At 47.3% G+C, this 115,343-nt stretch carries 99 protein-coding genes and 1 pseudogene (1 of these 100 running past the window's edge); 42 read left to right on the forward strand and 58 right to left on the reverse strand.

Translation table 11 applies throughout. The annotated features are described in order from the left end of the window. A protein-coding gene (locus NDA03_RS00950) for a Cof-type HAD-IIB family hydrolase (protein WP_190681733.1) crosses the window boundary here: on the forward strand, positions 1 to 668 show its 3' portion. 211 nt of this gene lie to the left of the window's left edge; the window shows 668 of its 879 coding nt (coding positions 212-879); the start codon falls outside the window, past its left edge; the stop codon is at positions 666 to 668. A 157-nt stretch (positions 669 to 825) separates the two neighbouring features. Here NDA03_RS00950 and NDA03_RS00955 read toward each other — a convergent pair whose 3' ends face one another. Continuing rightward, positions 826 to 1,767, reverse strand: coding sequence for a hypothetical protein (locus NDA03_RS00955; RefSeq protein ID WP_348237043.1), 942 nt, complete (start codon positions 1,765 to 1,767; stop codon positions 826 to 828). A 170-nt stretch (positions 1,768 to 1,937) separates the two neighbouring features. Here NDA03_RS00955 and NDA03_RS00960 point away from each other — a divergent pair, with 170 nt between their 5' ends. Next, positions 1,938 to 2,636: a Crp/Fnr family transcriptional regulator gene (locus NDA03_RS00960; RefSeq protein ID WP_190413159.1), complete on the forward strand. Its 699-nt coding sequence runs from the start codon at positions 1,938 to 1,940 to the stop codon at positions 2,634 to 2,636. Positions 2,637 to 2,700: 64 nt separating this feature from the next. On the opposite strand, the gene NDA03_RS00965 is transcribed toward NDA03_RS00960, so the two are convergent. The 4 genes from NDA03_RS00965 to NDA03_RS00980 form a co-directional block, all read right to left on the reverse strand. Next, the gene (locus NDA03_RS00965) at positions 2,701 to 4,116 is read right to left on the reverse strand and encodes an ABC transporter substrate-binding protein (protein WP_348237044.1); all 1,416 of its coding nucleotides are present in this window, start codon (positions 4,114 to 4,116) and stop codon (positions 2,701 to 2,703) included. A 100-nt stretch (positions 4,117 to 4,216) separates the two neighbouring features. Further along, positions 4,217 to 5,290, reverse strand: a complete 1,074-nt coding sequence (locus tag NDA03_RS00970) for a PstS family phosphate ABC transporter substrate-binding protein (RefSeq protein WP_190413155.1) — start codon at positions 5,288 to 5,290, stop codon at positions 4,217 to 4,219. 29 nt (positions 5,291 to 5,319) lie between these two features. Next, a complete protein-coding gene (locus NDA03_RS00975; RefSeq protein ID WP_348237045.1) occupies positions 5,320 to 6,771 on the reverse strand; it encodes a protein kinase in 1,452 nt (483 codons plus the stop codon). Positions 6,772 to 6,882: 111 nt separating this feature from the next. Beyond that, a complete protein-coding gene (locus tag NDA03_RS00980; protein ID WP_190413151.1) occupies positions 6,883 to 7,887 on the reverse strand; it encodes a LysR family transcriptional regulator in 1,005 nt (334 codons plus the stop codon). Positions 7,888 to 8,186: 299 nt separating this feature from the next. Between NDA03_RS00980 and NDA03_RS00985 the strand changes: the two genes are divergently transcribed. The 4 genes from NDA03_RS00985 to NDA03_RS01000 all read left to right on the forward strand — a co-directional run bounded on the left by NDA03_RS00985 (position 8,187) and on the right by NDA03_RS01000 (position 13,689). Further along, a complete protein-coding gene (locus NDA03_RS00985) occupies positions 8,187 to 8,903 on the forward strand; it encodes an NnrU family protein (protein ID WP_190413149.1) in 717 nt (238 codons plus the stop codon). Positions 8,904 to 9,152: 249 nt separating this feature from the next. Next, on the forward strand, positions 9,153 to 9,494 hold the full coding sequence (locus tag NDA03_RS00990) for a thioredoxin domain-containing protein (RefSeq protein ID WP_190413147.1): 342 nt from the start codon (positions 9,153 to 9,155) through the stop codon (positions 9,492 to 9,494). Positions 9,495 to 9,856: 362 nt separating this feature from the next. Continuing rightward, positions 9,857 to 11,929: an NAD(P)H-quinone oxidoreductase subunit 5 gene (locus NDA03_RS00995; RefSeq protein WP_348237046.1), complete on the forward strand. Its 2,073-nt coding sequence runs from the start codon at positions 9,857 to 9,859 to the stop codon at positions 11,927 to 11,929. Between the two features lie 143 nt (positions 11,930 to 12,072). Then, positions 12,073 to 13,689 carry an NAD(P)H-quinone oxidoreductase subunit 4 gene (locus tag NDA03_RS01000; protein ID WP_190413143.1) on the forward strand — a complete coding sequence of 539 codons (1,617 nt, stop codon included), beginning with the start codon at positions 12,073 to 12,075 and terminating at the stop codon, positions 13,687 to 13,689. Between the two features lie 129 nt (positions 13,690 to 13,818). Here NDA03_RS01000 and NDA03_RS01005 read toward each other — a convergent pair whose 3' ends face one another. From NDA03_RS01005 to acsF, 3 genes are all read right to left on the reverse strand, one after another. Next, positions 13,819 to 16,014, reverse strand: a complete 2,196-nt coding sequence (locus NDA03_RS01005) for an ATP-binding protein (RefSeq protein WP_348237047.1) — start codon at positions 16,012 to 16,014, stop codon at positions 13,819 to 13,821. 98 nt (positions 16,015 to 16,112) lie between these two features. After that, complete coding sequence (locus NDA03_RS01010; RefSeq protein WP_348237048.1) at positions 16,113 to 16,907, reverse strand: hypothetical protein; 795 nt, start codon at positions 16,905 to 16,907, stop codon at positions 16,113 to 16,115. Between the two features lie 102 nt (positions 16,908 to 17,009). Beyond that, a complete protein-coding gene (acsF, locus tag NDA03_RS01015) occupies positions 17,010 to 18,086 on the reverse strand; it encodes a magnesium-protoporphyrin IX monomethyl ester (oxidative) cyclase (protein WP_348237049.1) in 1,077 nt (358 codons plus the stop codon). A gap of 234 nt (positions 18,087 to 18,320) precedes the next feature. Here acsF and NDA03_RS01020 point away from each other — a divergent pair, with 234 nt between their 5' ends. Then, positions 18,321 to 18,797, forward strand: coding sequence for an NINE protein (locus NDA03_RS01020; protein WP_190438676.1), 477 nt, complete (start codon positions 18,321 to 18,323; stop codon positions 18,795 to 18,797). A 55-nt stretch (positions 18,798 to 18,852) separates the two neighbouring features. On the opposite strand, the gene NDA03_RS01025 is transcribed toward NDA03_RS01020, so the two are convergent. The 5 genes from NDA03_RS01025 to NDA03_RS01045 all read right to left on the reverse strand — a co-directional run bounded on the left by NDA03_RS01025 (position 18,853) and on the right by NDA03_RS01045 (position 22,372). After that, the gene (locus NDA03_RS01025) at positions 18,853 to 19,608 is read right to left on the reverse strand and encodes a DUF2996 domain-containing protein (protein WP_190427832.1); all 756 of its coding nucleotides are present in this window, start codon (positions 19,606 to 19,608) and stop codon (positions 18,853 to 18,855) included. A gap of 113 nt (positions 19,609 to 19,721) precedes the next feature. Beyond that, the gene (locus NDA03_RS01030) at positions 19,722 to 19,997 is read right to left on the reverse strand and encodes a MoaD/ThiS family protein (RefSeq protein WP_190427830.1); all 276 of its coding nucleotides are present in this window, start codon (positions 19,995 to 19,997) and stop codon (positions 19,722 to 19,724) included. A gap of 103 nt (positions 19,998 to 20,100) precedes the next feature. Continuing rightward, positions 20,101 to 21,393 carry a threonine synthase gene (thrC, locus tag NDA03_RS01035; protein WP_190429314.1) on the reverse strand — a complete coding sequence of 431 codons (1,293 nt, stop codon included), beginning with the start codon at positions 21,391 to 21,393 and terminating at the stop codon, positions 20,101 to 20,103. A gap of 245 nt (positions 21,394 to 21,638) precedes the next feature. After that, the gene (locus NDA03_RS01040) at positions 21,639 to 21,899 is read right to left on the reverse strand and encodes a MoaD/ThiS family protein (protein WP_190413130.1); all 261 of its coding nucleotides are present in this window, start codon (positions 21,897 to 21,899) and stop codon (positions 21,639 to 21,641) included. 32 nt (positions 21,900 to 21,931) lie between these two features. Then, a complete protein-coding gene (locus NDA03_RS01045) occupies positions 21,932 to 22,372 on the reverse strand; it encodes a late competence development ComFB family protein (RefSeq protein WP_190438669.1) in 441 nt (146 codons plus the stop codon). Positions 22,373 to 22,667: 295 nt separating this feature from the next. Here NDA03_RS01045 and NDA03_RS01050 point away from each other — a divergent pair, with 295 nt between their 5' ends. Together NDA03_RS01050 and NDA03_RS01055 are read left to right on the forward strand one after the other, a co-directional pair. Next, entirely contained in the window at positions 22,668 to 23,900 is a 1,233-nt protein-coding gene (locus NDA03_RS01050) for an NB-ARC domain-containing protein (RefSeq protein ID WP_348237050.1), read from the forward strand. A 67-nt stretch (positions 23,901 to 23,967) separates the two neighbouring features. Beyond that, on the forward strand, positions 23,968 to 26,403 hold the full coding sequence (locus NDA03_RS01055; RefSeq protein WP_348237051.1) for a bifunctional serine/threonine-protein kinase/ABC transporter substrate-binding protein: 2,436 nt from the start codon (positions 23,968 to 23,970) through the stop codon (positions 26,401 to 26,403). 19 nt (positions 26,404 to 26,422) lie between these two features. Here NDA03_RS01055 and NDA03_RS01060 read toward each other — a convergent pair. The 3 genes and pseudogenes from NDA03_RS01060 to hemW all read right to left on the reverse strand — a co-directional run. Further along, positions 26,423 to 26,572: pseudogene (locus NDA03_RS01060) on the reverse strand (phosphate ABC transporter substrate-binding protein); the annotation flags it as partial. A gap of 165 nt (positions 26,573 to 26,737) precedes the next feature. Next, the gene (locus tag NDA03_RS01065) at positions 26,738 to 27,487 is read right to left on the reverse strand and encodes a rhomboid family intramembrane serine protease (protein WP_348237052.1); all 750 of its coding nucleotides are present in this window, start codon (positions 27,485 to 27,487) and stop codon (positions 26,738 to 26,740) included. A 59-nt stretch (positions 27,488 to 27,546) separates the two neighbouring features. Next, positions 27,547 to 28,809 carry a radical SAM family heme chaperone HemW gene (gene hemW, locus NDA03_RS01070; RefSeq protein ID WP_190429319.1) on the reverse strand — a complete coding sequence of 421 codons (1,263 nt, stop codon included), beginning with the start codon at positions 28,807 to 28,809 and terminating at the stop codon, positions 27,547 to 27,549. 366 nt (positions 28,810 to 29,175) lie between these two features. On the opposite strand from hemW, the gene NDA03_RS01075 reads away from it, so the two are divergent. After that, positions 29,176 to 30,255 carry a PIN/TRAM domain-containing protein gene (locus NDA03_RS01075; protein WP_348237053.1) on the forward strand — a complete coding sequence of 360 codons (1,080 nt, stop codon included), beginning with the start codon at positions 29,176 to 29,178 and terminating at the stop codon, positions 30,253 to 30,255. 160 nt (positions 30,256 to 30,415) lie between these two features. Here NDA03_RS01075 and NDA03_RS01080 read toward each other — a convergent pair whose 3' ends face one another. Together NDA03_RS01080 and NDA03_RS01085 are read right to left on the reverse strand one after the other, a co-directional pair. Further along, positions 30,416 to 31,657 carry a VWA domain-containing protein gene (locus NDA03_RS01080; protein WP_190681759.1) on the reverse strand — a complete coding sequence of 414 codons (1,242 nt, stop codon included), beginning with the start codon at positions 31,655 to 31,657 and terminating at the stop codon, positions 30,416 to 30,418. Next, complete coding sequence (locus NDA03_RS01085) at positions 31,654 to 31,863, reverse strand: hypothetical protein (RefSeq protein ID WP_190413110.1); 210 nt, start codon at positions 31,861 to 31,863, stop codon at positions 31,654 to 31,656. Before NDA03_RS01085 ends, NDA03_RS01080 begins: the two co-directional genes overlap by 4 nt. Positions 31,864 to 32,125: 262 nt before the next feature. Here NDA03_RS01085 and NDA03_RS01090 point away from each other — a divergent pair, with 262 nt between their 5' ends. The 3 genes from NDA03_RS01090 (at position 32,126) to NDA03_RS01100 (ending at position 34,288) form a co-directional block, all read left to right on the forward strand. Then, the gene (locus tag NDA03_RS01090) at positions 32,126 to 32,785 is read left to right on the forward strand and encodes an ATP-dependent Clp protease proteolytic subunit (RefSeq protein ID WP_190413108.1); all 660 of its coding nucleotides are present in this window, start codon (positions 32,126 to 32,128) and stop codon (positions 32,783 to 32,785) included. 114 nt (positions 32,786 to 32,899) lie between these two features. Beyond that, positions 32,900 to 33,496: an ATP-dependent Clp protease proteolytic subunit gene (locus NDA03_RS01095; protein WP_190413106.1), complete on the forward strand. Its 597-nt coding sequence runs from the start codon at positions 32,900 to 32,902 to the stop codon at positions 33,494 to 33,496. 174 nt (positions 33,497 to 33,670) lie between these two features. Next, positions 33,671 to 34,288: a J domain-containing protein gene (locus NDA03_RS01100; RefSeq protein ID WP_348237086.1), complete on the forward strand. Its 618-nt coding sequence runs from the start codon at positions 33,671 to 33,673 to the stop codon at positions 34,286 to 34,288. 26 nt (positions 34,289 to 34,314) lie between these two features. Here the strand turns inward: NDA03_RS01100 and NDA03_RS01105 are convergent, their stop codons facing one another. Continuing rightward, positions 34,315 to 34,452 (reverse strand): hypothetical protein, encoded by a 138-nt coding sequence (locus NDA03_RS01105; protein ID WP_348237054.1) that lies wholly within the window; start codon positions 34,450 to 34,452, stop codon positions 34,315 to 34,317. Between the two features lie 674 nt (positions 34,453 to 35,126). On the opposite strand from NDA03_RS01105, the gene NDA03_RS01110 reads away from it, so the two are divergent. Continuing rightward, positions 35,127 to 35,333: a hypothetical protein gene (locus tag NDA03_RS01110; RefSeq protein ID WP_190413102.1), complete on the forward strand. Its 207-nt coding sequence runs from the start codon at positions 35,127 to 35,129 to the stop codon at positions 35,331 to 35,333. A 331-nt stretch (positions 35,334 to 35,664) separates the two neighbouring features. On the opposite strand, the gene NDA03_RS01115 is transcribed toward NDA03_RS01110, so the two are convergent. Further along, positions 35,665 to 36,093 (reverse strand): hypothetical protein, encoded by a 429-nt coding sequence (locus NDA03_RS01115; protein ID WP_190413100.1) that lies wholly within the window; start codon positions 36,091 to 36,093, stop codon positions 35,665 to 35,667. A 1,027-nt stretch (positions 36,094 to 37,120) separates the two neighbouring features. Between NDA03_RS01115 and NDA03_RS01120 the strand changes: the two genes are divergently transcribed. The 4 genes from NDA03_RS01120 (at position 37,121) to NDA03_RS01135 (ending at position 42,641) form a co-directional block, all read left to right on the forward strand. Then, complete coding sequence (locus tag NDA03_RS01120) at positions 37,121 to 37,300, forward strand: hypothetical protein (RefSeq protein ID WP_348237055.1); 180 nt, start codon at positions 37,121 to 37,123, stop codon at positions 37,298 to 37,300. A gap of 269 nt (positions 37,301 to 37,569) precedes the next feature. Continuing rightward, on the forward strand, positions 37,570 to 39,345 hold the full coding sequence (locus NDA03_RS01125; RefSeq protein WP_348237087.1) for a S8 family peptidase: 1,776 nt from the start codon (positions 37,570 to 37,572) through the stop codon (positions 39,343 to 39,345). Then, positions 39,342 to 39,572, forward strand: a complete 231-nt coding sequence (locus tag NDA03_RS01130; protein ID WP_190413096.1) for a hypothetical protein — start codon at positions 39,342 to 39,344, stop codon at positions 39,570 to 39,572. Before NDA03_RS01125 ends, NDA03_RS01130 begins: the two co-directional genes overlap by 4 nt. A gap of 519 nt (positions 39,573 to 40,091) precedes the next feature. After that, entirely contained in the window at positions 40,092 to 42,641 is a 2,550-nt protein-coding gene (locus NDA03_RS01135; RefSeq protein WP_348237056.1) for a CHAT domain-containing protein, read from the forward strand. A 109-nt stretch (positions 42,642 to 42,750) separates the two neighbouring features. Here the strand turns inward: NDA03_RS01135 and NDA03_RS01140 are convergent, their stop codons facing one another. Next, the gene (locus NDA03_RS01140) at positions 42,751 to 43,440 is read right to left on the reverse strand and encodes a hypothetical protein (RefSeq protein WP_190413092.1); all 690 of its coding nucleotides are present in this window, start codon (positions 43,438 to 43,440) and stop codon (positions 42,751 to 42,753) included. Between the two features lie 373 nt (positions 43,441 to 43,813). On the opposite strand from NDA03_RS01140, the gene speA reads away from it, so the two are divergent. Further along, positions 43,814 to 45,871 carry a biosynthetic arginine decarboxylase gene (speA, locus tag NDA03_RS01145; protein WP_339380229.1) on the forward strand — a complete coding sequence of 686 codons (2,058 nt, stop codon included), beginning with the start codon at positions 43,814 to 43,816 and terminating at the stop codon, positions 45,869 to 45,871. Positions 45,872 to 45,944: 73 nt separating this feature from the next. Here speA and NDA03_RS01150 read toward each other — a convergent pair whose 3' ends face one another. From NDA03_RS01150 to NDA03_RS01160, 3 genes are all read right to left on the reverse strand, one after another. Continuing rightward, on the reverse strand, positions 45,945 to 47,114 hold the full coding sequence (locus NDA03_RS01150; protein ID WP_190413091.1) for an NDP-sugar synthase: 1,170 nt from the start codon (positions 47,112 to 47,114) through the stop codon (positions 45,945 to 45,947). 199 nt (positions 47,115 to 47,313) lie between these two features. Then, positions 47,314 to 48,132, reverse strand: coding sequence for a ScpA family protein (locus tag NDA03_RS01155; protein ID WP_339380694.1), 819 nt, complete (start codon positions 48,130 to 48,132; stop codon positions 47,314 to 47,316). A gap of 29 nt (positions 48,133 to 48,161) precedes the next feature. Then, positions 48,162 to 48,572 (reverse strand): LapA family protein, encoded by a 411-nt coding sequence (locus tag NDA03_RS01160; protein WP_190413090.1) that lies wholly within the window; start codon positions 48,570 to 48,572, stop codon positions 48,162 to 48,164. A gap of 54 nt (positions 48,573 to 48,626) precedes the next feature. On the opposite strand from NDA03_RS01160, the gene NDA03_RS01165 reads away from it, so the two are divergent. Further along, entirely contained in the window at positions 48,627 to 48,758 is a 132-nt protein-coding gene (locus NDA03_RS01165; RefSeq protein ID WP_277878341.1) for a hypothetical protein, read from the forward strand. A 197-nt stretch (positions 48,759 to 48,955) separates the two neighbouring features. Here NDA03_RS01165 and NDA03_RS01170 read toward each other — a convergent pair whose 3' ends face one another. Then, positions 48,956 to 50,041 carry an AI-2E family transporter gene (locus NDA03_RS01170; protein ID WP_190525924.1) on the reverse strand — a complete coding sequence of 362 codons (1,086 nt, stop codon included), beginning with the start codon at positions 50,039 to 50,041 and terminating at the stop codon, positions 48,956 to 48,958. 199 nt (positions 50,042 to 50,240) lie between these two features. On the opposite strand from NDA03_RS01170, the gene pdxH reads away from it, so the two are divergent. The 3 genes from pdxH (at position 50,241) to NDA03_RS01185 (ending at position 52,390) form a co-directional block, all read left to right on the forward strand. Next, positions 50,241 to 50,885 (forward strand): pyridoxamine 5'-phosphate oxidase, encoded by a 645-nt coding sequence (gene pdxH / locus NDA03_RS01175; protein WP_190672709.1) that lies wholly within the window; start codon positions 50,241 to 50,243, stop codon positions 50,883 to 50,885. 391 nt (positions 50,886 to 51,276) lie between these two features. Beyond that, positions 51,277 to 51,777: a hypothetical protein gene (locus tag NDA03_RS01180; RefSeq protein WP_190413087.1), complete on the forward strand. Its 501-nt coding sequence runs from the start codon at positions 51,277 to 51,279 to the stop codon at positions 51,775 to 51,777. Between the two features lie 148 nt (positions 51,778 to 51,925). Continuing rightward, on the forward strand, positions 51,926 to 52,390 hold the full coding sequence (locus NDA03_RS01185) for a translation initiation factor (RefSeq protein WP_190668334.1): 465 nt from the start codon (positions 51,926 to 51,928) through the stop codon (positions 52,388 to 52,390). Between the two features lie 126 nt (positions 52,391 to 52,516). Here the strand turns inward: NDA03_RS01185 and NDA03_RS01190 are convergent, their stop codons facing one another. Together NDA03_RS01190 and NDA03_RS01195 are read right to left on the reverse strand one after the other, a co-directional pair. Next, positions 52,517 to 53,176, reverse strand: coding sequence for an HAD family hydrolase (locus NDA03_RS01190; protein ID WP_190438643.1), 660 nt, complete (start codon positions 53,174 to 53,176; stop codon positions 52,517 to 52,519). A 124-nt stretch (positions 53,177 to 53,300) separates the two neighbouring features. Beyond that, positions 53,301 to 55,319, reverse strand: coding sequence for a hypothetical protein (locus NDA03_RS01195; protein WP_348237088.1), 2,019 nt, complete (start codon positions 55,317 to 55,319; stop codon positions 53,301 to 53,303). Between the two features lie 488 nt (positions 55,320 to 55,807). Here NDA03_RS01195 and NDA03_RS01200 point away from each other — a divergent pair, with 488 nt between their 5' ends. Further along, on the forward strand, positions 55,808 to 56,551 hold the full coding sequence (locus NDA03_RS01200) for a DUF2993 domain-containing protein (protein ID WP_190985516.1): 744 nt from the start codon (positions 55,808 to 55,810) through the stop codon (positions 56,549 to 56,551). 579 nt (positions 56,552 to 57,130) lie between these two features. Further along, a complete protein-coding gene (locus NDA03_RS01205) occupies positions 57,131 to 58,429 on the forward strand; it encodes a nucleotide disphospho-sugar-binding domain-containing protein (protein ID WP_348237057.1) in 1,299 nt (432 codons plus the stop codon). 173 nt (positions 58,430 to 58,602) lie between these two features. On the opposite strand, the gene NDA03_RS01210 is transcribed toward NDA03_RS01205, so the two are convergent. After that, positions 58,603 to 58,797, reverse strand: a complete 195-nt coding sequence (locus NDA03_RS01210; RefSeq protein WP_190438634.1) for a hypothetical protein — start codon at positions 58,795 to 58,797, stop codon at positions 58,603 to 58,605. 564 nt (positions 58,798 to 59,361) lie between these two features. Between NDA03_RS01210 and NDA03_RS01215 the strand changes: the two genes are divergently transcribed. Further along, positions 59,362 to 59,706, forward strand: a complete 345-nt coding sequence (locus tag NDA03_RS01215; protein ID WP_190438630.1) for a helix-turn-helix transcriptional regulator — start codon at positions 59,362 to 59,364, stop codon at positions 59,704 to 59,706. 505 nt (positions 59,707 to 60,211) lie between these two features. Here NDA03_RS01215 and NDA03_RS01220 read toward each other — a convergent pair. From NDA03_RS01220 to NDA03_RS01235, 4 genes are all read right to left on the reverse strand, one after another. Beyond that, the gene (locus tag NDA03_RS01220) at positions 60,212 to 60,478 is read right to left on the reverse strand and encodes a hypothetical protein (protein WP_190438627.1); all 267 of its coding nucleotides are present in this window, start codon (positions 60,476 to 60,478) and stop codon (positions 60,212 to 60,214) included. 392 nt (positions 60,479 to 60,870) lie between these two features. Further along, positions 60,871 to 61,275: an endonuclease domain-containing protein gene (locus tag NDA03_RS01225; protein ID WP_190525862.1), complete on the reverse strand. Its 405-nt coding sequence runs from the start codon at positions 61,273 to 61,275 to the stop codon at positions 60,871 to 60,873. 295 nt (positions 61,276 to 61,570) lie between these two features. After that, complete coding sequence (locus NDA03_RS01230) at positions 61,571 to 61,777, reverse strand: hypothetical protein (protein ID WP_190413078.1); 207 nt, start codon at positions 61,775 to 61,777, stop codon at positions 61,571 to 61,573. 191 nt (positions 61,778 to 61,968) lie between these two features. Then, a complete protein-coding gene (locus NDA03_RS01235; protein WP_348237058.1) occupies positions 61,969 to 63,696 on the reverse strand; it encodes an ATP-binding protein in 1,728 nt (575 codons plus the stop codon). Between the two features lie 849 nt (positions 63,697 to 64,545). Here NDA03_RS01235 and NDA03_RS01240 point away from each other — a divergent pair. After that, entirely contained in the window at positions 64,546 to 65,529 is a 984-nt protein-coding gene (locus NDA03_RS01240; protein ID WP_348237059.1) for a hypothetical protein, read from the forward strand. Here NDA03_RS01240 and NDA03_RS01245 read toward each other — a convergent pair. The 14 genes from NDA03_RS01245 to NDA03_RS01310 form a co-directional block, all read right to left on the reverse strand. Next, positions 65,526 to 65,669, reverse strand: a complete 144-nt coding sequence (locus tag NDA03_RS01245; protein ID WP_190413076.1) for a hypothetical protein — start codon at positions 65,667 to 65,669, stop codon at positions 65,526 to 65,528. The genes NDA03_RS01240 and NDA03_RS01245 overlap by 4 nt on opposite strands. A 62-nt stretch (positions 65,670 to 65,731) precedes the next feature. Continuing rightward, positions 65,732 to 66,607 carry a manganese catalase family protein gene (locus NDA03_RS01250; protein ID WP_190413075.1) on the reverse strand — a complete coding sequence of 292 codons (876 nt, stop codon included), beginning with the start codon at positions 66,605 to 66,607 and terminating at the stop codon, positions 65,732 to 65,734. A gap of 342 nt (positions 66,608 to 66,949) precedes the next feature. Continuing rightward, positions 66,950 to 67,291 (reverse strand): cupin domain-containing protein, encoded by a 342-nt coding sequence (locus NDA03_RS01255; protein WP_190413074.1) that lies wholly within the window; start codon positions 67,289 to 67,291, stop codon positions 66,950 to 66,952. A gap of 40 nt (positions 67,292 to 67,331) precedes the next feature. Continuing rightward, positions 67,332 to 68,489, reverse strand: a complete 1,158-nt coding sequence (locus tag NDA03_RS01260) for an L-dopachrome tautomerase-related protein (RefSeq protein ID WP_348237089.1) — start codon at positions 68,487 to 68,489, stop codon at positions 67,332 to 67,334. A gap of 239 nt (positions 68,490 to 68,728) precedes the next feature. Further along, positions 68,729 to 68,911, reverse strand: coding sequence for a hypothetical protein (locus tag NDA03_RS01265; protein WP_190413073.1), 183 nt, complete (start codon positions 68,909 to 68,911; stop codon positions 68,729 to 68,731). 9 nt (positions 68,912 to 68,920) lie between these two features. After that, entirely contained in the window at positions 68,921 to 70,090 is a 1,170-nt protein-coding gene (locus NDA03_RS01270; RefSeq protein ID WP_190413072.1) for a zinc-dependent alcohol dehydrogenase, read from the reverse strand. Between the two features lie 247 nt (positions 70,091 to 70,337). Then, positions 70,338 to 70,778: a hypothetical protein gene (locus tag NDA03_RS01275; RefSeq protein ID WP_190683808.1), complete on the reverse strand. Its 441-nt coding sequence runs from the start codon at positions 70,776 to 70,778 to the stop codon at positions 70,338 to 70,340. Between the two features lie 65 nt (positions 70,779 to 70,843). Continuing rightward, entirely contained in the window at positions 70,844 to 72,013 is a 1,170-nt protein-coding gene (locus NDA03_RS01280) for a zinc-dependent alcohol dehydrogenase (RefSeq protein ID WP_190413070.1), read from the reverse strand. Between the two features lie 129 nt (positions 72,014 to 72,142). Next, positions 72,143 to 72,547: a hypothetical protein gene (locus NDA03_RS01285; RefSeq protein ID WP_348237060.1), complete on the reverse strand. Its 405-nt coding sequence runs from the start codon at positions 72,545 to 72,547 to the stop codon at positions 72,143 to 72,145. 89 nt (positions 72,548 to 72,636) lie between these two features. Beyond that, positions 72,637 to 73,341 (reverse strand): SRPBCC family protein, encoded by a 705-nt coding sequence (locus NDA03_RS01290; protein ID WP_190413068.1) that lies wholly within the window; start codon positions 73,339 to 73,341, stop codon positions 72,637 to 72,639. Between the two features lie 60 nt (positions 73,342 to 73,401). Continuing rightward, a complete protein-coding gene (locus NDA03_RS01295) occupies positions 73,402 to 74,277 on the reverse strand; it encodes an SDR family oxidoreductase (RefSeq protein WP_190536657.1) in 876 nt (291 codons plus the stop codon). 97 nt (positions 74,278 to 74,374) lie between these two features. Continuing rightward, the gene (locus NDA03_RS01300; protein ID WP_190413066.1) at positions 74,375 to 75,475 is read right to left on the reverse strand and encodes a DJ-1/PfpI/YhbO family deglycase/protease; all 1,101 of its coding nucleotides are present in this window, start codon (positions 75,473 to 75,475) and stop codon (positions 74,375 to 74,377) included. Positions 75,476 to 75,570: 95 nt separating this feature from the next. Next, positions 75,571 to 75,978 (reverse strand): DUF2267 domain-containing protein, encoded by a 408-nt coding sequence (locus NDA03_RS01305; RefSeq protein WP_348237061.1) that lies wholly within the window; start codon positions 75,976 to 75,978, stop codon positions 75,571 to 75,573. 238 nt (positions 75,979 to 76,216) lie between these two features. Beyond that, complete coding sequence (locus NDA03_RS01310; RefSeq protein ID WP_190425293.1) at positions 76,217 to 76,474, reverse strand: hypothetical protein; 258 nt, start codon at positions 76,472 to 76,474, stop codon at positions 76,217 to 76,219. Positions 76,475 to 77,378: 904 nt separating this feature from the next. Here NDA03_RS01310 and NDA03_RS01315 point away from each other — a divergent pair. After that, positions 77,379 to 79,931: a PAS domain S-box protein gene (locus NDA03_RS01315; RefSeq protein WP_348237062.1), complete on the forward strand. Its 2,553-nt coding sequence runs from the start codon at positions 77,379 to 77,381 to the stop codon at positions 79,929 to 79,931. A gap of 148 nt (positions 79,932 to 80,079) precedes the next feature. After that, positions 80,080 to 82,221, forward strand: a complete 2,142-nt coding sequence (locus NDA03_RS01320; protein ID WP_348237063.1) for an EAL domain-containing protein — start codon at positions 80,080 to 80,082, stop codon at positions 82,219 to 82,221. Positions 82,222 to 82,283: 62 nt separating this feature from the next. On the opposite strand, the gene NDA03_RS01325 is transcribed toward NDA03_RS01320, so the two are convergent. The 8 genes from NDA03_RS01325 to NDA03_RS01360 all read right to left on the reverse strand — a co-directional run bounded on the left by NDA03_RS01325 (position 82,284) and on the right by NDA03_RS01360 (position 94,961). Beyond that, positions 82,284 to 85,844 (reverse strand): AAA-like domain-containing protein, encoded by a 3,561-nt coding sequence (locus tag NDA03_RS01325; protein WP_348237064.1) that lies wholly within the window; start codon positions 85,842 to 85,844, stop codon positions 82,284 to 82,286. Further along, entirely contained in the window at positions 85,841 to 87,271 is a 1,431-nt protein-coding gene (locus tag NDA03_RS01330) for an AAA-like domain-containing protein (protein WP_190413060.1), read from the reverse strand. Before NDA03_RS01330 ends, NDA03_RS01325 begins: the two co-directional genes overlap by 4 nt. A 363-nt stretch (positions 87,272 to 87,634) precedes the next feature. Further along, entirely contained in the window at positions 87,635 to 88,207 is a 573-nt protein-coding gene (locus tag NDA03_RS01335) for an HD domain-containing protein (protein WP_190413715.1), read from the reverse strand. Positions 88,208 to 88,316: 109 nt separating this feature from the next. After that, positions 88,317 to 88,973 carry a hypothetical protein gene (locus NDA03_RS01340; protein ID WP_242031304.1) on the reverse strand — a complete coding sequence of 219 codons (657 nt, stop codon included), beginning with the start codon at positions 88,971 to 88,973 and terminating at the stop codon, positions 88,317 to 88,319. A gap of 307 nt (positions 88,974 to 89,280) precedes the next feature. Next, a complete protein-coding gene (locus NDA03_RS01345; protein WP_348237065.1) occupies positions 89,281 to 90,303 on the reverse strand; it encodes a serine/threonine-protein kinase in 1,023 nt (340 codons plus the stop codon). Positions 90,304 to 90,496: 193 nt separating this feature from the next. Beyond that, positions 90,497 to 92,044 carry an ATP-binding protein gene (locus NDA03_RS01350; protein ID WP_348237066.1) on the reverse strand — a complete coding sequence of 516 codons (1,548 nt, stop codon included), beginning with the start codon at positions 92,042 to 92,044 and terminating at the stop codon, positions 90,497 to 90,499. Next, complete coding sequence (locus NDA03_RS01355; RefSeq protein WP_190413057.1) at positions 92,041 to 92,487, reverse strand: response regulator; 447 nt, start codon at positions 92,485 to 92,487, stop codon at positions 92,041 to 92,043. Before NDA03_RS01355 ends, NDA03_RS01350 begins: the two co-directional genes overlap by 4 nt. A 41-nt stretch (positions 92,488 to 92,528) precedes the next feature. Next, positions 92,529 to 94,961, reverse strand: a complete 2,433-nt coding sequence (locus tag NDA03_RS01360; RefSeq protein ID WP_348237067.1) for a PAS domain S-box protein — start codon at positions 94,959 to 94,961, stop codon at positions 92,529 to 92,531. A gap of 340 nt (positions 94,962 to 95,301) precedes the next feature. Here NDA03_RS01360 and typA point away from each other — a divergent pair, with 340 nt between their 5' ends. Then, positions 95,302 to 97,092, forward strand: a complete 1,791-nt coding sequence (gene typA / locus NDA03_RS01365; RefSeq protein WP_190413055.1) for a translational GTPase TypA — start codon at positions 95,302 to 95,304, stop codon at positions 97,090 to 97,092. Between the two features lie 267 nt (positions 97,093 to 97,359). On the opposite strand, the gene NDA03_RS01370 is transcribed toward typA, so the two are convergent. Then, a complete protein-coding gene (locus NDA03_RS01370; RefSeq protein WP_190438589.1) occupies positions 97,360 to 98,580 on the reverse strand; it encodes a type IV pilus twitching motility protein PilT in 1,221 nt (406 codons plus the stop codon). Between the two features lie 209 nt (positions 98,581 to 98,789). Between NDA03_RS01370 and NDA03_RS01375 the strand changes: the two genes are divergently transcribed. The 7 genes from NDA03_RS01375 (at position 98,790) to NDA03_RS01405 (ending at position 105,857) form a co-directional block, all read left to right on the forward strand. Further along, positions 98,790 to 99,947 (forward strand): DUF58 domain-containing protein, encoded by a 1,158-nt coding sequence (locus NDA03_RS01375; protein WP_190668306.1) that lies wholly within the window; start codon positions 98,790 to 98,792, stop codon positions 99,945 to 99,947. 95 nt (positions 99,948 to 100,042) lie between these two features. Next, on the forward strand, positions 100,043 to 100,405 hold the full coding sequence (locus NDA03_RS01380) for a ferredoxin thioredoxin reductase catalytic beta subunit (RefSeq protein ID WP_190413052.1): 363 nt from the start codon (positions 100,043 to 100,045) through the stop codon (positions 100,403 to 100,405). A gap of 627 nt (positions 100,406 to 101,032) precedes the next feature. After that, the gene (locus NDA03_RS01385) at positions 101,033 to 101,434 is read left to right on the forward strand and encodes a DUF309 domain-containing protein (protein ID WP_190413051.1); all 402 of its coding nucleotides are present in this window, start codon (positions 101,033 to 101,035) and stop codon (positions 101,432 to 101,434) included. A 132-nt stretch (positions 101,435 to 101,566) separates the two neighbouring features. Then, a complete protein-coding gene (locus tag NDA03_RS01390) occupies positions 101,567 to 102,079 on the forward strand; it encodes an LptA/OstA family protein (RefSeq protein WP_190413050.1) in 513 nt (170 codons plus the stop codon). 102 nt (positions 102,080 to 102,181) lie between these two features. After that, positions 102,182 to 102,910: an LPS export ABC transporter ATP-binding protein gene (gene lptB / locus NDA03_RS01395; protein WP_190413049.1), complete on the forward strand. Its 729-nt coding sequence runs from the start codon at positions 102,182 to 102,184 to the stop codon at positions 102,908 to 102,910. Positions 102,911 to 103,104: 194 nt separating this feature from the next. After that, positions 103,105 to 104,268 carry an LptF/LptG family permease gene (locus NDA03_RS01400; protein ID WP_242034015.1) on the forward strand — a complete coding sequence of 388 codons (1,164 nt, stop codon included), beginning with the start codon at positions 103,105 to 103,107 and terminating at the stop codon, positions 104,266 to 104,268. 419 nt (positions 104,269 to 104,687) lie between these two features. Beyond that, positions 104,688 to 105,857 (forward strand): hypothetical protein, encoded by a 1,170-nt coding sequence (locus NDA03_RS01405; RefSeq protein WP_190536650.1) that lies wholly within the window; start codon positions 104,688 to 104,690, stop codon positions 105,855 to 105,857. A gap of 49 nt (positions 105,858 to 105,906) precedes the next feature. Here the strand turns inward: NDA03_RS01405 and NDA03_RS01410 are convergent, their stop codons facing one another. Then, positions 105,907 to 107,334 carry an NADP-dependent isocitrate dehydrogenase gene (locus NDA03_RS01410; protein ID WP_348237068.1) on the reverse strand — a complete coding sequence of 476 codons (1,428 nt, stop codon included), beginning with the start codon at positions 107,332 to 107,334 and terminating at the stop codon, positions 105,907 to 105,909. Between the two features lie 681 nt (positions 107,335 to 108,015). Between NDA03_RS01410 and NDA03_RS01415 the strand changes: the two genes are divergently transcribed. The 5 genes from NDA03_RS01415 to NDA03_RS01435 all read left to right on the forward strand — a co-directional run bounded on the left by NDA03_RS01415 (position 108,016) and on the right by NDA03_RS01435 (position 113,797). Beyond that, on the forward strand, positions 108,016 to 108,696 hold the full coding sequence (locus NDA03_RS01415; RefSeq protein WP_190438583.1) for a response regulator transcription factor: 681 nt from the start codon (positions 108,016 to 108,018) through the stop codon (positions 108,694 to 108,696). A 136-nt stretch (positions 108,697 to 108,832) separates the two neighbouring features. Beyond that, a complete protein-coding gene (locus NDA03_RS01420; protein WP_190413045.1) occupies positions 108,833 to 109,327 on the forward strand; it encodes an adenylyltransferase/cytidyltransferase family protein in 495 nt (164 codons plus the stop codon). Between the two features lie 113 nt (positions 109,328 to 109,440). Further along, positions 109,441 to 110,163: a GUN4 domain-containing protein gene (locus NDA03_RS01425; protein ID WP_348237069.1), complete on the forward strand. Its 723-nt coding sequence runs from the start codon at positions 109,441 to 109,443 to the stop codon at positions 110,161 to 110,163. A 482-nt stretch (positions 110,164 to 110,645) separates the two neighbouring features. Further along, a complete protein-coding gene (locus NDA03_RS01430) occupies positions 110,646 to 112,250 on the forward strand; it encodes a GAF domain-containing sensor histidine kinase (RefSeq protein ID WP_348237070.1) in 1,605 nt (534 codons plus the stop codon). Between the two features lie 131 nt (positions 112,251 to 112,381). Beyond that, complete coding sequence (locus NDA03_RS01435; protein WP_190525914.1) at positions 112,382 to 113,797, forward strand: IctB family putative bicarbonate transporter; 1,416 nt, start codon at positions 112,382 to 112,384, stop codon at positions 113,795 to 113,797. A gap of 293 nt (positions 113,798 to 114,090) precedes the next feature. On the opposite strand, the gene NDA03_RS01440 is transcribed toward NDA03_RS01435, so the two are convergent. Both NDA03_RS01440 and NDA03_RS01445 read right to left on the reverse strand, forming a co-directional pair. Then, entirely contained in the window at positions 114,091 to 114,384 is a 294-nt protein-coding gene (locus NDA03_RS01440; RefSeq protein ID WP_190413041.1) for a WGxxGxxG family protein, read from the reverse strand. A gap of 236 nt (positions 114,385 to 114,620) precedes the next feature. Continuing rightward, complete coding sequence (locus NDA03_RS01445) at positions 114,621 to 114,764, reverse strand: hypothetical protein (RefSeq protein WP_190429976.1); 144 nt, start codon at positions 114,762 to 114,764, stop codon at positions 114,621 to 114,623. Positions 114,765 to 115,343 lie beyond the last annotated feature (579 nt).

The following is a 115,343-nucleotide window of genomic DNA, read 5'->3' on the forward strand; positions in this document are numbered from 1 at the left end:
TGCGCTTCCATCAACATGTTGGCTCCACATTGCCTGTGATGGCTTATCAAGGTGCTTGGATTCAAGACCCCATCAGCCAGAAAGTTCTGCGTCACTCGCCTGTTTCTGAGCCAATGGTATTGCAACTGTTGGAACACTTTGAGGAACCGGAATTGCGATCGCTACTTTCCGTCCACTTCTACATCAACGACCAGTTGTATGTCAGAGAACTGACATCGGCAACCAAAGCTTACTCAGAACGCTCCGGCATCCAGCCTATCGTTGTTGGCGACCTGCGGAATACCCTCTCGATTGCTGAACCGACGAAAGTTTTGGCGCTCTGTGACGATGCAACCGTGATTGAAAATTTGCTCGGAACGTTACGAAAGCGTTACACCCCAGCCGAACTTTACTTGACCACCTCTGTTGCGACTTTCTTTGAAGCGACTCACCCTAGTGTGAATAAAGGAACAGCAGTGCGTTACTTAGCCGAAGAGATATTAGGGCTAGACGCCGCTAATGTCATGGCGATTGGCGATAACTTTAATGATTTGGAGATGCTTGAATACGCTGGGATTGGTGTTGCGATGGGGGATGCACCCGCAGAGGTTCAAGCGATCGCTCAGTGGGTGGCTCCTAGTGTAGAGAAAGATGGTGCCGCCGCTGCCATTGAAATGTTTCTACTTTAAAACCCTTTAGATCAGAAAGAGGACCGACGACTGGCCGTGTTTCGTCTCGGTCCCCTCACTGGTTCGCTCCTCACACAAGAGCAATAGTATTGCATATCATTCCATTTGTCTAGTGCTTTTTCCAAAATTTTCTAACTAGGGGTAGGCGGTGGTACGACTAAAGTTCGATGGGTGCCAAGATGCCCAGCCTGTCTTGCAACAGGGATTTCAAAATTGCGCGAGTTACTCCCACTAACCCCAATCTTGCCTGCGCCAGATGAGGCATCTGAGTCTTGACTTCGCCAAAAATGCGACATTCACGCTCAAAGGTTTCAAAAGCCTGAGTCGCATCAAACGCCCGTTTTCCCCACTTCAGTTGATTCATGCCCCCCAGTTCATCTAGCAACCCGAACAACTGGGCGATCAAGTGGCGTTCTGCTGGATGAATCAACTGGAGTTGCCCGTCCGCAGTCAGCCAAGGAATTGGCTGTGGGTAGACTAGCATCAGTGCAGGCGAGTCATTGAGCTGGATTATCTTCTCCCGGTGCCCTAAGCGCAGCAAAGAGCAGCAACGGGCATGGATGTACTGTACTTTTGAAAGACTTGATAGGGGTTGGGGGTAAGTCATCGGTACCCGGTAATCGGGAATTGGTAATAGGTAATTGGGAACTCCCTGGCTTTGACTCACCCCTACTACCAAAAGCTGCAACCAACGGGCTATTTCCGTATCGGTGAGTTGGAAATCAATGAAACCGGGAGGAATCACTTGAATTGTCAAATTTTGTAAACCCACCTTTCCCTGAGCGTCATCGACGCTAGTACAGAGATAGGCAGCTAGCTCAGTTGCAATTTCCAATGCTGGCAGGTGCCAGAGAGCTGCAAATTTGAGGGCGACACTCGACCTGTATCGGATGCCTTTACCCTCCTGAAATCGCTGGAGAGGGATTTCAGCGCCGCTCATCAACTCAGCCAACGGCGTATTTTCCTCTGGCGGATGTGAAGCGATCGCGTCCTTGTCGAGAAGGTATCTTTCTCTGTACAAACCGATAGCTGCTTGTAGCTGAATAAGCATCTGTTGCTTCAGCGATGGGTAATGAACAGCCGGTAAATTCACCTTCACACTCACTCCCTTTGAAAGGCGTATTTCGCTTATCTAGTCTAGTTTTATGACCTCTACCTAAGGTTAGAACTTTCCCAGAATAATATCTAACTCAAGCAGACGCGTGAGGAAGTATTTTTTGCTACCTTGTAAGCTTGGTAAAATTTATAAAAGATCATCGCTTGCCACTTATGCAATCACCATCCTCCACATCAGAGGTATCACGACCGTTTTTAACCTGGCAACGGATTCTAGACTGGGCGCAGGAACACTACCGTTATCGGACTTTCAGTAAAGATGAGCGAATTCCAGCTAGACCAGGACTTTTGTATTTAGTCCAACGGGGTGCCGTCCGCTTAGTCGGTACGGCTCAAGTTAGCGCTAACACCAGTTCTTCCGCGGCTAAAGTTCTGCGTTTGAGTCCAGAAGAAGCTTTTTTAGGCTTTGTGGGTGCAGGACAACCGTTTGAAATTGTTGCCCAGTCACCGTTTACTCTTCAGGCTTATGCCCACGTCGATCAAACTTCTGTAGTTTGGATGTACTGGCATGACCTGGACAACTGGCCTCACTTCCGTCGCGAAGTATTTGATGCGTTCCGGTATCAGCACCAGCGCAAGCTACTGTGGCTGAGTACCCTAGGACAGCGACGGACAATCGATCGGCTGTTGGGATTTCTGACACTGTTAATCGAAGAATTTGGCGAACCCCAAGATAGCGGTTACTGTCTGCCATTTCCCCTGACTCATGCCCAAATTGGCAGTGCCATCGGTTCTACCCGTGTCACTGTGACTCGCTTAATGGGTAAGTTACGTCAAAAAGGATTAATCAGAACTCAAGGGGATAATTTGCTCTGTTTACCTGCGTCTGCTTTGAGTGTTAACAATAATTAGCTTTTTGAGCCGATTGCCATCAGTTTGTTGTCCTGATGATTGCCCTTTCATGGCTACCAACCTATTAAGGACGAAGGGGTGCAAAATCGTAGCCGGTACCGGAGGTGGTACCCGGTTGAATGCGGACGAGAATGACGGCAGCATTGCGATCGCCTGACGGTAAAAACCGGACGATGCCCGATGCCCCAGTAGACGAAAAATCCGATGCAATTAGGGATTTTTGGACTCCGATTCGGGTAGGATTGCGCTGCAAGGCTGCAATCAAAGCCTGGGTAGCGTCATAAGACAAAGCGGTACGCCAACTGACATCGCCACCCCAGAGTTGTCGGGATTGGCGGGGAAAGTTAGAAGTCGGATCGCCATTGATATGCCAAGGCACTGCCAGCACCATCTCAACTGCTGCCTCACCGCCCACTTCCAAAGTCTTGGGTGTGTAAACATCATCTCCCCCCAAGAGCTTTAATCGTTTGCGATTTAGCTGCACGACTTGCAGGGCTTTGTCTAAAGTGTCGGTATTCGCTGCTAACATTAGCACCTGGGCACCTTGAGCGATCGCTAGCTCAATACTCCTAGCAGCACTAAAACCCGGTTCGGATAAGTCAAACTCATTCGATACTTGCCCGCCTCCTAAAGATACGGCAGCGACAAATTCCGATTTCAGCGATTGGCTATAAGCACTCCGGGAATTAAAGAAAACGGCTGCATTTTTCCGTTGCAATTTGTTGAGCATATAGTCAGATAATGCCCTGGCTGCTACGTAGTCACTGGGAACTGTCCGAAAAACGTAGCGGCTAAAACCGGAAAGTTTAATTGAGGTGCTGGTCGGGGAAATGATGACTAATTTGCCATCGTTATAAGTAGTTCCTGCCGCCAAAGTGACATCGCTCGAATAAGGGCCGATAACACCTAACACTTCTGGATTATTGACCAAGGCGGTAGCAATTTGTTTGGCAATTTCTGGATTATTATCGTCATTCGCGATCGCTACTTTTACCGGAATTCCTTTAATTCCCCCAGCTTGATTAATTTCAGTTTGAGCTTGAGCGACGCCCCGCAACATTTCTAAAGCTCCATTTACATCCGTGCCAATTGGCACAGAGACAGCAATGGTGTAGCTGATTTGCTTGCCGACCCGGGCATTATTGAGATAAATTAAAGTTTCTGGATCGTTGCGATTCCCTTGGAGGGATGATTGGAAGTTAGCGATCGCGCTAGCAAAATCCCCGCTTGCAAATGCTTGCACTCCTGCTTGTTTCTCGGAGTTAGCATTCGCCGTTGCTAAAGATTTTTCCCCTATACTAATTCGAGTGCTGATAGAACCTGGTGCGATAGGAACTGGACTTGATTGCACCGAATCAGGGTTTCCCGGAGCAATTGGGGGACTGGAATTGCTCTTAAACCACCAATAACCAGCCCCCAACAGACCTGCTGTAATCAATAGGGACAGAACAAGAACCGTTGTTTCATTTTTATGGGACATGGATGGTTAAGCAGGAAGAAATAGGTCTTATTGATAAGTCTAATTAAATTCTTTTTCTCGTTGAAATATTTAGTTTAAATCACGTTTTAAACGAGAGTAATTAGCGGAGCCTAACAAATCCAGCCTCAGAAATCAGTTGCTGTCCTTGTTCTATCTGCAACAAATTTGCATAAGCTTCACCCGCTTGCTGTTCTCTCTGACCATTCTGTTTAACAATCACAAATAGCTTCCGAGTCAGGGGATATTGACCCGTTTGAAAAGCCTGAATATTCAGCTGATTGCGTTGACTAGGGCACGTTTGCAGCGGCACAAAAGGCTCTTGGTAAGGCGTTACAAATTCACCCGCTCTCCGCCCAACTGGCAAAGGCTTGATACTACATTGTGGAACCACTTCAGGCGCAGAAGCAAAGTAAATTCCTCCAGGGCTACCACCAAGTTTTTGCAGTGCTTGAGTCGTGGTAGAGACAAATTCAACATTGGCACTAAAAGGTTGACCGTTCAAAACTTCTTCCACAAATAGTTCCACCGTTCCTCCAGCATTTGGGGAACGAGAATAGGGTTTAATTGGGATATCTGGGCCGCCTAATTCTTGCCAATTAGTAATCTTGCCCGTATAGATAGATTTCAACTGCTCTAAGGTCAAACCTTGAATATTCAGGTTTGGGTTAACCGCGACTGCCAATCCGTCAATTGCGATCGCAATCTCTTTAAGCCCGAACCCTCGCTGCTGTGCCTGGTTATACTCGCTCGTCAGAATCGGTCGCGAAGATTGGGCGAAGTCTATTTTCCCGTCTAGTAACATTCTGATGCCAGCGCCAGAGCTAGCAGGGCCGGTATTTGGCTCAACATAGCGCAGCCGAAACTCAGGTCGCGCCGCTTGCATCCGCGAGTCTACTGCGAGTCGAATCGGTGCCCAAGAGGTGCTGCCACCGTAGCTAAACAGCCCAGTAGGAACGTTCTGCACTTGGGGAAAGCTTTCACCCGTGGAGGGTGTTGAGCGATTGGGCTGATTTTCCCGATCGTTGGCAGCAGAATCGCTAGGATTGGTGGTTTGGTTTAAACGACCGAGGTCAACACCAGACCGCTTGGTAAACCACCAAAAGCCAGCGCCTAATAAAGCAGCAGTGAGCAGGAGGGCTAAGACGAGAACCGTGGTTTCGTTTTTTTGGGACATGATGGTTACTCAGGAAGCTCACGATTAGCTTAGAGAAAATTAGCCAGTAATTTATAAATTAGGCGAAATAGAGCCGTCACTGCGATCGCGCCTGCTCCAGCCAACATAGCCACAAAGACGACTATCTCAAGGGGAAACCCGTCTCGCAAAACGGGAAAAAACAGCATAATCGCCAGAGTTATTCCTGCAATAATGAATAAATCCAATTTTTCAATGAAGCGGCGGTATTGAGCAAACAATAGACCCCCAATCATCATCCCCAACAATCCAACGCTCAGCCCTGGGGATGGCAGCAAACTACCCAAAGCAATAAATAACAATCCGCCTTCAAACCCCGTAAAAGCTGCCCCACCTAAAACCTCCAGTAGAGAAAATCTCGGTCGAGAGGCGGGTTGAGAAATGGGGGCGGGTGGCTGAGGAGTCGGGGCTGGAGTAGGAGGCGCGGCAGGGGCGGCTGGAGCGGCGACGCGGGTAGGCATCTGAGTCGGTGGTGCCGGAGGCGCAGGGGGCGGTGATGAAGTCAGGGCGTGCAGCACTTCATCCGCAGACTGAAACCGTTGATTCGGCGCACTCAAGAGCATCTGGTCTAAAATATCGGCGAAGCGATTCCACTCACTGGCTACCGCTGCGGTAGCGATCGCACCCGCATGAGGTCTCCAATTCCACTGGTTTGTATAGACATCAAATAACTCAGTTGCCTGCTTGCCCGTGAGTAGGATAATGCAAGTCACCGCCAAGGCATACAAATCCGTTGAAGGATAGACTTGACCCCCAGCCATTTGCTCTGGCGGTGCAAAACCCATTGAATAAATTCCGGTTGACGATCCACCAGGCGTTGCCTTCGTCACCTGCTTAACAGCACCAAAATCTAAGAGATAAAGCCGACCGTTGCGATGGCGCATAATGTTGGAAAGCTTGATATCTCGGTGGATGGAGCCGCTATCATGAACAAACTTTAGCACCGGGAGGATTTCTTGCAGCACGAATAACACCTCGTCTGGGGAGAACTTCCCCTTCTGCGCCAGTTCCTCTTCCAAATTATGTCCATCGATGAATTCTTGGACCAGATAAAAAAACTTGTCCTGTTTTCCCGGTTGAATGCTGGGAACTGTGATATCAAAGAAAGCAAACAAGTCGGGAATTTGAGGATGGCTGCCGAGTTCTTCTAAAACTTCTCCTTCCCGTGCAAATAGATTTTGGGCAATTTGTAGCTGATCCGGCGTTAAATCCCCCACCGGCTGAAACTGTTTGACGACGCATCGGCGCATTCCAGGCGTGCGGCGATCGCGTGCCAAAAACGCTGCACCAAATCCCCCTCGTCCTAACAGCTTTGCCGATAGATACCGACCATCTAAAATCAGCTGCATTCCACAGGCGGTGCAATACTTCTGTTGCACCGTTTTGACAAGGTTGTTGTCATCAAGATCGGCAAAAAAGTTCAGGGGACGAGGGCAGCCGGGACGGGTACAGTAAATTTCCATGAGGAGTTACTGGTCAAATCCTAATCGATGGTTGCTAATTGCTAATTGTTTAAGAGCTAGTAGCCATACTTCCATTCGCGATTAGCAACTAACAGATGGCTAATACTGGAATTAACTGCCTGCGGAGTTAGGAGCAGCTGCCTTGAACCCATCGGCTTCGATTGGAGTGGATGCTTCCATTTCTCTCCCCCATCCGGGGGAGGCAAAGGCAGGTAAAATTTCTTGGCTAAACGCTTCTGCTGCTTTGGAGCGGTAGCGATTTGGGTTCACAATCACCCATAGCATCCGCTTGACCACTACCTCTTCAATTTTTGCGTAGTGGAGGATGCCCATTTGCAACTCTTTTTCGATCGCCGATAGGGAGACAAACGACGCCCCAAGTCCTGCCTGCACGGCATTTTTAATTGCCTCAATCGAGTTAAGTTCCATCTCTATTTTGAGCCGTCGGGTATCGATACCGCAGCGAGTTAGCACTTGGTCAATCACCTTGCGGATGGTGGATTGGGAGTCTAAGGCAATGAACTGCAATTTGTAAAGATCGTCTTTTTGGATAGTCCCAATTTTGGCGAGGGGATGTAAGGCTGGCAAGATCAGCGCTAGTTCATCTTCAGCATAAGGAATAATTTTTAGTGCTTCTTGTAGTTCGGACGGAACCTCTCCCCCAATGATTGCCAGGTCAACTTGCCCGTTGGCGACACTCCACGCCGTGCGGCGCGTCGAGTGAACGTGTAATTGTACTGCTACATCTGGATACTGCTGGCGGAACATCCCAATCATTCGGGGCAGTAAGTAGGTTCCTGTCGTCTGCGAAGCTCCTATAATCAGGGTGCCACCCTGGAGATTTTGCAAGTCTTCAATGGCGCGGCAGGTTTCTTGACAAAGCGTCAAGATTTTTTCGCCGTAGCTGAGAAGTAGGTGCCCTGCTTCCGTCAGTTGTGCCCTGCGTCCTCCCCGGTCAAACAACGGCACATCCAACTGCCGCTCTAAGTTTTGGACTTGGAGGCTGACAGCGGGTTGCGAGACGTACAGGCTATCGGCGGCACGCTTGAAGCTTCCCTCGGCGGCGATCGCTTTAAGAATGCGGAGTTGGTCTAAAGTGAAAGGAAGGTCAGACATACAGGCTTTACCTGAAAAGGGAAAGGAGCGACTGAGGCATAAAGCTCGGCGATCTGTTAGCTTTTTGTCGGTTGTCAGTTGTCAGTTGTTGGTTACTGCTGACATTTGACCGATGACCCATCACCAATGACCGAAGGATCGCTAAGCGCTCTCTTGCGAGAGATGGGGCTGGACTCAAGCGATTGATAGCCCACTTCGTTGTAAAGCCTCTCAGTCATCGACAGTAACACAACACGAGATCAAGTCTCTCAGGGAATACTTGGGGGGTCTATTTTCTACTGGAAATTACGTAAAAGTTTATGAATTTCTTTCGCGTTCTGACTCCTAGCCACTACATAATGCTGGGACTGCTTTTTGGGTTTGCGATCGCTCACAGTGGTCTGGCTGCACTGCGTCCTTGGGGCGAAAAAAAAATCGGCCCCCGCCTCTACCGCATCTTATTTGCCCTCGTCAGTCTTCCTCTAGCAGTGGTGTTGATCGTTTACTTCATTAATCATCGTTATGATGGGCTGCAACTGTGGCAAGTTCAGGGCGTCCCCGGCGTTCAGTCGGTGGTGTGGGTGCTTTCGGCTATCTCATTTCTGTTTCTTTATCCAGCAACTTTCAACTTGCTAGAAATTGCCGCCATCGAAAAGCCTCAAGTGCATCTTTACGAAACCGGCATTATCCGTATCACTAGGCATCCCCAAATGGTTGGACAGGTGATTTGGTGTATTGCCCATACGCTTTGGGTCGGCACGACTTTTACCCTCTTAACTTCAGTAGGGCTAGTGCTGCATCATTTATTCGCAGTTTGGCATGGCGATCGCCGTCTCTTGGCTCGCTATGGGGAAGCTTTCGAGGCTGTGAAAGCTCGCACCTCTGTTGTCCCCTTCCAGGCACTCCTGGAAGGGCATCAAACCCTGAAATGGCAAGAGTTTCTCCGCCCTGCGTATCTGGGGGTCACTGCTTTCATTCTGCTGTTGTGGTGGGCGCATCCCTGGTTGATCCAGGCGACAGGTGTTGTCAGATGGTAGTGTGAGTTCCGCAATTATGCTGAGCCACGCGATCCCAAATGGATGTAGCATGATTCCAAATAACTTTCAGCTTAATTACGCTCTGGTTCTACCGCCTTAGCTTCCCCATAGATGCCTAGACGTAGTAGATACGCACTGGCATACCAGTTGCGCTAGAGTAAGCTGAAGGATTTTACTTCATTGTTTATTGTTCCACTTCCTCCTTTTGGCTGACTTTCAATAGTAAAAGCGAATAAAACTAGAGGGATCATGGTGCTTTCTGTTAACGAACGGACGTTTACACAAGAAGTTTTAGAATCTTCCACCCCAGTCCTAGTTCATTTTTGGGCACCCTGGTGTGGATTATGTCGGCTAATTAACCCCCTCCTGACTAGAGTTCAATCCGAATGGGGCGAACAAGTCAAATTAGTTGGAATTAATGCCGATCAAAATTTAAAACTGGCGAATACTTATCGCCTCCAGACTCTACCCACGATCGTTCTGATTGAAAACGGCAAGGTAGTTCACCGCATTGATAGCTTTCAAGGGCGGGATGATTTACGCATGGCATTAGAAAAAATTATGGTAAGTTATTTGCCAAATTCTGCCTGAAGTTGGAGATAGCTGCTCCTATCCAAGACAAATAGGACTGACGCAGAGATCCCCTTTACATCCGCCGATAAAGTAGGGAATTGTCCGGTTCCCCGTTTTCAAGGGGGGTTTGGGGGATCTCGGTTTCAAGCTTTCAGTGCGTAAATCCCGATCAATTTTTTCGCTGCTTGTAACTGTTCAACCTGAATGCAACGTTTTACCCGTTCTTAAACTCACCGATTCTCTCTATCGGTGGGTTTAATTTTTGGCTGACAAGTTTCTGGCTGTCTAAACTGTTAGTTATAAATACTTTAGAGACCGTCTGTGTCACAATGTAAACGGTCTTACCAAGTTAGTTAAGAAATATAAAGTAGGCGTCAGTGATGGAACTGCTCTATCAGTATGCCTGGATCATCCCAGTCCTGCCGCTAGCTGGGGCGATGCTGGTCGGTCTGGGACTAATCTCGATTAATCGATTTACCAACAGTCTGCGGCAGTTAAATGCCGTGGTTATAGTCTCCCTGCTAGGGATGGCGATGGGTTTCTCCTTGGCGCTGCTCTGGAGTCAAATTCAAGGTCATGCTACCTACACCCGTACCCTGGAGTGGGCAGCCGCGGGGAATTTTCACCTGAATATGGGCTACACGATTGACCACTTGACGGCCCTGATGCTGGTCATCGTGACGACAGTTGCCTTCCTGGTGATGATTTACACCGATGGCTACATGGCTCACGATCCGGGGTATGTGCGCTTCTATGCCTATCTGAGCCTGTTTAGTTCCTCCATGTTGGGTTTGGTGGTCAGCCCCAACTTGGTACAGGTTTATATTTTCTGGGAACTGGTCGGTATGTGTTCTTACCTACTGATCGGATTCTGGTATGACCGCAAGGCAGCAGCCGATGCTTGCCAAAAGGCTTTTGTCGTCAACCGCGTCGGCGACTTCGGGCTGTTGTTAGGGATGCTGGGGCTGTACTGGGCGACGGGCAGCTTTGAATTTGACGTAATCGGCGATCGCTTGCAAGCATTTGTCGCATCAGGCTACCTAAGTACCGGCCTTGCGGCTCTGTTTGCCATCTTAGTGTTTATGGGACCAGTGGCAAAATCTGCTCAGTTCCCGTTGCACGTCTGGCTACCAGATGCGATGGAAGGCCCTACCCCCATCAGCGCCCTGATTCACGCGGCAACGATGGTGGCTGCGGGCGTCTTCCTAATTGCGCGGATGTATCCCGTGTTTGAAGGCATCCCAGTCGCAATGAACGTGATTGCCTGGACGGGTGCCTTTACTGCATTTTTGGGGGCAACTATTGCCATTACCCAAAACGACATCAAGAAGGGTCTCGCTTATTCCACCATGTCCCAACTGGGCTACATGGTAATGGCAATGGGCGTCGGTGCCTATACTGCCGGTCTATTTCACCTAATGACACACGCCTACTTCAAGGCGATGCTATTTTTGGGTTCTGGTTCTGTGATTCACGGCATGGAATCAGTCGTAGGTCACGATCCCGCCTTGGCTCAGGATATGCGGATGATGGGCGGACTGCGGAAGTATATGCCGATTACCTCCCTCACCTTTTTGGTTGGAACGCTCGCGATCAGCGGGATTCCACCTTTCGCTGGGTTCTGGTCGAAAGACGAAATTCTAGGCAGCGCTTTTGGGGCAAATCCGGCGCTGTGGTTCGTCGGCTGGCTGACGGCTGGAATGACTGCTTTCTATATGTTCCGGATGTATTTCCGGACGTTTGAGGGCAAATTCCGAGGGCATGAATCAGGCATCAAGCAGGAACTACTAGGGGCGACGAAATCTCCCCAGGTTGAATTTGCTTTTGGTCCTGGGGCGATGGATACCAGAGAGTTATCCTCCAAAGCCCATGACAGCCACGATGACCACGGTCATAGCCAGTATCCCCACGAGTCGCCCTTGACGATGACGCTGCCCCTGATCGTTCTGGCGGTGCCGTCGATGCTGATTGGTTTGGTTGGGACGCCTTTCCACAATTATTTTGAGGAATTCATTCACGCCCCCGGCGAACCGCTGACTGAGGTGCTGGAAAAAGCCACTGAGTTTGATTTGACAGAATTTCTGATCATGGGGGGTAATTCGGTCGGAATTGCCTTGATTGGAATTACGCTGGCTTCTCTGATGTACTTGAGAGGCAAGATCGATCCCGCTGCGATCGCTGCTAAAATCCCCTTCTTTTACAAGCTGTCGCTCAACAAGTGGTATTTCGACGAAATCTATGACACCCTCTTCGTTCAAGGGTGCCGTCGCTTAGCGCGACAAGTCATGGAAGTGGATTTCCGCGTGGTTGATGGCGCAGTCAACTTCACCGGCTTAGCGACGCTGTTGAGTGGTGAAAGTCTGAAATACTTTGAAACTGGTCGCGTCCAATTCTATGCCCTGATTGTGTTTGGGGCGGTGCTAGTGGGCGTGATTGTCTTTGGTGTGACTTAAATTTAGAAACCGCTCGCTGTGTGTTTCTACCCGCTGTCAACAAAAGATAAAAGGAAAAAGCTGAAAACTTTTTCCTTTTTCCTTTTTAAGTACACTTACTCATAGCTGACAGCTAAACCTTATTGCTCACGATTTGATATCTCATGAATACAGCTAATTTTCCTTGGCTGACTTTTATCATCCTGTTCCCCATCGCGGCATCCCTGTTGCTTCCGTTGATACCAGATAAAGATGGTAAGACGGTACGCTGGTACGCCCTCATTATTGGGCTGATTGATTTCGTGGTGATGGTTTATGCCTTCTATACTCAGTACGACTTTTCTAATCCCGGTCTGCAACTGGTGGAAAGTTACTCCTGGGTACCCCAAATCGACCTAAGGTGGTCGGTGGGCGTAGATGGCTTATCAATGCCGCTAGTCTTGCTCACCGGCTTTATCACCACCCTGGCGACTTTGGCAGCGTGGCCCGTGACGTTTAAGCCGAAGCTGTTTTACTTTTTGCTCCTGGCGATGTACGGCGGTCAGATTGCAGTGTTTGCGGTCCAGGATATGCTGTTGTTTTTCCTGGTGTGGGAACTGGAACTGATTCCGGTGTACCTGCTGCTGGCAATTTGGGGCGGTAAGAAGCGTTTGTACGCGGCTACCAAGTTCATTCTTTATACGGCTGGCGGGTCGCTGTTCATTTTAGTAGCCGCCTTGGCGATGGCGTTCTACGGCGATACCGTGACGTTTGATATGAGGGCGATCGCTGCCAAGGATTACCCCCTAACTTTCCAACTCTGGATCTATGCAGGGTTTCTGATTGCCTACGGCGTCAAGTTGCCGATTATTCCCCTGCATACTTGGCTACCAGATGCTCACGGCGAAGCAACTGCACCAGTGCATATGTTGCTAGCAGGAATTCTTCTGAAGATGGGCGGTTATGCTCTGATTCGGATGAATGCCCAGATGCTACCCGATGCTCATGCCGTGTTCGCGCCCGTTTTGGTGATTTTGGGCGTTACCAACATCATCTACGCAGCCCTCACCTCTTTTGCTCAACGGAACCTGAAACGGAAAATCGCTTATTCCTCGATTTCCCACATGGGATTTGTGCTGATTGGGATTGCCACATTTACTGACTTGGGTTTAAGCGGCGCGGTGCTGCAAATGGTTTCCCACGGTTTGATTGGGGCAAGCTTGTTCTTCCTAGTGGGAGCCACTTACGACCGCACCCACACCCTGATGCTGGATGAAATGGGCGGCGTCGGGTTGAGGATGAAAAAGATGTTTGCCATGTGGACGACTTGTGCGCTCGCGTCATTAGCATTGCCAGGGATGAGCGGATTTGTGGCAGAAATCATGGTGTTTGTTGGCTTTGCGACCAGCGATGCTTATAACCCCACTTTCAAGGTCGTGGTGGTCTTTCTAGCCGCCGTTGGCGTGATTCTGACCCCCATCTACCTACTCTCGATGCTGCGGGAAATTTGCTACGGGCCGGAGAATAAGGAATTAGTGGAACACGAAGCCTTGATCGATGCGGAACCACGAGAGGTGTTCATCATCGCCTGTCTGTTGGTGCCGATTATTGGCATTGGCTTGTACCCCAAAATCCTGACTCAAATTTACGACGCAACCACTTTGCAGCTGACGGAGCGACTGCGAGGTTCAGTTCCGACGCTGGCGAGTGGGCGACAGGTTCCGACCCAAGCACAGGCGGATATTCCCCTGTTGTCGTTGCGGGCACCAGAAATCGGCAATCGCCAGACAATTCAAAGGTGAAAAATTGCAAAGATTTTCTTGATGTTTGAATTTTCAGCTTGCTAAATTTTCATAATCAATAATCCCTTTCAGGGCGGAATTAAATATCCGCCCTTTTTGTTAAAAATTACGAATTCATCGGCAATAGTATCAAATGTGTGATGGCGGATGCAGGGGAATTTCTATCAGAAATTGCGCCCCCTGACCGGGCGCTGAAATACATTTGAGTTGACCGCCGTGTTTTTCGACCACAATTTGATAGCTAATCGACAACCCAAGCCCTGTGCCAATACCGACTGGTTTGGTTGTGAAGAAAGGATCGAAAAGTCGCTTTCTGACTTCCTCTGCCATTCCTGGCCCATTGTCGGAAATCTTGATTACGACTCGGTTATTTGTCAACACGTCGGTACGAATCCGAATGATACTGGCGTCGGCTTTGATTTGTTCAAGCGATCGCTTTTTGTTAGACTCATCCAAAGCATCAATTGCATTGGTGAGAAGATTCATAAATACTTGGTTGAGCTGCCCTGGATAGCACTCTACTTTAGGTAGGTTGCCATATTCTTTGATTAGCTGGATAGGGGGATGATCTGGTTTGGATTTGAAGCGGTTTTGCAGAATTAGGAGCGTACTTTCGACGCCTTCATGAATATCTACCAGTTTCATCTCGGCTTCGTCAAGGCGGGAGAAATTGCGTAAGCTACGCACAATCTCACAAATGCGCTCTGCCCCCACATTCATAGAAGAAAGTAATTTAGGCAAGTCCTTGATGAGAAAATCTAGGTCAATCGCGGCAATTTCGTCTTGAATTTCTGGCGTTGGATGGGGATATTGCTGTTGATATAGTTGCAGCAACCCAAGAATGTCTCGCGTGTATTCGCTCGCCGGGGCTAAATTCCCGTAGATGAAGTTAACGGAATTATTGATTTCATGCGCGACTCCAGCCACTAGCTGACCCAAACTGGACATTTTTTCACTTTGAACCAGTTGAGACTGAGTACGTTGGAGTTCCTGAAGCGTGGTTTCGAGCCGGGTGGCGTGTGCTTGAGCGATCGCTGCGGCTTCACGAGTTTGAGTATAAAGTTCTGCTTGGTTAATCGCGATCGCGATTTGGTCGCAAACCGCCGAAAGCAGTTCCACTTCATCGTCATGCCAAGTTCGAGGACTGCTAAATTGACCGCAGGCAACTACACCAAGTTCGCCCGTGCGAGTCATTATCGGAAAATTTAGTATAGAAACGTACCCCAGCGATTGGAAGAACTGCCGTGAATTGGGGTCGGTTAACGCTTCAATATTATCCAAATGGATGATTTCTCGGTTTAAGAGTTGTCTTACTTGAAAACTGGTCGGTTCCTCTGGATAGCAACCCAGAAAGCTAGGCAAATTGTCTACCTTCGCTTCATGCAATATCTCCCAACTTGCCGATTCACCATTGGGACGATACCACATGAAAAGGCACTGCTCAATTTGCAGCAGCCTGCGGATTTCCTGCACGGCTGTTTCCAAGATGGTATTGAGATCCAGCGAACTGCGAATTTGACTAGCAAGACGATTGAGTAGTTCTTCTCGCTGCGCGAGTTCTCGGAACCGAGCTTCTGATTGCCGCAACGCTTCTTCCACCTGCTTGAGAGCGCTGATATTACTTCCGGTGCCGATAATTCGATAGATGCGACCCGCAGCATCCCGCAGTGGAGTTAAAGTCGTTAGCCAATAAGTGTCTACACCCTGCAAGGGAATGCAATCCTCGTAAAAAGTACATTCCCCTGCGACGAGACATTTTGTATATCTCTCATGCAAGGAATTACCTAACTCTAAACCAAATAGTTCATGGGGAGTTTTGCCCATCGCTTGGGCACTACTGATGCCAGTAACCATCGCTATCGGTCGATTCCAGCTAAGGTAGCGAAAAACCCCTTGTGCGTCCACATCTAAAACAAAGATGGCGTTTTCCACGCCCTCGTAGATGGAATGGAAAAAGTCCTCACTCTGGATCATCTCTGCCGACAGGATCAATCCACCCCTTTCCCCGCTTGGGTGCTTCCAAGGATGCAGGCTCCACTTTATCGGCACCGAGGAACCGTCAGGGCAAACAAAGCTACTTTCCTGAAACTCCCCTGAACTCGCCCCAGATAAAACTAGCTCAGCCTTGTGCCGCCATTGGTCGGGAAGGTGAGGAAAAACTTCGTAATGCGATCGCCCAATCAGATTTTGCTCATCTAGCCCGTAATCGATTAGCCACCGACGAGAAGCGAGCAAGTAACGCATCTGGCGATCGCACATCGCTACGGCAGCGGGTGTATGTTGCAAAAATAGCCCAAACAGCTCTAAATTGTCTGAGGCGTTCATAGGTCGGCAAAGGCTCTTTTTGTAATGGCATTCAATTTAGAGGTTTTCAGGGTGAAATGCCCTAAACATTCCAATATTCAATTATCTAAACATTTAATTTAAGGCATCCACTCTAGTACGACGCCAACCCGACTATCTTTGCGTTGTCTTGCATTTTGCTTCTCAATGTCTGTCGATAAGCGCAGGTTGCGGGTAAAGGCATAGCCGACGGAAAGCTTTGTAATTCCGACTTCTTCATTCGTTGCTGGAGCAACCCAACTCTGAGTTAAGGAGATATCGGCTGCACCAGTGCGAGATAAAACGAATATCAGCTTCGCACCCACATGTAAGCCATCTGTTGAGTATCGGTCAGTTTCCAAATGTCGATAGCCCACCAGGGGCGCGATATTAACGTAGCCACCCAAAGGAAGTACGTAGTACCGTAAATCTGCTCCATAAGCCTCGCGCTGACCCTTGAACTCAGTGTGATAATCCCCACTGACGGTTAAGCCGGTGCGACCAATAAACACGTCCTCCACGCCAATATTGACTCCCCCGGCTTGCCCAGATGAAGGAAACTGGGAGTAGCCGAGGCGCACCCTAGTCCGAAAGCTGGGGTCATTGCGAATTTCTTCTAGCACATTCGGCACGTCTCGCCGCCAACGCTGCAAAACCGGGCTATTTTCAATAATTTCTGGGCTTAAATCCAACTCGCTAGCCTCTGGCTTGGGCGTTTCTTGTGGCTGGGTTTGAGCCTGGGTTTGAGTTTGGGCAGACGATATCCCCAAAATCAAGGAAGTGCTGATTGCGAACAGTATAGAGTTTCGCGCAAAGGCGCAAAGGCGCAAAGAAAGGCAAGTGAGCGTCTGTGCATCTACCGGGCTGAGGCGCGAGATGCCAAAGGTCTTCGTCATTGAGGTTGCGTCAGTTTTATATTTATGAAGAATTTTGATAAGGATAAAAAAAGTGGCTCTGCTTAGTACAGAACCACTTTAGTTGAGGGAAGATGCTCAAAATTAGCGGGCTTTACCTTGCACGGCTGTCATGTCAATCGGCTTGATTAGGTACAAGCGCAGCAGCTGCCAAGCATTAGAAGCATAAAGGGGTAGCTTCTGGAACAATTGCAGGAATTTGGGGGTTTTGGAGGTTGCGATCGCACCCAGCTTCTCATTATTTTTGATGCACACTTCTAGGCGCTCGTAAAATTCTGGCTTCTCTACATCCAGAATCACTGGGAACACCCGTCCTGCGGTTTCGTTGGTCTTCTGAATCACGTGAATGTCATATTCCCGTGCATCCAGACCGAGTGTGGCATAGAATTTGGAACGCTGGATGTCGTTGAGATACATCGTCGCAAACACTGACAGCAGGAAGAAGCGACACCACAGCTTTGCTTTCCAATCATTCAAGAATTGGGGTTGCGCTCTCATTACGGCATCGAAGAAGTCTCCGTGCCGGTTTTCATCCTGGCACCAGTTTTCAAAGAACCGGAAGATGGGATAAACGCGGTTTTCGGGATGGGCTTCTAGGTGCCGGTAAATGGTGATATACCGCCAGTAACCAATCTTCTCGGACAGATAGGTCGCGTAGAAGATGAATTTCGGCTTAAAGAAGGTGTATTTGTGATTCTTGGTCAGAAATCCCAAATCTAGTGACATATTGAAGTCTGACATTGCCTTATTCAGGAAGCCAGCATGACGAGCTTCATCCCGCGACATCAAGTTAAAGCCTTCTGCCAGAAGCGGGTTTTTGTCCTTCAATCGGCGTCCGAGTTCTTTGTAGAGTAAGAATCCGGAGAATTCTGCTGTGCAGGAACGCTCTAGAAATTCGATGAATAACTGGCGCGTCTCCCCATCAATATGATCCCAGGATTGGTCAAACTCGGCATCCCGCACGAAGTGGTGACGGTTGTAGTCAGCGCGGAATTCTTCCATCAGCGCCTTGAGTTCATCTTCATTTGGCGACAGATCCATCTTCGCCATTTCATCAAAGTCGGTGGTGTAGAACCGGGGCGTCAGTAGGGTTTCTTTCGCAGGTACTTTCACCCCAGGTCTTAATTCTTCAAAGCTGGGTTTTTTGAGGGAATCCACCATATTCTTTGTCTCTCTTGTTTCTCTTATTATTATGATTCCGTCGCTTTCACTCAAAGGCTTGCGTTCCAGTCTACCAATCTACACGAGAGCGATCGCACTTGCTACGTTAAGACTTACTACACGCTGTCAAGTTTTGTGACATCTTCAGAGTTCTTGTTGCTCAATTCCTAGGTGCAAGAGTTAAGAACAAAATCCTATGATTGAAGTTAGGACATCTGAAGCGCTAGGAATCTTATGAAGAACGTCTCGACTGCCTATGTTCTTTGGCTAGCCTGTTTTTTGTCCCCACCGATAGCGGGGATGCATCGCCTCTACAATGGCAAGATTGGCACGGGGCTGCTGTGGCTGTTTACGTGGGGTTTGTTTGGGGTCGGACAGTTCGTGGATTTATTTCTGATTCCCGGCATGGTGGAGGAACATAATGCCAAGCTTCAAGACCGCTTGGGGGTATCCTCCACGGGCGTGCCTCTATCGCCACCTGCGATCGCACTTACCAAGCAGGAGCTTACCCGCGATCAACTAATGGTTAAACTTGTAAAAGCCGCTGCTGCTAGAGGTGGCAAACTTTCCGTTACCCAAGCGGTGATGGATACAGGTGTAAGCTTTGCCAAGGCAGAAGCCACTTTGAAAGAAATGCTCAAAAGTGGCTACGTCATGGTTGATAATCACCCAGAAACTGGCATTGTCATTTATGAATTTATCGAGTTGTAATGGCTCATTAGTCATTAGTAATTATCTAATGACTAATGAAATTCACCTTTCCCGACTAATTTCTTTCCAGCCACTTTTGAGCATTCAACCGCTGCGTCACGCCAAACACCATTAAATCCAGCGTGATCTTGCGCTCATCGCACAAAAAAGGCTCAATGATACTAGGTTTAGAGCCTTCAAAACAGGAAAAAGCTCTTTGTTTTTGGATGTCTTCTTCGGGAAAATAAAGGTTAAAGTTCCGCTTTCCCCCTTGCCAGCTCCCGTTGACTTGCCAGCATTCTGAGATTTCTTGAAGCGGTTTCTTGTCAAATTTCAGCTCTAAATTTTGGACGCCCTTTTTTTCAAGTGCTGTTTTCAAAGCTGGTAAATAGTCTTGTTGAATAAACTCAACAAAAGGCTTGTCTTCTACCGCAGGTGCCTTCTCTTTTTTAGCCGCTTTAGCAGCTGGCTTATCCCCTTCTGGCGACTCGTCCTTTTTAGCAGCTTTGGCAGCTTCTGGCTTATCTGCTTTAGCAGCTTTGGCACCCGTTGGCTTATCCTCTTTAGATGCTTGAGCTGTTTTTTTAACATCTGTTTGAACCTGAGCCGAGTCATCTGGGGTTGATGCCTCTGTCGAAGATTTTTCTCCAGTCGCATTCGGATTCACCTCCGGATTCACAGCTTCTGGAGCGGGTGCGTTTGCTGTAGGAATGTCGGTTGCTACGTCAGAATCCGTACTGGGAGCATTTTCTTCAGAAACACTAGGAGCCTGCTTGTCAACAGTGCTAGGAGCCACCTCTCCGGCGTCATTGTGATTCGTTTCTTCTGCCATTGGACTTATCCGCAAGTTGGTGATTTTTTTTGAATGTATGCAGCATGGATGAAGGTAGGATTAACAATCTCGATTCGAGATTGAAATCCTTTACTGCTCATCCTAACTTGGAATCAGCCTCCCGCCTGCGCTGCCACAATGCTCACCTCATCACCCTCATTCAGAGGTGTCTGAGTTCCATCCAAAAAGCGGATGTCTTCGCTGTTGACATAGAAATTCACAAATCTGCGGGGTTCGCCCTTTTCATCGCACAAACGCACTTTGATGCCAGGATAGCTTTGCTCTAAGGATTCGAGCAGTTCACCAATCGTACTGCCGCTGCCTTCAATGGTGGCTTGATTGTTTGTAAGCTTCTGGAGAGGAGTCGGAACGAGAACTTTGACTGTCATACTTAAAGATTATTCAGTAGTCATTCATGCGTAGTCACGAGCGATGAGTCATTAGCAACCCCGGAGGGACTAATGACTCATCACAAAAAGCTGGTAGCGGTTATTAAACCAGAACTTGCTGCCAGTCGAGGCGTTCGAGTGTCCGAGAGCGCTCTAATGCCCGCTCGAAACTATCCAGCTTCGCCTCAATTGTCAGGGGTTCCCCGATGTATCCTTGCACCGCTTCTTGGGTTTTCAGTCCGTTGCCGGTAATGTAAACGACGGTCGTTTCTTCGGGATCAATTTTACCCGCTTCTACCAATTTTTTCAGCACGGCGATGGTGGTGCCACCAGCGGTTTCGGTAAAGATGCCTTCGGTTTCAGCTAATAGCTTGATGCCGTCAACAATTTCAGTATCGTTGACTGATTCAATGTTACCGCCGGTTTTCTTGGCGACTTCCAGCGCATAAACTCCGTCTGCTGGGTTGCCAATCGCGATTGATTTGGCAATGGTGTTCGGCTTCACGGGGGTTACGAAGTCGCGCCCTTCCCGATGAGCTTGGGCAATGGGGGAACAACCTTCAGCTTGGGCACCGCTGAAACGGACGCTCTTATCAGCTACTAGTCCAACGTTGATAAATTCTTGGAATCCTTTGTAGATTTTGGTGAACAGAGAGCCAGATGCCAAAGGAGCGACGATATGATCCGGCAGTTTCCAACCTAGCTGTTCTGCTACTTCGTAGCCGAGGGTTTTTGAGCCTTCCGAGTAGTAGGGACGGAGGTTAATGTTGACAAATCCCCAGCCTTGGGTATTAGCAACTTCGCAGCAGAGGCGGTTCACCTGGTCGTAGTTACCCTGAACTGCCATGACGGTGGGACCGTAGATGAGTGTACCTAGAACTTTACCGGCTTCCAGGTCGGCGGGGATGAAAACGCAGCAGTCTAAACCGGCGTAGGCAGCGATCGCTGCCGTAGAATTCGCTAAATTACCCGTACTGGCGCAGGATACCGTCGTAAATCCTAATTCCTGCGCTCTTGTTAAAGCGACCGACACCACCCGATCTTTAAAGCTCAGGGTGGGCATATTGACGGCATCGTTTTTAATATAAAGATTTTTAATACCCAGACGGCGAGCTAAGCGATTGGCTTTTACCAGTGGTGTCATGCCAGTTCCCACGTCAATCGGCTTTTCTGTGGCGACGGGCAAGAAGGAACGATAGCGCCAAATTGAGTTAGGCCCTGCCTGAATGCTTTCACGAGTGACGGTGCGGCGCAGAACATCGTAATCGTAGGTTACTTCCAGAGGGCCAAAACAAAACTCACAGACATGAGTTGCCTTGAGTTCGTATTCGGTGCCGCATTCTTTACACTTCAGTGCCGTAAAGGTTGCCGTTGTTGACTGGGTTGCCTGGGTCATGGGTATTTACACTCTAATCGTCCGTCATCGCTCGGTTGATACTAACACAGGCAAAAATACCCGTCAAATATATCCGACTCTTTTAGTCGGGTTTAAATGTTATTTATGATACAAAATTTAGCCCTCAGTCTGAAGACCGGGGCGATCGCATTCCAAGCTTGCGGTCGCGAATTTAGGAAAAAGAGGGAATTGAAGCGGATTTGGGATGAAAAAACCGAATTTCTGGCGTTTAACTTTTGTCTTTCCTAGCCACCGCTAACAGGGGGAATCAGCACGACTTCATCCCCATCATGCAGAATCGTGTCTGGCTCGACGAATTGAAAATTAACGCCAAAGCGAGTAACTTGACGCCATTTGTCAAGTTCTGGATGTTCGGAAGCAAATTTATCTAATATCGCTGAAACATCTGTATTTGGAGGGATTTTCAGCACCAGTTCCGAAACGCCATAGGCTTCTTGATAGGCAGCGAATAATTTGACGGTAATCGCGATCGCTTCAGTGGACATAGGAACTGATGCTAGAGGTGGCTGGCATTAGATTAGCGCGATCGCCGACCATCTGCTTTATGAATGCCCCCTAATCCAAAAAGCGATCGCACCCAAGAAAGGGAGAAATCGGAGCTTTTGGCTTGTTCAACATCTACATCAGATGCACTCTCTTCGAGGTTTTCGGCGTTTTCTGCGGAAGGGAGAGAATTTACCATGTTCAAGGAATCTTGTTGCACCGCCGCCAATGCTTGACCCACCGCCACGATAATCTGAGGTGCTAACTTAGCTTTAGCCCGTTGCTGTTGTAGATACCATCCTCTGGGACTGGTCGCATACAGGGCTGGCAGACGATTCAGGGCGTAAGCGATCGCATGGGCTGGATTGATATAGTTGACCAACTTTGGCGGTAACTGCTGAAGTTGTCGGTGTACTTCCTGAGCAACTAACAGTTCCATGACATTGCAGTAGGTTAGAACTTGATTCGGTTGCATAATCTTCTTAAAGACTGAGCTGGCGATCTCTGTAAAGAAGGACAGACGTTGTAGAAGGCGATCTCGCGCGTTATCCTCTTAGATTGCCAAAGACGCTTTCGCTTGACAGCTCACTTTTTTGCTGACTCTTTGGCTCAGTTTTCAGCGTACGGCTGCGATCGCTACACCGAAAGGTGAGCCAGAATAAGCGAGAATTGTGGTAAAGAGCTTAACTATGGCGGGGTCTCTCAGAGCATCTGCACGGGGACTAGAAAGCGTTGATAAAGCCCGAAAAAGGAAAGGTTGGACAAAAACAATGACCGTTTCTTGGTGGCAGGGTGCCCTAACGACCCAGGCAACCTTGAAACGGTTTTGGCAGAAAAAACCCATTCACCAAGAGACCTTTATTAATATTTGCCAAGCTGTCGGGATCGGCAACTGGAAGGAAATTGTTGATTCAGGTGCCGTTGAAGAAGCAGAAGCGCGTGAAATGCCCATACTCGATTGGGGTGAAGCGCCTGATGTCTCTGGTTTCTATGGGCGCACAGAAGAACTGGCTGTGCTTGAGAAATGGATTGTCGCTGATAGTTGCCACCTAGTAACGTTGTTCGGCATGGGGGGAATTGGTAAAACAGCGCTATCCGTGATGCTAGCCGAGCAAATTCAGAATGAATTTGATTATTTCATCTGGCGATCGCTCCGTTCTGCCCCATCAGTCGAAGACCTGATCGCAGACTTGCTCCGATGCCTCTCCAACGAGCAATCAACCAATTTACCAAAAGATATTGGTCGCCGAATCTCTCAGCTAATTGAGTCTTTGCGATCTCCCAAAGGAACAAACCCTTCCACAGGTTCCCATCGATGTCTGCTGATTTTGGATGAAGTCGAAACGATTCTAGGTGCTGGTCAAGCAACTGGGTATTATCGAGAAGGGTATGAAGGCTATGGCGAACTATTCAGACGAGTGGGAAGAGAGCGCCACAACAGCTGCTTAATGCTAATCGGTCGAGAGCAACCGAATGAAATTGCATTAATCCAGGGAGAAACTCCAAGCGTTCGTTCATTACTGCTGTCCGATCTCAATGATACAGACGCTTGGCAAATATTTAGAGCCAAAGGTTTGTCAGACGAGAACCACTGGAAAAGCCTTTTTCAAATCTATCGAGGGAATCCCTTAATCTTAAATATTATTGCCAGTTATATAAAAGACTCATTTGCTGGTAAAGTTTCTGATTTCTTAAAGCTAGAAACAATATTTTTAGGCGATATTCATCTAATTTTAGATACTTCCTGGCAACGGCTATCAAATTTTCAAAAAGAAATTATGTTTAAGTTAGCGGCTAATCTCAACCCCAGCTCTATCTTTAAATTAAAAGAAGAAATCAATCTAACGGTTTCAACTTCTGAAATTATGGAAGCGATTCAAGCATTAGAACGTCGTTCGCTGATAGAAAAGCAAATCGAAGGGAATGAAGTTATTTATACGCTTCAGCCAGTTGTGAGAAGGTATGTTAAAAGAAAAATTGCTAAGCGAACGGTTGAACAATAAAGTTATTTTCCGAGAGGAAGTTATAATTCTATAACATTCCCACTCAAATCGGGATAGTGTGTTTGCCGTGAGTTATTGCATCAATCCTAACTGCCGCAATTTCAACGAACCTGGTAATCAAAGCACTTGTCCTGACTGTGGCTCTGAAAGTTTAGTAGAAGGGCGCTATCGGGTCATCCAACGTTTGGGCAAAGGAGGCTTTGGTCAAACCTTTGAGGTGGAGGACGTGCGTCGGGAAGGTATAAAAAAAGTCCTAAAAATTTTGCTTACTGATTATGAGAAGGCAATCTGCCTATTCCAGCGGGAAGCCGAAGTTCTAAAGAAGTTGAATCATCAAGGGATTCCCAAAGTAGAGGCAGATGGATACTTCCAGTTATGTCATCTAAAGAGCGAAAAGCCCTTGCACTGCTTGGTGATGGAGAAAATTGAGGGGATCAACTTAAAAGAATGGTTGAGCAGCCGGAACCATCAACCCATCAGCCAAAAGCAAGCGATCGCCTGGTTGAAACAACTGGCAGAAATCTTACAGCAAGTGCATCAAAGCAACTATTTTCACCGGGATATTAAGCCGTCTAACATTATGCTGCGACCTGATAATCAACTGGTGTTGATTGATTTTGGCGCAGTCCGCGAAGCCACGGAAACCTACTTACACAAGTTAGCCGGAAGAGATGGCACAGCAATAATTTCCCACGGCTATACACCCCCAGAACAAGCCGATGGTAGAGCTGTTTCCAAATCTGATTTCTATGCTTTGGGACGCACCTTCGTTCATTTGCTGACAGGCATACATCCCCATGACCTTCCTGAAAACCCCCAAACAGGTCAGTTGAATTGGCGAAACAGTGCCCCACAGATTTCACTAGAGTTGGCAACTTTAATTAATGACCTGATGGCTCCTTTCGCAGGGAATCGACCTGAAAATGCCCAAGAAATTGTGCAACGTTTAGAAGAAATTGAGACGCAAATCAACAATCATCGGCGGACACGATCTCCCGACGACACGCTTACTTTGCTTCCTGGAGGCAATTGTTCGGACGCGGAAATTACTAGGATTATCAACTCAGGCAATTTAAGGCTTGTACTCATTTGGGTCGTGAGTGCAATTCTCTTGACAGGACTCGGAATAATTATTTATGCGCTCGTGAAACCGCCGAAGGCTTGTGATTCCAGTCTTGCAGACAATGTCAGTTGTGGAGAAGAAGTTTTAGTTCCCAGCTTGAAAGGCGCTCTCAAGCAAAAAGGCGTGCAAAAATTTGCCAGCGGTCAATATGCTGAGGCTGTTGGTTTATTAGAGAAGGCACGGAGCGAACAGCCAAGCGACCCAGAAATTTTGATTTATCTGAATAATGCCCGATTGATGGATAAAAAGGAAAAGGCATACACGATTGCTGTTGCCGCTCCGATAACCAACAATCCAAACAGAGCGCTGGAAATTCTACGAGGAGCTGCCCAAGCCCAAAATGAAATCAATCAGGGTCAAAGGATGAGTGGTAAAGGGCTGAAAGTAGTCATCGCAGATGATGCTAATAATCCTGTCAAAGCTAAACAAATTGCCGAGTCATTCGTGTTGAAAAAGGACATTTTAGCTGTCATAGGTCACTATGCCAGCGAAGTGACACTGGGAGCGATCGCAATTTATCAACAGCACGGGTTGGTATTAATTTCTCCAGGTAGCACCTCGGAAGACCTCTCAGAGTGGAGCCAAAAGAGCGAACACGTTTTCTTTCGCACTGTACCCAGTAATCGCGTGAATGCCCAGGCTTTGGCTAGCTACATGATCCAAGCCAATCAGCGAACAGCCGCAGTCTTTTACTCTGGCACAAGTAATTACAGCAAATCTATCCGAGATCAATTTCACGTTAGCTTCCCCGCAAGTAGAGGACGGGTAAGAGCAGATTTTGAACTGTGCAAAAAGGACTTCAATGCTGTTGAGGCGATTAACCAAGCACAAGCAAAAGGAGCGACTACGCTGGTCTTCCTTCCGGATGGTCAGACCTGTCCTTTTTCCTTTCAGAATGTCTTAGCGGTGATTAAGGCAAATCAGGGTCGTTATCCGATGGTGGGAGCATGGGCTGTTTACAGTTCTGAGATTCTACAAATCGACCCTAAATATGTAGTCGGTCGCCTAGTAGTAACAGTCCCTTGGCATTCCTTGAGCAGCCCCAATCCAACGTTTCCCAAAGAATCTAAGCAGTTATGGAAAGCGGAAGTGAGTGGGCTGACCGCTACGACTTATGATGCTGCTCGTGCGTTAATAACGGCTTTAGCAAAAAAACCTCAACCGAATCGTTCTGACGTGCGGCTGGCTTTATCGGCTCCCGACTTTCGAGCCAATGGTGCAATGGGGATAATTAGTTTTCGCGGTGGAGATCCCAATGAGCCGATCTTTACATTGGTCAAAGTCGTGCCGTCTAACTGCTCGCTTTATGGTTTTAAGTTTGTACCTGTAGACTATCCCCCAGATAAACTTAAGGAAATAGAGCGCGGTTGCAAAAACTAAACGTACTTATCCGAATGCTCTAGCGGATTCTGACAAATCCAGCTTTTTCAACCAGTTTTTGACCCCGATCTGTTAGCAGTAACTTGGCGTAAGCTTCCCCAGATCGTTGTTCAATTTGTTCGTTTTGTTTAACAATTACTGATAATCGGCGAGTTAGAGGATATTGACCATTCGATAGGATTACCACTTGCGTAGATCGTTTAATGTCATTAAGCCTCTATTTGAGTTTGCCATTTATCGTCAAATCTTTAACTTTTCAAGTTTTTTAACTATGGTTGTTTTTTTCAACTGAATTAGGCTCGCTATATAAATCAGCTCTAACAGCTTCTCTCCTCTAATTCTTATGAGTTCTCTTCGCCTCAGGGGTTCGTTTTTTATCGGTTCTTTTTTTCAACAGCAACACGAGAATGGCACCAATTGCTAACCCTACACCATGTGCCCAATACCCAACGCCCACGGGATTGACGCCACCGGAAATATTTAAGCTACCGATTCCATAAAACATTTGCTGAATAAACCACCAGAATAGATAAAACAAAGCTGGCAGTTCAATAGGGATAAACACAATTACCAGTGGCAAAATGGTATCAATTTTTGCCTGGGGAAAAATCAGAAAATAGGCTCCGAGGACAGATGCGATCGCGCCATTTGCTCCAATTAAGGGCATCGTCAAAGTAGAGTCCAACCAAACTTGTACGATGCCCGTCAAAATGCCGCCCAGCAAGTAAAGTAGCAGAAACCACCGATGTCCGAGAAGATTCTCCACACTCTTGCCAAAAACAAATAAGAATAGGAGATTCCCTAAAATTTGACCAAAGCTGCTGTGAAGAAACATCGCCCAAAACAGGGAAGCAGAAAACATCAGCAAGGCAACCCACGCGGCTGGATTTTCTCCACTGAGAGCATCTGAAATCACCGCACTAATTCGGGCCGGAACGATCCCCCAGTGTTGGATAAAGGCGCTCAGCTTACCTGCAAGCTCTAGTTTTAGCTCCCACAGAAACAAAGCAACATTGATTCCGATCAGGGCGTAATTAACAATCGGTTTGCTGCGACTGGGGATGTTATCAGCAATAGGAATCATGAAGGTTTTAGATTTTAGATTTTGGACGAATCATCAATCCACACGCTATGCCCTCAAACTTATCCTAGTTCGCTAAACAAATCCGCCAAAATTACATTAGAAAATAAAAAACCTTCCGGATCGGTTAATCTCAATCGTCCCTTTGGTGGGAGTTTCTGGGCGTCAAGTGCGATCGCTTTCCCGCTTTCGCCGACAATTTCTACCCAACCTTGCTGGTAGTAGGGTTGCAAACACGTCCAAATTTGTTGCAGCGTCTGTTTGCCAAACTGTTCAGCTAAGGTTGATAAACTGAGACCCTCTGCTAGACGCAGCCCCAGCATCAAGGTTTCCAACAATACTTCAGATGTCAATGTTTGAGGACAATCCCACACGCCACCTGCTGTGACTATCTGTTGCACCCATTCGTAATATTCCCGTGTTTTGCGGGGACGGGTGAACCGGCACCCTTGCAAATGACTGGCGGCACCCATGCCAAAGGCATAGTAGGGGCGATTTTCCCAGTAAACTCGATTGTGGCGGCATTGATGACCGGGTTTGGCATAATTAGAAATCTCATAATGCTCATAACCGGCACTGGTGAGAACTTGCTGCGCTAGTCGGTACATCTCGGCAGCCATTTCATCGGTGGGAAGCGGTTTGGCACCGGGTTGATATTGACGCCCAAAGGCAGTAACGGGTTCGACTTGGAGATCGTAGATTGAAATATGAGTGGGCGCGATCGCTACTGCGGTTTCTAAAGACTCCTGCCACTGTTCCAACGTCTGATGCGGCAACCCAGAAATCAAATCCAAGCTGAATTCGGGAACCCCCACTTTGCGGACTAGCTCCACAGCTGCAAAGATATCAGAGACACCATGCGATCGCCCGCACACTTCCAATAGTTCTGGCTGAAACGCCTGTACCCCCAGACTGATTCGATTCACTCCAACTGAGCGGTAGCCTTGAAGTTGTTGCGAGTCAAAGGTGCCAGGGTCCATCTCCATCGAAATTTCAGCATCGGTGGCAATACCAAAACCAGCATCAAGTTGAGTCAAAATTTGCTTGAGTTGTTGCACCGATAACAACGAAGGAGTACCACCTCCAAAAAAAACTGTTTTTAGGGAATTTCCTTGTACTGGTGTAACTTCAATTTCTTGGCACAATACCTCAACATACTGCTCAATTGTGCCAGAGTTCTTACCAGTCTTGCGATCCCCTACCACAGACACTGGAAAATCACAGTAAAAGCACCGGCGTCTACAAAATGGAATGTGGAGATAAGCAGAGCTGGGGATACCCAAATTAATATTTTTTGCGTCCGGGATTAAATAATTTAAGACCATATTTGTATCAATACTCAATATAGCGATGAAATCTTTAAATGTTTGATTAACAGTTGTTACTTTACTGAATTGTTGTCAGGTCTTTTCTTCTCTTAGCAAGAATACGTCAAGCCTATACGCCCTCTTGTTTCCTGCCTTTTAGAAGCGACATGATTGGCTAATTTTTCAGAATTGTTCTTTTAATAAATAAAGAGGTGGCTTCATAAAAATAGCTCAAATTGGATTAAATGCTGGTGCTAAATCAATGGTCATCCGCAAGAGTGAAGTCAATAACACAAAAGATATAATAAAACAAATGTAAATTTGTATCAGTTCTTGAGAGCCGCTTTCAGGAATTGAAGCAATCATCCCAAATAACTGGAAACCATGCTTGACGCAATCATTATTATTTTATTCATCCTAGCAGCGGCGGGAATCGGGTTCGACGCGATTGAATTACTGCCTAGCGGTGCCCTATATCAAGTCAGCAATCAGGACGCTTTACGCTGGGTCTTCGCCGGGTTTGCCGCCCTGGTTGGGGGCGCTGCCGGTTTGCTCGTGCAGACGACCTATCGACGCTTGGAAAAGAGAGTCCGGGAAATGCCGATCGAGGTCATTTTGACCAGAGCTGTCGGTTTGGTGATTGGCTTATTAGTTGCCAACTTGATGCTGGCACCCGTTTTCTTACTACCAATGCCCTTCGATTTTGCTTTTATTAAGCCTCTTGTTGCCATTTTAGGCAGTGTCATGTTTTCCTATTTGGGGGTCACTTTAGCGGATACCCACGGTCGTTCCTTCTTGAGGCTGATTAGCCCTCACAGCGTGGAAACGATGTTGGTGGCAGAAGGAACCCTCAAACCTGCCTCGACCAAGGTTTTAGACACCAGCTGCATCATCGATGGTCGCATTGAAGAACTGCTGAACACTGGCTTTATCGAAGGTCAAATCCTCGTACCCCAGTTTGTCTTGCAGGAACTGCAACAACTGGCAGATGGTTCCAACGATCTGAAGCGAGTTCGGGGACGGCGAGGGCTAGATATCCTGAACCAGATGAAGGATGCTTACTCAGAACGGATTGTAATCCACTCCGCCGATTACGATGAAATTCCCAAGGTGGATGCGAAGTTAGTCCGGTTGACGCAAGAAATCAACGGCACTTTGCTCACCAACGACTACAACTTGAGTAAGGTTGCTACTTTGCAGAAAGTGCCGGTGCTGAATATTAACGATTTGGCTCAGGCAATTCGGGCAATTTATCTGCCTGGTGATAGCTTGGATATCAAAATTATCAAGGGTGGCAAGGAACCAGCTCAGGGCGTCGGCTACCTGGATGATGGCACAATGGTGGTTGTGGAAGACGGGCGCGACTACATGGGTGGTGAAATCCGAGTGGTTGTAACCAGTGCCTTGCAGACTTCGGCGGGGCGAATGATTTTTGCTCGCCCTCAAGCGTCTGTTGTGGCTTGAGTAGCTTGAAGTGGCGATCGCCACTGGTGGCACCTAGAAAGCCCACAAGCACCACTCTTAAAATCTCACCGCCAAGAAAGTACGCAGAGGTAAATTGCTTCCTCTGCGTACCTTGGCGTACCTTTGCGTTAACCTTGGCGTACCTTTGCGTTAAAAAAGCCTACTCCTGCAAAATAGTTTTAGAGACGATCCGTGTCTTCTTCCTATCTGCTTCCGAAAGTTCTTCACCTGATTGCAAGCGAGTAGCACTGGTTTGGAGAACCGTCGCGCCTCCCTTGTCTCCCATTTGCAGGGCGGTTTTGGCGGCAGTTTGTAACATCGTCGCTGCACCCACGCGATCGCCTTGCTGCAATTTCGCCTCTGCTAACTGAGTTTGTCGGTATTTCGCCAACGCCAAAATAGACTGTTGCACCTGAGGATTGGGTGCGGGTTGGTAACTCCGGACAACATTCGCCTCAACTAAGACTTGTTGAGAAATTAGCCCCATTTTATCCTGGGCGGGATCGTCGTAACGGACTTGCACCTGGGCGATCGCTTGACGCCCTTCCGCTAGCTGGCTGACGTAAAGATTCGCCAAAATGATTCGCGGCACATCTTTCATCAAGTCTCCCAGACGTACCGTATAGCGATCGCCTTCTTGTTGCACCGGCAGTTCAATGGTATCTGGAGCAACTTGGGCGATGGGTTTGAGTTCCGCTAACCGTACCTTCGGCATTAACGAAAGTGATAAGTAGGCATTTGTCAACCCCACCGCAGAGATTCGATTAAACAAGCGTCCAAACTCATTGACTGCCTGTTCGGGACGCTCAATATAGGACAGCGTACCGCCACCCGCATCAGCAATTTTTTCCAAAACATCCTGGTTCCAATGAGCGCCAAATCCCAATGTATTCAACGTCAGGTTGTAGCCAGTCGCCACTTGGGCAAATTTCAGACAGCGGTTGTTGTCGCCATGCTCATTTTCGCCATCTGTTAACAGAAAAGCTTGAGAAACCGTTTCCTTTTTGCCCTTCGCCAGTTCTTCAATTCCTAGTTTTAAACCCTCATCAATCGCCGTACCCCCATCTGCACTGAGCCGATTAATCTGTTTCTTAATATTTTCTGGGTTGTCAATGACTTGGTTGGGGACAAGCACTTTGGCTTTGTGATCGAAGGCGACAACCGAGATGCGATCGCCCGGTGTAAGACGATCCACCAGACCGATCGCTGCCTGTTTCACCGTTTCCAGGGGGCGTCCATTCATCGAGCCACTGTGGTCGAGAATTATGCATAAATTGAGCGGGGCACGATCTTCAAGATCCCCAGCGATCGCAGAAATAGAAATTTCTAGTTGACGCTGGCTACTCGTTTGAGTCGCGTCAATATTCATATCATTCAAAGCAGGCTGTAAACCAACTCTCATAGCACGCTCATTCCTGGCAGAACAAGAAGGGATCGGAGTAACCACAAGACTAAACGCTGACGCTCCGGAAAGGGAACCATAAAATTACCCCAACCGCGACCGGGCTTATTTTCTACAATAGCTTGCAGCCCAACACGGCGGAAGCAGCCAGCCAAAAGATCGCAATTCTTTGCAGAGGAAAACGCGATCGCTGGGGTGGATTTCACCCATCACCTTTCGCAAAAACCGATACTTAAACTCAGGTTTCTCTGTTTAAAAACCCAAAAATTAGAAGCGTTTAAGACCCATTTTCCGGCGTCCCCTCCCAAAAAGCCCACTGACAGGCGCTAAAGCGGCATCAAGCCACCCTCAACCTGACTAAAAGCGGTAAGGGGAGTAAAACTGCTAGAATCCAGTCAGTACGGTGGGGCACACCGGAATTAATGTCAAATTAAAGATAGCACCACTATTGCAGCTTTCCGATACGCCATGAACTCACCCATCCAGGCTGTTCAAGCTCCCTACGGCGGCGATAGCTTCTACCGAACACCGCCACCAGACTTACCCTCCCTGATCTTAAAGGAGCGGATTGTCTATCTGGGAACGCCCTTGGTGCCAGAGGTAACGAAACTAATCATCGCCCAACTGCTGTTTTTGCAGTACGAAGATCCAGAAAAACCGATCAAAATCTACATCAATTCCACCGGCACCTCGCGTTACGACGGCGAACCTGTTGGCTTTGAAACCGAAGCCTTCGCCATCTGCGACACGATGAACTACATCAAGCCGCCCATTCATACCATCTGTATCGGTTCGGCAATGGGAATGGCGGCAATGCTACTCTCTGCTGGGACTAAAGGCTATCGCGCTAGTCTGCGCCATGCCACGATTATCCTGAACCAGACTAAGAGCTACGCTCGCGGTCAGGCGACGGATATTCAAATCCGAGCCAAAGAAGTGCTGGCTAATAAGACAACAATGCTGGATATCCTATCGCGCAATACAGGTCAGACCCCTGAAAAAATTGCCAAGGATATGGATCGACTCTTCTATATGACTCCGGAGCAAGCTGTGGAATATGGCTTGATCGATCGGGTTCTAGAGTCCAAATCAGATTTACCAACACCACTTCCCGCTGGTGTCATCTGAAGAATTAAAAATTAAAAATTAAAAATGAAGACTATTCAAATTTTTAATTTTTAATTTTGCATTTTTAATTCTTTGGATACGAATTTTCACTTTTTACGAACGGAGTTCTACATTATGCCTATTGGCTACCCTAGAGTTCCCTACCGGATGCCAGGGGGACAATATACCGAGTGGATTAACATCTACGATCGCCTTTACCGGGAACGGATTATTTTCATGGGCGAAGATGTTGATGATGAAATGGCTAACCAGATAATTGCCGTGATGCTTTATCTGGATTCGGAAGATCCGGGCAAGGACATCTATCTCTATATCAACTCTCCGGGTGGCGTAGTCACTTCTGGCATGGCGATTTATGACACCATGCAGCACATCAAATCAGATGTGGTGACAATTTGTGTAGGCTTAGCGGCATCAATGGGTTCGTTCCTGCTGACCGCTGGGACAAAAGGTAAGCGTCTCGCTTTGCCTCACTCGCGGATTATGATTCACCAACCTTCTGGTGGTACGCGGGGACAAGCCACAGACATTGAGATTGAAGCGAGAGAGATTCTACGGATTCGTCGCCAGCTGAATGAGATTTATTCTCACCGGACGGGTCAGCCTATTGAGAAAATTGAGAAGGACATGGATCGTGACTTTTTCATGTCTGCTCAAGAAGCGAAGGAATACGGTCTAATTGACCGCGTTATCGAAGAACGTCCGAAGTAATGAGTGATTAGCTGTTAGCTGTTAGCTGCTTGACGGGTGGGTAGTCGCAATTGTAAACTTGGGCTTCCAACAAGATTCTCAGAAGCTAATAGCTAACCGCTAAAAGCGAAGGGCTAGAAATAAACTCCCGACTATCAACAAAGATTAAAGCCTAATCGATAGATGATTCCTCTGATGAACCTCGCAGATTGTTACCGGGTGTTGGGGTTAAGATCAGGGGCATCTTTTGCAGAAATTAAAGCGTCTTACCGACGTTTGGCACGGCAGTATCATCCCGACGCAAATCCTGGCGATCGCCAAATGCAAGATAAATTTATAGAGTTGACGGAGGCTTACAAGTTCCTCCTCAGTGTAGTAGATAAGTCTGAGACGGTTGAGAAAGTATCCAATCCAGAACAGACTGCTGCACCGCCTCCTCAACCTTCCGTCACGAAGGTGACTCGCAAAGAGACGCCCAAAGAAACGCCCGTTCAAAAACTCCCAGACTTGTCGATAACTGAGCAACAGCTGAAGTGGAGTTCTTATCAGCAGTTGCAGCAGTTGCTGAAAAATCGCCGATTTCCCCGCGCGATCACCCTCATCGAAGGACTCGCCCAACGTCTGCCAGAAGATCCAGAAGTGCGTCAGTGGCAAGCGATCGCTTATCAACGTTGGGGGCGTCAGCTGATCGCTGAAAAGCAACTCGAAAAGGCAAGAATTTATCTAAAAAAAGCTCTGAAAACCGACCCCCACAATCGCTCTCTCTGGGCAGAAGTAGAACGAGATTTTCGCCGTTTAGAGCAGATTTTTTAGCTTTACTTCGCTGCAACCAAATATCTTCAATTGGGTTCGGCTTGGGATTCTTTGGGAGCAAAGCGAATGCAAGTGATTTTCCAGTTAAACTCCTCGAAGCCTTGATTAACCGACTCCAAGGACTCTCTCAGCGCTTGTGAGCCATGATAGATAGGTGGCTCCATCTCAAATCAGGGCAATGGGACTGTTGGGACATTTGTCTAGGAGATACTTGAGAAAAGCAATCATGCCCTCAGAATTGCCTGCCTCAGATGCTTGAATCAGTTACAAGGATATTGCACGCGAGAGTAAGCACCGCTATATAAAGCGACTCCTATAGCAGTCGTATTTGAGTTGTGATGATGCTAACGGTTCAGATCGCCGACTTCTTAGCGGGGATCTGGCCTTCAGGAACAATTTAGGATTGCTATAACAGATAATTTATTAAATAAATATTAATTGTGAAAATCGTTACTCTAGACGCATTTTCGCCCTAGCCTCTCTTAAAAACGGAACCTGAAATCTGGCTGTCTCTACCAAAAATGTAGGTTAACGAGATTCAGATTTTCTTTATAAATGTCCTCTCACCCATCAATAACCGTTTGTTTGGGAAGGGAAGGATTTTATCCAGTGCCTATAACGCTTGACAGCAGATTGTTTTGAGCAATGTTGCAATTGCTTAATCTATGGATAGTTGACGCTCGTATTTATGTTAAGCAGCTTCATAACTTTTTATGATGAAATGCAATGTTTTAAGTGGATATCGTACAAGTTATAGCTCATTGTAAAAATCAGATCGCATACTTTATAAAGACAGAGAAATTTTGCTTTTGAAATGGTTCCTCAAAGGAAATACTTTATGCAACCCTTAAATTCACCAGTTTCAGCCTGTCGCTATTGTCAATTTTATAATCCGATGGGACGACGTGGCGGCTGTTGTCAAACTCTTGGCGTAACCGTTCAAAGTGGATGGCAAGGTTGTCAACTGGGAATTCCTCGGTTTAAAATTCCCTACGAATGTTCCCAAGAAGATTCGCAGAAACGAGTTGAAGCAATTGTAATTTAAAATACAACAGAAAAGAGGAATCTGAAACAGTCTGAAAGTTAGAAAGCCAATTTTTTTTATTTCTCCTTTAATAGCACGCTTCTGTTTGACGGGTTGCCGGAAACTGAAAAAGCAATTTTCTCAATAAGAATCTATGCATTGCAACCCGTCTATAATGGCAAGCCCATGAAAGGAGTTCTTCAATCGTTTAGTTTTTCCCTTTTAAATAGTGCGATCGCTGATTAACCCGTTAATACGGGTTTTTTTGGGTATTATTCCGTACATCGGATAAATGAGCGATCGCTTTTCGATACAAGTCCAAAACCCGCCTTGCCTCTTTGTCTGAAAATCGTTACACTTTCCCCTCTGCCAAGTTTTGTAATTCCTGCTGTAGAAAATTTCCCCATTCTGCTGCAAGGGGAATTTCAGTAAAGGGGATTTTCACCGAAGCGGCTGGTGCAAAGACAAATTCCAGCGAAGCGACACGACCTTTACTGGGCAGTGCTTCTAAATCAACGGGCTTGTCATCTACTAGCAGCCGAATCGCTTTAACATCCTTTAAGGAAAACGTTTGCACCTCCACTGGACCTTTTCGCGTCGGTTTTCCCCAGGTTAAAGTGCTGTCATTTTGAGCCAACACTGCATAGATATCGTACTTAGATCGCTCAAACTGCTGTGCCCAGACGCGATAAGCTTCAACTTTTTGATACTCATTCCAGCCTTGCCAAGCCAGCCAGATAAACGCTGCCAGTAGGGGCAGCCACAACAGACCTCTTTCCATTGTCGGATTTTCGCTCTTTAACTATTCTGATATCTTGCAGCCTAACAGACGATTGCATCTATCCTTGGTTAGCTCCCCTTCGGCTATCTGCTAAGTATAAATACTGGATCTAGATTTGCCTAAAACCGTCGAAAGGTTTCTCCAGAAGCTTCCCGATGAGAATAAATTGCCCAAAGGCTTGAATAAGGCTTTACCAATACTTACCAATACCAACAAAGTCCGCCCAGCTCTTTGAGAGGCGCTTCGCGCTTCGGAAACTCAATTTAGCCTGCCTCACTGGCTTTGTTTCGATAAAAGCTCTCACAACTTCCGCCCCTTTGTCCTGAACGAGGCATTACGCATAAGTCCCAGCTTGTTGTCTTCCTGATGCTTCTCCCGTACAGATGCGCCCTTGGGTTCTCAGTTTGAGGGTGAAGTATTCGTGCCTTGTACAAGTCACTTCAACCCAAATCTTTCTGCGCCAATGCTTTACCCCTACATGATTTCAACAGAGGCGGGTAATGCATCGTTCTTCTGAAGAGGGGTAAAAGGGTTGGTGTAGCCGAAACTACCAGTATCGGTAGGTATTTTGGCGCTCATTACGCTGCACCCAGTTTCTAGCTGCGATCGAGATCACAAAGCTGGAAACAGCCAGTCACATTTTGTGAGCCAATCCCATCACTCAAACTTGGGGATTTCAAGCAAATATTTGCAGCAATAATGTCACATTTCACTATAGGTTTTTATCACTAGAGAATCTTAATAAAACCTTCATAATTAAAAACATCGAATTCAACAAACTAAGATGCAATCTCACATTTATCTACCTCAAGTCATTATCGAACAAGTAATTCATCAAATATTTACTATTAGTCGAATTTTTCGTATGGCTCAACCAAAGTTGATGTTAACGTTATCCTCTAAATATTTAATTAATATAAGATTTTAATGGAAAATTATTTGATGTTATTCAGTTTACAGCACTGAACAATAGATCTGATTAAAAAAAATGATTTCATCATAATTATTTCAAAACGATAAAAATTTTATGAGTCATCTACTACTAAAAGCTACAGGAATATTCATCTTTATGTTTGGGTTACAACTGCTCAATATTCAATTGAACTTTAGCATCAGAACTCCCGATAATACTACACAAAATCAAACCTACGAACCCCCAAATCTAGGATTCTCGGACGATAATAGTCAAGGCGCAGGAACCCGCTAACGACAAGAGAATGCCTCCCTCACCTCAAACTGAGTATTAAATAGACGCTCATCGGCTGAAAACCCACAAGTCCTTCAGTAAGAGTAAAAATAGGGTTCTTTCGCTTCAAGAGAACTTTTGCCACAAGCAGCCTGATTCGTATCGCTTATTACTGCAAACGAGCGGTATTACTCCAACAAACAAAAATTAATAACTAAAAACTAAATACACCACGGGGCAGATGCATGAGTTATCGTGGGGAGAAACTGGCGCTCACAAGACGGGTGAATATGAGAAAGCTTTTGATAGCGTGCTTGTTTTTATTGGGGGTAGGTTCTGCCCTGTTTAACTTCAAAGGACTGGCAGCACAAGGTGAGTTTGACTCGATTGTGCTAGATTTCCGCGAAGACGTACCAGCAGAAGTGGTGCAAGAACAGGTGCGATCGCTTGGCGCTCAGTATAACAGCGAATTTTCCGAGTCAGATCAGTTGTATATCATTAAAGGCGATCGCAACCTGCTGAAAACTCTAAAAAAATCGCCTTTAGCCAAAAAAACCGAATATATTGAACCGAATTATGTCTACAAAGCTCTGGAAGTCCCCAACGACCCAGAGTACAGCAAACAGTGGAACCTACGGAGTATCAACGTAGAATCGGCTTGGGACGAAACCAAAGGCGCAGGGATGACAGTTGCCGTCATTGACACCGGCATCAGTCGCGTTCCTGACCTGAAAGATACCAAGTTTGTCCAAGGCTACGACTTTGTTAACAACCGAGACCAAGCAGACGACGACAACGGGCACGGCACCCACGTTGGCGGTACTGTTGCCCAAGCCACCAATAATGGCTATGGCGTCGCGGGTATTGCTTACGAAGCCAGCCTTATGCCTTTGAAAGTGTTGAGTGCAGAAGGCGGCGGCACCGTTGCCGATATTGCTGAAGCCATCAAATTTGCTGCCGATAACGGTGCTGATGTCATTAACATGAGCTTGGGCGGTGGTGGCGAAAGTCAGGTAATGCAAGAAGCGATTGATTATGCCTACAACAAAGGCGTCGTCATCGTAGCCGCAGCAGGAAACTCTAATGAGAATTCTGCCTCCTACCCAGCTCGATATCCCCACGTTATCGGTGTTTCAGCAATTGATTCTGCCGGTGAAAAAGCCTTTTACTCCAGCTATGGTGCTGGTGTGGATATCTCAGCCCCTGGTGGTGCAATCACCGAAGAAAATCCATCGGGTGGGATTCTGCAAGAGACCATTAGTTATGACGAAAACGGGAAGCTCATCCCCACTTTTGCTGCCTTCCAAGGCACCAGTATGGCGTCTCCCCACGTTGCCGGTGTCGCCGCTTTAGTGAAAGCCTCTGGCGTAAACGAACCGGAGGAAGTATTGGGTGTCCTCAAAAAGTCGGCACGGGTAATTTCAGATGACGCTCTCAACTACTTTGGTGCCGGTCATCTCGATGCTTCTGCGGCTGTAAAACTGGCGGTACGCGGGCAAATTACCTTCCGCGACTTCTTCCGCTGGTTGCGCGATAATGGCTATCTCAATCCTCGCTTCTGGATTGATGGCGGTGCGGTGGCACTGTTACCTAAGATTGCGATGGTATTGGGTTCTTATGTCCTTGCCTGGTTCTTGCGGAATTATTTCCCCTTTGGCTGGAGTTGGTCGCTAACGAGCGGTTTGGTTGCCGGGAGTTCTGGATTATTCTTCCTGCGCGGCTTCTATATCTTCGATCTTCCTCAGTGGCCTTTCCGGATGATGGGCAGTTCGATTCCCGAACTGGGCAATACGATTCAAGGCAGTGGTTTATTGAATCCCATCTTCGCCAGCGTGTTGATTCCTTTTGCATTAATCGCCTTGCTACTGGGACACCGCAGTTGGAAGTGGTTTGCGATCGGCTCGACCTTGGGCGTGGCATCCTGTTTATTAGTGAGTGCCGTAGCAGATCCGGCGATGTTGTGGTTAGGTCATGGCGCGATCGCTAGGCTATTCCTAATTACTAATGCCCTCCTGTGTATCGGACTCGCCTATTTATCCAGCAAAGGAGAAGGGCAAACAGCATGAGCATCAGCGTAGAAGGCACTATCGAACGCAAGGGACTCGGTCCAGGCACCTGGGCGCTAGTCACACAAGAGGGTGAAACCTATGAACTCCACAAAGCTCCAGAAGATTTACGCAAATCGGGACTCAAAGTGAAAGTCAAAGGTGAGGTGCGAAAGGACGTGATGACCTTCGCGATGATTGGCCCGGTTCTAGAAGTTAAATCTTTTGAGGAAGTCAGTTCGGATTAGCCATAAGCGATTAGCGGTTGGTTATTCGTTAACAGCGAATGAGCGATCGCTAATCTGCCTTCTGCTTCTCGTTATTTCTAGCACAGTGGCTCTCCCATCGCGGGGTTGAGGGATGGAAATGCCAAGCAACTTGTGTCAGTTCCCCCCTAACCCGCCTTTGAAGCCGGGAGAAATCCAGAAAGTCCTACAGCGCCTAACGAACCGAAAAAAAAATCCCCGGCTCAAACCGGTGAGCCAGGGGATGTCAATCAGGGTGCATCTACCAATCTACTCTTCTGAAGGATTCCTCAACTATCCGGATTAAGTTGGGGTAAATTTAACGATTAAATTAGAATAAATAGAAATTTTCTCTCCCTTTCCCGGAATCCATCAACGGCATCAGCGTTCAAGAAAACGAAACTGCCCTTCATGGAAACTTTAAGTAACTTGAATCTATCTAGGAAGAAAGGGAAACAGTTCCTCCTCCAGGTCAGAAAAGCAGCTAGAAGGTTCTAACTGAAGCAGGAGTGCATAGTAGCAGTGGCTCAGGAATTTCATATCTCTGTAAATCCCTTAGGGGAAAGTAAATATTGGGTGCGGACAGAATGGGTTGCCGCACCGGGTGCCGTCCCATTTGCCGAAGAGCAGGTAACGTGGCAAGTAGAGGATTGGTTAGCTCAGGCGAGGCACCTGATGAATGACCCTTTGCTGATGGCTTTGTCTCCCAGCGATATTTCTCGCTCGGGTTCCCCGAACCGAGAAGCCACCCAATCTTCCCTTAACTTGGTGGCGCTGGGGCAGCAGATGTACGATGCTTTGTTCCAAGGAACGCTGCGAGATAGTTGGATGATCGCGCAAGCGATCGCTCAAGATCGGCAAGAAGTATTGCGGCTGCGCTTGGGATTAAAAGATAGTCGCTTACTGAGCTTACCTTGGGAAGTATTGCACGATGGCGATCGCCCGTTGGCAACTGGAACCGATGTTGCCTTCTCCCGCTACCAGATGAGTACAAGGTTGAGAAGTCCCACCGTTTCGTTAGGTTCTGGGTCAAATCAACCGGCGGTGCGAATCTTGATGGCGATCGCTGCCCCCAACGACCAGGAAAGTTTGGCGCTCAAACAAGAAGTCAGCCACCTGCAAGCAGAACTGAGTCACCGTTCCCGGAATGGCTTACCCGAAATTCAACTCACTGTTCTGGAGCAACCCGGTACGGAGCAGCTGACGCACGAGCTGGAACAAGGTCAATATCAAGTTTTCCACTACGCAGGTCATAGCGACCAAGGAGCCTACGGCGGCAATCTCTACCTCGTAAGCCGCCAAACCGGGCTGACGGAGATGTTAAGCGGAGATGACTTAGCGGGGTTGCTCGTCAATAACGGCATCCAGCTCGCAGTGTTTAACTCCTGTCGGGGCGCTCATACCGCCGCTTCAGCTCCCAGCGACGGTGCCGCAGAGGGAAATTTGGCAGAAGCGCTGGTCAAACGCGGCATCAAGAGCGTGCTGGCGATGGCAGAACGCATTCCGGATCAAGTCGCTTTGACCTTGGCACGGCGGTTTTACGGCAATCTGAATCAAGGTTATCCGATTGACCTCAGCCTGAGCCGAGCGCGGCAAAGTTTAATTTCTACTTACGGTTCTCGCCAGCTTTACTGGGCTTTACCGATCCTCTATCTTCACCCGGAATTTGACGGTTACTTGACACCAGGTCATCATGCCATCAATGCCAAAGCAGAGCGACTTCAGTTGCCTGACGCTTCTGGGGCAGACATTGCTTGGGGAGGAATGCTGAATCCTCTCTCTAGGGAGGAAGAAGCGGTATTCACGGCACCGCCGACTGGATCTCGATCCGGTTTCTTAACCACCGACGAGGCTTTAGACTCCTTAGAGGATGACTTCTACGGGGATGACGATCCCGACTGGACCGATCCGGTTGATGATTTAGAGTATGACGATATTGGCTACGAAGACGACTCGGCTTTGGTTGCGGATCTGTTTCGCCAGCTAAAGCCTGAAGTAGCAGCAGAGACACAGAGGGAAACAGAGGGAGATCAGACAAGGGACAGACATGTAGAAAGAGAAAATCAGACAACGATCGCCGCTCACCCGCTCAGCGAGTCGAAAACACCCCCCCAACCTGTCGCCGCAGCGATCGCTGCTGAGTCAGCACCGAAAAACGCGGGTTCGGGAGAATCGCTACTGGGATATGCCGCCGGGAACCCCCGGCTGCGATTTTGGCAGCGTGATGAAGGGAAGAAGGGACAGCGACGAGTCAAGCGTGCCCCACTGATTTTGCTGGCGTTAGGCTCGACGATGGCGATCGCGCTTTTGGGTTTCTGGTTGTTGCAACGTCGTCCGCAACCTTCAGACTTGTTGTTCTCTCAGGAGAATACCTCAACCTCACTTCCGGCGCTCCCTAGCCCCAATCTCAAAAATGTCAATCTCCAGAAAGCCAATACCCCGACTGTCACGGCGATCGCTATTGAACAATTCAGTCAAAATAACTTATCCGCCGCCGGGGTGGCTGTAGAAGAATTGTTGAACCGAGGAGCGTTACAGCAGGCCCAAGGGGCGCTTGACAACGTTAACAAACAGAAAATCGACGACCCAGCCATCAGCTTCCTGAGAGGGCGTCTGGCGTGGCAGTCTGTTCAAACTGGCAGTAAGGATTACAGTTTGGATGATGCCCGTCGATTTTGGGAGCAAGCGGTCAAAAAGCAACCCAAATCTGCTAAATATCTGAATGCCCTAGGGTTTGCCTACTATTTAGAAGGGAATCTCGATCGTGCTAACCAAATTTGGTTTGATGCTTTTTACTTGATAGAAGAAAAGCAGGCTACTGTTGCCGGATCGGTTGCCCAACAAGAAGCTTTGACTACTTATGCAGGATTAGCAATTGGGCTGACCAAATTAGCTGCATCTCAACCTGCTGATAAGCAAGCAAAACTTTTGGATGAAGCCCGGAAGCTCCGACAAAAGGCGATCTCAGAAGACCCGGTTAACTTCCAACCGGAAGCCCTGAGTAAAAACTGGCTCTGGACAGAAAAAGCAATTAAAGATTGGCGATCGCTACTTTCGACAAGTCAAAAGTAATTCCCGAAAAAACATTTACTTGCACGTTGAATTTTAGTAATTAGTAAAAAAATTTGAGTTTTGAATTAAGAATTTTTTTCTAACTCAAAACTCAAAAGTTTTATAGTAATTACTTTTTGAGCAACGCAGAGAGAGACTGTCGCTTTCGCAGATCCATGATTTCTGCCAGACTATCCTCGCCCCAATCCAGAGGATGATTTTCTTCTGGAGGCACCACCGTTACCTCAGTCATCCCATAATTTGTCATCATTAGGGGCACTTCTTGAGGTTTAGAGAAGCCTTCTGCCGGTTGTGGCGGCATGGGACGACGCTTTTGCTTTTGAGTCGGGCGGCGTTGTTTTTTGCGGACGCTTGCAGTCGGCTTTGACCGTTTGAGAGATTTACGCTGCGGTGAACGACTCAGGTTTAGCGCTATCAACAGCGTTCCAGTGACAAAGCCCAAGGCGATCGCACCATACAACCACCGTGGCACTTCCTGTTGCTTTCGAGCTTCCGGAACTTCCGGCACCGCTGTAAAACCGGGCAACGGGGTTCCAGATGGCTGACTGGTTGTGAAGCTTGGCAGTAGTGATGTCTCTGGTTCTGGAACCGTCGTTTCGGCAGGCATCGGTTCAACAGATTTAGATTCCTCCTGCTCGATGGGGCCTGTACTAAATAGACCTAGCGCTGCTACTGCTGCGATGGTAATCATGGACGCCCACAAACCGCCCCAAAAGGCGAGTGGGTACTTCTGAACCATCTGGTACAGGAAAACAAGGCTAAAGCGCTGTATAGGAGGCTTATCGGGCTGATTGAGCATTGAACGCCCTCAACTAGCACGGCTGATTGATATGGGGTAATTTATATCAAAGTTTTATCAAATTTTGAAAAACTCGGTATAACTCACTAGAGGCAGATTTTAGCAAAAATTGCCTGCGATCTTCCAAAAAAGAAAATATAGTAACCCGGACAAAGAGATGATTGTGGCAGCCAAGAACCAGAGATTTTGGAGATTTCAGAGTTCTCAAAGCAGAGAATTACTTATCCCCAATCCCCAAATACAAATTTTGGTAACAATGGGAATTAAGCAGACATCCAACCGCAGGTACTGATTCAAGAGAAGACACCTGCCTATGATAAATGAATGCGATAGACTAGCTACTCGACAGGGCACAGGGAGGATAGATAAAAAAATGGGCGAGCAGTTTACGCCTGCAATTGAAGAAGAGCCATCAGAAGAAGAAATTGTGGCACAAAGTTCATCGAATCGCCGTGGCACCTCCGGTGCCCTTGCCCGGAGAAATGCAGGACGGGAAAAACATGATATGGCTTTGACTCGGCTAAGCCGTGAAAGCTTGCCCCAATCCTGGTCAATAGAAAACAGTGAGAACCTTTATCGGATTGAAGGTTGGGGTCAACCGTACTTTTCGATTAATGCAGCCGGTCACGTTACAGTTTCTCCCAAGGGAGAGCGCGGTGGGTCTCTAGATTTATTTGAACTGGTCAACGCCCTGAAGCAGCGCAATCTGGGGCTACCACTGCTGATTCGCTTTTCAGATATTTTAGAAGACCGGATCGAGCGATTGAATGCTTGTTTTGCGAAAGCGATCGCGCGTTACAACTATTCCGGTACTTACAAAGGTGTCTTTCCGGTCAAGTGCAACCAGCAGCGACACTTGGTTGAAGATTTGGTGCGGTTTGGTAAACCCCATCAGTTTGGCTTGGAAGCTGGCTCGAAGCCAGAGATGATGATTGCTTTGGCAATGTTGGATACGCCTGGGGCATTACTCATCTGCAATGGCTATAAAGACCGAGAATACATCGAAACGGCGATGTTAGCGTCTCGACTGGGGCAAACGCCGCTGATCGTTTTAGAGCAGGTTGAAGAAGTACAGCTGTGTATTGAAGCCAGCCGTCAGTTGGGCATTAAGCCAATTTTGGGCATCCGGGCAAAGCTGAGTACCCAAGGCGTGGGACGCTGGGGAGGATCTACGGGCGATCGCGCTAAATTTGGTTTGACCATTCCCGAAATCATTCACGCGGTCAACGAATTACGAGACGCTGACTTGCTGGATTCGCTGCAATTGTTGCACTTCCACATTGGCTCTCAGATTTCTGCGATCAACGTCATCAAAGATGCCATCCAAGAAGCTAGCCGGATTTACGTCGAGTTAGCCAAGCTGGGGGCTGACATGAAATATCTCGATGTCGGCGGCGGTTTGGGCGTGGATTACGACGGCTCTCAAACCAATTTCTACGCTTCCAAAAATTACAATATGCAGAACTATGCCAACGATATCGTGGCAGAGTTGAAGGAAGCTTGTGCCGAACACCAGTTACCCGTTCCCACACTGATTAGCGAGAGTGGGAGAGCGATCGCTTCCCATCAGTCGGTGCTGATTTTTGATGTTCTCGGCACCAGCGATGTCCCATCTGGGGCACCCGAACCCCCAAAAGAGGGTGAATCTCCGATTATTAATTACCTCTGGGAAACCTACCAATCTATAAACGAAGAGAATTTCCAAGAGCTATACCACGACGCCGCTCAATTCAAAGAAGAAGCCATCAGCCGATTTAATTTGGGGATTTTGCGCCTCACCGAACGAGCCAGAGCCGAGCGTCTTTACTGGGCTTGTTGTGAAAAAATTCTAGCGATTACCAGGAAGCAGGAATACGTTCCCGACGAACTGGAAGACCTAGAAAAAATTATGGCTTCCATCTACTATATCAACCTGTCTGTCTTCCAATCAGCGCCGGATTGTTGGGCAATTGACCAGCTGTTTCCCATCATGCCGATTCATCGGCTGGATGAGGAACCAACACGGCGGGGAATTTTGGCAGACCTCACCTGCGACAGCGATGGCAAAATCGATCGGTTTATCGACCTCAGAGATGTCAAGTCGGTTTTAGAACTGCATACGCTGAAGCCTGACGAACCCTACTACCTGGGGATGTTCTTGAATGGAGCTTACCAGGAAATTATGGGCAATCTGCACAACTTGTTTGGCGATACCAACACGATTCACATTCATTTGACGCCCAAGGCTTACAGGATTGAACATGTCGTCAAAGGTGACACCATGAAGGAAGTCTTGGGTTACGTACAGTACGATTCTGAGGATCTGATTGAGCAGATTCGTCGGCTATGCGAACAAGCGCTTATGGATAAGCGCATTACCATTCAGGAATCCCAGCGATTGCTGCAAAACTACGAGCAGAGTCTCAGTCGGTACACTTATCTGTCGTCCTGATGAGTAATGAGAAATGGGTAGAGAATCCACTTGTGACCCACTACCCATTTCCCAATGATCGCTGACCGATGATTTAAATCGCTTCCATCCCCAGCAGATCGGCGATCGCTTGCCGTTCTGCTGGCGGATTAGAGGGCAGAACTTGACGAGCATCGTTAATCAGCCAATCGAGGGCTGCGGCTTGGACATCAATCGTGGCACCTGTCTTATCCACGCAGTAACGTCCGAACACCAGCTTATCGACTAAGCGCACTCCTGGGCCTAGGCGGGAGTATTCAAAAATCACGCTATTTTCCACCTTGGCACCGCTGCACACCCAGCAATTGGGTCCGATGTAGGTGGGACCGACAATCTTGGCTCCATCTTCAATGCGTGTCATGGCACCAATGTAGACTGGGCCTGTGATGTCAACCTTGTCCCAGTTCACCGCTACATTTAATCCGGTATAAATACCGGGAGCCACTTTCTGTCCGGGAATTGCCACATTTTTGACTTCTCCCAGTAACACGCTGCGAATTGCCTGCCAGTAGTCTGGCACTTTGCCAATATCCACCCACTGGAAGTCCATCGGGATTCCGTAGAAAGGCGCACCCATTTCTACCAGTTTGGGGAATAACTGACCCCCGATATCATACTCCTCGCCAGAGGGGATGTAATTTAAAATTTCTGGCTCGAAAATATAAATCCCGGTATTGATATTGGTACTGAGCGCTTCCTCCACTGATGGTTTTTCTTGGAAGGCTTTGATTCGTCCCTCTTCATCGGTGACAACGACTCCATAACTGGAAACCTCATTCTGTGGCACTGATTTCATCACAATCGTCGCGATCGAGCCTTTTTCTTTGTGCCACTTCACCGCTGCGGTCAGATCCAAATCGATCAACGCATCTCCGCACAGCACCACAAAGGTGTCATCAAAAAACGGAGAAAAATCTTGGATGCGTCGCATCCCGCCAGCAGAACCGACCGCTTCGCCGATCAAGTCGCCATTTTCTTCAATCCGTCCTTCAAAGGAATAGCCAATTTGCACCCCAAAACGCTGACCATCCCGGAAATAGCTTTCAATTTCGTTAGCCAGGTGGCTGACATTGACCATGATCTGGTCAAACCCATGCTGCCTGAGTAGTTCCACCAAGAACTCCATCACTGGTTTTTGCAGAATGGGAATTAAAGGTTTGGGAATGGTGTAGGTAATCGGACGAACGCGGGTACCTTTACCAGCCGCCAGAATCATGGCTTTCATGAATATTTTTTCCTCAACCTAGGCCACTTTGTTTTCGTGCAATTTAGCTGTATCCCATCCCTTCACTGGAGGCAAGGGATGGCTGGTCAAATATTTTAGTCGATTGACCTTGTCGATATTCTAGATGTTTCTCACCCTAGCGTTGAATCAACATACCGGCAGGAACTGAATGCGCCCCTGTTACAGTACAGAATCATCGCTACAGCGTTCGGATTTTTAGGTCTTGGTAGAACTCCTCTTGGGCTAACTCTACCTTAGACTGAGCAGACAGGAGTAACAGCGCCCAAAAAACTCCCACTCGGTCATTGTGTTTCGGCGCAGTCTCCACCTCTTCAGGCAATTGATGCGCGTTTAACGGTGCTGACCGTTGTTTTACCCCTGCCCATAACTCTAACAGCTGGTCTAATTCCAGCCAATCCTGACCGGGGGACATTTGGGGCCAATGACTGCTCAAAAACCGATCTAGGTGAGCTGCGGTTTCGGTCAGATTTTCTTGGTGAGCGAGGGCAGCGATCGCGCGGGCGGTTTGGGAACGAGACTGGGAACGATAACTTGGGTCTTTAATCGCGTTTGGGCCAGCAGGTTTTTCTTCCAGTACCGTGGCTATTTGCTGTAGCTGTTCGATTAATTCGTGTAGGGTTACACGACGAGTTTGGGGAGGCATTGCTGTCCCTCGGCGTCGCAAATGGCGCTCCAACCGCGTTGGCAATTGTCTGGGATCGGCGGCGGTGTCGTCCAGCTCGTCCTCAGTGGGTTCGAGATTGTCTGGGAGCGATTGCGAAAACAGGGTATCCGCCTTGAGCAATACCAGCATGGACGCATACAGAAACGCCTGCCCGGATTGGGACAGCTCTACTTCAAATGTGCCAGAGAGCTTCTCCCCAGCTTTCTCCAATTCCAATAAACATCGATCGATCGCCTCAATCACTTGGACATCCCAAGGGTCGATTTCTCCCCGCTGAGCCAAATCGATTAAAAGGGCGATCGCTTCCTGGGCTGGGCCAATGGTCATCGGCATAAACTCAAGCTCAAATGAAGCTAAATTGATTAGGCAAGGGATTCCTGTTCTTTTGCTGCCGCGAGACTTGCTAGCTTCCCTCCAACTACCTCTGTGTTTTCAGTCTGGAGGGTCGCGTTTAAGGGCAGACTTTGTCTCTCTTCAATTTCTGCCTTGTAGTGTTCAATATTTTCCTCTAATTCTTGGATGCGCTCGTCTTTGGCACGCATCTGACGCAATTGTTTTCCAGATTCTAGACTTCGCAGCAACCGCGCCCAGATACTAAAAATCCACGCCAAGACAGCTCCAAGACCCATCGCCAGAATCAGTTCAATACACAAGGGCGCTTGCACTTCGACACCTTGAACAATTTGAATGGCGGCAGGTTCGGTATTTTCTAAGCTGAATAAAACTAGCGCTAGTAACACCGCGAAGATCAGCAAAAAATTAATCTGTCGCATCAATTAACTCCTAAACAATGCAGATCCCTTGCCAATTTTACAAGGAAGAAAGAGATGAATTCGCTATTTAAGGATGAGAAGGATTTGAGTCTCACCTATCCTACTCTACGTCTACGCCAAGTGCATACACTCGCCAGTTTTGAGAAAATCTTGAACCCAAAAGGGGTACCTGTTAATGTTGTCTGAGTGCAAGAGCGATCGCGCTTATTTCGTATGATAAGTAGAAGCCGATTTCTCTTCAGAGAACAGAAATAAAAGTCTTGAAATGACACAGACAAACCAATATTGGGGATCGTGCAGAATCTTTTTTGAGTGTGCCAGCGCATCCTCGCTTGGTTTGTAGTAGGTATAGCTTTTAGGGCGGTATTTATTCTGATAATCCTTCAGCTGCCATTAGGGTTTCGGGAAACCGTCTCTGTCGTCACAACTGAAGGCTGACGCAAAAGGCGGAGGGTATCGATAGTGTCCTTAATCGTACCCGCGAGGGGCACGGACACGAGAACTCCCAACAGTCCAGCTATCTGACCTCCGATCAATAAAGCGATAAAGATCCAGATTGGATTAAGTCCGGTGAAATCGCCCATTAACTTAGGAGCAAGGACGTTATCTTTGATCTGCTGCATGAAAATCGATGCGATCGCGACCCAAACGGCTAACCAAAAATCTTGCAGCATCACCAAAAGCGTCACCATCCCAATCCCCAAGGTGGCACCGATAAAGGGAATGAGTTCGGCAACCCCAATTAACAAACCAAACAACAGGGCAAACGGCAGGTTCAGAGTCAAAAAGATTGGCGTCAGCGTTGCCATCATAAACAGTCCTAGGAGGACTTGCGTAATGAAAAAATTCTGAAAGTTTAGCCGCAGGGATTCGCTCAACGGCAGACCGATCTGAGACGGAAGGAGATTAAACAAACCCTTCCACAAGCGATCGCCATACAGCAACATATAAAACGCCAGCACCACCACAAACACGACATCGATTAATCCGGTCAACGTCCCTAGCGCCACGCCAAACGCCTGACTTGCTAGAGCCTGCGCTTGGTTTTCGATCCGAAAACTGACGCGACGGCTAAACCCTTTGAGATCCAAAGGCAAACGACGAGTTTTTGTCCAGGCGTCCAACTGATCTAAATTTTGATTGCTTGCCTCTAACCAATCTGGAATATTTTTGAACAGTTGAGTCGTTTGATCTACCAATATCGGGACAAGAGTCACGCCCAAAATGACAAGCACCGCTAAAGTTACCACCAAAACGAGAATTACCGCCTGTGTCCGCTTGAAGCGAATCCGCTCTAACACCCGCACCGGGTAATTGAGTAAAAAAGCCAGAATTGCCGAAATGGTGAGGATGGTAATTAAATGCTCAAAATAGCGAAATATCTGGGACAGAACCCAGATATTTAAAGCCACAATCGGGCCGGTCAAACCGAGAATCAGCAGGCGTTGAAGATTGGCTGAACGGCGCATCGCACTCACAACCTGTAGCAGTGGCTCCCTGGGTACTCGTAGAACGACTGGCTAGACTTTACACTCTAACCCATAGCCAGTCTAAAGTCTAAAGTCTATGAATATAGCCGCAAGCGATAAATTTTTTTGTAGGATGTATGAAAACTGGGGTCAAGCAAGACTTTAAAATACTTAAATTAGGGATTGAAAAAATATAAAGATGGATACAAGCGTAGCCGATCTGCGTAAAAATTACACCCGATTTGGACTGAGCAAAGCGGATAGCGACCCCAATCCCTTTCAACAATTTAAAACTTGGTTTGACCAAGCACGGGCAGCGGAACTTCTCGAACCCAATGCGATGACTGTTGCGACCGTTGGGGCTGATGGCAAGCCTAGCGCTAGAATGGTGTTGCTCAAGGACTTCGACGAACAAGGCTTTGTGTTCTACACGAACTACGAGAGTCAAAAAGCACAACAACTTCTCGTCAATCCGTGGGCGTCCTTAGTCTTCTGGTGGGCGGAACTGGAACGCCAAGTGCGGATTGAGGGGCAAGTGGAGAAGGTTTCAGATGCTGAATCAGAAGCTTATTTTCACAGCCGTCCGCTCTTAAGCCAATTGGGGGCTTGGGCTTCGCAGCAAAGCCAAGTCATTGAAAACCGCGAGGTACTTGAGCAACGCTTGCAGGAACTCAAAGAGCAATATGAAAATCGGGAAATTCCTCGACCGCCCCATTGGGGAGGCTTTCGAGTCATTCCTACAACAATTGAGTTTTGGCAGGGGCGTCCGAGTCGGCTGCACGATCGCTTGCACTATCGACGAGGTGATGATGGCAACTGGGTAATTGAGCGATTATCACCTTAAGAAAGAATACTTTCAGAAAGCCCATAAAAACAGGCAAACCCTATCTTTATAAGCAATGCTTATAAGCAATACGTGGGGTTGATTTTTGTGTATTTCTCCTTTCTTCCGAAGCTGACCGAGTTGGTAAATGGCTGTCGGGTCTATTCCTCTTGGATGAAGCCTTTACTCAAAATTCTATCCAGAGCTGTAGGGAATTATTCTTAACTTGCCTCATGATTGGGTGGAAACAAAAACACTGACTTGTGCTGTTGTCGGTCAGCGGTAAATACTCAATTTCTAAACTTGTTGTTGGAAATTTATTGAAGAAAAAAGTGTTTTTGGAATAGTGCAAGTTTTCCTCATGAGTGCGTCATAACAAGACATCCTGTAACGGAGGGAGAACAGGAAATTGATGAATACAATAGCCCCACAGCGTCAAAGATTTTTACGCCCAATGGCGCTGCTGCTTTCAGCGTTACTAATGGTTCCGTTTTTAAATGCTTGCGGTGAGTCGCAGACTAACACTCCACCGCCACCTGTTGACGATACGCGGGGTGGAACAGTGACAAATCCTCCCCCCACCAACCAACCCCAAGCCAAGAAAGGATTATCAACGGGTCAGAAAGTGGCAATCACTTTGGCGGGAGCGGCGGCACTTTACTATCTTTACAACAAGAATAAGAACAAGCAACAGCAGGGGGCGCAGGGGAAATACTACCTTTCTAAGAACGGTCGTGTCTACTACCGGGATGCCCAAAATCGGCCTCACTGGGTAACGCCGCCACCCGGAGGAATTCAAGTTTCGGAAGAGGAGGCACGGCAGTATCGTGACTTCCAGGGCTATAACAACAGACCCACAGGGCGCGACCTGAGAGGATTGGCTGAAGCGAATGCCCCGATTCCTGCACAGTAAGCGCACAGTAAGCGCTGCTATCTCTGGGTTGAAGATATGCGATCGCCCGACCAGCCATAAAAACGCCAAGATCCACAACGGCAATGAGGAATCAATCTGTACCCTCTACATAGCCGTTTCACATAGCAATTGAAAAAGGAGACAAATCATGGTAGATGGGTTTATCAGAAAGATGCAGGATGCCTTGCTTGGTAACGACCAAGACGCGACCAACTACGACGATCGGGAAGTCCGCCCCGCGAGTGAAGACCCCTTTGGCGATCCAGGAAATTATGGGCAGTATGGCGATGTCCGCCCTGCAAGCGAAGATCCCTACGGCGATCCTGGCTACCAAGGGCAGTTTGGTGATGTCCGTCCCGCTAGCGAAGACCCCTTTGGCGATCCAGGAAATTATGGGCAGTATGGCGATGTTCGTCCCGCCAGCGAAGATCCCTACGGCGATCCGGCAGACTACCAAGGGCAGTTCGGACAAGGGCAGTTTGGAGATGTCCGTCCTGCAAGCGAAGATCCCTACGGCGATCCAGCAGATTACCAAGGGCAGTTCGGAGATGTTCGTCCTGCAAGCGAAGATCCTTACGGCGATCCGGCAGACCAGGAAAGTAGCGGCTGGTAAGCTAAAGCTGTTAGCAACTAGAAGTTGTACACAATCGTAAAAAAGCAAGTAAAAAGGCAGTAACGGAATTCGTTACTGCCTTTTTACTAAATGTAGGGAGTTGGAAAAAAACAGACCTTACCGTGTTTAGATCAAGGGAGAATTGTCATAATTGGCTAATAGATCGGCGGGGTGATCGTAGATAGCGATCGCACCCTTGAGTTGATTATCGTCAAAGCCACCAGAACGCACCGCAATTACACCCACACCAGCTTTATTTGCAGATTCAATATCGTAGGGAGTATCGGCAATCATCACTACTTGATTGGGTTCCATTTGCATCTTCTTCAATGCTGCTTCCACGATGTCTGGTGCTGGTTTAGAGGCATCGGCATCGCTAGAAGTTGTCGCTTCATCCAGTAGATCGTCAACTTGTGCGGCTTTCAGCAACGGGGAGAGTTCTTGACTTGATGCAGAGGTAGCGATAATCAGCTTTAATCCAGCCTCCTGCATTTTCAAGATCAGGTCTCTTGCGCCGTCTGTAGGAGACAGTGTTGGTGCAAAGCGGTTGACCATTAGTTCTCGACGCTTCTGAGAAACGGCTTTCCCATCTCCGTCTTCGTCATTTAATTCCGGCACCATTGCTGGGATGACGTGATCGCCACCCATCCCAATCAGCGGTCGAACTTTCTCAAAGGGTACGTCATAACCATACGTTGCAAATCCCTCAACCCAAGCTTGGGCATGAGCATCATTGCTCAGAACCAGCGTACCATCGATATCTAAAATTACGCCTTGCACTGTCATGGTTGTATTACCTTTGGATTTTGGTTGTATTTGTCCCCCTTTTTAAAAGCGGGATTTTCTCTGCTTTGATTCCTGTTTCGATCCCTTCAACCCCCTGCATCGGGGCGAAGAAAAAACGCGATCGCTAATTTGAGGCTACCGCTGGCAGCACTTCCGGGTCATCATCCAACGAGAGGAGGAATTGAATGATATCGGTCTGATCTTGGGAAGTGAAACCTGCCTCGGTGTCTACCCAATAAGCGTGTCCGCTGCCGTCTACATTCGACTGTTGTAAGTCAGAATTCGCCCGGTTAGCGGCTACCGTTGTTTCGCGCAGGTTGCGATCCAGCAGCACTCGCAAACTTGCGCTGGGATCGGGCTGGATATTGTTAAGCAACGTACCTGCCATGCCTAGTTGATTGGGATCGGCAACCCTAAAGCCGTCTTTATCTCGCTTCAGTGCTTCGGAACTAGCTGCCACACCGCCATCATGGAGATAAGGTGCAGTTACGGCAAGTCCAATTAAGCTAGGTACCTTGTAACCACCGGCTGGGTTGCTGATGGCAAAGGCTAATTCTAGCGATCGCTGTGGCGTGATATCGGTCGGTACTGATAGCACCGGCGGATCGGGAGGCAGGGGGACTAGGACGTTACTAGGATAAGTTTGGGGTTCTATCAAGATGCGGGCAAAGGGTGCCTGCGCCGGACCTCGTGAGGGCTGAGTTCCAATCTCATTTGCTGCAATTACTTCATGGTTGGTGAAGTAGCGTCCGCTATGACACTCAGCGCAACCAGCTTTTGAGAAGATGGCTGCACCCCGCTTCAGGGTGTCTGTGCTTGCAGTTTGAACGGGTGGCGGTGCCAAGCTATTCTGAAATGCGGATATTCCATTAAGTTGTTCGCCGACCGGGAATCCTGGTGAGTTTGCCATCAACCCATCCAAAATAAAAGGCGAACCTTTCGGGTATCCAGGCATCTTAATTACCTGGTTCATTCCCGGTTCCCCTGGTGTGGGATCGATTTTTTCAAAGAATTCTGATGGTTTTGCCCCTTCTGGCAACCGAAAAGCTTGATTGGCTGAATTTTGAAAAATAATTCCCAAATAAGTTTCTTTGTCAATATTTAGTAACGCTTGGCTGGAATCAGCCCCGGTTGTGGCGTCGGAATTGGTGCCGTGAACGTTGCTGTTGAGGGTAGTCAGTCCGTGAAACCAGCCAATGGCAGCGTTTCCACTCCAGCCGTAGGGCCAAGCTTTGTGGGTATAGGAGGAAGGATTTTGGGAGGGATTGTTGACCATGTTGCCAGTAGAATCAAAGTTCCCCGGAGGCCAACTGAGCAAATCGGCATCGACGGCATCTTCTACGGCTTTGGCATCTGGGAGACGGGCGATTTCCCCATCAGCGTTGATGTAAGTGCGATCGCCCAAGGGGAGTTTCGTGGGATTCACGCCCGTCTGACGAAACATGGCGGCGGAGTTGGTAGCCATCGCCAAAACTAAGCCGGGATCGACATCGTTGTTCGGCGCACCTTCGATAACGCGCCCACTTCTGCTATCGATTGCTGCATGACACAAGGCGCAGGTGATGCCGACTCGAACCTTACCCTTCTCAATGCTGGTACGCATTCCCAAGGGCAGAATTGAACCAGCAGGCACGTCCATTCCGGTGTTCAGCAAGGTTCCGGCGGTAAAAGTTCTGCCGCCGATGGTGACATCTTTATCGATGGGAATCTGGAGGTTGGTGGTATGTTTCCCTCCCAGCCGCGCGATGGCTTTCGTCATCGTTACCAGGTTGATTGGCCCATTCAGCGCCCCGACAACATCGGTCTGAAATACCTGATCTTTAAAAGTTTCTGAGTAAAAAGCTTTGCGTCCCAGGTTAACTAAGTCCTCAGTAACCGCAACTGCCCCATTCTCCAGTGAAAGTTGCTTGCGCCCTTCCTCCGTTTGCAGCAGACTTTGGGCTTCGTCTTTGGCGATCGCATATCCCAACACATCATAGGAACCGATCTCCTGCGGTGCAAGCTTCGTGAGGGGTGTCAAGGTGTTGTAGCGGCTAGGTGTTGCGGGAATCGCTAGCTCAATTTGAAAAGCCAAAAAGCTGATGACAACAACCACTAAAGCTAGCAGGAAAAATGGGCGCGGTACCTTCGGCAACACCTTCATCGAACGCACGATGCCTCGCAAATCTATCAATTACCTCCGCTACTTTAAAGGGACAAACGCCGTCTCTCGTCTGTCTGGAGGCTGAACCGACTGAGTGTATATTTTTACACTCAAGAAAGCAGAGGTTTTTTAACACAATTAGCACAATCGCGATCGCGTGTTGTTGATACAGTACATTCCCAGGATGATTTTGTCAGCAGTGGAAAGCCCCTCCTTGCCGCAGTTCGTGGGCTTTCCACTGCTGCTGTCACAATTTTTGACAGCGGCAGGAAGGTTACAAATAGACCTGATTCCTAAAATTTTACTGCTCCCGCAATCTACGATTAAATTGAATTTCTAAAAAGTCTCAATAACCCAATAATCACCACTTTAGCGGTTTATTCGCTATCTAAAACTGTAGTCCTAGCATTGCTTCTGCCATCAGGTAGATACACTCTTTTAAGCAAATTGCCTAGATTGAGCAGTGATAGGGCAATAGGAGAAGTAGCGTGACCCCAGATAAAGCTGGATTGGGAGAACAAACGCTTAACAAGCTAGCAGAAATGGCGCTGGCAAGCCAACTGGGAATAGTAGAAGAATTAAAAGTTCAGATCAAGACGGATCTAAGCAAACTTTCCCGTGGTGAAGTTGATTTTATCGCTATTAATATCAATGGTCTAATTATACAAAAGTTTTTGCCCTCGGAAGAATTACAAATAGAAATTAATCGGATTAGTGTCAAACCTCGTCTTGCCCTAATCGGCAAAATCAAATTAACCAAGCCTTCTCAAGGAACACTTCGCGTTGTTATCAGTGAAGAGAATCTTACCCATGCCTTCAATTCTGAATCTTTTCAGAAACATCTGCACCAAAGCAAAATTTTTATTGAGAATAGAAAACTATCAATTCATATCCAAAAAGTAAACTTTTCTCTACTAGCAGACGGCAATATAGCTTTGAAGTCCGAGCTAATTCTGGATAAAACTGGACAAGTTCAGCAACTTGCCTTCACAGCTACACCTCGTATCGGAGCTAATGGGCAAGAAATTGTCCTCCAAGATGTGAATTATTTAGAGGGGAAGGAACTCCCACCACAACTAACAGATGTTTTGGTCGCACAAGTGAGCGAAGTTTTAAGCCTGCGTGACTTTGACAAAAAAGGGATGTCACGGCAATTTCAGCAGATTGATGTAGTGGCAGGTAAGTTAACTTTGCAAGCCACCATTAATATTGAGCAGATTCCTTCCTCTTAAGCTGACATTACACAAGTTTGAGTAAATTTTTGTTTACAAATAATTTTAGTGTTTAAAGTTACAATTTAACTTAACAGGACTACCATTCTTTAGCTAGAAGTAGAAGTGAATTAGTAGCAGGTACTTTAGTTACTAACAGGCTAACAAGGGATTATTTCTCTGAATTTTTTAATACCCGAAGCCAATAGGTCTATTTTATCCGGGTCTGCGCTCCTGTTATTGATTTTGGTTTAGAAGCTCCCAGTCTTATGATTTTAATCTCCTAAGTAGCATCATCAGTTAACCGACTGGTTGCTCTTGAGGCTTACTTATGTTGATTACTTTTTGTATTTTTCCCTGACTGGATAACGCTGACCTAAAACCAAAACCCTCAGTAGAGATATCAGGAACTTGTCTTTGCTTACAAGGCTTAAAAGAAGTGCGTTCATACCGTGGGTTTCCTAAAAAGAAGCAGGATTGCTTGCTAATAAGTAAGATTACCTCCGCTTTATGAGGATAGGGTCTGAGCCTTATGCGTGGCGTGCTTGCAGGAGCTTTAAATAGACCGCTTCATTGTTAAAACTCTATCTAAGCCGACCCATGACTCACTTTGGTGTAATTTGCCCGCCTTTTTCAGGTCATTTGAACCCCTTGGCAGCGTTGGGACGAGAATTGCAACAACGCGGTCATCGCGTCACTTTCCTGCAAATACCGGATCTAGAGGCATCTGTACGCTCAGAAGGGCTAAACTTTTATCCGATTGGGCAGGGGATTTATCGACCCGGATTTCTTGCGGAGTCCTTCGCGCAACTCGCTCAATTGAGCCGTCTAGAGTCACTCCGTTATTCAGTCACCTTGTGCCAGCAGGTGAGTGAAATGTTTTGCCAAGATGCCCCCGATGCCATTCAAGCGGCGGGGATTGAAGCACTGCTGGTGGATCAGCTTGAACCAGCGGGTGAAGTTGTAGCTGAATCCCTCAATATCCCTTTTATTACTGTGTGCTGCGCCCAAGCTATCCGCCGACAGGCAGATGTTCCCCCCTTTTTTATGGGCTGGAGCTACCAGAATACCTGGTGGGCGCGTCTTCGCAATCTAGCTGCTTATTACCTATTAGATCGCAATAGCGAGCCGATTCAGAAAGCTCTAAATGAGTATCGCGCAGCGTGGAAGTTGCCCCTGAAACAAGGCTTCAGTCTCTCCTGTTCTCGACTTGCCCACATCAGTCAACAGCCTGCTGCTTTTGATTTTCCCTGCGCCAACCTGCCAGAAAACTTCTATTACACTGGGCCATTCCGTAATGCGTCACCGCGAACAATTCCCTTTCCCTATGAACGGTTGACCGGACAGCCCCTAATTTACGCTTCGCTGGGGACTGTGCAGAGTACCAAACAGAAAATTTTCTCCTGCATTGCAGAAGCTTGCGTTGGACTGGATGTTCAACTGGTTCTCTCTTATGGAGGTGGGATGAATGTAGAAGCGGTTGAAAGGATGCCCGGTTCGCCGCTGGTTGTAGAGTATGCCCCTCAGATGGAATTGATTTCTAAAGCAAGGTTAACCATCACGCACGGGGGACTGAACACAGTACTCGATTCGCTCAGCCACGGGGTTCCTCTGGTTGCCATCCCCATCACCTATGAACAGCCAGGAACTGGAGCGCGAATCCAATGGACAGGTACGGGTGAGGTGGTTCCTTCAGACGGTCTGAGCATTTCTAAGTTGCGAGGCGCGATTCAACGAGTGCTTACGGAGGATTCTTACTCAAATAATGCATTTCGGCTCCAACAGGCTATCCGTCAATCAGGCGGCGTGAAGCGAGCTGCTGATGTTGTTGAGCAGGCTGTCGGGTTCAAGCATCCAGTGCCGCAATTAACGTCCAGTGTATCTAGGAGTGTTGCGTGAACTCTATCAAGTGAATTATCAAGTGAATTGTCCGCCGCGACTCTGCTTCGGTGATGGTTGGCTAATCCTCTAATGAAAAAACAGGATAGAACGCCAGCGTTCTATCCTGTTAGCAAAATAAAACTCTATACATCAACTGAAGTGATGATGAGAGTTTTTTGAGGTGATTTTATTTAGGTCGTAACTTCGGCAGCTTTTGCTGCCACGTCGAAAACGATGTTGTAGCTTTCGGTTGAACCCAAGCGTTGGAGGACTCGCTGATGGGCTTCTGCGTCACAGCGGCGGCGAAAACGAGCAACAACCGAGGATTGCAACTTGGGTACGCGACGCATTAGGCACCAAGGGTGAAGCTGGTTAAAGTAGGTCATAAAATTTTCCCGATGATACCTAGGGTTTTTTGATGAATGTGCTTTGAAGGATGGCGATAAGGGTGTGGCGATCGCTATCGTTCTTTTGCGAGTGCAGTCCCCATCTGTGAATGGGAGTGCGCTGAAATGCCAGCTAGTATTGGTGTTTTATCTGTAACCCAGACAGTCCAGATGGGCTATTTATGGAGGAAAGCAGGTGCGATCGCCCCTTTGGTTCAGTGCTGCTTTGATGGCAGCAATTCCCGGTGCTACTCGCAGTGCTTCTGTTGCTTTGGATTTGTTCATAGATATTTGATTGGGTAGATGGGTACAGGCGTGCGAGCCTTGTCGCTAGCACAAACAGTACTCATCCAGCTTTATTTCCGGCAGCTATGAGCTGGAAATATGACTTTGTTGGGGGATTACTGGAAGGTTAAAAATTGAACCCTCTTTATACATTGTAACATAAAATGATTCAAGTTACTAACTTGAAACGAATAGTCGCAAAGTAGGGCATGATAGCTTAGTTTTAGGCAGTAAAGACGATTACTAGCGGTTTTACCTGTAAGAAGGAAGAGAGAGTCGTTGAGACGAAGGTTTACGGATGAAGGGCTGCGGCAGATGGGCAACTTCTTACGAGCCTGTCGGGAAGCGAAAGGCTTGAGTGTCCACAAGTTGAGCGAACAGACGAAGGAGTATGAGGCTCGCTTCTATGAAGGGTTGGGAGAGCCATTGCCTAAGGTTCTTGGGGTGAGCATTGCAGCCATTTCGAGAATCGAGAATGGAAACCTGAATAAACCAGCACCTGATATTTTGTGGATACTCTTAGACGTTCTTAAACCCGAACACCCAACTGAGAATCGTACTCTGACGCTGGAAGATTTGCTGCTGATTGGTACGGAAGCTTGGAACCCAAACATCGGAGACTGAAGCGGTCAGTTGCTCTTCGATACTGGGCTAGTTTTAACCAGAAGGCGAAAGTTAACAAGAGTTTGGACGATTTGCCTAACTCGTTGATAAGGTAGCGATCGCACTCAGAAGAAGATTAGGCGATCGCATTGCAGTGGTGAAGGGGAGAATGCGATCGCACTTTGTTAGTATCGTAGACATCTTTGCAACAATTAATTAGAGCAAAAGGTAAGCTTGAGGAAGAGGCGATAAAAAACTGCTTAGGCAACTTGCTTAAGCCAGTAAATTATGATGTTTTAGCTTAGTAAAAAATGTTAAATCTTTAACTAAAAATTGCCCCAATACTTGAAAATAATTTCTCGCAAGTATCCATTGTTAGAGTATGTTTGAAAAAATATCTATCCTAGTCCCCTTAAAAAGGGGTAAAACATTTAAAATACCCCCTAAAAAGGGGATTTAGAGGATATTTAACCTGATAACGCTAAAAAAGCACTTTTCAAACATCCTCCTACCTTAATACACTACTTTAAAATGTATCTATTTTGATGTATCTATTTTGACTTAACCATTCTCTGGCTGCTTGAGCGCTTGGAAATTCTTTTATTACTTGCTTATTATTATCTAAAACTTCAAATATTGTATTGTTAGAAGGAGAGCTTTGAAGAACTACAGACTTTAGAGCTTCCCATGAATCTTTAGGATACCCGTCAATCTCAATGCTTACATTGGTTCTTTCACGTTCTTGCCTCAAATAAGTTTCGCTTAGGGGGTGATTTTTATTACTACCTTGCATTAAATATTCTCCAAAAAACAATATAGCTGTAATAGTTTAATTATAGCAATCCTATTTGATTCGTTCAAAAACGAACCACTCCAGACGTCCCAGGGCAAGCCAGAAAGAAAAAAGAGAATTTTACAACTTAGACACGAATTGCTATATTACACATTGATTGAGACTTTCACTTTCGTTCATTACTTCGGGCAATTGGCAATGAATAGAACTTGAAAACTACAATCTAGAGAATCTGGTATAGGTTAGCTGTTTCAAGCAATTGCATTCTCTTCAAATAGGCTAATCCCAGATGCAATCGCTATTTTGAGAGATTCCCTTGGCGCTTGCTTATAAGTCAACATTAATAAGTATGATTACTAAAATATTGCTCGATCTCTCAACTCCTTAGACTCTTAAGCCCCCTTATTAAGGGGGGTTGGGGGGATCAACCCCTCTATCTGCCCACAGACACCTTCCAAATTACTCAGCACTTCACTATTATTAAATCTCATCACTTTCAGCCCATAGCCTTCTAATACTTGTGTTCTTTCCATGTCATAATTTTGCCCTTCCTCTGTAAAATGACTATTTCCATCAACTTCTATAACTAACTTCAACTCAGCACAGTAAAAATCAACAATAAAGTTACCAATTGGTCTCTGCCTCAAAACCCGAAACTTAAAAGTTTTCAAGTAGCCGTACCAAAGTTTTTTCTCGGCTTGCGTCATGTTTTGGCGGAGTTCTTTTGCTCGTGGTACAAGTTGTGGATTGTAGGGTAGATGAAAATCTGTTTTATTGAGGTTTTGCTCGCTAGCCATATAGATTTGATCCCCCCTGCCCCCCTTAAAAAGGGGGGTTAATAATAATTAACTTTAGGTATAGCGTTTTTTACAGGAGTGAGGTACGCAAAAATTCACTATTATCAAGCTTTCCAGTTTTGAGAATGTACCTCACATAACCGAGAACCGCTATAAATCTGTTAACTGATTATTGTAGGCGATCGCATCCTCTGCAAAAATCTAAATCTGCCAAAATTGGCAGGATGCGATCGCATCCTTTTAGATGCAATAAAAAAGGGCGCGATCGCACCCACGAAGACAATTATTAAAAAACTTAGAATCTTGAGCCGCAGATAGATTCCACAACCGCTACAGGCTCATTTCGATGTTGCTCTCGGCAAATTAAATTCTTAGCCAAACGTTGCTCAGCATAGGCTCGGTGAGTAAACCAGCCGATCGGTGTACCAGCGATCGCGCCGATCAGCAGACCCGTTAGCAGACTATAAACCAGATGCTTTCGAGTAATCCTATTTTCTTTCATTTAAAAGTTTCTCCTAATGGCTGAACCATTTTAAAGAAAGCAAAATTTAGGATGAATTTACGTCCCTCTCCTTGCTTATATCCGAAGTCGCATCCGTGATGGTATAACGTCTTTGCTCCTATCCCATACCATACGCTTACGCCCGGTTTTGGTATTTTGGGTATTTAAAAATTTTGTTGCTAGCGATGAAATTAGACATTTCCAGTCCGTCCGACAAGGGAGGCGACGACCGCAATTAACTCAGTAGGGTCAATGGGTTTAGCGACATGAGATTGAAAACCTGCCGAAAGGGCTGCTTTTTGGTCGTCTACTCTAACATAAGCCGTCAACGCCACAGATGGAATTTGTCCTTTTTCCGCCTCTAGCGCCCTCACCCGGCGAATTAGACTGTAGCCGTCCTCATTTGGCATCCCAATGTCACTGATGAGTAAATCTGGCTTTGACTGTTGGATAGTTGCGATCGCTTCCTCGGCTGAGGCGGCAGCGATCGCTTCTGCTCCATACTGTTCTAGGATGCTCTTGAGCAACTCACGGGCATCAGCTTCATCATCAACAACAAGGATCTGCAAGCCATCAAGAGGACTTTCCCAAAGGGTGGGAGGACTTTCTTGAGGATTGAGTGCTGAAGATTGAGAACTGCATAAAGATTCCTCTTCCTCAGTCCTCTTTTTCACCCCAGCACTGTTGAGAAGCGGCAACTTCACGATAAATGTTGACCCTTGCCCCTCTCCGGGACTCTCAGCACGCACGGTTCCTCCGTGTAGTTCCACCAAGTGGCGGACAATTGCCAATCCCAGCCCTAATCCTGTATAAGACCTGGTGATAGAGTTATCAGCTTGGCGAAAGCGGTCAAACACGTAAGGCAGAAAGTCAGGACTGATGCCCTCACCCGTATCCCTAACTGAAATCTCGGCGTGGGAGCGATCGCCTTGAAGGTAAACTTCAACTCGTCCGCCTTCGGGCGTGAACTTAATCGCGTTGGTGAGCAGATTCCAGATTATTTGCTGCAAGCGGTCTGGATCTCCTGAAATTAAACCCACAAAAGTATCCACCAACAGATGAACTTGAATGTTCTTCGCATCTGCTGCTGGACGTACCGTATTGATGGCTGACTCAATGACTGGAATCAGTTCCATTGAGCGAACTGTGAGGCGGAGTTGACCTCGAATAATCCGCGAAACATCCAGCAGATCCTCAATCAAACGTGCTTGCGCCTTGGCATTTCGCTCAATCGTTTCGATAGCACGAGCGGTCGTCGCCGCGTCAAATTTTCGGGTACGGAGAAGAGTCGTCCACCCCAGCATCGCATTGAGGGGCGATCGCAGTTCGTGAGAAAGAGTCGCCAGGAACTCGTCTTTCATCCGGTTGGCTGATTCAGCCTGGGTGCGTGCCTCCTGTGCGCGGGCAAGTAACCGAGTACGTTCCTCTTCAGCTTGCTTGCGATCCGTGAAGTCGCGCATGATTTTAGCCAACCCTTGCACCTGTCCGCTCTCATCGCGTAAAGACGTGACAATGCCACTGCCCCAGAAACGGCTGCCATCCTTCCGGACGTGCCAGCGTTCGTTCTCAGCCCGACCTTCCGTTAATGCCTTTACCCGTTCTTTCCTGTCTTCGCCGCGATCGCAGTCTTCAGGTGTAAAAATTATGGAGCCAGATTTGCCCAAAATCTCTGCTTCCTGATAGCCTAAAATGCTTTCTGCCCCTGCTCCCCACTTGATAACACGTCCGTCGGGATCGAGGAAAAAAATTGCATAGTCTTTCATATTTTCCAGCAACATCAGGAAGCGCTCTTCGTTTAACCGCAAAGCCTTCTCTGAGTGCTGATATTGATTCTCTCGTTTCTCTAACTCCGCAACTCGTTGGCGGAGCGCTACTAATTCAGCGATGAGTTCACTTTTAGTTTTATCTTCCTCTTTCATAGGGGGAGCATTACCATCGAGTCTCACTCTAGAGAAGGAGCTGGGATCGAGTCGCGGTCGGTTTTTTAGAACTCTTCTCACAGTTGCAGCTCATAAGGTTTTTCTTCACCTATCTTTAGGCTGAAATTTAAATTATTTAAGTAGTTGAATTAATTTTTAGGGATAGAGAGTCCCCTTCGAGGCAAAAAAAGCTGAGATTTGGTAATTTTTAATCCAGCAGAAAATGCCAAAACATCTAATCTAGAGATTCAGCTAGATTTTTTTAATTAAACTAACGCGATGTGCAACTTTTCCGAATAAGAATTCCACGGAATTCTTTTAGAAAATCCAGCTTTCATCCCACGCTTGTACTCGTATCAAGCGCTTATGGGACAACCTAGCAGCCGTAGGTTGGCTCTGTGTGAGAGAAAAAACAAAGCGAGCGTTTGCTGCATTTGGGTTACACGCACCTCAACCCAATCCATAGGGAATTTGTTAGTCAGCCGTTTCACCTCTCTCCTCCAAAAGAGGGATTCTTTTTTGGGCTTGCATACCTGCAAGTCTAGACATAGCAGCTTGTCCTTAGTAACTTACAGGCTGCTCCTAATTATGAAGATTGTGTCAAGAATACTCCTGACTATTTTAAAGATTGTATAAACTTAATATTAAAAAATCTTCATCAGTGAAAATTCCTTGTATATTTACTTAGAAAACAAGTAGGGTGCATTGAAGAGGTTCAGTAACAATACGTTTATCGGAACAGCGATACCGTAAAATTTTAACCTCTAATAGAAGAAAAGTTACATGGGATACCAGGGAAAATGCTGAAACTTGTTACTTTTGCGAATAATTTATCTGTGTAACTTAATCATGGCGGCTAAAACACCAAAGGTTTGGTCATTCACCGAGAGGGCAACATTAGAATTTTGGGTAGAAGATCCACGACGGGGTGAACGACTTGAAGACATTCATCTGGATTCTGAGCAATGGTTCCAATGGCTAAATTTACCAAGTTCTAAGTCATTTAAATTTGAGCCAGTCGATCAACGTACATCTGATTTCATCGCTAGCAAAGAAACTAAAACCGATGGAGATTTTTGGTACGCCTACAAGAAAGTAAATGGCGAACTATATCACTGTTACATCGGGCTTAGTAAAGATTTAACGTTGGTGCGACTCAGAGAAATTGGGTTGCAATTGCTACAAACTGCGAAAAATGATAGTCCTTCCAGCCAGCAAAGTTATATACAAGAAGTCCATTTAAATTTGCCTGGTGAATCTCAGGAAGTACACCATCTGAAACAGGAAATTCAGCGGTTACAGGACGAACTAACAAACTCTCGCCTAGAGCTTGAGAAGAATCAAAGTATTTGCACTCAACAAAGTGCTGCCAAAGAGGTTCATTTAACAGAATTGGAGCAGCTGAGACAGGAAAATCAGCAGTTACAAGATGAACTGGCAAATTCTCGGCTAGAGCTTGAGAAGAATCAAAGTATTTGCACTCAACAAAGCGCTCCCAAAGAAGTTCATTTGAAAATCTTGGTTGAATCCAAGGAATTAGAGCAGCTAAAACAGGAAAATCAACGGCTACAGGATGAACTGGCGAACTCTCGCCAAACTTACCTAATAGCTTGTCAAGAACATAAGGAAGCGATTCAACAGCTACGCCATCAAAATCAGCGGCTACAAACCGAGTGCGACCAGATGAATGAAGAGATCAAACAGCTCTATGCTAAATATGGCGACCTGAAACTGGAAAAGATAATCCGGCACCAGGACAGCGAAAGAGTGAAAACCCGGACGACTTTGCCAGAGCAGAAGGTGAGCCTGTCAAACACTGCGTACAGCTTTTAAATATGGTGGGGTAGAGAGCGATCGCTTGAGCGAAAAAAAGTAGGAAGCGATCGCTCTCCATCAAGTAGGGTGGCGTAGAGAGCGATCGCGTTACACACCTGCAAAAATACAGGTGTGTTGATACCTTGCTGCAATAGCATCGATTAGGTTTTGGTTGAGAATTAGCCAACACGCAGGCGAACTAATTCTCAGCAGTTATTTATTAGGTGTGTCGTGCCTTTTCAAAACCTGGGGTACCGTGCAACTTTGGTTCAGCAGGCGGAGGTGTCGGTTCTGGTCCTAACGGTTGTGGATTCTCTACATACTCAAACTCGCCTTTGCCGTCCATTGATTTGCCTTTCGCCCAACGTCCTTCAGCACTTTCAGTACCGTCAGAGTGATTCCAGAACTGATAGGCATACTCCCGCTTCTCCAATTCCAGTGGGAAGGAACTCGGAACCGGAGTGTCGTCCAGTCCGGAGTCTACGATATCCTCAATCGCTGCCAACCACTGGTTTTGGTGCATGGTGTCGCGGGCGATCATGAAACTCAAGGTATCTTTCACGCCTGGGTCGTCTGACATTTCATACATTCGCACTGCCTGCAAGCGACCTTGCGACTCGGCGTGGAGATTAGAGCGGAAATCTGCTAACAAATTACCGCTGGCGACGATAAAGCGACCGTTCCAAGGGTAGCCAACGCTGTCAGAGGGCGTCGCACCCAAGCCGGAGACAATAGCGTGCTGCGGGTTCATCGCTGCTGCCATAATCTCATTCCGCACGTTAGAACCGCCCATAACCGCGCCGACTAGCCGATCTGCGGCACCTTCCTCTTGGACTTTTAGAGGCGCTTTGTCCAGCAGATGGGCGATCATCGTGGCAAGCATCTCAACGTGACCGATTTCTTCGGTACCAATGTCCAGTAGCATATCGCGGTACTTAGCAGGCCCTCGACAGTTCCATCCCTGAAATAGGTACTGCATCATCACGGTCATCTCGCCAAAAGTGCCGCCGATGAGTTCCTGAATCTTCATGGCGTAGACCGGATCGGGGTTTTGTGGCGGAGTGAAATACTGAAGTTGCTTTTTATGGTAAAACATTCAAAAACTCCGAATTCTTTTTACTATCAGAACAACAGAAAAATGGTGCAAATTGATATTTAGCAATTTGCTAAATATCGAAATTTCAATTGCAAAACTTATGCTCTCTACTCCTATAGGAAACTATTTAAATCAAGGTCTTGCCTCTTCCTGTAGAAGGACAGTTTTAAGTTTATTTTGGTAAATTTATTCTTGATTTATGTGCCTATTTAATGACGAATTACCAATTATTTTGTATCAAGTTCATTCTTAAAAGTTTGTGTTAATAAAAAAACCGTCTTCATCAAAAAGACGGTTTTTTTATTAGCAGTATTTAAGTATTTTTGCTTAATTCATGTCGGATTAAGCTTCGTCGCGCCCGTGAACTTGGGCGGGTGGAGAAGTTGCCTCAACTGCCGTGAAAGGCTCCAGAATTTTATAGGTGTGGGATGCACCTTTTGGTACAGTCCAAGAATTACCGGGTTCTAACAAAATACTTTGACCTTCCAGGTGCAATTCAGCGCGACCGTTGATGACATAACCAACCGTCTCATATTCTCGCGCAGTTGGTTCCTTTGGTTCGTTGGGTTGCTCGTTTTCCCAAAGGCGCATCGAGATGGTTTTGCCTGATGCGAGATACTTTTGACCCATTTCCCCTTTGGGGGAATTGGTAGAATCTACTTTCATCACAGTTGTATCTGTCATATTTGCTGCTTCCTTGTTGAGATATGTTGTTTAAATGCTCTTAGCGGAGCAAGATCGGATTCCCATCAATGCGGACTCGGAATAGACTGTAGGGCTTTTCTCTTAAATCTCTGCCGCCATGAAAATTTGGTTGGCGATGCAGTTGATTGGCAGTGAAATAGAGATAGCCGTCTGATGCTACAGAAAGCGTATCGGGCCACAAAACGCGAGGATCGTGAACGAGCGTTTCATACATTCCATCCGGTAGGCGGCGAAGAATGGAATTGTGTTCGTAGTTCGTCAGGTAAACGCGGTTTTCAGCATCTGATTCCAGTCCATCTGAAGCACCACTTTTATCGCCGAGATCCACCACGGTTGCTGCTACTTGCGACTCTGTTAATTGCTCGTTTGCTAAAGCATCAACGCTGACACTGTATAAACGGCGACCTGCCAGAGGGCAGTAAAATAAGCGATCGCCATCAGCACTAATCGCAATCCCGTCTGCACCTACTTTGATATAGCTGGGTGGTTGATTAGGCGATCGCATCATCAACGGTTGTCCTTCGACGCTGGGCAAAAAATTTGGTTCGGCTTTGGTGGAGGGGTGATTGTTCAGCCGTCGCCAGCTTTTGCCAGAAGCCAGGTCTACAACAATAATTGCATTTGGCCCAGAACTAGAAGAATCAGTGATGAATGCCATTCCAGCTTTGCCGCGCCGCAAGTCAAATCTGACATCGTTTAAGTAAGTCGTTGGCAGCGCTACATCCTGGGGAAATAGAATTGTTTTGATAATCCGATTTTGCTTTAGGTCAATCCCAATTAATTTTGGCCCCCCGTAGGAAGTGGGGGCAAATTGCGGACTCCCGGTATCTAAAATCCACAGGCGGTTTTGCGGATCGACGACGACACTTTGAACCGAAATCAACGATTCAGCTTGGTTGCTGGGATTTGGGCGGTTAATTTCGGCATTGGGATAAGGCACCGCCGTCCCGTTTTTTAACTCAGCAACGGTAAATTCTACATTGTCTCCCCAGCGAGGGAAGTTCACAAAAATTCGACCGTCCTGAGACACGGTGACGCCAGTAAGCATCGGCCCATTAAAGGAGGCAACTGATTCAATGTTGCCAATCGTTTTCTCAGCAGGTTTCTCAACAAGTTTCTGTGTGGGTTCTTGTGCGGATAGCGCCCGACCGGATGATGCAAAGGGAATTGTCACCACAAGGCTTAAAAGAATTGGAAGCGATCGCCAACCCAGTTTTCCCACGTCTCTCTCCAGATACTTCACGGTGTCAGCACTACTGACTGAATGCTTCGTCAACACTCCTGCAACGCCAACGTCCAGCCGTGACGTCCTAGCAGACTGCTGATACCCCCTCTTATATTAGATGGCATTCATGGTTTCAATTCACTGACGAGACGCAACCCATTGACATCTCGACCACAGAACTAACAAAACACCTATTTCTGTCCAAAAGATTGACTTTCAGCAGTAAGAATCTCGCCAGCTTCTAACTCTTGTTGGAAACGCTGGCGATTTTCTTCTGCCTCTTGTTCAAGTTTTTCAACCAAGTGATAAACTTCTGCAAGCAAATTATTAATCTTGACGGTGTTTTCACCCCGATCAGAGCGGTCAAGTTCCATAGTTTGACCTTATGGTTTTAGTACAACTTTGATGCAGTTGTCTTTTTTATTTTTGAAAATTTCGTAACCGTGTTTCGCCTCTTCTAAAGGCAAGCGGTGTGTGATGACGAAAGAGGGATCGATATCGCCATTTTGGATATGTTCCAACAACGGTTTCAAGTATCTATGGACGTGTGTTTGTCCCATCTTGAACGTCAAGCCTTTGTTGAAAGCAGCGCCCATTGGAATCTTGTCGAGGAATCCACCGTAAACACCCGCTAGCGATACATGACCGCCCTTGCTACAAGCGACAATGACTTGCCTCAGGGCGGTGGGGCGATCGGTTTCCATTCGCACGGCTTGTTTGACTTTATCGTAGAAAGCATCCGGCCCGGTACCGTGTGCTTCCATGCCGACGGCATCCAGACAAGAATCTGGTCCGCGTCCGCCAGTCATCTCTTTGAGTGCTTCACCGACATCGAGTTCTTCATAGTTGAGAATTTCTGCCCCGCATTGTTCTTTAGCCATTTGTAAGCGTTCGGGAATGCGGTCGATAGCGATAACGCGATGGGCACCTAGCATGAAGGCACTTTTGATTGCGAACTGTCCGACTGGCCCGCAGCCCCAGACAGCTACAATATCACCCGGTTTAATGTTGCAATTTTCCGCTGCCATGTAGCCGGTCGGGAAAATATCCGTTAGGAACAGTACCTGATCGTCTGTCAATCCATCGGGAATTTTGAACAAACCGACATCGGCAAAAGGCACCCGCGCATACTCCGCTTGACCTCCCGCATAGCCGCCGAACAAGTGGGAGTAGCCGAAAAGTCCTGATGGCGAATGACCGTACATCTGTTCAGCCATCCAGCCGTTCGGGTTGGAGTTATCGCACAGCGACCACAAATCGCGGTTGCAGAATAGGCAGTTACCGCAGGCGATAGTGAAAGGGACAACGACGCGATCGCCTATTTTCACATTCTTGACGGCGCTGCCAAGTTCAACCACTTCCCCCATAAATTCATGACCGAGGATATCGCCCGCTTGCATGGTCGGGATGAAACCATCGTAAATATGCAAATCGGAGCCGCAAATCGCTGTTGACGTAATTTTGACGATGGCATCGCGCGGGTTAAGAATTTTTGGATCGGGTACATTATCTACCCGCACATCGTTGTTTCCATGCCAACAAACAGCTTTCATTAAATTTTTCTCCTTAAGTCATTCGTCATTATTTATGGGTTATTTCCGATTCATTATTAGTCATTATCAATTACTAAGAACAATTTACTAATGACTAATAACTACACATACACCCTAGGTAAATCTTTCTCTTTGCGAGTTCTCCTGGTTAAGGAGGTTAGGAGGAGCGAAATGTCAAGCAAATATTATCCGTTGTTCCACTATCCCCCCTCGTTAAGGGGGGACAATTTGCACGCTGGATTACAGATTATTTTGAGTAAGATGGGCTGCTCAGGTTATTCGCCGCGTCGTTGAAACCTTCCTGCGTCCCTTGAACTGTCTTACCAACTACATCATCAGCTTTATCTTGAATCTGATTGAAAAACTTTTTGGTACTTGGAGGCGTCGGCTCGTCAAGATTCAGCTTTTCCTTGACATTTTCAGCAGCATCTCCAATTTTATCCAACAAACTACTGCCTGTATCTTCAGTCTGGTCTTTTAGCGTTTCAGTCCTAGCATTGATCGAACCATTAGACCCTGGCACTTGGTAAGCATTGGTTTCTGGTGTCAATGTCGTGTTATTCGCAAGGGCTTGCAGAGGAGTACCGGAACCAAAAGCTTGCATCACCAAAAATGCAGCACTTACCAGAAACGCAGTAGCAATCTGGCGCAAACGAATACTTTGTAGAAAAGAAATTACTTGATTCATGAAAACACTCCAGTTTATTATTTGATGATTCGTAATCGGTTAATTTTTCTTCCCAATTACTGACTTCAAGGTTTCAGCACAACCTTGATACACTTATCTTCTTTGTGCTTAAACATTTCGTAGCCATTCTTGGCTTCTTCTAGGGGTAACTGATGGGTGACGACGAAGGATGGATCGAGTTCTCCCTTCAAAACTTTATCCAGCAACATCTGCATATACTTTTGCCCGTGCATTTGCCCCATCCTGAAGGTCAAGCCTTTGTTGAAAGCAGCACCAAAGGGCAGTTTATCTACAAAGCCACCGTAAACACCCATGATTGAGAGCGTGCCGCCTTTACGACAAGCGACCATCATTTGCCGCAGGACGTGGGGACGGTCTGTTTCCAGCCGGACTGCTTGCTTCGCTTTGTCGTAAACTCCTTCAACTCCCATGCCGTGCGCTTCTAATCCCACCGCGTCAATACAGCAGTCTGGACCCCGTCCGCCAGTCATTTCTTTCAGCGCTTCGCCAGCATCAACTTCTTCGTAGTTAATCGTTTCCGCTTTTGCGTGTTCCCTCGCCATTTGGAGACGTTCGGGAAAACGGTCGATGCCGATCACTCTCTCGGCACCCAGCATATAGGCGCTAATCATGGCGAATTGTCCGACAGCGCCGCAACCCCAGACAGCGACAGTATCTCCTGGCTGAATATCGCATAACTCCGCGCCCATAAATCCGGTGGGAATGGCATCGGAGATAAACAATAATTTCTCGTCGGGAATTTCTGCGGGAACCTTGACGACACCCACGTCCGCGAAGGGAACGCGGATATATTCGGCTTGCGCGCCTGCATAGCCGCCGAATAAGTGAGAGTAACCGTAAATTGCCGAAGTGACGTTACCGAAGAGCTTTTCTTCCATCCAAGCGTTCGGGTTGGAGTTGTCGCACAGCGACCACATATCATGGTTGCAATAGTGACAGTGACCGCATCCGATAGTGGAAGGAACGACAACGCGATCGCCTGGTTTCAAATTGGTTACTTTGCTACCAACTTCGACGATTTCTCCCATGAATTCGTGACCAATAATGTCACCCGGTTGCATCGTCGGAATGTAGCCGTCATAAATATGCAAATCAGAGCCACAAATTGCCGTCGAAGTAATTTTGAGAATGGCGTCGCGCGGATTGAGAATTTTGGGATCGGGTACGGTTTCAACCCGCACATCGGTGGCACCGTACCAACATACTGCTTTCATTGATGTTGTTTATCCTTTTATTAATTACCCCGCCCTTGTGTATCCGCAGGACGGGGTTTCTCACATCCCTGTCTCAGGTAATGCAGTCAGTCGCTTAACTTCTCAACCCGAATTGAGCGAAAAGCCGAATTATCTAGGTGCCCGATTCTTAGTCTTGGCGACTCCCTGCTCATTTTTGTCTTGAACAATACTTGGGTCGCCCACGTCACCAGGTTGATCGTTATCAAATCTTTGGCGGACAATCACATCGGCAGTTTCGGGAATATTTTCTCCCAGCTTTTTGAGGTTCTTCAAGCCAGTATTGCCGATTCCATCTCTGTCCCCAACATGGTCTTCAGCCATGTCAATCGCTTTTTTGATCTGAGCGTTGCTGGTCTTATTAAAATCTAAGTTGTCAGCAACCAGGGTTTGAGCTTGTGCTTGGAACGATGTGCTGTAGCTAAAAGTCGGAATTACTAAAAATGCGATCGCTGCTAGAACGACACTAGCCAAACGCAAACAAATTTTTCGCAAACGATTAATTCCTTGATTCATTTCAATCTCCGTTGTTTATTTTTGTTGTGAGAAGAACCTATTCTTCAGTTTTCTCTCTTGTTAACTAAGAATCCCACGAAATAAAATTCTTAACTTCTTCCAGAAGGTTGACCTTCGGTTGTCGCAATTTCACCCGCTTCCATAATCATTTTGAAACGGCGCAAATCATCGCCAACTTGCTGTTCTGGTTCTTCACCGAAAAGTTTAGCGATCGCAGCACCGACAGCACCACCCGGCGGGTTATATTCAATGACGACTTTTACTTCCGTACCCCGATTCGCAGGCGCAGGTGAAAAGCGCACAAACCCTGCATTCTCAACGTCTGCTCCTTCTGTTGAAGCCCAAGCGATTAACTCGTTTTCTTTCTCGTTGATAATATCTGCATCCCATTCCACACTTGCACCCATTGGCGCATTGGCAACCCAGTGCGATCGCCGCTCGTTGACGACCGTTACCGATTTCAGATGCTTCATGAAATTAGGCAAGTTTTCAAAATTATGCCAAAAGCGATAAAGTTCATCTGCTGGTTTATTGATCGTGACGGTCTTTTCAACTTTGATGCTTTGGTTCATCCCTGCTTTTTCCTGTATGGTGTCTTGGATACCTTTTTCTGCGGTCGCACTGTGATAAATTAGACCACCACCCGCGATCGCCATTAACGCTCCCCGAAGAGATCGTTGCTTTAAACCCATCAGTACAAGTGCGCCGCCGCCGAGTAACGATCCCCAACGCTCCTTATCGCCGACATTGCTGGGTTCATTCTGACCGCTGGGGACGATATCTTTGGATGTCATGTTCTGTTTTCCTCAAACGGTAATTGATGATTTGCTGAGTAATATTAATTTCTTAGGCGCTTAACTAATCGTTTGGACTTGTTTGTGTTCTAGCCCTTCTCTGGCATGATCTAGACGCAGTTCTCCTTGCGGTTCAGCACGCAACGATTCTGGCGTCTGTTCGCCGATGGCTCCTTTCGCCACTGTGATGCCACCATCTGCCAGCCACAATGCCCCCGTGACGTAACTCGCTTCATCCGAAGCAATAAAGGCATAGACGTTTGCCATTTCCTCTGGCGTGCCGCGTCGAGCCATTGGAGTTGCATTAATCAGCATTTTCTCCATCTGAGCATCCATCGGCCCGGTTTCTTTGTGCGTCCAAGCGGTATCAATGGCACCGGGACAGACACAGTTCGCGCGAACACCATATTGCGCTTGCTCAACCGCCACACCTTTCATAAAGGAATGCATCCAGCCTTTGGTACCCCCGTAGGGGGTGTTTCGCGCCAGTCCGTTAAAACCAGCCTCAGACCCGGCAGAGACAATGTTTCCGCGTGTTTTTTGGAGGTGCGGTAGAGCGTACTTGGTCATCAGGAAGGCGGAACGTATGTTCATCCGGATCGTCTGGTCAAAAACATCAATGGGGTAGTCTTGAGTCTCCGCCGTTACTAAAAAGACACCCGCATTATTCACCAAAATGTCCAGACGCCCGTAATAGTCAATAGCGGCTTGAACACAAGCTTTCGCGTGGGATTCTTCCGAGATATCCCCCGCGTAAGCGATCGCTTCTGCACCATAGTGCTGAATTGCTTGTGCGACTTCATCCAGCGGATCGCTAGGGAGTCCATTGACAACGACTTTGGCACCTTCTTTGGCGAATTTGTGCGCGATCGCTTCGCCGATTCCAGTCCCTGCACCCGTGATAATGGCAACTTTGCCTTCCAGTTTTCTACTCATGCTCATTCCGGACATCTCCTTAAGAAACGTTTTGAGTGTTGAAGCGATTAGCAATTAAATAAGGTGAGCAATGCCCACCTTACTTGGCACTCAAAACTTACATCTTGACGGAAACACCAGTCGTCGGCTTCGCAGGCTTGACTTCCTGACCTGCCATCCGAGATTTATAGAGTGCCGCCAAACACTGTTCGTACTTCGACAAATCCACTTCAATCTCGGTGAGAATGGCGGTAGTAATCGGATCGGTAAATTTCATCCGCAAGTTGTTAATATCGACAACGCCGGTTTGCAAGTCGCCCATGCTGCGACGCAAAAGATCGGTGTCGTCACTGCCTTGCAGAGAAGCTTTGAACTTGGCATATTTGTCAGCAGCTTGTGCCGGAATCGAGGGGCTTTCTCCCAGAGCATTCAGCCGTTCTTCCAGCATTTGAATGTGATGCTGCTTATTTTTGATCATGTCTTGCAGCATCGAGGTCAATTCTGCATCGGTGCTTTTCTCGGCATACTGCCCAAACGCTTCTTGCGAATAACGTTCGCCAGCCAGCGCCGTATTCAAACCTTTGGCAATATCGCCCTTGGTGGAACCGCCCCAAGAATCAGCCAGTTTCCACCATTCAGCGGTGATATCGCTTTCATGGGGTAATGCAGCTTCTTTGCCACCGTAACCGAGACGGCTGAGAATTGCAGTGGTAAAAATTGCCAAATCACCCGGTTGACGCGAGGTGATCAGGTTGCCGTCAACCACGACCGGCTCATCCACGTAATGGGCACCGGCATTGATAATGTCTGTGCGGATAGAGAAGAAGCCCGTCGCTTGCTTACCTCTAAGCAAATCAGCTTCAATCAGAACTTGTGGTCCGTGGCAAACGGCAGCCACCAATTTCCCATGCTCGAATGCGTCTTTTACAAAGTTGACGGTGTTGGGGTTCGTCCGCATCATATCCGGAGCGATGCCGCCGGGGATAATGACTGCATCGAAATCGAGAGCCACGGCTTCTGTCGTGGTGCCATCTGGTTTCTGGGACAATTTGCCTTGTTTACCGACATAATTCTCGTTCATCCGAGAACCGAGGACAACGACCTCCATTCCCGCCATTTGCAAGGCTTTATAAGGGACTTGAAATTCAGAATCTTCAACCCCATTTTCGATTAAGATGGCAACTCGCTTCTTGCTGCCGTTATTATTTTGCTGTGTCATGGAATCTCCTTTTTTATGAAAATTTTGCAAGGAAAAAAATTTTGAGCGATCGCGAGAAAAAGTAAAACTCCTTTGGAGTTTTACCTTTAAAATTCTTACGAACTGGGAACTTCACTCAATGAGGTTCCAGTAAGAAATAGCTCTGCGTCATCGTCTGAAAAATTAGCGCGGACATCTGCAAACTCACCAGGCGTTACGGCTTTTTGCAGCACTGCGAACACCGCTCGAACATGAGTTGCAGCATCGCTAGGATCGGTTCCCTCTTTTTCGCTGACGCGCTGGTAAAACTCTTGCAGCGAGAAAAATTGACCGTTTTCGCCCTCTCGCCCACGCAGACACTCTTGTAGTTCTGCTGGCAGTTGTGAAGCTAGGTCTTTTGCCTCGTCTCCAACGATGCGTTCTTTCAGTGTTTCCAGCGTGGCACGAGTGGCACGTTCTGCTTCCTGACGGTGGCTCAGTTGGGCAACGCTTTGAACCTGTTTAATGAACTGCTCGTATTTCACTATTGACCTCTTAAATCTTTCCAACTTTCACGCTTCGCTCTCTTAATGACTTGCCAAAGCGTTGAATCTTTCTAAAAAAAGTACGCTCCTTACTTCATGAAGTTCGCGCCGTAATTGCACGATATTTTAATTTGCACGTTTTTTACTCGTGCAAACTAGGGAATTTGTGGCTGCTTCAACCACGAATTCTCTCAAGAATTTAAAGGGGGAAATAAGTCTGAGCTAGCTTTTGCGATCGCTATCTAGCAACTGCCCCCTGCGGAGCAATCCGCTTAGCAAGCAATTCTTTCGCCCGTTCGGCGCGTTGAGATTCTTCTTCTTCTAGTTGCTGGAAGAACTCTACGAGTTCATCATCTCCAGCTTCCTCAGCATCCTGAATATAAATTTCGTAGGTACTGGCACCCTCTAGGGCATGGTATAGCACGCTGATCAGGTTGTAGTGTTCGTCTGCGGTTCCCGTGATGATCTCATCGTCATGATTGCCGTGATGCGTCATTTTCCCCTCCTTTTGCTTTCCCTAACAACTCAGCGCTAGAGTCTAAGTCTTGACTTTAAGCCTATGTATTCCCTCTAACGGTCTGCTTCGCTCCTAGGTGATATATCTATTTGTTTTTAATTCGCTCCAAAGTCATAGGTTTACTTACCAGTAAATCGCTATGCTGAAATTTAATCACCGTAATTTTTGCGGGGTGCGGACAATTTTAAATTGCGAATAGCGAGTCGTTATTTGCTTAAATGAGCGCACCCCTTTATTCTTATTTGAGATTCTTATTTGAGTTTGAGAATTTAGATAATTTTATCAGTTGGGTCTTTCGCCGATAAGGCAGTATGAATCAGGCACAGTCCTATGACCGAGCAACCCGATACACAAGCTCAATAGACTGCGAACAAAGATTTACCGTAGGAAATTACCGTATTTTCAGGCACTAGTGTCCACCTAGAACCTGCATTCAATGTCGGCGACAATCGCCGAATGCAAAATGAGATCGGGCATAATAAATCACCCAACTAACCCAGTACTGACTTAACCCGGTACTGACTGGGGGCAATGTGGATGCCGCTTAAAGTGTAGATTCAGTCAGTGATAAAGCGGTGGCTGGAATCGCTGTCATCTGGATCGGGACTTGAGAGAAGTTTGTAAAACAGAAGATTTTAGAACAGCGCCACGGTCGTCGTTAGGAACTAGACCAATGTTTTTTAAAGATTATCTGGCGCATAGAGATTAATCTCTTCCGACCACCTCAGGTAGAAACTCAGACTATATAGCACTGAAATTTGTATAATGCATCACACCGGAGAAATACGCCATTAGGTATATTAGAGAGAAGTTAAGATTCGTGTACGGTAAGAAATCGAGGCTTAACATTCGCTACTAATTACTTCTGAGAGCTGCAACTGCAATGGCAAGCCAGCAAGGCAAGGTAGGCAAGAAGTTTCACACTCTCGATCGGCACGGGGAAGCAGGAGGGTTATGCGATCGCATCCTCGCAACCATGCCTGTGGGTCTTGTGATTGTGGATGCTCGTACCCCCAATCCTTCTATAGCCTATTGCAATCCGGCTTTTGAGAAGATAACGGGCTATGCTTCAGCAGAAGTCATCGGACGCAACTGCTTTTTTTTGCAAGGAATCGATACTGACCAGGATGCGATTGAGCAAATTCACCAAGCCTTGCAGTTAGGGCAAGAGTGCCAGGTAGTGTTAAAGAATTATCGCAAAGATGGCACGCCTTTTTGGAATGAGCTAATTGTTGCTCCTGTCTGGGACGCCACTGGTGAACTGACTCAGTTTCTGGTTTTTCATACAGATATTACCGAGCGCCAGCTCGCTGAACAACAGTCACAAGCGGCGTTACAACAAAGCGAAACCAGGCTGGGGCTTGCTCTGAATGCTGCCAGTATGGGAGTTTGGGAGTGGGAGAGGCAGACGGGTCAGCTAACCTGGTCGGCAAATGCGGAATCTTTATTAGGTTTCCCACCTGGTTCCTTTGGTAGCACTTATGAAGCTTATTTAAAGTGTATTCATCTGGAGGACTGCGATCGCGTGACGGAAGCGATCGCGCAGATTGTACAGGCATCCAGGACAGAAAACTTGGCAGGTCGTCTCTTTAGCCTCGAACATCGTCTCCTTTGCCCGGATGGTGCAGTTCGGTGGGTTGCCGTTACGGGTACCCTGTTTTGCAACCCAACCAATACACCGACACGGGTTACTGGGACGGTGATGGATATTACAGGTCGCAAACAGGTAGAAACGGCCTTATGGAAGCAAGCGACTGGAGAACGGCTGCTCAGAACCATGAATCAGCGCATCCGCCAGTCTCTGAACCTGGAAGAAGTCCTGAAAACGGCTGTATCGCAAGTCCGGCAATTTCTCAACACCGATCGGGTAACGATCTACCGCTTCGATTCAGATGGGCGTGGAGTCGGGGCTGTAGAATCGGTCGGCACGGGTTGGACTAAAAGTTTAGGAACTCAGATCCACAGCAGATGTTTTGGGGAAAATCACCTGCCTCTTTACCAACAAGGTGAGGTTCAAGCGATTGAGAATATCGACACGGCGAATCTCAGCCAGTGCCAGATTGATTGGCTAGTGAAGTTTCAGGTAAAAGCCAATCTGGTCGTCCCGATTGTCCAAAACAAGACGGAGGTGAAAGGACTCTTCCTCAACCCTCACACCTCAACCAGCCCTCCTCCCCCATCCACTCCTCAGTCCTCAGTCCTCAGTCCTCAGTCCTCTTCCAACCCTCAGTCCTCAGTCCTCAGTCCTCAGTCCTCTTCCAACCCTCAATTATGGGGGCTGCTTGTTGCCCAAAACTGCACCGAAACCCGGCAATGGCAGGCATCGGAAGTAGAATTGCTCAAACAGCTTAGCGTGCAGCTAGCGATCGCCATTCAGCAATCGACGCTATTTGAGCAACTGGAAGCCGAACTCGTCGAACGGAAGCAAGCGGAGGAAGCATTACAGAAATCAGAAGCACAATTAAGGAAAAAAACGACCAAACTTAAACAAGCGCTGCATCGGCTGCGGAAAACCCAAACCCAGTTGATCCAAAGCGAAAAAATGTCCAGTTTGGGGCAGTTAGTAGCGGGTGTCGCCCATGAAATTAATAACCCCGTCTCCTTCATTTATGGGAATTTGACCCCGGCTTTGCAGTATGCCCAAGATTTGCTGCATTTGTTAAACCTCTACCAGCAGCACTATCCTCAGCCAGCGGCGGAAATTCAAACAGAAGCCGAGGCAATGGATTGGGAGTTTCTAGTCGAAGATTTCCCAAGGCTATTGGATTCTATGCAAATGGGGGCGGAACGCATCCGCCAGATTGTCCTGAGCTTGCGGAATTTCTCCCGCCATGATGAGAGCCAGAAAAAGCCGGTGGATTTGCATGAAGGCATCGACAGCACCCTGTTGATCTTGCAGCATCGATTGAAGCCACAGGGAGGAAAACCAGGTATTCTGATTATCAAAGAATACGGCAACCTACCCCAGGTGGAATGCTACGCAGGGCAGATAAATCAGGTTTTTATGAATCTGCTGAGCAACGCCATTGATGCTCTGGAACGGGAAAACGTTCAGGCTTCATGGATGATGAATCATGGAGAAGAAAGTAGCGATCGCCAATTCCCGATCGCCAATTCCCCTTTACCGACAATTCGGATTTGCACAACAGCGAACAACCAAAATCAAGTAATTATCCGGATCGCAGATAATGGTTGCGGCATTCCAGAAGCAGTCCAAAAACGAATCTTTGACCCCTTTTTTACGACTAAACCTGTAGGAGAAGGGACTGGGCTGGGGCTGTCCATTAGCTACCAAGTGGTGGTGGAGCGTCACGGAGGTCAACTAAAGTGTCTGTCAACGCCCGGACAAGGGACAGAGTTTGTTCTAGAAATTCCGCTTCAGCAATCTACCGCCTCTGCAACCCCACTCCCGATGGCTCCCTCCCAGGTTGCGTAATCAGTAGTTAGGTATACGCTGATGAGTGGCAGACGATCCCAAGAGGGAAATCTTAAGAAATAATAAAGAATTATCAGGAAATCCTAGCCGGAAAAATATGGAGCCGATGGAGCTGAAACCAATATCCCAGTCCCACAGGATCAGGACGATGCGATGCGAAAGGATCGACACTGCTAGGAACGGTGACGGTTCTAGTCTGGGTATATTGCCACAGCATTGCCTCAGTTCCTTGGGATTAGGTAATGAACAGCTGCTACGCGCCAGTGTTGGAAATGCACCAATTATTTTGTATGCCCTAGATAGCAATGGCATTTTTACGCTTTCTGAAGGCAAGGGACTGGAGGCTCTCGGACTGAAAGCCGGTGAGGTAATCGGGCAGTCGATTTTTGACCTTTATAAAGACCGGCCTGAAATCTTAGCGAATATTCGCAACGTTTTAGCTGGAAAAGAAGTAACCTGGATTGTCCAGATAGGCGATGTGGTGTACGAAAACCGCACCACCCCGCTGCAAAATCAAACAGGTCAAGTGGTTGGTTTAGTGGGTGTGGCGATTAACATTACAGAACGCCAGCGTACAGAGGAAAGGTTACGGCAACTGGCAGCGGCGGTTGAATTTGCGGAAGATGCGATCGCGATTACTTCGACTCACTTAACTTTTCCCGGCCCAGAAATCATCTTTGTCAATCGCGCGTTTACGAGAATGACCGGCTACACCCCAGAGGAAGTCATCGGTGAATCACCGAGGATCTTGCAAGGACCCAAAACCGATCGGACTCTCCTCGACCGACTGCGACAAACTCTGTCCGAAGGGAAAGTATTTTATGGCGAAGCGATTAACTATCGCAAAGATGGCACGGAGTTTTACAACGAGTGGCACATCGAACCGATCAAAAATGAACAAGATGAGACGACTCATTACCTAGCAATTCAACGCGATATCACTCAACGCAAGCAAGTAGAGTCGCAATTATTTCATGCAGCCTATCACGATGCTTTGACAGGCTTGCCCAACCGAGCACTTTTTATGGATCGGTTGCGGCAAACCCTGGAACGGGCGAATCAATGCCAGGACTATTTATTTGCTGTGCTGTTTTTGGATGTCGATCGATTTAAGGTGATTAACGATAGCCTGGGACATCTAGCAGGAGATCAATTGCTGGTAGCGATCGCTAAAATTCTACAGGCATCGGTGCGCCCAGAAGATACGGTGGCACGGTTGAGTGGAGACGAGTTTGCCATCGTCCTAGCAGATTTACCAGACCTGAGCCAAGTCACCCGCATTGCCAATCGATTGCAAAGGCAACTGCGAAAACCATTGCAGATTGAGGGGCAAGAAGTATTCAGCACCGTCAGTATTGGCATTGCTTTGAGTATGCTGGGCTATGACCAGGCAGAAGACATCCTGCGCGATGCCGACATTGCTATGTATCGAGCAAAGGCACTAGGGAGGGCGCGGTATGCGGTGTTTAACAAGACCATGCACCACCAAGCAGTTGCCCGATTGCAGATGGAAACGGATCTGCGACACGTTCTGGAACGCCAGGAGTTACGGCTGCACTATCAGCCGATAGTATCGCTGGCAACCGGTCAAATTTCTGGCTTCGAGGCACTGGTGCGCTGGCAGCATCCCACACGCGGCTTAGTTTCCCCAGCGGAGTTTATCCCCGTGGCGGAAGAAACGGGACTGATTCTGCCGATGGGTGAGTGGGTGCTGCGCGAGGCTTGCAGTCAGTTGCAACGCTGGCATTCGGCATTTCCAAACCACCGGGGACTGACAATGAGCGTCAATTTGTCGGGCAGGCAGTTTTTGCAACCCGATTTAATTGAAAAGATCGACCAGATTTTGCACAAAACCGAGTGCGATCCCTACAGTTTAAAGCTAGAGATTACCGAAAGCGCGATCGCAGACAATGAAGATGCGATCGCGATGCTGGAATATTTGAGAGTCTTGGGTGTTGAGCTATCGATTGATGACTTCGGCACCGGCTATTCTTCTTTAAGCCGGTTGTATCATTTTCCGATCAATACCTTGAAGATTGACCGTTCTTTTGTTAGCCGCATGGGCATCGGTGGCGAAAGTTTACCCATTGTCCGAGCGATTGTGACGCTGGCTAATAATTTGGGAATGGATGTCACCGCCGAAGGCATCGAAACGATTCAACAGATGAAACAACTCCAGACGATGGGATGCGAATCCGGACAAGGATATTTGTTTTCTAAGCCAGTCGATAGCATGGCAGCTGAAACATTAATCGCCGCATCGTCGTGCTACAACCTCAGCCCAATCTGAGCGAATTCTCTTCAAATTTTGCAGGTAGAACGGATTAGTTTATGGTGAATACCTAATGTAAATCAGGATTGAATTCCATCGCAAAGATGGCGATCGCTTTCCTCCACATCTGCATTCGTCTGCAAATAATCCCGCACCCAATCGCATCCATACTGGAGGAAATCGAGCTGGAAAATTCGCTCTAATTTCCACAAAATTGCGGTTCTATCCTGACTTGCTGAGGCGATTAACTTCCCATCAGGGCTAAAGGTAACTCCGAACACCCCATCGCTATGTCCCTTCAAGGTTTCAAGCTCTTTCCCGTCGTACCTCCAAAGTTTGACTGTGCCATCGAAACTTGCTGAGGCGATTAACTTCCCATCAGGGCTAAATGCCACTCCGAACACCCCATTTTTGTGTCCCTTAAAGGCTCTGATTTCTGTACCGTCGCGCCGCCAAAGTCTCACCATGCTATCCATACCTGCTGAAGCGAGGGTTTTGCCATCAGGGCTAAATGCCACTCCAGCCACCTGACGGCGATGGCTTTTTAACGTGTGTAGAAGTCTGTAGCTGGGCTTTCCAGATGCGATGGCATTATCCCACTGCCAAAGTTTGACTGTGCCGTCCACGCTAGCTGAGGCAATAAGCTGTCCGTCAGGGCTAAATGCTACTCCGTTAATGTGGTCGATATGCCCTTTGAGAGTTGCCAATTGAGTGCCGTCAATCCTCCAGACTTTGACGGTTCTGTCCTCACCCGCCGAGGCGAGTGACTGTCCATTTGGATGGAAATCAACGGCGAAGACTCTGCCTTGATGTCCAGTAAAAGTGTGAAGTAAGGTTCCATCCAGTCGCCACAACCGAACAGTGCTGTCATAACCGCCTGTAGCAATGGTGGCGACCTTTGGGCTGAAATCGACTCCGAAAACTTTATCGGCTTGTTTGGGGAAAGTGCGAATTAAGCTACCATCAAGCCGCCAAAGTTTAATGGTCTGATCGCGACTGGCGGTGGCAATTGTCTGACCATCAGGACTAAATTTTATGGTGTAAATTGATGCTTGATGTCCGTTAAGAGTCTGGCTAAAACTGTCATCAAGCTTCCAGAGCGCGATCGGGCCATCCCAACTGGCTGAGGCGAGGATTTGCCCGTCAGGACTCCACGCCACTCCAGAAACGACATCCTTGGCGGCTGGCAGGGTTTTTACGAGAGTCCCGTCAAGGTTCCAAAGTTTGACTGTTCTATCAAGACTTGCCGAGGCGATTAAACGACCTTGAGGGTTAAAAGCGATTTTGCCTACTGCATCGCTGTGTCCAGTTAGGGTTTGGACTAAAGTTCCATCAAGGTGCCAAAGTTTGACTGTTTTATCCCAACTCGCCGAGGCAATCAGATTTCCGTGAGGGCTAAAGGTAACATCCCTAACTCTATCCGTATGTCCGGTAAGGGTTCTCAGCAGTTTACCGTCTGCACTCCAGAGTTTGATGGTTTTATCGTGAGAAGCAGATGCAACAATCTGACTGTCAGGGCTAAAGGCAACGCTGGCAACTTCATCCGTATGTCCAGTGAGAGTTCTCAGCAGTTTGCCGTCTGCACTCCAGAGTTTAACTGTTTTATCTTTAGAAGCAGATGCAATGGTCTGACCGTTAGGAGCGATCGCGACTTCTGCAACGTCTTTGGTATGTCCTTTTAAGGTCTGCCACAAGGTATAAATCGGCTTTCCGTCTGGTGAATTTGTCCTGTTTTTGCGCCAAAGTTTAATGGTGTTATCCCCAGAACCAGTAGCAATTAGATCCCCTCTGGGGCTAAATACGACACCCCAAACCGTATTGTTGTGACCTTGAAGCGTTCCCAGTTTTGTACCGTCTTTTTTCCAAAGATCGATGCTTTTGTCCGCAGAAGCTGAGGCAATGAGTTCGCCATCAGGGCTGAACGTTACATCATTAACCACATTGTCATGCCCGGATAAGTGGTTATATTCAACCGCTCCATAAACAGCCTGATGGAGAGCCTCCTTCACTGAGTGCTGAATATCTGCATCTGCAACATTCAACTTGTCTAATCGTCGCTGTGCTGCGATCGCTTGTACGAGTGCATCTAACTTTTGATTTGAGGCGAATAGTGCTTCGGAAGATTTAGCGATCGCTTTTATCTCGCTGACAGCAGTTTGCCGATACTGAACATAAGCCGCTAGCCCCAATGCACAGGCGAGAATTAATGTCATACTTTCTACAACAAGCAAAAATCTTTGCCGCCTGGAACTTTTTTTCTCTAGTGCTAATCTTTTTTGTTCCTCTGTTAGTCGCGCTTCCACTTCTTTCAGCCGTTCTGCTTCTAGAGTTTGCTGCATTTCCAACCTATCCAATTCGCCAGAAGCGGCTAAAAATTGATAGTCCAAATCGCCCAAACTTTTACCTTGTGCCCATATTTGAGCGTCTTTCAGCGCTTGCCGACGCAACAACCGCGATGTATCCTTTTGTTTTGAAGCAATCCAAGCATCAAAAAGTTGAGAGTAAGGGCGCAGTTCCTTTAATTGCTTGTCTACCCATTTGAGATTAAATACTTCTTCATAGATTCGATTTTTTACCTTTAAATAACCCTGGTGTTTTACCACTAAACCCGATAGCAATAGTTCTATTTGATCTCGGCTGTCATCGGTTGGTACTTCCACACCTTGTAGGATTTGCTGGTAAATTCCCAAAAATCTGCCAGCGCGTTCCTCGTTGCGAAGGATGCGATCGCGTATTGTCTTTAAATGCTCTGGTTCATCTTGGCTTTCCCATTTGTGAATGATGCGTGTCTTCACCAGGTTCTCTACCCAAAACGCCTCATTTCCTGGTGGAATGGTCAGAACGCTGTTCATCGTCTCATCGCTCAATCGCGTGTCAACAAGATTCCCTACCAAGTTACACAGCTTTTGGGTGAGAAAGGGCTGCCCTCCACTCCAGGCTAATATTTCTTTTAAAACGGTTTGCGAGTTTCCTTCTTTTACCGCTAATCCTTTCACTAATGGCTGAGCTTCGTGCAGTTGAATGCCAGTTAGTTCTATCGCTTTCCCAATATTAAAAGGGGTTCGATTTTTATCGACAATGAGATCGCTTGGCGTTGCTACACCAAAAATTGCAAAAGTAATCCGTCTGTATTCTGGATTGATGGCTCGTTGGTTGTAGCAAAACCGAATCAAGGCAAAGAAGTCATCAACCGGAAAATCCAAACTTAAAATGCTATCAACTTCATCAATAAAAATAAATATTTTTTCATTCGGAAATTGAACTAATAACAACTCGGCAATAAATCGACTTAGTCGTTGGAGCAGTGAAATATCATCTTGCTCTCGCCACCAATCTTTTAAATTAATTTTTTCTAACAAGTTAAAACCCGACCACAGATCGGCAACAACTCCCTTGTACCACTGAGTCGGTGTAATATTTTCGCTGCCGATATTAGTCATATCCACAGCAGTGCATTTAAACCCTTCTTGTTGCAAGCGATGGCGAGTTCTCACCAGCAGAGAGGATTTGCCCATTTGTCGGGAGTTGAGAACGTAGCAAAACTCACCCTGTTTTAATGCTTCATAGAGTTGGGAGTCTGCAATTCGTTGTACATAGCTGGGAGCTTCGCTGGTTAGACTGCCACCGACTTGGTATTTCATCGCTCAGTATTCTTGGAGTGGCATTGGCATTCTTTTTTCTCTCCTAGCTGCGAGCGAAAATAGAGACGATATAGCTGGCAGCTGGGACTTGCCCGATTTCCATCCATTTGAATCAATCCCATACTTTCTAACTTATAGGCAGCGATCGCTTCTAATTGTACGCTCTCATCAGCAGTAACAACTTGTTGCAAAGCAGATGCTAACTGTGGTTCATCTTGGAGCATTACCAAATGACTCCGTAGATGGTCGCTATAAATCCCAGCGGGTGTAGGAGCCACTTGCAATAACTCCTTTAATGTCATCGCTCCTCGGCGCAGGTGATAAAGCGCTACGCTTACCAAATAGGGATGTCCGCCCACCATTGCCATTAGTAGAGATGCGTAATCGTTGCGGCAGGAAGTATCATTTTGGGCCTCTATACTATCGCTCCAATCAAGTCCATATCGCTGTGCAAAATCCTGCACTTGTTCGCTTGAAAACTGTGGCAACCTAATGGATATCCCAACATTGAAGGGGGATTGATTCAGCTTTAGCGGAATATAAATTTCTGTACTATGAACAACCAAAAGTCTGAGCTTTTGCCAAACTTCCACTGCTCGTGCTTGTTCGTGCCAAAATCGCAGCATTGGGAGAAAATCTAAGGCGATTTCGGGATGCTCAAAAACCCGATTAACTTCATTCAAAGCCAACACCAGAGGACTGTTAACTTGCTTGAACAGATAACCCTCAAAATAGATTTTGCAGCTAACTTTACTGCCCATATCCTCATCCCAAAACTCATCCATTAGGGGATTGAGATTCAACTGTCTGCTGACATTGGCACAGAACCAGCGTAGGAATTTATCGAGGGAGGCAAAAACTGCTTCGTCGGCTTCCTGAAAATCTAAAGAGACAGTTTTGTAACCAACATCTGTAGCGCGAGCCAGAATCCGAATAAGTAGGGAACTTTTCCCCATTTGCTTGGGTGCTTTAATGCGGAGCAGACATCCAGGTTGGGTAATCTCAGTGTAGGCGAGTTCTTCAATCGGGGGACGATTGATGTAGAGAGGAGAATCTAGCGGTACAGGACCCCCAGGAAATTTTTGCTCAGTCTCTGTTTCTGAAGCTGAAAAATTATCTTCTACTTCTGTGTCTGTTTGCACCTCTTGCGCTCTATTTTGCTGTTCACCTGTCCGGTTTTGCTGGTGCAGGTTAACGAGTAAATGCAAATTTTTTTTCGTCACTCTCTGGTTGAGTGCTGCGGAGAGAGCCTGCCACAAGTGGGAACCAACTTCTTTGAGGTAGGGGAGACTGTAAGCAGAATCCCGCGCCATTTCACGATAATCGTCTCCTAACCAAGAGCGACGCAGGATTAATCGCTCAACGGGACTGAGTTGCCGAGAAAGCAGAACTTTTTCTACGGCTTCTAGAACTTCATCTACATTCATACGATGACATAATTTGACCTGGCATCATATCTAGCAAGTTGTCTCCAGAATCGTCGGTTCCTAAAACCAAAAAATTCTATTTTAATATTCTTACTTTTTACCTATAAAAATAGATAATTTTTGTCTGAATTATTTGTCAAATAAAAGGAAAATATGCTAATTCCTGTAACTTCCTTCGCTGTATCTTCCTGTAGTCAAGATGTTGGGTGCAGGAATTAGGGCGTCTTTACTTAAGGATCGGGTGGCAACCCAAACAACCACGGCAAAAGCATTTTAGCCTCTTGTAAAAGTAATGATACCGCTCTCGCACGGGACTACCCCACGAATTGGCAAGGGTTTTAAGAGATTTGTCAGTCAAGCAGCTTAAGTCGCTTTGTCTACCTGATGTTCTAGTTCTGAAACGACCCGTTCTAATTCATCAATGAGCGGTGATGAACCGGCTTTGCGAAATGCGCCAACCAAAGAGCGATAATACCAAAGGGTTCCTTGTTTGCCTGCTTGGAAGCGTTCCCAAATTGCCTCGCCTACAATGTGATAATCAGTCAAAATCGAGCGGGCATTGTGGAGTTTATCGGCTGCTGAGACAAGACGCACCGAGGTTGAAGCAGCCGGGATATGGGCAATATAAGCTTCTTTGCGTTCCTGCCAAGGGGGTTTGGGTGTTGTGTCAGCATCGGTACAACCGTTGACAATTTCCGTCACCGTATCTCCAAACCGACGGCGAATTTCTTCTCGTGTCGCGGCACCGCCTTGGTCTTCGATGGCATCATGGAGTAGAGCAGCGATCGCTTCATCTTCATTTGCCCCATGCTCTAAGGCAATACTGGTGACGCCGAGTAAATGGGAAATATAGGGAACACCTGAACCTTTGCGAATTTGGTTCGCGTGCAAGGCGGTGGCAAAGGTCAGGGCATCTGTAAAGCGTTGTGAGAGAATCATTTTAATTTTGGGTAATGGGTAACGATCGATCGTTTTTAGTTGTTGGTATGTGGCTGCTGACGAATGACAAATGACCCATTACTAATTCCCAACTACTTACCGATCTTTAGTGTAAGCCTGCCTCCCAAATGCCAATATAAACGCGATCGCCCTTATCCCGCTCAATCACTCCCCGCAGGGACTCTAGAGAAAAAAAGAATTTGGGAGACTGACGCTGCTGCACCTGTTGCAAACCCTGCTTGATGGCGTCGTTGAGCTTGCAACCCAACATACTATTCAACGTCACTAGGACGATCTCGCTATTCACCCATTGGGCAAAAGATGCTTCAGTTTGGCGTATGAGTCCAGAATTTTTATCAAATAAAAAACCCAGGCTCACCTGATCTGGGATTAATTGATAGGATATGGCACGAGTATTCGGCCAGTAACCTCTAGTGGTTACGCCGGGACTGCCGAGTATTCGTTGGACAACGCTATTATGTACTCCTGGTTGAAATCCTGGAACGCCAACGCCCATCGGAATATCCTGACAAATATTGGCATTAAAATCGTCCAGGGTTGGCTCTGGACTCAATTCCGGTGGTATTTTTTCTAAAACCCGTGAAGGTGTATAAGGCTGAGCGCTCAGAAAAATGCTTGCTGATACTACCAGCGGTTTTGGCAAGTGCTGAGGAAAAACTAATCCCTGTGCTGGTTTAGTAAACAGTAAACCAGCAAAAATATAGGCACCCATCAACATCATTCGGTGAGGCGGTTTCACCATGTCCTTAGAATTTTTTTTGCATTAGGTATTTACTCATAAAAAGCTGCCCTTTCATCCCAGAACATGGTAAAAGGACAAAAACTAGCAGTCTTCGCTTCTCAGTCTTACCTGGATCTGACGGCAAAGCGATCGCTCTAAGTTCCCCACGGTCTTAAGGATGCAGCGCATCCAGATTCTCGTTTTTCCGGGCGTCAGCGCCCAAAAACGAGGGAAACTAGGTTTTATTTGAGTGCAATGAGTTTCAGGATGCGATCGCATCCCGAACTGACAACTTCAAGATTCGGCTATCGGAGCCATCTTTTCTCTGTCACTTTTGACAAGCTTTTCGCAAGCGATCGCGCCAATTATGATTATCTTTTAATCTGTCTTCTTGCGCTTTTCGGAATCGCTCCCGCCACTCATTACTACCATTTAATTTATTTTCTTGTGCTTCACGCAATCGCTCCTGCAATTGGACAAGAGGACTGGGGTTAGCATTTGGGGGAGGTAAGATTCCCAACAATGCTAGCCATTCCGGCACTGACTGAGGGCGATCTTCTGGTTTTAAGGCCATACCTTTGACGATAGCGTAATTTACGCGATCGCCGAGGAGAGAATTAATGCGTTTGGGTGGTGTGAGTTCCATCCCATACGCTCTCATTGGTGAAGGTGTAGGTACTTGAGCCGTTAATAAGGTATAAAGCGTTGCAGCTAAAGAATAAACATCAGTATAAGCACCCCGTTTGGAGCGCCAGTCATACTGCTCAATCGGGGCAAAGCCGCTAGAGCAAAATTCTGTCTGGGTTTGGGTGATATCTGGGGTAAACTCGCGGGCAATGCCAAAGTCAACGAGAACCGCTTCCAAGACGCCCTCCATCTCAGAAGTGACAACATCGGCATTTTTACAACGCAGCATGATGTTGAGTGGCTTGACATCCCGATGCAGCAAACCATTGTTGTGAACCAGTGTCAGGGCATCACCTATCTGCTGAATGTAGCGCATTGCTTCCGCCTCGCACATTGCCCCTTTCTGCCAAACTCGATGGGCTAGACTTTCTCCGGCAATATATTCCATCACAATGCACCACAGCCCATCCTCTTGAATGACTTCATCAATTTTGACGATATGAGGATGATTAAATTTTGCTAACCGCACCGCTTCATTCAGAAAATCCTGCTGAAATTTGCCGAAGTCGTGTTGGCGTTGCAGAAAGTGGTTGAGGGTTTTGATGACAAGCAAATTGCCTTTTTTGTTTTTAACTAAATGCGCGATCCCAAAACCACCTTGTCCAAGCACTTTTTCAATGGTGTACTTGCCGTTTTGTAACTTCTGCCCAGGATTCCAAGCCATTATTTCTGACTCCCTTGCGCTTGCATCGATTTTGGCGCGGTCTGAAGAGGTATTCAATTTAGCTTGGTACAAGTGTACTATAGTCAAAGTACAAATACAAGCGATCGCGCTTTAGCCTAAGCAAAAAGCAATCTTCATGGCTGTGATACTCTACCGTGAAGCTCGGTAGTTGAGAACTGCTCTAAATGACAGTTTAATTGGCAAAATACGCAGTCGCATCGTCTAACTCCTCGGTAGACATCTGACTGTTCAATGGCAACAGCACAGTAAAAGTAGTGCCTACCCCAACTTCACTACTGACAGAAATCTGACCGCCGTGCAACTCCACGAATTTTTTAACAATTGATAATCCCAGCCCTGTACCGGGAATCTTGCCAACATTTTTGGCTCGGTGAAACACTTCAAATAGTCGTTCTTGGTCGGTTGGAGGAATGCCAATTCCTTCATCTTTAATTTGAATTGTTGCCTGTCCATCATGACAAGAAAGTTCAAGCTGGACAGTGCCGCCTTGCGGTGAATACTTAATTGCATTCGAGACCAAATTTGTCAGAATATGCCATAGAAGTTTTTGATCCATATATACCTGGGCACATTTACATTTACTGGCAAAGATGAGCGTGTGTTCTTTCCCAGTTGTAAACTGAATTTCCTCCATCAAATCGTGGCAAAATTGTTTTAAATCAAAAGGCTCTACATTAATCTCTAATTCTCCAATTTCTGCTCGGCTAATTGTCAAAACATCCTCTAACAACTGTGTCATATGTTTGGCAGCCGAGCGAATGCGATTGAAATATAAAGCTTTTTGCTCTTCAGTAGCTTTATAGTTGTAATGTTCAAGGAGTTCGGCAGACATGAGGATCGTGTTGAGGGGATTGCGAAACTCATGGGCCATCATTGAAACAAAGTAAAATTTCCCTTCATTCAGTTCTTTTTCTTTTTCCAAAGCAACCCGAACTTCTTCTGTCCGCTTCCGTTCGGTAATGTCCCGGCAGTTGACAACAACTCTAGGAATTCCTGACTGGGGAATAAAATTTTTGCAAATTGCTTCTAATATTTGCCAAGAGCTATTTTGATGTAGAAATTTAAATTCTGTAAATAGAGTAATATCGGTTTTTTTAACTGCTTGATTGAGAGTATCAATCACCTCAGTTACGTCTTCAGGATGAATAAAATTATAGAGTTTTTTGCTAACTAGCTCTTCCGGTTTGTAACCTAAAACTTTCTCAACGGATGGACTTGTGTAATAAATAGTGCCATCAGTATCTAGAACAGCGATGATGTCTAAGGCATTTTCGATCAGTAAGCGGAAGCGTTCATCATTTTCCCGTAAAGCTTGTTCTGCTTCGCGCCGTTTGCGCCGCTCAACGGCTTCGCGCAACTCGCGTTCAACTGCGGGAATTAATCGCGCCAGGTTGCCTTTCATCAAGTAGTCAGAGGCTCCAGCTTTCATCGCAGCGACTGCGACATCCTCTCCAATGTTGCCGGAAACAATAATGAATGGTAAATCTAGCCCTTTGTCTTTCAACAAAGTTAAAGCAGCAGGAGCGCTAAAAGTGGGCATTGAGTAGTCTGATATGACAATATCCCAATGTTGTTTATCTAATGCTGTATTCATGGCAGCATCTGTATCTACCCGCTCGTAAATCGGCTCGTAACCACCGCGCTCTAGTTCGTTGAGCAGTAATTCAGCATCATCTTCTAAATCTTCAACCATGAGAACTCGCAGCGGTTGATTCATCATATTCCTAGTAACGGCGGGGCTTCATTGAAAAGCAGCCAATACATTCCCAACTGCTTTACTGCTGTCATAAATTGTACATAATCTACAGGTTTGCGAATGTAACTGTTACAACCGAAGCTATAGCCGTTGAGTCGGTCTTGCTCCTCTGTTGATGTCGTGAGAATGACGACTGGCAAGAGTTTTGTCAGATCGTTGGCACGCAGTCGTTGCAACACTTCTAAACCATCAATTCTGGGCATTTTTATATCTAGTAGAACGACTGCGGGTAGTCTGTTAATGTCCCTGTCAGTGTACCTACCTGTACCAAACAGATAATCGAGTGCCTCTACTCCATCGCGGGCTACTACAACATTGTATGGAATACCGCTTTGATCCAAAGCAAGTAAGGTAAGCTCTTCATCGTCAGGATTATCTTCCACCAATAGGATGTGTCGGTTATTCAATTTATTTTCCGTTTAGAAGCTAAGTTTAAATTCTGCCCGCCTTAGAGCGTGAAATAAAAAGTTGCACCTTGTTCTACTGCGCTTTCGGCCCATACTCGACCACCGTGGCGGTGAATGATTCGCTGGACAGTTGCCAGTCCAATGCCAGTTCCGGGGAACTCAGTCATTGAGTGTAGGCGCTGAAAGGCTCCAAACAATTTGTTGGCATAAGCCATGTCAAAGCCAGCGCCATTGTCACGTACAAAATAAGCAGGTTGAGAATCTATCTTTAGTGTGATGCCAAATTCAATACAAGCATATGAGCGATTTGACGTAAATTTCCAGGCGTTATGAAGTAGATTTTCCAGAATTATTCGTAGAAGCCGCGCATCCCCTTGTGCAACAATGCCTGGAGCGATCGCAACTTCAACGGGTCGTTCCGGTTGCGACTGTCTTAGTTCAATGACAATCTCAGAAGCGATCGCGCTTAAATCAACTTCCGTGGTACGCATCTCGGTGCGTGTCACCCGCGAAAGCTCCAGCAGGTCATCAATGAGTTCTCCCATGCGCTGGCTGCCTGCACGAATCCGATGCAGGTAGTGTTTGCCTTTCTCATCCAGCGTGTCAGCGTAGCGCTCCAAAAGCGCCTGACTAAACCCATCAACACTCCGCAGTGGCGCACGTAAATCGTGGGACACCGAATAAGAAAAAGCTTCCAGTTCCCGATTGGCGGCTTCGAGTTGTGCAGTCCGTTCGACCACCCGGCGTTCCAAGTCTTGATTGAGTTGTGTAATTTCCTGCTGGAATCGTTTGCGATCGCTAATGTCTTCAACAATGGCAATAAAGTACCTGAGTTCACCTGCACAATTACGCACAACCGATCCAGTCAGATTAATCCAGACTGGGGAGGTGTCTTTGCGGATGTAGCGCTTTTCCATTGAGTATGTTGAAATCTCACCAGCTAACATTCGACCAACATTTTCGAGGTCAGTATTGAGGTCATCGGGGTGAGTAATATCTTGGAAAGTTCGTTCTAAAAGTTCCTCACGAGTGTAACCAGTAATATCGCAAAGCTTTTGGTTCACCAGTCGCCATTGTCCATTCCTTTCTACCTCTGCAATACCGACAGCAGCTTGATTGAAAGTGGCACGGAATCGTTGCTCGCTGTTCCGCAACGCTTCTTCCACCTGCTTCAGTCCAGTAATGTCCCGGGAGATACCCAGTACAGAATTGATTAAACCGTCTTCGGTAAATTCTGCAACCAGGCGAGATTGATAATATTTCAGACCATTCGGTGTCGGAAACTGAAATTCAACAACATTCTCTTGACCCGTTTCAAAAACTTGGCGGAAAATGCTTTCCCATTGGGAGACGAGATCCTCAGACATTCCTAATTCGCGATTCGTTTTGCCGATAAATACCTCAGACGGTACTCCTGTTGCCAGTTCTATTGCTGAGTTGACATAGATATGACGTAAATCTCGATCGAACCGGGCAATGATATCTGGAGTATTTTCGATTAGTGCTTTGAGTTCTTGTTCTCGTTGGTGTAGTGCTGCTTGCGCCTGTTTACGCTCAGCAATTTCAGCTTCTAACGATGCGTTTATGGTTGTTAATTCTGCCGTTCGTTCCCGAACCCGAATTTCTAGTTCATCATAAGCTCGCTGTAATGCTTCTTCTGCCCGTTTGCGCTCGGTAATTTCCCGACCTTCTGGAATTAATAGCACCACTTGTCCTGTCTCGTCTTTCACAGGTTTGAGCGAGGCATCAACAAACATTGTGCCTTGAGGAGTGGGCAGATTCCCTTCAAAACGAACAAAGTTACCGTTTGCTGCTTCGGTAATCGCTGCTTTCCACTGATTCAGGAATTCGGTGGGTAGGTTCCAAACTTCATCCCAAAATGGACGACCGACTATATCCGCCGCCTTAATTCCAACGAACTCTAGCGCTGTCTGATTAATCTCTAAGACAGTGCCATCCGGTTTTAGTAATCCAATGAATTGAAATGTTTGGTTAAAAATGGCGCGGAACCGTCTTTCACTTTCACGTAGCGCTTCCTCCACTTGCTGACGCTCTAGTATTTCGTTTCTCAGTGCCAGGTTTACCGCTTCTAATTCTGCTGGACTAGGGAGAACCAGCGCTTTAGGGATCAATTCTGACAGCAGCACCGCCGTACCGAGGGAGACAATTGCAGTAAAAGCTTTGATCCATCCGGCTAGCCAGTAAGTAGGATGCCACAGCGTCCAGATTTCCATTAGATGGGTGGTGCCGCAGGCGATGATAAAGCTGCCAAACAGCAGAAAAATCCAGTTAAAAGGCACATCTCGTCTTTTGTAGACGAAATAGACCAGCATGAATGAAATCGAATAATATGCCAGCGCAATCAAAGCATCTGACGAAACATGAAGCCAAACTAAATCTGGCTTCCATAGATAGCAGTGTCCGTGGGGAATAAACCCTGCTGAAGCCAAAAGGGTTCTCAGGAAATCTGGCATGAAGTCTCCCTCATGTTGTGCTTGGTGATAAGATTTTCCTCGCCAATTCTCGTCTTCAGTTAGGCTAAGGGCGATCGCATTTCTTGGCAGTGATTCGTTTCACACGGCTACCGCAATCATTGCGTCAAATAGTGTCTGTGATGCCTGTGCCTCACGCGCACTGGCACCGGAAAGGCAAAACAAAAATGAAGGATGGGGATGCATAAAACTAGCGCCATGTTTCGGGCGATTAGGCTAGAATTGTTAAGGCTTCTTTACAGGATTTATGTTAAATCCCAAATTCTGTTAATAAGCCAAGAGACATCTATTTCAATCTCAACACCCTCTCTGGCACGCTTCTATGACGCTCCCTATTCGTAACGTCGCAATCATTGCCCACGTCGATCACGGCAAAACAACCCTCGTTGATGCCCTCCTCCGGCAATCTGGCATCTTCCGCGAAGGCGAAGACGTTCCTGATTGCGTCATGGATTCCAATGCCCTAGAGCGGGAGCGAGGCATCACAATTCTGGCGAAAAATACCGCCGTCAGATATAAAGAAACCCTGATCAATATTATTGATACCCCCGGACACGCCGATTTTGGTGGTGAAGTCGAGCGGGTGTTAGGCATGGTTGATGGCTGCATCTTGATTGTAGATGCCAATGAAGGCCCCATGCCCCAAACGCGATTTGTGCTGAAAAAAGCCCTGGAAAAGGGACTGCGCCCCATCGTTGTCGTTAATAAAATCGACCGTCCTCAAGCCGATCCCCACGGCTCAATTGATAAAGTCTTGGATCTGTTTTTGGAATTGGGTGCAGATGACGATCAGTGCGATTTCCCTTATCTGTTTGCCTCCGGTATCAATGGTTATGCCAAAAATGACCTGGAATCCGACAACATGGATATGCAGCCCATGTTTGAGGCAATTCTGCACCATGTCGCGCCACCTGTAGGCGATCCGAATAAGCCTCTACAACTGCAAGTGACAACCCTGGATTATTCTGAATATCTGGGTCGGATTGTGATTGGAAAAATCCATAACGGCACAATCCGGATGGGGCAACAAGTGGCTTTGGTGACGGAAACCAGCGCCATTGTGAAAGGTAAAATCTCCAAGTTGATGGGTTTTGAAGGCTTAAAGCGGATTGATTTGGAAGAAGCCTCGGCAGGAAATATTGTGGCGGTGGCTGGTTTTGCCGATGCAAATATTGGCGAGACAATTACTTGTCCGAACGAACCGCAAGCTTTGCCGCTGATTAAGGTAGATGAGCCTACCTTGCAAATGACCTTCTCGGTGAACGATTCGCCCTTTGCCGGACAGGAAGGGACGATGGTGACATCACGGCAAGTACGCGATCGCCTGTTCCGCGAACTTGAAACGAACGTCGCCCTGCGGATTGAAGATACCGACTCTCCCGATAAATTACTCGTTTCCGGTCGAGGCGAACTTCACCTCGGCATCTTGATTGAAACCATGCGTCGGGAAGGCTATGAATTTCAAGTTTCCCAGCCGCAAGTGATTTTCCGCGAAGTCAGCGGTCAACCCTGCGAACCTTACGAATGTTTGGTGCTGGATGTCCCGCAAGAAGCGAGTGGTGGCTGTATCGAACGTTTGGGGCAGCGCAAGGGCGAAATGCAAGATATGCAGATGAGTGCCACGGGTCGCACTCAACTAGAATTTGTAATTCCCGCCCGTGGTTTAATCGGCTTCCGGGGTGAATTCATGCGCCTCACCCGTGGCGAAGGGATTATGAACCACAGTTTCCTAGACTATCGCCCCATCACCAGCGATATGGAAACTCGCCGCAACGGTGTCTTAATTTCATTTGAAGAAGGCGTTGCTACCTTCTACGCGATGAAGAATGCTGAGGATCGGGGTGCATTCTTTATCACTCCGGGCACCAAAGTTTACAAAGGCATGATTGTCGGGGAACACAACCGCTCTCAAGATTTGGAACTGAATGTCTGCAAGGCGAAGCAGCTGACGAACCACCGTGCTTCTGGCGGTGATGAATTAGTGCAGTTACAAGCACCAATCGATATGAGCTTGGAGCGTGCCTTGGAATACATCGGTTCAGATGAATTGGTGGAAGTTACTCCCAAGTCAATTCGGCTGCGGAAGGTGACGAAGAAGTTGGCGAAGCGGTAAATGATTCGACAACAATAGCCCCAGCTTGAAGCTTGGGGCTACACGAAAAAGGCCCGCTGTCGCGGGCTTTTTTTTAGAGCGATCGCGCATTCCTTATCGCTTTTATCGTTCCGATGCCATACACTGCCATACATCAGTAGGGGATTAGGAATGGGGCAATGCCATGCCCCTAACCAACGTTAGAAATGCAATAGATTTCACCCAACTGCAAACCGCTCTAGATGACATCCGAAATGCGATCGCTCTAACTTTCCTGTAAAACCCAGCTTACATCCAGGTACGAGTCGAACTAGAAGCGTCAATTCCACCTGTGCGGATACGGCGATCCAGATCGTTGGGATCTGGGGAAGCACTCAATGCCGCCTCTAGAGTAATCCGACCCTCTAGCATTTGGTCGTAAAGCGCCTGATTCATCACCTGCATTCCATCGAACGTGTCATCTAGCATCAATCGATAAGCTTCCTCATCGTCACCCTTGAGCAAGTAATCTTGCATCGCCGGGGTATTGATCAAGATGTCATGGACTGCTGTGCGACGACTATCCGTGGTTGGCAGCAGCAGTTGTGCAATCACTGCCACCAAAGAATCGGTGATCTGAATTCGCATGGCTGGCTGTTCATCGGCGTTGTACAAGTTCAACAAGCGGTTAACCGCGTTGATGGCGTTGCGGGTGTGCAGAGTGCCTAAAACTAAGTGACCTGTTTGGGCAGCTTGCAGGGCGGTATTAACGGTAATGCGATCGCGCATTTCCCCAATCAGAATCACATCTGGATCTTCCCGCAGAACTGACCGCAGTGCCGCGTGAAACTCATTGGTATGCAAACCCACTTCCCGTTGACTAACCAAGCACTTTTGGGAAGGGTGGACAAATTCAATCGGGTCTTCAATCGTGACAATGTGCTTATTCGTCGTCTCATTCAGATGACGAATCATCGCCGCTAAGGTAGTTGATTTTCCCGATCCCGTGGGACCTGTCACCAAAATCAATCCTTGCGGTTTGCTTACAATATCCTTGAGGACTGGCGGTAAGCCTAAACTATCAAGTGAAGGAATCTCTAGGCTGATCAAACGCAGAACCATTGCTCCGCCCATCAGGGATTCAAAACAATTCACCCGACAGCGCACGAAACCTGGGTAGAAAATGGCCGTATCCAGTTCCTTGTTTTCTGCAAACTGCTTTCGCTGAGCAGGAGTCAGGATCTCAGCAAGATTTTGCTCAAAAATTTCAGGTGTTACCTTGAGCTGACCTTCAGCCTCTACCATCTGACCTCGAATCCGATATCTGGGAACTTGCCCCACTCGAATATGGATGTCCGAGGCTTTTTGAGCATACGCATCTTTCACCATCTGTTTGATGGAAGTCGCGCTGTTAACTTCTGGGGGTCGCCCTGGCTGCATCTGCGGAGGAACGGGTGGTGGCGGTAGTGGTGGTGGCATGCGTGAAGGAGCTTGTGCGCGAGTCGCTTCAGCATCATTGGCTTTGGTCATTTTTTTCCCCCTGGGTACTTACTGGGTCCGGCAGCATCGGTAAAACCACAGTTTAATGGATCTTGCCTTTAAAAATTTTCTTTAAGTCAACCGTGAATGTCCTTAATTCTAAAAAATTACCAGACAGGTGTAAAATCTCTTATTTATTTGTAATCAGAATTTTGTTAAGGTGCTGGGATAGCTAGACTCTAGACTGGGCAGCGCTGTTTATGAATATCGGTAATCGGATAGCAGACTGGCTGGAAACTCGGTGGGTAACGCCAGCCTACGCTGGGTGGATATTGGGAATCATCGCCGTCTGTTTTTTTGGAGCTGCCACGAACACAATGGCGGGGTGGCTGTATGTTATTAGTGGCCTCAGCTTTGCGCTACTCGGAATTGCAAGCTTCCTATCCGTGCGATCGCTTCGTCATCTTCAAGTCACCCGACGCCCTATCCAGCCCGTCAGCGTTGGCGACGATTTAACCATCGAATTAGAAATTGAAAATCCGGTTAACCATCCCAAAACCTTACTTTTAGTCCGGGACGTTCTTCCCTTTGTATTGGGACAACCCGTACAAACGGCAATTGAAACGATTTCTCCTCATAGCGTCCACCACTGGGTTTACTACCTACCCACGCAAAAACGCGGAGTTTATCGCTGGAACACCGTACAACTGAGAACTGCTGCCCCTGTGGGATTATTCTGGTGTCGCCGCCAGCGTGAAGTTGCGGCTACGGCATTTGTTTATCCCACCGTTTTACCCCTCACCAACTGCCCGATGGTGGATGAAATTGGGCAAGAAAAAAGTCCCTTGTTTCTAAGTTTAGATCGCCGTTCTCAAGCTGCAACAGAAGGAGTCACGCGATCGCTTCGTCCCTATCGAGTCGGAGATCCCACTCGTTTAATCCACTGGCGAACCAGCGCCCGTTACGGTGAATTCCAGGTACGCGAACTAGAAGTCTTTACAGGTGGACAAGAAGTAATTATCTGCCTCGATAGCGCCACCAGTTGGAATCCAGAGCATTTTGAGCAAGCAGTCATTGCGGCAGCATCCCTGTACTTCTATGCCAGTGGGCGTCAGTTAAGCGTAAAACTTTGGACAGCCTTCACAGGTTTAGTGCAAGGTCATCGCGTGGTTTTAGAAACTCTAGCCGCAACCTACGCCGGAGAAGATGCCCGTGCTGGAGATCCACCGACGCTTCCCTTAATCTGGCTGACTCCCAATCATGTTACTCTAAGCTCTTTACCCCCCGGTAGCCGTTGGATGATCTGGATGCCGGAGTCTTTAACTGAGCCTGCAATGCCTGTGAATCGCAATTCCCCTGGAATTGTCATCAATAGCGATCAGCCGCTACAACTTCAGCTACAATCCCCTCTGAAGTAGGCTTGCCCGATTGCATCGATCCCAGCCAATCCCCTTCAGGAAAAGGCTTAAGATACAATGCATAAACACCTGTCGATCTCGCGTCATCTCATATTATGAACCCATCAGAAACTGAAACAAAATCCAGCGAAAAAAGTCTAGAGGCGATGCGCCATTTCTCCGAAACTTACGCCAAGCGTACTGGCACCTACTTCTGCGTCGATCCTTCCGTAACAGCCGTAGTGATTGAAGGACTCGCCAAGCATAAAGATGATCTGGGTGCCCCTTTGTGTCCCTGTCGTCACTACGAAGATAAAGAAGCAGAGGTACATGCAACTTTCTGGAATTGTCCTTGCGTACCGATGCGAGAGCGAAAAGAGTGCCACTGTATGTTATTTCTGACAGAAGATAACGAGTTTCGCGGTGAGATGCAGGAAATCTCTCTTGAAGAAATTAAAGCTGTACGCGATAGTATGTAACGATTTGCTCTAGCTAATCGCTAATTGAAAAGTTGCTAGTTATAAATGTTTTTTAGCCTAACTACCAATTATCGATTAGCGATTAGCTGAAGCATCAAACTTATCATGTCGGTAACAGCCACACGTCCCAGAAAGTCCTCAAAATAAAGCCTCCCGCGTGCTAAAAGAATTTTTTAAATTCCGCTTGGTTGGATAAATCAGGAAAAAACTATCCCCTAAAATCCACGTTTTATTGGTTTGCCTGGGCTGATAAACCTTATAACAATTAAGTAAGATTGGAATTTTAAAAATAAGTAGCGATCGCAAGCTAAGCAATTAAAAAAAAGCCACTCAAAATGTGATTTTTATCAATAGGATTAAAAAAATAAATGAATTTCTATTAAACTTTATTTAAACTTAAATAAAGACATTTCAGAACAGTTTTTTCTATCCGTTAAAAACTTAAAGCGATCGCTTGTTTTGGAGGCTTTCTATCACCCACGCGCGAAGCAGCTAAACATAGGCATCTTCGTCTGGAGCGATAAGTGTGGTGATGCCTGAACACAACCATAACCACAAGGGAAGGTGCTTGACGGTAGGGAACCGAAAACGGCAGAGTAATGAAATTATTAATATAGTTCCCGACTAATGACTGAAGAAATCCCATCTGAATTTTGGCAAGGGATCGAAGAGTTTAATCAGCATGAATTTTACGCCTGCCACGACACCTTAGAGGCTCTGTGGATGGAAGCCAGCGAGCCGGAAAAAAGGTTTTATCAGGGAGTGCTGCAAATTGCCGTTGGATGTTATCACCTAGGCAACCTTAACTGGCGCGGTGCAGTTATTTTACTGGGAGAGGGAATGCGCCGCTTGGAGGCATACGAACCTGCTTACAGTGGAATTGATGTCACCGAACTGCGGGAACAGAGTGCCGAACTGTTGACGGCACTGCAACAAGCTGGAGCAGAAAACGTGGTTGATTTTGTAGAACAGATGCAACAAAACGAGAATGCTTCACAGTTACCGAAAATAGTGCGAGTAGAGGCTTAGAAACTTCTCAATACTCAGAAACGTCGGGATTGTTGTGCCTAGTTATCGCTGGATTTGTTCTGGATCGAGCCTTTAGAAAGAGTAAACTAGGCACAAGAGCCGATCACCGTCTTTGATGTCTCCGCAAGACCCATGATGTCCTCATTTCAATTTAATCAAAGTCTAATGCGTCGCCTGGGATTAGTGCTGATGCTTCCAGCTGTCCTAGCAGGAGCGATCGCTATCCCCACCCAAATCCAAACCGCCCAAGCTCAAACCGCCGATGACGGACGTGCCCTCACCGTCCGTTCTGATGTGCAAGAAGCCAACTCGAAAACAGGCGTGGTAACAGCTCGTGGCAACGTGCAAATGTATTACCCCTCACGGCAGATTCAGGCAACTGCTGCCCAAGCTCAGTATTTCAGCAAAGAACGCCGCATCGTTCTGAGTGGGAACGTCTACGTCCTGCAACAAGGCAATAGTCTCCGAGGCGAGACTATCACCTATCTGATCGATGAAGGACGCTTTGTTGCCCTGCCTCAGTCCAATCGGCAGGTAGAATCAGTTTATCTGGTCGCCGATCCAAATTCTCCAACTACACCCGTAGCGCCACCAGCTCCCGCCGTCAATCCTAAACCAGCCTTCAAAACGCCGAATAGCCGCTAGCCATTTGTCACATGGCTAATCGCGAATCGCGAATGGCTAATCGCTAATGGCTTTTAATAATTAGCAGTTAGCCATTAGCAATGAACAATTAGCTAGTTCTCAATGAAAATCGTACTGGAGAATATTCACAAGTCTTACGGCAAACGTGCGATCGTCAATCGCGTCAACCTTTCAGTGGCGCAAGGAGAAGTCGTGGGACTACTCGGCCCTAACGGTGCTGGGAAAACGACGACCTTTTACATTGCAACTGGCTTGGAAAAACCCGATCAAGGTACGGTTTGGCTGAATGACCAGGACATCACCACCTTACCCATCCACAAACGAGCGCATTTAGGCATTGGCTATCTTGCTCAGGAAGCCAGTATTTTCCGCAACCTCACCGTCCAAGACAATATTCTCTTGGTGCTGGAACAAACAGGCGTGCCTCGTCGCGAGTGGCAAAACCGTCTAAATGGTTTGCTGCAAGAGTTTCGGCTAGAAAAAGTTGCAAATACGCTGGGGATTCGGGTATCTGGAGGAGAACGTCGGCGCACCGAGTTGGCGAGATCCTTAGCGTCGGGGCGAGAAGGGCCAAAATTTTTGCTATTGGATGAGCCGTTTGCCGGTGTTGATCCGATTGCCGTATCGGAGATTCAAAAAATTATTGCCGGACTGCGCGATCGCTACATGGGCATCTTGATCACCGATCACAACGTCCGCGAAACCCTCGCCATCACCGATCGAGCCTACATTATGCGCGACGGACAAATCCTCGCCTCTGGCAATTCAGAAGAACTCTACAATAACCCCTTAGTGCGACAGTACTACTTAGGAGATGACTTCCAAAGATAGCCTTGGGTAATCGGTAATCGGGAATTGGTAATCACAAGAGTCATCAGTAAGAAGCATTGAATTTTGAAGCCACAAGAGAGTTTTGAATTCAAAATTTCAGACGCGATAACCGTAAGTCTACTCCTTAAAACTTTCCCCCAATTACCCATTACCCATTACCCATTACCCGTTACCTACCCATCGATCCTTGACCAATGACCAAATCTTTCAATCCGCTCTCCCCCCTGATTTCGACAGTCTCGGTGATGGATCGCTATATTGGCACCGAGCTGGTCGCGCCTTTCCTATTTGGCATGGGATTCTTTTCTTCCATCGGGGTAACGATTGGCAGTTTATTTGACCTGATGAGAAGGACTGTGGATGTAGGTCTACCCGCATCGCTCGTATTGAAAGTCCTGCTGTTAAGTCTGCCACAGTTTATGGCGTATGCCTTTCCTGCCTCAGTGCTACTGGCTGCCTTATTAACCTATAGTCGTCTCTCCGCTGACAGTGAGTTGGTTGCCCTGCGTAGCTGCGGGGTGAGTATTTATCGATTGGTGCTACCAGCGATCGTCCTGAGTTTTGTTGTGACCGGCATCGCCTTTACGTTTAATGAGTATGTAGTACCCGCGGCGAACTATCAAGCCAAAGTTAGTCTAGATAAAGCTCTAAATAAAGAAAAGCCATCTTTCCAAGAACGCAATATTTTTTATCCAGAATATACGAAAGTTAAGCTACCCAATGGCAACAGAGAACAAGTGTTAAAACGCCTGTTCTATGCAGAAAAGTTTGACGGTCAAAAGATGGAAGGATTGACGATTTTAGATTGGTCTCAGGAGGGTCTCAATCAAATTGTTACTTCGCAATCTGCTGCTTGGAATCCAGGACAAAACACCTGGGATTTTTTCAAAGGCACGATTTATTTAATCTCTCCCGATGCTTCCTACCGCAATATTTTGAAGTTTGAACACCAACAGTTGCAGCTGCCTCGTACCGCCTTGGATTTGGCAAATTCTGGGCGCGACTACGGCGAAATGAATCTTGCACAAGCCAGAGAACGTCTGAAATTAGAACGCCTCAGTGGTAATCAACAAAAAATTCGCAAGCTTCTGATCCGCATTCACCAAAAAATAGCTTTACCCTTTGCTTGTGTCGTTTTTGGTATTGTGGGTGCCGCTTTAGCCAATAGACCGACTCGCACCAGTAAAGCGACGGGTTTTGGGATTAGCGTGATCGTCATTTTTGCTTACTATTTGTTAATGTCCGTTGGTGATGCTCTGGGACTAAGTAACTTCCTCTCTCCCGTAATTGCTGCTTGGTTACCGAATCTGTTTGGATTGGGAGCGGGAGCGTGGTTCCTGCTTCGAGCTGCCCGCTAAACTTTAAGGTAGTGTCATCGTCAGTCGTGTAGGGATGGTTCTCGCTCAAGATATTGAGCGATAGCGAAGCATAACGCACTGTGCAAATTACTGTTTTTCTCTCCCTAATTCATTGGGGAGAGAAAAAGTTGCACATGGCCTAAGCATATCTATAAACCTACCCGTTCTTGGTAGAGGCATATCTGTTCCCTGCCCCTCAGTGAGTGTTTTTCTGTTTCTAGTAACTAATGCTCGTCGAGCGATCGCAACCTTTCTATCTTCCTAAATTTAAACTTTAGTAAACTAAAAGCTTGGCTAAAATTTTACAAAAATGAAAGAAATCTTTTAACAAACTGTATATTAAGACAGTTCCTGTTCAAGGCAATAGCGTATAAAATCGACTTACAATCCCTTGTGCAAGTCGAGCTGCACTACAGCTTATGTCATCCTCCAAACAAGTCCCTGCCTCCATCCGCTATCTCAAAGCACGGTTACGGACATTCGCGCGCCCTGCGTTTTGGGGATCGGCGATCGCACTGGTGATGATGGTGATAGGGGTATGGGAGTACTGGGTACACCCAGAATGGCTTAACAGCCTTTTAGATGGAGAAACGGAGAGTGGGCAAGTTGATTCCGCAGAGAATCCCTCGGATGACCCAAACCTTTCTCAAGAAAGCAGTGTGATTGGCGCTGATATCGATAACTTGCCCGCGCTCATGCAGGAATTTAATCGCGGCACTAATCAAGGCGCTGGCAAGAAGGGAAAGGAAAAAGCTCAAGATCCCACCCAGCAAGAAGGTTTATTTGAGCAACTGACTCGCAACCCGGCGACTGCTTCTAATACAGAATCGACCGCGCAGCCTCAAGCGATCGCAGGAATCCCCAAAGCTCCGCAAAACTCGAACAATCCTTTTCTGACATCAGCACAAGATTTATTAAATACTGGATTAAATGTTGGCCCCCAGCCCAATACAGGGGCATTTTTGGGATTGACACCCACGAACCAACAGGCGGTAAATCCTACTACAACAGCAACCTCCACTCCGAATCTGGGCTTTGGCGTGCCCAACCTAACTAACCAGAACCAAAACGTCCTGCCAGTCAACTCCCTGCAACAAGCGTTAAATCAAAATTCGCCAAACCAAGCAGTAAACGCATCGCCATCAGGAAATACGTCTCAACAAACGCTTCCCAATTCCACATCCACTGGGCAAATGGCACCACCGCCAGCAAGTGCCCTAGCGAACACTACAGGCTATAGCACTCCCTTACCCACGACTAGCAACGCTACTCAGGGTTCTTCCACCCCGAATTCTTACACCTATTTAACCCAACCCCAGGCGGTTCCTCCCGTTGTAGCACCTGCTGTCCCCGTAACACCACAGATAGCACCGCCAGTGGCACCGATAACGACCAGTAATTATGGGCAGTACCCATCGGGAGCGAACACTCAAAGAAGCGGGTTCAACAGCAACTCTGGTTTTGGCTCCAATCTTGGTAATTCCGGATCGCAACCGGGTCAGTTGAACCAGCCTAACTTTACAGCTCCTCGTCGCGTTCCAGGACGCTACATTGGTGGGGGTCAGATTAATACTTTCTCAAATCCATAGCTGTTAGCAATTAGCTGTGGGTTGCTCGCTAATTGCTAATCGCTATTTACTAATTACTTTGGAAGTATTTGATGATGGCGGAGGCAAATTCCGAGCATTTCAGAGGCTCCACCGGCGGTTCCATGAGTCGAGCCAAATCATAGGTCACTTCGCCGTTAGAGATCGCCTGACCGAGGCCATGCTTAATCAAGTCAGCTGCCTCCTGCCAGCCCATAAATTCCAACATCATCACGCCTGACAAAATGACCGACCCGGGGTTTACCCGATCGAGTCCAGCGTGCTTCGGTGCGGTGCCGTGAGTCGCTTCAAAGATGGCGCATCGATCGCCAATATTGGCTCCTGGCCCCATCCCCAGCCCACCGACAATCGCTGCCGCTGCATCTGACAAATAATCACCATTCAGGTTCATCGTAGCGAGGATGGAATATTCATCCGGTCGAGTCTGAATCTGTTGGAAAATGCTGTCAGCAATTCGATCGTTCACCATCACCTTGTCTTTCCACTGACCGTTGCCGTGGGTTTCCCAGATGGCATTGAGAACATCTTCCACTTCACGAGTGATTTGGGCTTTTTTCTCTGCCGTCAAGGCGTCGTACCCAGGCTCAATCTGACGGGCGTTTTCTTCCAAGGTAATCTCTGGATTACGGGCTTTGTTGTCCAGAATCCATGATTCTCGTTCTGTAACGCACTCAGCGCGAAACTCAGCGCTCGCTACTTCGTAACCCCAATCGCGGAAAGCGCCTTCGGTGTACTTCATGATGTTGCCCTTATGCACCAGCGTCACCATCTGTTTATGCTTGGGTAGGCGCAGGGCATTCTTGATCGCACGGCGCACTAGGCGCTGGGAACCCGTCTTACTAATTGGCTTGATACCGATTCCAGAGTCTAGGGGAATTTGCTTTTTGCCGTGTTCTGGCGTAGCTGGAATTAGCTCATTATTGAGGATGTCAATCAATTTGTTGCCAATTTCGCTGCCTTGACGCCACTCAATTCCCAGGTAGATGTCTTCTGTATTTTCTCGATAGATGATGACATCGAGTTTCTCCGGGCTTTTGTGGGGAGAGGGGGTGCCTGGGTAATACTTGCAGGGGCGGACACAGGAGTAAAGGTCAAAAATCTGACGCAGTGCCACATTCAGCGACCGGATGCCGCCCCCAATCGGGGTTGTTAGCGGCCCTTTGATGGCAATACCGTATTCTTTAATTGCGTCTAGAGTATCTTGGGGCAAATATTGGTAGGTGCCGTACTTCTCACAGGCTTCATCCCCGGCGTAGATTTTGAACCAGCTGATTTGTCGCTTGCCACCATAAGCAGCTTGGACAGCGGCATCAAAGACCTTCTGGGCGGCGGGCCAGAGGTCGATGCCCGTGCCATCTCCGCGAATGAAAGGAACGATCGGGTTGTCTGGAACAACGGGTTCGCCATCTTTGAAGATGATACGTTCGCCCATGTCAGGAGGAGTGATTTTTTCGTACATATTGCACTTTTGTTGGATCTAGTCTAGCCAGACAATATTTTGACAGGAAGACTACCAAATCGGCTGATTCGCAAAAGTTTCGGTTAAGCTTTTTTGCAGTTTAGGCGGTTTGATTGCCATGATGTTCGCAAATCATCCAAGCTGAGGCAGGGCTGCTAGGAGGCTGTTATCTCATTTTGGATTTTGCATGGTAGAGCTGCGATTAATCGCAGCTCTACGAAGGGATCGTTGCAGAAGTTTAAACCAGACACCGAGGAGCGCAAAAAAGGATTACAGACCTAATGGTAGTCTCTAGAAGTGCTACTGGGATCAAGGAATTCGCGCTTCAAATCAAAACTTTGGCATCTATTTAGCCAAGAGGCCCTACGAGAATGGGTCGAACGGCTAATTTTTTTGAATAATCTTAAGCGCATTCTGTCATCAGCCTTTATGCTGATCCTTTAGGCTGATAATAAAGTAGACTGAGGGCGATCGCTGGTTTTTAGTCCATCAATCTCACAAATACTGGCTGAGAAATTCTTGACGCTGCCAGTATTTGTGAAGCTGATATAAAAAAGAGATATGCTGCACAAGCCGCCTCTGCCCTTTTCACAAAAACCTCAACTCACATCAAAGCGGGATGAATTCAGTTTGCAGACCTAGGCTGATATGGCCCCTGAAAGGCGCTCTTCTAGAGTAACGATGAAAAAAATTTTGCTCGTTGATGATGATAGAACCCTGCGAACTGTCTTGACACGCTACCTGCAAAACCAGGGGTATCTGGTTCAGGATGTAAGTTCTGGTATGGAGGCACTAAGCGCTTTTGAACAAGCTCCACCGGATTTGGTGGTCAGCGATGTGATGATGCCGGAGATGGACGGTTTGGAATTCTGCCGACGCCTGCGAACAACTCCTATCGGGCAATTGGTACCGTTTATCTTTTTGTCAGGCAAAGGAGAGCTAGAAGACCGAATTCAAGGTCATACGATTGGGGCAGATGATTATCTGACTAAACCCTTCGATCCCAGGGAATTAGTCGCAAAAATTGAAGCTCAGCTAGAGCGATCGCGCCGCATCCATGCGGAAATGGTACGGTTGATGCAGCAGATGGCAACCAGTTCCACCGCAGCGACAGCAATCGGAGCGTTGGGTTCTGCCACCTGCGAGCCACTTCCGTTAACACCCGCAGAGCAAAGAGTTTTTTGGGAGGTGATTCAGGGATTTACCAATAAACAAATTAGCGATCGCTTGTTTATCAGTCCGCGCACCGTTCAGACCCATCTTAGTAACATCCTCAGTAAGCTGGAACTAGAGAATCGCTCTCAACTAGTTCGATTTGCCTTTGAACACGGATACCGACCTCCCACCCATGAAGAGCCGTGAGAGATGAGGCAGTCATTGGTAATTGGTAATCAATTTTTAAGTTGTAGAGACAAGGGTTGATCGCCTCTGAATTTTAAATTAAAAATTTTCTGATAACTCAAAACTCAAAACTTATCGCTCAAAACTCTCATTACCTATGATTTCAGGCGTTTATACACTAAATGAATTAAGTCAAGCGATCGCGGCAGATCCTAGCCGATGGCGACCGCTAGTATTTACTAACGGGTGCTTTGATTTACTCCATACAGGTCATGTTCGATATTTACAAGTAGCAAAGTCCTTGGGGCGATCGCTCGTCGTGGGGTTAAATAGTGATCAGTCCGTCCGTGCAATCAAGCCCCATCAGCAGGGATTGCCTCCCCGACCTATCGTGCCTGAGCAGCAGCGGGCTGAAGTTCTCGCCGCCCTTAAGCCCGTGGATGGAGTGGTAATCTTCGACTCATTGACAGCCACTGGCTTAATTGAAACACTCAAGCCCGATATCTATGTCAAAGGAGGCGACTACAGCTTGGAAACCCTGCCTGAAACACCTGCCGTTCAGGCATACGGAGGTCAGATTGAATTGGTCAAAGTGGAAATTTCCACCTCGACCACAGCGATGATTGACCGCATCCTGCACTCAAATGATTAGCGCATTTGTCAAAAGTCATTAGTCATTGGTCATTAGTCATTGGCTACGGACTAAAGACTAGAGACTAATGACTAATGACTAATAACTAACAGCAACCTGAAATGACTTGCTTCATGACAGACCAAACGACTGCCGACCTACCATACACCAGCCAAGACCTTACCGACCTACGCTGCAAGTTTGAGTCGGGTTCTGAAAAAACGCAACTACAACTCCTCCCAGAACTTCTAAAAGCGGGTAATGCCGGTTTGGAGGTACTGATGGAATTTTTACGTAACAATCAGTCAACTCCTACCAATTTAGTTACAGCTAAAGCCTACCAGACCCTCTACAACGCCAATTTGCCAGCTGCAACTGAATTTCTTCAAACCCATTTCCCTTCCGGCATTATCCCCTTACACTCAGAACGCGGCATCGACTACAGTTCCCTGCAACACCTGCTCTTGCAACAAGACTTTCTTGCCGCTGACCGCCTAACCTTGCAAAAGCTGTGTGAATTGGCAGGTGCTCAGGCTGTACAGAGAAAATGGTTGTACTTTACAGAGGTAGAAAACTTCCCCATTCCTGATTTACAAACCATCAATAGCCTGTGGTTCCTACACTCGGAGGGCAAATTCGGTTTTTCCGTGCAACGGGAAATCTGGCTGAGTCTCGGCAAAGACTTCTTAAAGTTCTGGCCCAAAATTGGCTGGAAGAGCGGCAACAACTGGACTCGATATCCCAACGAGTTTACCTGGGATTTCAGTGCCCCTAGGGGTCATCTGCCTCTGTCAAATCAGCTGCGGGGTGTCCGGGTGATTGCCGCCTTGTTATCTCATCCCGCCTGGTCAAGTTGAAAACTTCAAGGCTCAGGACTCAAGACTCAGCAAACAAGAGTGATGAGTGAATGAAGCAAGAAAGCCTCTTGCCAGCAGAAATGACTCTACTTTTCACTCTTGTTTTTCATCCTGACTCCTCAGTCGAATCACCGTCACTTAAGACTCGTCGGCTGGGTTGAGCCGAGTGCGAAACTCAACGCCTCCCTTGATTTTTGTTGCTTTCTCCTCCCTTGAAGGCTAAAGCCTTACGGCATGAACGCGCCTGCGCGACCTCAAACACCACGTCGCCAGGGCGGGAGAACCCCCGCTATTCTTGTCGTTCAACCTACGATAGAAGTCAATTTTGTTTAAACTCAGTGTCATTTACCCTTAGTCCTTTTTAACCGAAAAGCAAAACTCTCTGCTCAACGTGTTTGTTAGAGGCCTTCTTCGGGAACGCTAAGTGTAGCGGGATATTAAATTAAGTCATACAAGCAAAGCGTATGGGAGTAGGGATGGTAATGGCAGCCCCAGAAAGCAGACTTTTTTGTCGTTTGGATGGTTTGACACCGGCAGCACGAGAACAACAAAGGTTCACTGCTTTGGGAGAATTGGGTCTACTTGAAGCAGAGATGGTTCCAGTGTTCGAGGAAGCTACTCAAACAGCAGCCCGATTTTTGGAAGCGCCGATTTGCATTTTAAGTTTAATGGCTCAAGACAAGCAGCGGATCAAAGCAGCTGTGGGTTTATCACGATTAGGGTTGATGAACGATCTCGCCACGTCCCGGCAGCTCCCACGCCATCAATCTTTGTGTACTTATGTGGTCGATAGTCATCAAGTTTTGATTGCTGGCGATACGCTAACAAATCGAGCGTTTGCTGAAACTGCTCTTGTGCAGCACTACGGCATCCGTGCCTATCTAGGGACACCGCTGCTATCATCTAGTGGAATCTGCCTGGGCACCCTGGCAGTGATGGACTTAGTGCCTCGTAACTTTACTAGCAAAGATATTGACTTTTTGGAACTTATGGCTCGCTGGAGTCTGAGTGAATTTGAGAGAAACCGTCTATTTTTAGAAACGCGACAATTGGGGTCTTTAGAGCGTACCAACTCCAGCTATTGGTTTGCCAAGCCGTCGCCTAACGGGCAACCAGAAACGGGTAAAGACCTGGGATACAATGCCGCCTCGAACAACAGCAGTATGGGCAGCAATGCGGGTGAAGTGTTGTCCCTGACCCGTTCAACCCCTAGCCCCTCTGCAACTAGCTCCGTTAAAGTCAAACTGCTATCCCAGCTGTCACAGGAACTGCGGACTCCGTTGACTTCAATTATGGGGATGGCAAGTGTTTTGGGACGCGAAGTTTATGGGCCATTAACGACCAAGCAGAAGGAATACCTGGAGATTATCCACAACAGCGGTCAGCACTTAGTGTCGCTAGTTGATGAAATTTTGTCTCTGGGAGGGTTGGATGAGGTTAGCCAAAAACTCGATTTCACCTCTGTGGACATCGAAATGCTGTGTCAACAGGCGATTAATAACCTGCAACAGATTGCGTCTGGGCGGCAGCAACAGATTCGTCTATCTGTAGAGCCTGGAAAGCGCATCTGGTTGCTTGACAAGGATAAAGTGCGGCAAATTCTTTACTACCTGATTTTTAATCTAATTAACTCAGGGAGTGCAGGAGGTGTGGTTCGCATTCATGTCTCTCGCAAAATCGAAAAGCTGAACATTGCGGTGTGGGTTTCTCATCCCTGGCTAGGAGATGGTCTACCGCAGATTGAGTTTTATGCCCAGTCCGATATGTCGCCAAATCATCACTTAGAACCAGCTCTCTCAGAAGCCAGTGTTGCTTACATTCAAGAGCCGTACTCCGTGCCGTCCCTCACATCAATGAATCAATTGTTGCTGAATGACTCTCGTGCCGCTGATTCTGCCGTCTCAGAAGGGCTGTCCCATTTATCAGTCGGCAATGGTTCTCGTGAAAGTTTGGGGTTGTTGCTGAGCTGTTTATTGGCAGAAATTCATGGTGGGCACATTTCTGTTCAAGGCTCTCCAGAAGCGGGATATCGCTATGTAGTCAGCTTGCCACAGGTGGATGCGGTGGAAACAATTGGTGATGATTGACGGACTAGAGACTATAAACTATGTACTTGGGTAATTGGTAATCGTCATAGGGAATGGCTAATTGTTCATTGACCAATGACTAATGTGATCAATACCAATCACCCATAATCACTTCCCCCCTGACCTATCACATGAGTGTTTGGCAACAATTTACCTTGTCCAGTTTGCCGCTGTATCAGTGGCAAAGTGCAAGCTATTTGCATCGGTTGGTCGGTAGCTTGCGAAGCTGGCGGCAGAGTAGCGTCTGCGTGCAGTGGGCTGAGCCGTTGGGAGCCTTGTTTGTGGCTTTAGTGTTTGCGTTGGCTCCTTTCGTGACAACGGCCCTGGTTGGCGTGTTGTTAGCTGCCGGTGCTGGCTTTTGGATACTGCTGACTCTGTCAGATGAGGCGGGTTATGTACCGGGCGAAGCGCCTAAAGTTACTCCAATTCACTGGTTGGTGTTACTGTACTGGGGCATTGCCACTGTAGCAACGGCTCTGTCGCCAGTGAAGATAGCTGCTTTGAAGGGCTGGGGCAAGCTAACGCTGTATTTGCTATTTTTTGCGCTCATGGCGCGAGTGCTGCGATCGCCCCGCCTGCGTTCTATCCTGATCGCGGTCTATCTCCACATTGCGCTGATTGTTAGTGTCTACGGGCTGCGACAATGGTTTTTTGGGGCGGCGGCACTGGCAACTTGGACAGATCCAACGTCTCCTCTATCTAAAACGACGCGAGTTTATAGCTATTTAGGTAATCCCAATTTACTCGCTGCTTATCTTTTGCCTGCGATCGCTTTCTCGCTGGCTGCTATTTTTGCTTGGCGCGGGTGGAGTCGTAAAGCGCTAGCGCTGACGATGTTTTCCGTTAATACTGCGTGTTTGATTCTCACGTTCAGTCGCGGCGGCTGGATTGGCTTTATATTTTTGCTTTTAGTATTTTCGCTGATGCTGCTTTACTGGATCGGCGAACATCTGCCACCTTTCTGGCGGACTTGGTCGCTGCCGATTCTGTTAGGAAGTTTGGCGCTAGTGCTAGCGGTGGCGATCCTATTTGTGGAACCAGTGCGCGATCGCGTTTTTAGTATTTTTGCAAGTCGCAAGGATAGCAGTAACAATTTCCGGGTCAACGTTTGGGAAGCGGTGATTGAGATGATCCGCGATCGCCCGATTTTAGGGATAGGCCCTGGCAACGAGGCTTTTAACAAAGTTTATCCCCTTTATCAGCGCCCCCGCTATACTGCCTTAAGTGCTTATTCCGTTTTCCTGGAATTGGCTGTAGAAACTGGCTTAATTGGTTTTTGCTGCTTTATGTGGTTGCTGATTGTCACCTTTAACCAAGGATGGCTACAGCTAAATCGTTTGCGGCAACTGGGCAGGCGTGAGGGCTTTTGGCTGATAGCGGCGATTGCCACGATATTTGGTCTATTAGGACATGGTTTGGTAGATACAGTCTGGTATAGACCGGAAGTAAATACGCTTTGGTGGATGATGGTGGCGTTGATTGCTAGTTATTACACTTTCTCACCGAGTAGCGATCGCACTCCCCACACACTAACGGAACACAGTTAATCCGATTTCCCTGTTTGATTATTCATTAGTTTTTAGACTTTTTTCGGCACCTACTCCGTCCAAAGGCGAGCGAAAAAACAAGGACTCACAAACTCTTGTCCAAACAGGACTCCTAGAGTGGATGGAGTTGTACTCATGGCTAAAGACTAAAGACTCTGACTTTTGATTTATCTAGAATCCAAACAAGTTTAGAAAATTTCAAAAGCAAAAAGGCAAAGGAAAGATTTCCTCTTCTTTCTTTTGCCTTTTGCCTTTTTTAGTGCCGTTAATTTTCCTATAAGCCACCCGTTTTTTTACTCTCTGTAGCCGGTACGACTTACTGGATCTGGATCGCGGTAACGGGTTGGTTCTTCATGCTTGCGACCCGCTAAGCCTGCTAAACCAAGCAGTCCCAGCAAGCCCAACCAGCCCCAATCAAAATTGCGATCGCTTTCAACGGTTCTAACGTCTTGGCGAGGATCGGTGTTTGTAGTTGTATTTGTATCAGTATTCGTTTGAGCAGAAGCAGGCACAGTCAAAGGCAGAACCGCCATACTTAAGGAGAGAACGCCAGCTCCAATAAATTTTGATAAATCAGATCGTTTCATAAATAAAGCTCCTTGTCCGCTCTTCACTCACAAACTTATAGATTTCCCTCCAAATCAGAATCAATCTACAGCTATAGATTAAAAACTTCTAGACTCTAACTATAGAGATAGAAAATGTCTTTTCTTTCCACCATTTCCTCCCTCTTTATAATTAGGTAATTTTCAGGCTATAAACCAAATTTAACTTTTTAAGACTGGGGATCAATAATAAGCTTGCGAATTCATGTGAGTTTGGCTTAAGCAGCAGGTAGTAAATGGTAGTCAATGGTGATAGAGGGCTGCTTGGTTTGGTGGCTCTTGCAATCAATCCGCACACCAGGTTGACCAGAAAGTTGCCCGACTGCGGTGAGGGAGCAGCCCATTTCTGGAAAAAGGCGCATGGAATTCTCTTCTAAAGAGACTAAACCTGCAAGGCAAGGGTTCTAAAGTCTCCGTACCGTCTGAACTCTGTTTGATAAAAGCTCTCACAACTTCTGCCCTCTTCATCTGAAGGAGATAGAAGTTGCCAGGCTTTGCTTGTCTCGATAGATAATGGCACCCATCAAGGTGTCTCCCTGAGGTGATGAGAATGCTCGCTCCGAGAAATGTTCTTCAACTGATCAACTTCAACTGGTCAATCAGTGTCTCAATCATCGACCGCTTTCGCAACACCGTAAACGTTCTCGTTTACGGTGTTGCAGCCTATCAGCGAAGCAATTGTGGCTGCGGACAGGGTTTTCAAACCTTTAGAACCAGTTATCGACACCGTAGAACTTTTCTTCTTATCTGAGCATGGGACAAGCAGATGGATGGAGAATTCAGCAGTTTCGGCCTATCTGTTATGGCTGTTCTTTATCCCGAACTCACGGTTACGTAATCTGCGTAGGCTGTCAGCATTGTGCGTATTACCAGTTCCCGCTCGTGTTTTAACCTGACTCTGGAAATTTCCCCATTCTTGAGAATACTGAATTTTTATGCAT

Origin of the sequence: Trichocoleus sp. Lan (genome assembly GCF_039961855.1) — a bacterium.
Lineage (GTDB): Bacteria > Cyanobacteriota > Cyanobacteriia > Cyanobacteriales > FACHB-T130 > FACHB-T130.

Bases quoted from the DNA above. Each gene is read 5' to 3' on its own strand.
- NDA03_RS00960 (WP_190413159.1), top strand. From the start codon at position 1,938: ATGCAATCACCATCCTCCACATCAGAGGTATCACGACCGTTTTTAACC.
- NDA03_RS00965 (WP_348237044.1), bottom strand. From the start codon at position 4,116: ATGTCCCATAAAAATGAAACAACGGTTCTTGTTCTGTCCCTATTGATT.
- NDA03_RS00970 (WP_190413155.1), bottom strand. From the start codon at position 5,290: ATGTCCCAAAAAAACGAAACCACGGTTCTCGTCTTAGCCCTCCTGCTC.
- NDA03_RS00975 (WP_348237045.1), bottom strand. From the start codon at position 6,771: ATGGAAATTTACTGTACCCGTCCCGGCTGCCCTCGTCCCCTGAACTTT.
- NDA03_RS00980 (WP_190413151.1), bottom strand. From the start codon at position 7,887: ATGTCTGACCTTCCTTTCACTTTAGACCAACTCCGCATTCTTAAAGCG.
- NDA03_RS00985 (WP_190413149.1), top strand. From the start codon at position 8,187: ATGAATTTCTTTCGCGTTCTGACTCCTAGCCACTACATAATGCTGGGA.
- NDA03_RS00990 (WP_190413147.1), top strand. From the start codon at position 9,153: ATGGTGCTTTCTGTTAACGAACGGACGTTTACACAAGAAGTTTTAGAA.
- NDA03_RS00995 (WP_348237046.1), top strand. From the start codon at position 9,857: ATGGAACTGCTCTATCAGTATGCCTGGATCATCCCAGTCCTGCCGCTA.
- NDA03_RS01000 (WP_190413143.1), top strand. From the start codon at position 12,073: ATGAATACAGCTAATTTTCCTTGGCTGACTTTTATCATCCTGTTCCCC.
- NDA03_RS01005 (WP_348237047.1), bottom strand. From the start codon at position 16,014: ATGAACGCCTCAGACAATTTAGAGCTGTTTGGGCTATTTTTGCAACAT.
- NDA03_RS01010 (WP_348237048.1), bottom strand. From the start codon at position 16,907: ATGACGAAGACCTTTGGCATCTCGCGCCTCAGCCCGGTAGATGCACAG.
- acsF (WP_348237049.1), bottom strand. From the start codon at position 18,086: ATGGTGGATTCCCTCAAAAAACCCAGCTTTGAAGAATTAAGACCTGGG.
- NDA03_RS01020 (WP_190438676.1), top strand. From the start codon at position 18,321: ATGAAGAACGTCTCGACTGCCTATGTTCTTTGGCTAGCCTGTTTTTTG.
- NDA03_RS01025 (WP_190427832.1), bottom strand. From the start codon at position 19,608: ATGGCAGAAGAAACGAATCACAATGACGCCGGAGAGGTGGCTCCTAGC.
- NDA03_RS01030 (WP_190427830.1), bottom strand. From the start codon at position 19,997: ATGACAGTCAAAGTTCTCGTTCCGACTCCTCTCCAGAAGCTTACAAAC.
- thrC (WP_190429314.1), bottom strand. From the start codon at position 21,393: ATGACCCAGGCAACCCAGTCAACAACGGCAACCTTTACGGCACTGAAG.
- NDA03_RS01040 (WP_190413130.1), bottom strand. From the start codon at position 21,899: ATGTCCACTGAAGCGATCGCGATTACCGTCAAATTATTCGCTGCCTAT.
- NDA03_RS01045 (WP_190438669.1), bottom strand. From the start codon at position 22,372: ATGCAACCGAATCAAGTTCTAACCTACTGCAATGTCATGGAACTGTTA.
- NDA03_RS01050 (WP_348237050.1), top strand. From the start codon at position 22,668: ATGACCGTTTCTTGGTGGCAGGGTGCCCTAACGACCCAGGCAACCTTG.
- NDA03_RS01065 (WP_348237052.1), bottom strand. From the start codon at position 27,487: ATGATTCCTATTGCTGATAACATCCCCAGTCGCAGCAAACCGATTGTT.
- hemW (WP_190429319.1), bottom strand. From the start codon at position 28,809: ATGGTCTTAAATTATTTAATCCCGGACGCAAAAAATATTAATTTGGGT.
- NDA03_RS01075 (WP_348237053.1), top strand. From the start codon at position 29,176: ATGCTTGACGCAATCATTATTATTTTATTCATCCTAGCAGCGGCGGGA.
- NDA03_RS01080 (WP_190681759.1), bottom strand. From the start codon at position 31,657: ATGAGAGTTGGTTTACAGCCTGCTTTGAATGATATGAATATTGACGCG.
- NDA03_RS01090 (WP_190413108.1), top strand. From the start codon at position 32,126: ATGAACTCACCCATCCAGGCTGTTCAAGCTCCCTACGGCGGCGATAGC.
- NDA03_RS01095 (WP_190413106.1), top strand. From the start codon at position 32,900: ATGCCTATTGGCTACCCTAGAGTTCCCTACCGGATGCCAGGGGGACAA.
- NDA03_RS01100 (WP_348237086.1), top strand. From the start codon at position 33,671: ATGAACCTCGCAGATTGTTACCGGGTGTTGGGGTTAAGATCAGGGGCA.
- NDA03_RS01105 (WP_348237054.1), bottom strand. From the start codon at position 34,452: ATGGAGCCACCTATCTATCATGGCTCACAAGCGCTGAGAGAGTCCTTG.
- NDA03_RS01110 (WP_190413102.1), top strand. From the start codon at position 35,127: ATGCAACCCTTAAATTCACCAGTTTCAGCCTGTCGCTATTGTCAATTT.
- NDA03_RS01115 (WP_190413100.1), bottom strand. From the start codon at position 36,093: ATGGAAAGAGGTCTGTTGTGGCTGCCCCTACTGGCAGCGTTTATCTGG.
- NDA03_RS01120 (WP_348237055.1), top strand. From the start codon at position 37,121: ATGAGTCATCTACTACTAAAAGCTACAGGAATATTCATCTTTATGTTT.
- NDA03_RS01125 (WP_348237087.1), top strand. From the start codon at position 37,570: ATGAGAAAGCTTTTGATAGCGTGCTTGTTTTTATTGGGGGTAGGTTCT.
- NDA03_RS01130 (WP_190413096.1), top strand. From the start codon at position 39,342: ATGAGCATCAGCGTAGAAGGCACTATCGAACGCAAGGGACTCGGTCCA.
- NDA03_RS01140 (WP_190413092.1), bottom strand. From the start codon at position 43,440: ATGCTCAATCAGCCCGATAAGCCTCCTATACAGCGCTTTAGCCTTGTT.
- speA (WP_339380229.1), top strand. From the start codon at position 43,814: ATGGGCGAGCAGTTTACGCCTGCAATTGAAGAAGAGCCATCAGAAGAA.
- NDA03_RS01150 (WP_190413091.1), bottom strand. From the start codon at position 47,114: ATGAAAGCCATGATTCTGGCGGCTGGTAAAGGTACCCGCGTTCGTCCG.
- NDA03_RS01155 (WP_339380694.1), bottom strand. From the start codon at position 48,132: ATGCCGATGACCATTGGCCCAGCCCAGGAAGCGATCGCCCTTTTAATC.
- NDA03_RS01160 (WP_190413090.1), bottom strand. From the start codon at position 48,572: ATGCGACAGATTAATTTTTTGCTGATCTTCGCGGTGTTACTAGCGCTA.
- NDA03_RS01165 (WP_277878341.1), top strand. From the start codon at position 48,627: ATGAATTCGCTATTTAAGGATGAGAAGGATTTGAGTCTCACCTATCCT.
- NDA03_RS01170 (WP_190525924.1), bottom strand. From the start codon at position 50,041: ATGCGCCGTTCAGCCAATCTTCAACGCCTGCTGATTCTCGGTTTGACC.
- pdxH (WP_190672709.1), top strand. From the start codon at position 50,241: ATGGATACAAGCGTAGCCGATCTGCGTAAAAATTACACCCGATTTGGA.
- NDA03_RS01180 (WP_190413087.1), top strand. From the start codon at position 51,277: ATGAATACAATAGCCCCACAGCGTCAAAGATTTTTACGCCCAATGGCG.
- NDA03_RS01185 (WP_190668334.1), top strand. From the start codon at position 51,926: ATGGTAGATGGGTTTATCAGAAAGATGCAGGATGCCTTGCTTGGTAAC.
- NDA03_RS01190 (WP_190438643.1), bottom strand. From the start codon at position 53,176: ATGACAGTGCAAGGCGTAATTTTAGATATCGATGGTACGCTGGTTCTG.
- NDA03_RS01195 (WP_348237088.1), bottom strand. From the start codon at position 55,319: ATGAAGGTGTTGCCGAAGGTACCGCGCCCATTTTTCCTGCTAGCTTTA.
- NDA03_RS01205 (WP_348237057.1), top strand. From the start codon at position 57,131: ATGACTCACTTTGGTGTAATTTGCCCGCCTTTTTCAGGTCATTTGAAC.
- NDA03_RS01210 (WP_190438634.1), bottom strand. From the start codon at position 58,797: ATGACCTACTTTAACCAGCTTCACCCTTGGTGCCTAATGCGTCGCGTA.
- NDA03_RS01220 (WP_190438627.1), bottom strand. From the start codon at position 60,478: ATGCAAGGTAGTAATAAAAATCACCCCCTAAGCGAAACTTATTTGAGG.
- NDA03_RS01225 (WP_190525862.1), bottom strand. From the start codon at position 61,275: ATGGCTAGCGAGCAAAACCTCAATAAAACAGATTTTCATCTACCCTAC.
- NDA03_RS01230 (WP_190413078.1), bottom strand. From the start codon at position 61,777: ATGAAAGAAAATAGGATTACTCGAAAGCATCTGGTTTATAGTCTGCTA.
- NDA03_RS01235 (WP_348237058.1), bottom strand. From the start codon at position 63,696: ATGAAAGAGGAAGATAAAACTAAAAGTGAACTCATCGCTGAATTAGTA.
- NDA03_RS01240 (WP_348237059.1), top strand. From the start codon at position 64,546: ATGGCGGCTAAAACACCAAAGGTTTGGTCATTCACCGAGAGGGCAACA.
- NDA03_RS01245 (WP_190413076.1), bottom strand. From the start codon at position 65,669: ATGCTATTGCAGCAAGGTATCAACACACCTGTATTTTTGCAGGTGTGT.
- NDA03_RS01250 (WP_190413075.1), bottom strand. From the start codon at position 66,607: ATGTTTTACCATAAAAAGCAACTTCAGTATTTCACTCCGCCACAAAAC.
- NDA03_RS01255 (WP_190413074.1), bottom strand. From the start codon at position 67,291: ATGACAGATACAACTGTGATGAAAGTAGATTCTACCAATTCCCCCAAA.
- NDA03_RS01265 (WP_190413073.1), bottom strand. From the start codon at position 68,911: ATGGAACTTGACCGCTCTGATCGGGGTGAAAACACCGTCAAGATTAAT.
- NDA03_RS01270 (WP_190413072.1), bottom strand. From the start codon at position 70,090: ATGAAAGCTGTTTGTTGGCATGGAAACAACGATGTGCGGGTAGATAAT.
- NDA03_RS01275 (WP_190683808.1), bottom strand. From the start codon at position 70,778: ATGAATCAAGTAATTTCTTTTCTACAAAGTATTCGTTTGCGCCAGATT.
- NDA03_RS01280 (WP_190413070.1), bottom strand. From the start codon at position 72,013: ATGAAAGCAGTATGTTGGTACGGTGCCACCGATGTGCGGGTTGAAACC.
- NDA03_RS01285 (WP_348237060.1), bottom strand. From the start codon at position 72,547: ATGAATCAAGGAATTAATCGTTTGCGAAAAATTTGTTTGCGTTTGGCT.
- NDA03_RS01290 (WP_190413068.1), bottom strand. From the start codon at position 73,341: ATGACATCCAAAGATATCGTCCCCAGCGGTCAGAATGAACCCAGCAAT.
- NDA03_RS01295 (WP_190536657.1), bottom strand. From the start codon at position 74,277: ATGAGTAGAAAACTGGAAGGCAAAGTTGCCATTATCACGGGTGCAGGG.
- NDA03_RS01300 (WP_190413066.1), bottom strand. From the start codon at position 75,475: ATGACACAGCAAAATAATAACGGCAGCAAGAAGCGAGTTGCCATCTTA.
- NDA03_RS01310 (WP_190425293.1), bottom strand. From the start codon at position 76,474: ATGACGCATCACGGCAATCATGACGATGAGATCATCACGGGAACCGCA.
- NDA03_RS01315 (WP_348237062.1), top strand. From the start codon at position 77,379: ATGGCAAGCCAGCAAGGCAAGGTAGGCAAGAAGTTTCACACTCTCGAT.
- NDA03_RS01320 (WP_348237063.1), top strand. From the start codon at position 80,080: ATGCGATGCGAAAGGATCGACACTGCTAGGAACGGTGACGGTTCTAGT.
- NDA03_RS01325 (WP_348237064.1), bottom strand. From the start codon at position 85,844: ATGAAATACCAAGTCGGTGGCAGTCTAACCAGCGAAGCTCCCAGCTAT.
- NDA03_RS01330 (WP_190413060.1), bottom strand. From the start codon at position 87,271: ATGAATGTAGATGAAGTTCTAGAAGCCGTAGAAAAAGTTCTGCTTTCT.
- NDA03_RS01340 (WP_242031304.1), bottom strand. From the start codon at position 88,973: ATGGTGAAACCGCCTCACCGAATGATGTTGATGGGTGCCTATATTTTT.
- NDA03_RS01345 (WP_348237065.1), bottom strand. From the start codon at position 90,303: ATGGCTTGGAATCCTGGGCAGAAGTTACAAAACGGCAAGTACACCATT.
- NDA03_RS01350 (WP_348237066.1), bottom strand. From the start codon at position 92,044: ATGATGAATCAACCGCTGCGAGTTCTCATGGTTGAAGATTTAGAAGAT.
- NDA03_RS01360 (WP_348237067.1), bottom strand. From the start codon at position 94,961: ATGCCAGATTTCCTGAGAACCCTTTTGGCTTCAGCAGGGTTTATTCCC.
- typA (WP_190413055.1), top strand. From the start codon at position 95,302: ATGACGCTCCCTATTCGTAACGTCGCAATCATTGCCCACGTCGATCAC.
- NDA03_RS01370 (WP_190438589.1), bottom strand. From the start codon at position 98,580: ATGACCAAAGCCAATGATGCTGAAGCGACTCGCGCACAAGCTCCTTCA.
- NDA03_RS01375 (WP_190668306.1), top strand. From the start codon at position 98,790: ATGAATATCGGTAATCGGATAGCAGACTGGCTGGAAACTCGGTGGGTA.
- NDA03_RS01380 (WP_190413052.1), top strand. From the start codon at position 100,043: ATGAACCCATCAGAAACTGAAACAAAATCCAGCGAAAAAAGTCTAGAG.
- NDA03_RS01385 (WP_190413051.1), top strand. From the start codon at position 101,033: ATGACTGAAGAAATCCCATCTGAATTTTGGCAAGGGATCGAAGAGTTT.
- NDA03_RS01390 (WP_190413050.1), top strand. From the start codon at position 101,567: ATGATGTCCTCATTTCAATTTAATCAAAGTCTAATGCGTCGCCTGGGA.
- lptB (WP_190413049.1), top strand. From the start codon at position 102,182: ATGAAAATCGTACTGGAGAATATTCACAAGTCTTACGGCAAACGTGCG.
- NDA03_RS01400 (WP_242034015.1), top strand. From the start codon at position 103,105: ATGACCAAATCTTTCAATCCGCTCTCCCCCCTGATTTCGACAGTCTCG.
- NDA03_RS01405 (WP_190536650.1), top strand. From the start codon at position 104,688: ATGTCATCCTCCAAACAAGTCCCTGCCTCCATCCGCTATCTCAAAGCA.
- NDA03_RS01410 (WP_348237068.1), bottom strand. From the start codon at position 107,334: ATGTACGAAAAAATCACTCCTCCTGACATGGGCGAACGTATCATCTTC.
- NDA03_RS01415 (WP_190438583.1), top strand. From the start codon at position 108,016: ATGAAAAAAATTTTGCTCGTTGATGATGATAGAACCCTGCGAACTGTC.
- NDA03_RS01420 (WP_190413045.1), top strand. From the start codon at position 108,833: ATGATTTCAGGCGTTTATACACTAAATGAATTAAGTCAAGCGATCGCG.
- NDA03_RS01425 (WP_348237069.1), top strand. From the start codon at position 109,441: ATGACAGACCAAACGACTGCCGACCTACCATACACCAGCCAAGACCTT.
- NDA03_RS01430 (WP_348237070.1), top strand. From the start codon at position 110,646: ATGGCAGCCCCAGAAAGCAGACTTTTTTGTCGTTTGGATGGTTTGACA.
- NDA03_RS01435 (WP_190525914.1), top strand. From the start codon at position 112,382: ATGAGTGTTTGGCAACAATTTACCTTGTCCAGTTTGCCGCTGTATCAG.
- NDA03_RS01440 (WP_190413041.1), bottom strand. From the start codon at position 114,384: ATGAAACGATCTGATTTATCAAAATTTATTGGAGCTGGCGTTCTCTCC.
- NDA03_RS01445 (WP_190429976.1), bottom strand. From the start codon at position 114,764: ATGCGCCTTTTTCCAGAAATGGGCTGCTCCCTCACCGCAGTCGGGCAA.